Source organism: Stenotrophomonas sp. P5_A9, assembly GCF_056400525.1.
In genome coordinates, this window is the sequence record NZ_JBFULC010000003.1 from 57058 (window position 1) to 142284 (window position 85227).

The following is an 85227-nucleotide window of genomic DNA, read 5'->3' on the forward strand; positions in this document are numbered from 1 at the left end:
GGACCGCGAGCAGGTGATGCGCATTCTCGAGGAGGCCGCCGGCGGCCTGGTCGATCCGTACCTGTTGAGCGCTTTCCAGGCACTGCTGCGACGCGAGCCGGCGCTCGCCTGAGCGGCGCGTGGGCTTGCATTGGGGGCTGCCGCGCGCGACGCTGTCGGCTCCCCGTTTCAATCGACAAGGACGCATCGCATGCAAGGAAACGCCCCCCTTACCGCCGCGCTGGGCATTCTGCTGCTGGCACTGCCACTGCTGGCCCAAGCCCAGGTGACCCGCCACGACACCACCGGCAACCTGCAGCCGAGCCGGCAACTGCCGTGCACGGCATTGAAGGACATCACCCCTGCCGACTCTCCCGTCGACCAGATGGCCGCGTTGCCGCGCTGCCTGCAGGCCGGACGCGACCGCGACGCCGCCGACCTGTTCACCATGGCCGGCGTGTTTGCGCACTTTGACAAGCAACGCGTCGCCGACACCAGCGCCCACGACGCCTACAGCGCGTTGAAGGCCGGCGTGGCCGACAGCGTGGATGAAGCGCAGCTGGCGCGTTTCAATGCTGCGCTGGCCCAGCGCATGGCCGATCCGCAGGCTTACGTGGCTGAACTGTGTGGCATCACCAAAACACTGGCGCCGCCGAGCTATACGCCCACTTACATGATGAGCCACGGCATGGCCGCGTTCACCGGCAAGGGCGGCGGGTTGGTGGCGGGTTTCGATCCGGCGGCGGCGTGGAAGAACACGCGCAAGACCTATCTGAAGTGCGCTGACTGAAGCCGTTTGCGTAGCTGGGCACGGGTTCGGGTGGGTCCGATGTCGCCGACCGCCGATCTTACCGACGCGTTCGATGAAGCCCGGCGACGTCCGAGGGCACAAAAAACCCGGCTTGCGCCGGGTTTTTCGTTTCACTCAACCGCGTGCGATCACCAGATCACGACACGCTTGTCGTCGGCGCGCACCATCGCATCACCGGGCTTGCACTCGAACGCTTGCGCGTAGGCCGGCATGTTCGACGGTGCGCCGTTGGCGCGGAAGTTGGCCGGGGCGTGCGGGTCGGTGTTCAGACGCACGCGCAGCTCGCCTTCGTTGAAGTTGCGGCGCCACACGGTGGCCCAGTTCATGAAGAAGCGCTGGTCCTGGCTGTGACCGTCCACGGCCACGTTGGCCTTGGGGTCTTCCTTCAACGCCATCTGCAGCGCGTCGTAGGCCACGGTCAGACCGCCCAGGTCGCCGATGTTCTCGCCCAGGGTCAGCTTGCCCTTCACCTTCACGCCCGGCAGCGACTCGTACCCGTCGAACTGCGCCACCAGCTGGTCGGTGCGGCCGGTGAAGGCCTTACGGTCGCTGTCGGTCCACCAGTTGTCGAAGTTGCCGTTGGCGGCGAACTGGCTGCCCGAGTCGTCATAGCCGTGCATCATTTCATGGCCGATCACCGCGCCGATGCCGCCGTAATTCAAGGCCGGATCGGCCTTGGCGTCGAAGAACGGCGCCTRCAGGATCGCCGCCGGGAACACGATCTCGTTCTTGGTCGCGTTGTAGTAGGCGTTGACGGTCTGCGGGGTCATGCCCCACTCGGTCTTGTCCACCGGCTTGCCGATCTTGTTCAACATGTAGCGGTAGTTGAACGCGCGCGCGGCCTGCATGTTGCCCAGGTAGCTGTCGGCATTGGTTTCAAAACCCGACCAGTCACGCCACTTGTCCGGGTAACCGATCTTCGGGGTGAAGCTGGCCCACTTTTCCAGCGCCTTCTTGCGGGTGTCTTCGCCCATCCACTCCAGCTTTTCCAGGCGCGCCTTCAGCGCCACCGAGAGGTTCTCCACCAGGTGCTGCATCTGCACCTTGGCGTCGGCCGGGAACACCGCGTTCACGTACAGCTGGCCGAGGCCTTCGCCGATCGCGCCGTTGACCGATTCCAGCACGCGCTTCCAGCGCGGCTGCATTTCCTTCTGGCCGCGCAGGGTGGTGCTGTAGAAGTCGAAGTTGGCCTTCTCATACGCGCTGCTCAGGTACGGCGAGGCGTCATCGATGGTGTGGAAACGCAGGTAGGCCTGCCAGGTGGCGGCCGGCACGTCGGCCAGCATCTTGTCCACTTCACCGAAGAACGCCGGCTGGGCCAGCGAGAACTTCTGCGCGGCCGGCACCTTCAGGGTGTCAAACAGCGCGGTCCAGCTGAAGTTCGGGGTGAGCTTGTCCGCCTCGGCGGCGCTGACCGGGTTGTAGCGCTTGGCCGGATCGCGCAGTTCGATGCGCGACAGCGACGCCTTGGCCAGGCGGGTTTCGAAGTCCAGCACGGCCTTGGCCTGGGTCTTGGCCTGCTCGGCATCCACGCCGGACAGGGTCAGCACCTGCGCGATGTAGGCCACGTAGGCATCGCGGATCTTGGCCTGCGACGCGTCGAAGTAATAGCCCTTCTCCGGCAGGCCGAGGCCGCCCTGGCCGACATAGGCGATGACGTTGCCCGAGTCCTTGTAATCGGCATTGGCGAACAGCGAGAACAGCACGCCCTGGCCCTGCGCCTGGCTGCCGCGCAGGTACCGGGTAATGGCGGCGGTGTCGTTCAGTGCGGCGATCTTGTCCAGCTGCGGCTGCAGCGGGGTGATGCCGGCCGCTTCGATCTTGGCCTCGTCCGAACCGGTCTTCCAGATGTCGCCGATCTTGGCTTCCACCGAGCCAGCCTTCGGCGTGCTGGCGGCGGCCTGCTGGACCAGCGCGTGCTGCACTTCCAGCGAGCGCTCGCGCAGGATTTCGAAGCTGCCCCAGGTGGTCTGGTCGTTGGGAACCGGGTTGGCCTTGAGCCACTTGCTGTTGACGAAGCCGTTGAGGTCGGTACAGGCAGAGATGGACGGGTCCAGGTCGGCGCTGTTGAGCGAGATCAGCGGGGTCTTGATCTGCGACGTGTCAAAGGCGGGCTTGGCCGCGTCGGCAGTCGCGGCAGGCGCGGTATCGGTCTTGCCACACGACGCCAGCGAGGCGGCGATGGCGACGGTCAGGCCCAGCGGGACCAGCTTGGAAAACTTCATTCGACTCTCCGGCTACAGATGGATACATCGCCCGGATGACGGGCAATCAAGCAGCGTAGCGCGGCCGGCGCGGTGGGGGACCGGCCAAAGGTCACACCGGCCGGCTGGGTGATTGGCCGACACCACAGTGGAACCACCACGCGTGGCCGCGCGGCGTCCGGCACCGCGGTAGAGCCACGCCATGCGTGGCTGCGCGGCATCCGGCATCGTGGGGCAGCCACCCATGGGGTGGCTCTACCAGCAAAAAGGCCGGTTTGTGCCGGCCTTTCGGGGTTACTTCGCTTTGCCCTGGTTCGCCACTGCTTCGGCGGCCTTGCGCGCGGCTTCCGGATCGCCCAGGTAGCGGAACGACTGCACGCTCAGGTCATCGTTCAACTCGAACAGCAACGGAATGCCGGTCGGGATGTTGAGCTCCAGGATGGCCTCCTGCGAGACGTGGTTGAGGTACTTGTACAGCGCGCGCAGCGAGTTGCCGTGGGCGGTGACCAGCACGGTCTTGCCGTCCTTGAGCTGCGGGGCGATCGCATCGAACCAGTACGGCAGCACGCGATCCAGCGTGGTGGCCAGCGATTCGGTGCCCGGCAGCGCGTTGCGGTCCAGGCCGGCGTAGCGGCGGTCGTGGATCGGATGGCCCGGGTCTTCGACGTCCATCGCCGGCGGCGGGATGTCGTAGGAGCGGCGCCAGATCTTGACCTGGTCCTCGCCGTGCTTGGCCGCGGTCTCGGCCTTGTCCAGGCCCTGCAGGCCACCGTAGTGACGCTCGTTCAAGCGCCAGCTCTTGCTGACCGGCAGCCAGTCCTGGTCCAGCTCGGCCAGGGCACCCTGCAGGGTGTGGATGGCGCGCTTGAGCACCGAGGTATGCGCGACATCGAACTGCAGCCCTTCTTCACGCATCAGGCGGCCGGCAGCGGCGGCCTCGCGGCGGCCCTGTTCGGTCAGCTCAACGTCCACCCAACCGGTGAAGCGGTTGTCCAGGTTCCACTGGCTCTGGCCGTGGCGCAACAGTACGAGTTTCCGGGTCACTGCAGTATCTCCGACAGATGGCAAGGCAGACCCGCATTGTAGCGGCAAGCCTGCCCCGCCCTGCACGGCGATGGCCGCAGCGTCGGCCGGCGCGCCGGTTCAGGGATGCGGATGGCCGTGATGGCCCTGCGCATCCGGATGCGCGCGGCGGCGGTCGTCCCGCGCGAGGTGGTCATGCCCATCGTCGTGATCGTGGCCGGCATGCGCGTCGGCGGCCTTGGGGCTGCCGACGCTGCAGCTGTCGCCGCAATGATCCGCCTCGATCTGCAGGGTCACATGTTCGATGCCGAACTGGTCGTGCAGCGTGGCGGTCAACGTGCGCCGCAGGCGGTCGGCATCCACCGCGTCGGCCATCACCACATGCGCGGTCAGCGCTGGCGTGCTGGAGGCCAGCGCCCACACATGCAGGTCATGCACGTCGACCACGCCGGGCTGCGCGCCCAGCGCGGTGCGCACGGCGTTGAGGTCGGTGCCCTTGGGCACGCCTTCGAGCAGCACATTGATCGCCTCGCGCAGCAGCACCCAGGTGCGCGGCAGCACCCACAGGCCGATCAGCACGGCCAGGATCGGATCGATCGGCTTCCAGCCCGTCCAGCGGATCAACAGCGCGCCGATGATCACCGCGACCGAGCCAAGCATGTCGGCCCACACTTCCAGGTAAGCGCCCTTTACGTTGAGGCTTTCGCCACTGCCGGCACGCAGCAGGCGCATGGAGATCAGGTTGATGCCCAAGCCGATCGCGGCGATCACCAGCATGCCGGTGGAGGCGATTTCCTGCGGCTGGCGGAAACGCGCCACCGCCTCCCACAGGATGTAGGCGGCCACCACGAAGAGCATGCCGCCGTTGATCATCGCGCCGAGTGCCTCCAGCCGTGCGTAGCCGTAGGTGCGCTTGGCATCGGGCGGGCGCCGGCTCAGCCGCACCGCGACCAGCGCGATCATCAGCGCCAGGGTGTCGGTGGCCATGTGCGCGGCATCGGACAACAGCGCCAGGCTGTTGGTCCAGAACGCACCCACCACTTCCACCACCAGGAAGGTAGTGGTGAGGCCGAGTGCCCACCAAAGTGGTTTTTCGTGGCGGATTTCGCTGGGCAGGTGATCGTGGTCGTGACCCATGAAGGTGTCTCCAGAACAATGTGCGCAGGTTAAGCAGGGTATCGCGCGGAGACTATTACACTTGGGCTGGCGTTCAGTCTGTAACTTCATTACAACCGCAGGCGGCCGCTAAGGTTCGACGGCCCCTGTGGCGGGAAGAGCAATCATCGTGGATATCGTTCCAAACCTGGATGAGGCCAGCCGTCCGCTGGCCGATGCCTGGCAGCAGACCCTGCTGGCGACCGGCGCCGACGCTGCCGCACTGCTGGCCGAGCTGGCCGCACAGTCGCCGCCGGACCTGGCCCATCACTTCTATGACGTGCTGCTGGAGGACCCGCGCGCCAGCCGCTTTCTGTCCCACGACCAGGTGCGCCTGCGCCTGAAACCGGCCATGCAGCGTTGGCTGACGCAACTGCTGACCGCCACCATCGACAGCATCCCGGCGCTGGTGGCCGCGCAGCGGGTGATCGGCGATGTGCATGCGCGGGTGGGCATTCCGGTGGACCTGGTCACCCGTGGCGCGCGCGTGCTCAAGCAACGCCTGTTCGAGCGCATCGTGGCGCACGCTCCCAGCAGCGCCATCGCCTTCGAAGCGATCCGCTGCCTGAGCGCCTCGGTGGATATCGCGCTGGAAGGCATGACCCTGGCCTATACCCATGCACGCGAGCGTTCCTCGCGCACCGATGCGGCCTACCGGCTGTTCTCGCTGGTGCAGAACGTGAGCACCGAACGCGAACGCCAGCGCGCCTTGCTGCTGGATTGGGAAAACGCACTGCTGTACGCCATCGCCAGCCAGGCCACCGATGCCGATACCGTGGACCTGGCCCATTCCGAATTCGGCCTGTGGTTCACCCACAAGGGCATCCCCAGTTTTGGCGAGAGCAGCGAGACGGCGCAGGTAGGTGCGTTGATCGCACGCGTGGACGCGCAACTGCATGCTGCGCTCGCGCGCGCAGACCTGACGACGCGCTTCAGCGCGCTGCAGGGCATCCGCGAGCAGCTCGCGCGTATCCGCACCCTGATGAGCATGCTGTTCGAGCGCATCGGCGAGCTCGATGCCGGCAGCGACGCACTGACCAACCTGCTCAACCGCCGCTTCCTGCCCACGGTGCTGCGTCGCGAGATCGAACTGGCCAACTCGGCGCACACGCCGTTCTCGGTGCTGCTGCTGGATCTGGATCACTTCAAGGCGATCAACGACACCCACGGCCACGACGGCGGCGATCGCGCCCTGCAGCATGTGGCCGCGCTGCTGGGCCAGCTCACCCGCGGCAGCGACTACCTGTTCCGCTATGGCGGCGAAGAGTTCGTGGTGGTGCTGGTGGCCGCCAATGCCGCGCAGGCCGAGGTGATCGCCGAGAACCTGCGCCGGCAGATCGCGCAGACACCGGCGCCGCTGGCCAACGGCAGCACCCTGGCGCTGACCGCCAGCATCGGCGTGGCCGCCCACGATGGCCACCCGGACTACGAGCGGCTGATGGCCCGCGCCGATGCGGCGATGTACCAGGCCAAGAAGCGCGGCCGCAACCGCGTGGTGTTGGCCAGCGACGACCTGCCCGATGCACCGGAGCGACAGGCACTGCAGCGCGGCTGAGTCGGCACGAGCCGCCTGTTGCGGCACATCGACCGGTACCAACGGCGCATGCCGGGCGCGGCGCGGGCGGCGTAGGATCACGACGCGGGCATTGGCCTGCGTCGTTGCCGCTGCCCAAGGAACCTGTCGATGCCGTCCCGCCCTTCATCGCACCTGCCGTGCGCCCTGCTGTGCTCGGCCCTGTTGCTGAGCGCCTCCGCCACGGCCCGCGACGTGCCGCAACCGGCCGAGCACGTGGAGGCCGATGGCCCGTACGTGTTCCGCACCGACACGGGCCTGCAGGCGCAGTGGGTGTGCAACGACCACGTGGTCCGCCGCGATCTGCCAGCGCGCGGCGAGGTCACCGTGGTCGCGCCCGAATGCGGTTACCCGCACGAGGTGAGTGTGCTGCCGCCACGCACCGCCGAGGTCGCGCAGTACCCGGCCACGCCGCGCATCGTCGCGTTGTCGGACATCCATGGCCAGTACGGGCTGCTGGTGACGCTGCTGCGCGCCCACCATGTCATCGATGCGCAGGACCACTGGGCCCTCGGCGATGCCACGCTGGTGGTGGCCGGCGATGTGTTCGACCGTGGGCCGCAGGTGACCGAGGCGTTCTGGCTGCTCTACGGCCTGCAGCAGCAGGCCAGCGCGGCCGGTGGCGCGGTGCACTTCGTGCTCGGCAACCACGAGACGATGGTGTTGTACGACGACCTGCGCTACGTCAACCCGAAGTACCTCAGGAGTGCGCAGCTGCTGGATCGTTCGTATCCGGCGCTGTACGGCGCCGATTCGGTGATCGGCCAATGGCTGCGCACCCGTCCGGTGCTGCTGAAGATCGGCGACACGCTGTTCCTGCACGGCGGCATCGCCCCGGAGAACCTCGACCTAGTGCGCGCCATGGACGCCACCAACGCCACCTACCAGGCCTCGGTCGGGCTGCCACGTGAGCAGGTCAAGGCCGCGCCGGACAGCGCGCGCCTGTTCGACGGCAAGACCAGCCCGATCTGGTACCGCGGCTACTTCGATGGACGCATGGATACCGCCCAGGTGCAGGCACTGCTCGAACAGTTGCAGCTCAAGCGCATCGTGGTCGGCCATACCTCGATGCCGCACGTGAGCAGCTTCCACGGTGACCGCATCATCGCCATCGACAGCAGCATCAAGAAGGGCGAGAACGGCGAGCTGCTGTTCATCGAGAACGGCACACTCAGCCGCGGCCTGCTGGACGGCACACGCGTGCCCTTGGCCGAAGGCAGGATGGAAGTGGACGACGACTGAGCCGTCGTCCACCGGCTCAGCCCTGCTGTACCTGCGGCCGGGCGCCGGCCGGCAGCGCGCGCACCCGCCCCGGCTTGCTCGGGAAGGCGTGGCGCACGATCCGCCACATCACCTGGCCGAACTGTTTCGGCAGCGAGCCGGTGTTGTAGTGCTGGCCGTAACGCGTGCAGATCGCCTTCACTTCCACGGCGATATCGGCGTAACGGTTGGCCGGGATGTCCGGGAAGAAGTGGTGTTCGATCTGGTGGCTGAGGTTGCCCGACATGACGTTCATCAGCTTGCCACCGGTCAGGTTGGATGAGCCACGCAGCTGGCGCAGATACCAGTGGCCGCGGCTTTCATCGCGCACGCATTCCTTGGGGAAGGTCTCGGCATCGGCGGTGAAGTGGCCGCAGAAGATGATCACGTAGGTCCACACGTTGCGGATCAGGTTGGCCACCACGTTGCCCAGCAGCACCGGCAGGAAGAACGGGCCGGCCAGCGCGGGGAACAGCAGGTAGTCCTTGAACATCTGCTTGCCCATCTTGCGGCCCACCGGGCGCGCCTGTGCCAGCAGCTGGCGGAAGGTGATCTTGCCGGCGAACCAGCGGCCCACGCGCAGGTCCTGGATGGCGATGCCCCATTCGAACAGCAGCGCGAACACCACCGCCACCACCGGCTGGGTCAGGTAGAACGGGCGCCAGCGCTGCTCGGGGAAAATCCGCAACAGGCCATAGCCGATGTCGTCGTCCAGCCCGCGCACGTTGGTGTAGGTGTGGTGGCGGAAATTGTGCGTCTTGCGCCAGTTGTCGGCAGTGCCGACGATGTCCCACTCGTAGGTGCTGCCCTGCAGCTGCGGGTCGCCCATCCAGTCGTACTGGCCGTGGATGACGTTGTGCGCCAGCTCCATGTTTTCCAGGATCTTGGACAGCGCCAGCAGCGCCACGCCGGCGATCCACGCCGGGATCAGCACGCTGTGCACGAAGGCACCGAGGAACAGCAGCGCGCGGCCGGCCACGCCGGTCCAGCGCACGCCGGCCACCACGCGGCGGATGTAACGCGCGTCGGCGGCCCCCAGCGTGGCCAGCTGGCGCGCACGCAGCGCATCGAGTTCATCGCCGAAGGCGTGCAGTTCAGCGGCGGAAAGCGCGCGGTTCTGGACGGAAGACATGGTCAGAGCTCCAGGATCAGGTCGGTGCTGGCGCTGTTGACGCACAGCTTCACTTGCGTGGCCGGTTCATCGGCGTACTCGCCGGTGAGCGTGTGGCGGGTGACGCCGGAGGCCTTGCCGCACGCACAGGTGTTGCAGATGCCCATGCGGCAGCCGCTGGCCGGGCGCAGACCTTCGGCTTCCAGCGCCTGCAGCAGCGAGGTGCCGCGCGGCAGGGTCAGGGTGCGGCCACTGCGGCGCAGTTCGACCTGCACCGTGCCGGTTTCCGCGTCGGGCAGCAGCGGCGGGGTGAACGCTTCGAACTGCAGCGCGGCCACGGTGCCCTGCAAGCGCGCGCGGGCGGCATCAACGAAGCCACCCGGGCCGCACACCAGCACCTGGGCCGCACGGAGGTCGCCGAGCGCATCGAACGCGTAGGCATCCACGCGCGGCGACGCGGCGTGCGGGTCGCGGGTCAGTGCCAGGTGCACGCGCAGGTTCGGATGGCGCGCGGCCAGTGCCGCCAGTTCGTCGGTAAAACACAGTTCCTCGCGGCGGCGGGCCCAGTACACCAGGTCCACTGTGCCGGGCATACCGGCGGCATCCAGCTGGCGCAGCAGCGCGCGCATCGGGGTGATCCCGCTGCCGGCCGCCAACAGCAGCAGGCGCTGGGCTTGTATGGGATCCACGGTCATCTCGCCGAAGGCCTGGCCCAGTTCGAACGCCTCACCGATCGCCGCGTGATGGGCCAGGTGCTGGCTGACCTTGCCGCCCTCGATCGCTTTGACGGTGATCGCCAGCGTGCCGTCGGCCAGCCGCGTAGGGCTGTAGCTGCGCGACAGCCGGCGCCCATCCATGTCCACCCCAAGGGTGACGTGCTGACCCGGCTGCATCCCACGGAAATGCCGGTTCGGGCGCAGCACCAGGGTGACCGCATCCGCGCTGGCCTGCTCGCGCGCCACCAGCCGCGCCCGCGCCCGGCGCAGGGTCCACAGCGGGTGCAGACGCCCGGCCCAGAAGTCGAACAGTTCCTCGGACACCCAATGACGGGGCGAGATCGGGTTGCGGCGGCGGATCGGGGGGCGGGGTTGGGCGCTCATGGGGTCACTATACGCACGCACATACATGCGTGTATACACTTGTATATTGATCGGACGGGCTATGATTCAGGGACTTGACCGCCCTGCCCCCGATGACCTCCCCAGACCTGCCCCTGTCCGCTGCCGACGATGCCCATCCGGCGCGCAAAGCCTCGATCTCGCGCGACGACCTGCTGGCCGCCGCGCTGGCCCTGATCGGCCCGCACCGCAGTGTTTCTACGCTGAGCCTGCGCGAAGTGGCCCGCGAGGCGGGCATCGCCCCGAATTCGTTCTACCGCCAGTTCCGCGACATGGACGAACTGACCGTGGCGCTGATCGATCTGTCCGGGCGTTCGCTGCGCACGATCATCGGCGAGGCGCGCCAGCGCGCGGCGTCGTCCGAGCGCAGCGTGATCCGGCTGTCGGTGGAGACCTTCTTCGAACAGCTGCGCGCCGACCACAAGCTGCTGCACGTGCTGCTGCGCGAAGGCAGCGCCGGCTCGGACGCGTTCAAGCAGGCGGTGGACCGCGAACTGAACTACTTCGAAGACGAACTGCGGGTCGACCTGATCCGGCTGGCCGCCGCCGATGGCGGCGCGGTGCTGCACGAACCGGCGCTGGCGTCCAAGGCGATCACCCGGCTGGTGTTCGCCATGGGGGCCACCGCCGTGGACCAGCCGCAGGAAAAGGACGCCGAACTGATCGAGCAGCTGTCGCAGATGCTGCGCATGATCATCACCGGCGCGCGCACCATCGCCGGGAATCCGCCGACCCGTTGAGCGGCCAGGGGCGTACCGACCCACGGTCGGTACCTACCCGGTGTGGGTCGACCCACGGCCAATCCCCGACCCGAACGTGAATGCCCCGGTAGGCGACCRCCGTTGGTGGCCGCAGCATTTCGGCACCTTCCGCGCCGCCCAATCGAGAACGTCAAACCGCATACAAACGGCATCGCCGGCGTCGGACGCACCGACACCGCCAAGGCCCGGTGTGAAGACCCGGGCTTCACGCGGCGCGCACCATACTTTACCGAATGCTTTACATACGGAATGCCCATTCGTGAGCCGGCACACGGCGCTTGCGCGCGTAAAGAAAGGATTTCACTGCACGGCCCTGCTCCTGTGCAGCGGCGCGGCCATGGCCCAGTTGCCCATCGGCGAGGCGGCCGTTCCCGCGCTGGACTGGCAGCAGTCGCAGCAGCGCCTGGAACAGGTGTCCGACGCACTGGCCGCCGCCGATGCCTCGGTGCGTAACAAGCAGGACCTGCAGGATGCCACCCGTCTGCTGCGCCTGCCGGAGATCACCGGTGAAGTGCGCCGCCTGCAGTTCCAGAAGACGTTGACCCTGCCCTTGGGCTCGCTGGCGCCGGTGGCCGAGGCGTTCGGCATCGACTCGCCATTGCAGTTCACCGAGCGCGACTGGCGCACCCGTCCGGTCGTCACCGCGGTGCTGCCGCTGTACACCGGCGGTTTGATCCCGGCCGCGCAGCAGGCCGCCGCCGGCGCCACCGCGCAGGCCAGCGCCGAACGCGAATCGCAGCGCCAGTCGTTGAGCGTGCAGCTGGCCCAGGCCTACTTCGGGCAGCGCCTGGCCGAGCAGGCCGTGGACGTGCGCCGTGACGTGCGCGACGGGCTGCAGCGCCACCTCGACGATGCGCTGAAGCTGGAACGCGAAGGCTTCGCCACCCGTGCCCAGCGCCTGCAGGCCAACGTGGCCCGCGACAAGGCCGAGCGCGACTACCAGAAGTCGCTCAACGACCTGCAGACCCTGAAGGCCGCGCTGGCCACCCTGCTGCGCAGCGGAGGCGAAGTGCGCCCGCTGTCGCCGTTGTTCGTGCATCGCACGCCGATCGGCGCGCTGCCCACCTTCGAACGCGATGCGCAGGCCCGGCAGCCGCAGATCGCGCGACTGCGCGCACTGGTGGCGCAGGCCGAGCAAGGCGTACGCGTGCAGCAGGCCAAGCTCAAGCCCACCGTGTACCTGTTTGGCCAGTACGACTTCCTGCGCCGCGACGAAATGCTGACCGACCCGGACTGGGCGTTCGGCATCGGCGTGAAGTACACCTTCCTGTCTCCCAGCTCGCGCCCGGCGCAGATCAGCGCCGCACGCGCGCAGCAGGAGCAGGCCGAAGCCGGCCTGCGCGAAGCGGAAAACCAGGTCACCCTGGGCGTGCGCAAGGCCTGGTACGAACTGGATACCGCACGCCAGCAGTTCCTGCTGCTGGACAGCAGCATCGAACAGAACCGCGAGAACCTGCGCCTGCAGGAGCTGGCCTTCCGCGAAGGCCAGGCCACCTCGCTGGACGTGATCGACGCGCGGCTGGGGCTGGGCGGTGCGCAGGTGGAACGCGCACAGGCGGCCTACCAGTACGACGTGGCGCTGGCACAACTGCTGGAGATCAGTGGACAGATGGACCGTTATGACGAATTCCGCCGCCAGGCCGACGAGGTGATCGCGCATGAATGACACATTGCAGGCGCCTGCCGATGCGCCGCCGCCGAACAAGCGCAAACTCGGTATTGCCCTCGCGCTGGTGCTGGCGATCGTGGTGGTGGTCGGCCTGTGGCTGGCCTGGCGCAGCCCGGCCGAACAGCTGCAGGGCATGGCCGATGCCGACACCGTCAACGTGGCCGCCAAGATCACCGCACGCCTGGCCGAACTGAAGGTGCGCGAGGGCGACCGGGTCAAGGTCGGCCAGGTGCTGTTCGTGCTGGACAGCCCGGAAGTGGCCGCCAAGGAAGAACAGGCGCAAGGCGCGCTGGAAGCGGCCAGCGCCGTGGCCGACAAGGCCGATGCCGGCGCGCGCAGCGAAGACATCCGCGCGGCGCAGGCCAACTGGAAACGCGCTGAAGCCGGTGCCACGCTGGCCGATGCCACCTACCAGCGCGTGCAGAACCTGTTCAACGAAGGCGTGATGACCCGGCAGAAGCGCGACGAAGCGCTGGCCCAGGCGCGCAGTTCGCGCGAGCTGTCCAATGCCGCCCGTGCGCAGTACGACCAGGCGCTGGCCGGCGCGCGCGAGCAGGACAAGCGTGCCGCACAGGGCCAGGTCCGCCAGGCACGCGGCGCGGTGGCCGAGGTGGACGCCGCGCGTGAGGAGGTCAACGGCCGCGCGCCGCTGGCCGGCGAGATCAACAAGCGCATGGCCGATGTGGGCGAACTGGTCCCGGCGGGCTACCCGGTGTTCACCCTGGTCGACATCGACCGCATGTGGGTATCGGTGAACCTGCGCGAATCGCAGATGCGCGGCCTGAAGATCGGCAACCGTCTGCGCGGGCAGGTACCCGCGCTGGATCGCGATGTCGAGTTCGAGGTGTACTTCATCAACCCGGCCGGCGATTACGCTACCTGGCGCGCTACCCGGCAGTCGTCGGGCTACGACGTGCGCAGCTTCGAGATCCGGCTGCGCCCGGTGGCGCGCGTGGAGGGCTTCCGCCCCGGCATGAGCGTTCTGTTCGCGTGGCCGCAGGGATGAACCGGTTGCGGCGGGCGGGCTTCGGCGCCGCCTTCCAGCGCGAGCTGCAGCACCTGCGCAGCGACCGCGCCGACCTGCTGCTGGTGACGCTGTTGCCGCTGCTGATGCTGGCGGTGATGGCCTGGTTGTTCGCCGCATCGGTGATGCGCGACATTCCCATTGCCATTGTCGACCTCGACCACAGTGCCGAGAGCCGTCTGCTCGCCCGCATGCTGGATGCCAGTCCGGGCATCGCCGTGGCCAGCCAACCGGCCAGTCTGGCCGATGCGCAGGCCGAACTGCGGCGGCTGGAGGTCTTTGCCGTGGTGCTGGTCCCCCGCGATGCCACCCGCCAGGCGCTGCGTGGCAGCCAGGGCACCGTGTTCGCCTACTACAACGCCACCTACCTCACCACCGGGCAGTCGGCGGTGCGCGATATCGTGGAAGCGGTCGGTGCGTGGAACGCGCGCCTCCTGACCGGCGGCATCGGCAAACAGGTCGGCCCGGCCAAACTGCGCGCGCCGCCCATCGCGGTGCAGTCGGACATCCTGCACAACCCGGCGCGCAGCTACGAACTGTTCCTGCTGCCGCTGTTGTTTCCGGCGGTGTTGTCGCTGGGCCTGGCGCTGGCGGTGGCCGCCAGCCTGGGCCGCGAGGTGCGCGACGGCCAGCTGCGTGCGTGGCTGGGCAGCGCCCCCTGGGCGGCCATCGCCGGCAAGATCTGCCCCTATGTCGCACTGTTCTCGGCCTATGGCGCGCTCGGCGTGTTGTACCTGGCGCTGCTGCGCGGCGACGGCATCGCCGGCAGCCTGCTGTTGCTGATGCTGGGCCAGCCGCTGCTCTACCTCGCATGCGCGGCGGTGGCGCTGCTGTTTGTGGGACTCACCCGTGACATGGGCACCGCGCTGTCGGCCATCGGCTTGAGCATCGGCACCGCGCTGGCATTCTCCGGGGCCACCTTCCCCGTGGTGGATGCGCCGCTGTTCACCCGTGTCTGGAACCTGCTGCTGCCGCTCACCGCCTACGTCAAGCTGCAGACCCAGCAGCAGTTTGTCGGCGCGCCGTGGTCGGTCTCGCTATGGCCGTTGGCGACGCTGCTGCTGATGGTGCTGGTGGCCGGCGGCATCGGCGGCTGGCGCCTGATCGTCGCAGCCCGCGCCCTGCCCACGCCCGTGGCCTCCAACGGAGCGGCCGCATGAGCCGCTTCACTAGCAGCCTGCGCCAGACCCTGCGCGCGGTGCTGACCGACCGCTATGCGGTCGTGCTCATGATTGGCGCGGTGGTGCTGTACTCGTTCTTCTACCCGGCCGCGTACCGCCACCAGGTTGCCAGCAACCTGCCCATCGTGGTGGTGGACCACGACCAGAGTGCCACCAGCCGCGAACTGCTGCGCCGCGTGGACGCGTTGCGCACCGTGCGCATCGTTGCCCAACCCGCCACCCTCGACCAGGCCCGCCACGCGCTCGAGCGCGGCGAGGCCGAAGGCATCCTGCTGATTCCCGCCCAACTGGAGCGCGACATCCTGCGCGGCGGCGCCGGCCACCTGGTGTTGATGGGCAACGGTGCCTACCTCGGCCGCGCCAGCTGGGTATTGGGCGGCGTGGCCGATGCACTGACCGCGTTCGCGCGCGAAACAGCGGTTTCGCAGGCCGCCTTCATGGGCGCCCCGCAGCCACCGCCGATCACCCTGGTGCAGCGGCCGCTGTTCAACACGCTGGAAGGCTACGGCAGCGCCATCGTGCCCGGTGTGGCCGAACTGATCGTGCACCAGACGCTGTTGATGGGCATTGGCGTGCTGCTGGGGACGCGGCGCCTGGCACTCGACCGACGCCTGCGCTTCGACCTGCCCACCCTGGCCGGCATGGCGCTTGGCTTCGGCATCATCGGCCTGCTGGGCCTGCTCTACTACGCCGGCCTCACCGCGTGGGTGCAGGACTATCCGCGCGGCGGGAACCCGCTCGGGCAACTGCTCGGCGGTACATTGTTCATTGCCGCCACGGTGGCGTTCGGCCTGTTCGTCGGCAGCTTCTTCGCCACCCGCGAACGCGCCTTCCAGGTGGTGATCGCCTGCTCGATCCCGCTGTTCTTCCTGGCCAATCTGTCCTGGCCGGCGGTCACCTCGCCGCCAGCGCTGGTCGCTTTGGCCCACCTGCTGCCCACCACCGCCGGCATCAACCTGATGGTGCGCCTGAACCAGATGGATGCCCGCCTGGGCGAGGTCAGCCACGAGCTGTGGACGCTGGCCGCGCTGCTCGTGCTCTACGGTGGGCTGGCGGTGTGGCGCCTGGGCGACCGCAGCCGCACGCACTGACCGCTCAGCGCGACGGATCCGGCGCGTACCAGAACGGAATGCGGTACTCGCGCCGGCGTCCGGCACCTTTCGCATCGCTGTCGGCATTCCAGACCAGCAGCAGATCGTGGCGGCCCGGTGGCAGCGCCGACAGCGGCAGGTAGCCCACCAGCCCGCGCATCTCCAGGTCGCGCCGTTCCATCGGCACGAAACCGTCCAGCGCCACCGGCTTGCCATCCAGCGTGACCGTCCACAACAGCGCCAGACACTGGACCGCCGCTCGCGCGGCGTCCTGCCCGACCCGCGCGTTCTCGCCTCCCGGCAGTGCGGTGCAGCGCTGCCGCGCCTGCGGGTTGTCGCGCTGCGGCTGATGCGGAATGAACAGCCGCAGCATCGCACCCTGGACCACATCGCTGGGGATCATCGGGTAGCGCCGCAACCGGTCATGATCCACCCGCAGCGCTTCGTAGTGGGCGCTCAGCATCCCGTTTTCCACCGCTTCGCTGGTCATCACCTCGTAGCGGTTGAACAATGAAAACGTGGCCGAACTGATCGTCTGCACGCCGCCGATGGTCATCGCCGCCATGATCGCGACGAAGTAGGCCACCATGAAATTGCGGGCATACAGATTGCTCTGCAGGGTGAGCTGTACCGGCAGCAGCAGTCGCATCGGTATGAGCCACTGGCTGACGCCGAGTACCCGATGGACGGCCCGCTCCAGCCCCGCGCTGGGCTTCCCTTGTGCCTGCCGTCGGGCAACCTGCTTTTCCATCACCAGCGGCACGGTGCTCACCAGCAGCAGCGCTGCGAAGACCACCGCCACCATGATCAGCGCGATGCGGTCGGTGTCGCCCAGCAGCGCCCCGACCAAACCAGCCACGCTCAGCAGCAGCACCGAGCCCACGCCGATCAGGGTCATGGTCAGCGCGAACAGCAACGTGGCCGAGAACAGCGTCGATGCAGCGCGGTCGGCGCTGGCGATCACCTGCTCCAGGCTCACCACGCGCGAGCGGTAGAACGCCCGCGATACCGGCCCCATCAGCGGAATCCGATCCCAGCGGATGCCGTCAGGGAAATGGATCTTCAAGCCGATCAATCCGACCCAGTAGCCACGGATCGCCAGGTGCGCGATCAGCGCGAGGGCCACCACGTAGCACAACCCCACGCTGGTGCTGAAGCCGAACCACAGCGCATAAGCGTAGACGCCCTCGGTGTGCACGGTGCTGCCGGCCCACGCATCGAAGATACGCCCCGGAACGGCCAGCAGTGCGAACGCCAGAAGGCCGGAAATGAAGAGTTCGAGTTCGTCGGTGCGTTCGCGCAACCGGGCGAAGCGGCCGGCGTGATCGGACACCTCGGCAGAGGCGTCGGGGGTGCTGCCGGGTTCAAGCGCTTCGCTCACAGTCCGGTCATCCTTGGGTGTCGCCGGAGTATACGGCTGCCCGGACACCAACCAAGGGGCCCGCATACGACAACGCCGGCCTCAAGGCCGGCGCTGTTGAACCGCGTCCACGTACCGCGCGGGGGTCAGCGGTACTGGCGCTCGCAGCGGCGTTCGACCACGCGGTCGCCGTTGTTCTGCTGGCTGCGGCCCTGGATGTTGCGGCCCGCAGCGCCACCAGCGACCGCACCGGCCACCGTGGCCAGCTTCTTGCCGTTGCCACCGCCGACCTGGTTGCCCAGCAGGCCACCTACCACCGCACCGGTAGCGGTACCGGCAATACGGTTCGGATCGCGGCTGTTGCGCTGCACTTCCACGTTCTTGCAGACCACCTTGCTGCCGTCATTGAAACGGCGGCCTTCGTCCTTCGGACCGTAGTTCTGGGCGGCAGCGCCGAACGATGCGGCGACAAGCGCGCCCATGCACAACACACGTTGGATATTCTTCACGGTCTTCTCCTTACTCGCAGGACATGGGGTGAGTGTCCGCCCCAAGGCTGCAATGGGTGGTGAAATCATGTCCACGGCGCGTCAACGTGCCGCTCTGCGTTCAGGCAGCAGCCACCCAGCGACGCCGCGCGCGCCAGGCCTCCTCCTCTCTACTTCGGCATCGCGCGCGGCGCATCGATGAATCCGGTCACCGCCGCGATGGTCGCCGCCGGCGCCTCTTCCATCAGCCAATGCCCTGCCCCGGGGATGACCACCCCGGTGACATCCACCGCTGCGTTGCGCATCACCACCGCCTCGTTGGCGCCGAAGGATTTTTCCCCGCCGATGGCCAGTACCGGCATCGTCAACCGGTCGGCAACCACGCGCGCGTTGTCCTGGCCATCCTGGCGGAACGCATGGAACTGGGCGAAGGCGGACTTCATCGCGCCGGACGTGCGTACAGCGTGGCGTAGTGCGCGCGCGACGGCTCGTCCATGCGGCTCGGGTCGCCGGCGAACTCGTTCCAGAAGCGGTCCAGATAGATCCGCTCGCGACCGGCGACCAGACGCTCCATGTCCGCACCGCCGAAATCAAAGTGCCATAGCAACGGGTTACGGACGATGTCGTCCCACGGCGGAATGCCGGGCACCGGCGCATCCATTACCACCAGCGCACGGGTCAACTGCGGATAGCGCGCCGCATACGCGAAGGCCACCATGGTGCCGATGTCGTGCCCCACCACCGTGGCCTGCTCGATCCCGAGCGAGGCCAATACCGCGCGTACGTCGCCGGCCTGGGTGCGCTTGTCGTACCCGCCGGCCGGGTGCGAGGACAGCCCCATCCCGCGCAGGTCCGGCACCACCACCGTATGCCGGGCGGCGAGCGCGGCGGCCAGCGGCGCCCACATGTCACCGGTATCGCCAAACCCGTGCAGCAGCACCACGGCCGGCCCCTTGCCACCGACCCGGACATGCAGCGTGGCATCGCCGACGGCTACCTCCTGGGTGCGGAATCCTGCGGGGAAGGGTTTGACCTGGGCGAAGGCCGGGGCGCTGAGGACGAGCGCGAAGGCAACGGCAATGAGGTGCCTGAGCATGGTGGGCATCCGGTTGTGGTGCGGAGAGGCCCTGCGGCCCGGGTGGTCACGCTGACAACGCACGAACGGCTTGCAGGCGGACACTACCGCGAAAATGACGGCCGCGCTGCTACCGTCATGCCGGACCTGATCAAGGATGCCCCGGCATGCCCAGCACCCCGCACGCAGCCGCCCCGCTGCGCCCCCCCTGCCTGGTGCTGGAAGGCGGCGCGATCGACGGCATCGCCAGCTTCTACGCCGAGATCAACCGCGTCTTCATGCCCGACGAAGACTGGCAACTCGGGCCAAGCCTGGATGCGCTGGATGACATGCTCTACGGCGCCTATGGCGCGCTGGCCGGTCACACGACCGTCCAGTTGCACTGGAAGGACATCGCACACAGTCGCCGGGCGCTTGGAGTAGCGGCAACGCGCACGTGGCTGCAGGCCAAACTGGATCCGGCCGGACCGTTCAACCCCGGCCATGTCAGCGCACAACTGCAGGCGCTGGAACGCGGCGAGGGCCAGACCTATTTCGATATCGTCATGCAGATCATCGCCGCACATCCCAATGTGACGCTGCTGACCCGTTGAGCCCGGGAGCGACCCTTCGCCCGCCCGGCCCCCTCCCCTACAATGGTCCATCCGGCGGCCTTCCGGCCTGCCCCCGACGTTGATGGACCCCGCGTGACCGATAAGCAGCCCGAACACACCCCGCTCATGAAGCAGTTCTTCGCCGCAAAGTCCGAGTATCCGGACCTGCTGCTGTTCTTCCGGATGGGCGACTTCTACGAGCTGTTCTACGACGACGCACGCAAGGCCGCGCGGCTGCTGGACATCACCCTGACCCAGCGCGGCAGCTCCGGCGGTGCGCCGATCCCGATGGCCGGCGTGCCGGTGCATGCCTACGAAGGCTACCTGGCGCGGCTAGTGGCGCTGGGCGAATCGGTGGCCATCTGCGAGCAGATCGGCGACCCGGCGCTAGCCAAGGGCCTGGTCGAACGCAAGGTGGTGCGCATCGTCACCCCCGGCACGGTCACCGATGAGGCACTGCTGGACGAGCGTCGTGACACCCTGCTGATGGCGCTGTCGCGCGGCAAGCACGGCTTCGGCCTGGCCTGGGCCGACCTGGCCGGCGGTCGCTTTTTGGTCAACGAAGTAGATTCGGAAGACGCGCTGGAAGCCGAACTGGCGCGCCTGGAGCCGGCCGAACTGCTGGTACCCGACGAAGAAAACTGGCCGGAGTTCCTCAAGCACCGCAGCGGCATCCGTCGCCGCGCGCCGTGGCTGTTCGATCCCGACAGCGGCCGCCGCCAGCTGCTGGCCTTCTTCAAGCTGCACGACCTCACCGGTTTCGGCATCGACGACAAGCCGCGCGCGACCGCGGCGGCCGGCGCCCTGCTTGGCTATGTCGAGGAAACCCAGAAACAGCGCCTGCCGCACCTGACCGCGATCGCCACCGAAACGGCGAGCGAAGCGATCGCGATGAACGCCGCCACGCGCCGCCATCTCGAACTGGACACGCGCGTCGACGGCGACACCCGCAACACCCTGCTCGGCGTGCTCGATACCACCGTCACCCCCATGGGCGGTCGCCTGCTGCGGCGTTGGCTGCACCGTCCGCTGCGCCTGCGCGAGGTGCTGGTGCATCGCCACGATGCGGTAGCCACGCTGATCGACCGCGGCGCCGATGGCGATGTGCGCGAAGCGTTCCGTGCGCTCGGCGATCTGGAACGCATCCTCACCCGCGTGGCGCTGCGCTCGGCACGTCCGCGCGATTTCTCGACCCTGCGCGATGGCCTCGGCCTGCTGCCGGAAGTACGTCGCGTGCTCGCCCCGCTGGACTCTCCGCGCCTGGTCGCGCTGCACGACGCGCTGGGCTCGCATGACGAATGCGCGCACCTGCTGGCCAGCGCGATCGCCCCCACCCCACCGATGAAGCTCAGCGACGGCGGTGTCATCGGCGAAGGCTTCGATGCCGAGCTGGACGAACTGCGCCGCCTGTCCACCCATGCCGATCAGTTCCTGATCGACCTGGAACAGCGCGAACGCATCAGCAGCGGCATTGCCACGTTGAAGGTCGGCTACAACCGCGTGCACGGCTACTACATCGAAATCAGCAAGGGCCAAAGTGAGAAGGCGCCGGTGCACTACACCCGCCGCCAGACCCTGACCAATGCCGAGCGCTACATCACCGAAGAACTGAAATCCTTCGAGGACAAGGTGCTGTCGGCGCGCGAGCGTTCGCTGTCGCGCGAGAAGCTGCTGTACGAACAGCTGTTGGATACGCTGGCCGGCAAGTTGGAGCCGCTCAAGCAGTGCGCCGCCGCGCTCAGCGAACTGGACGTGCTGGCCGGCTTCGCCGAACGCGCACAGGCGCTGGACTGGGCCCGCCCGGAGCTGGAAACAGCGCCGTGCCTGCGCATCGAACGCGGCCGCCACCCGGTGGTCGAGGCGGTGCGCGAGCAGCCGTTCGAGCCCAACGACCTGGACCTGCATCCGGACCGCCGCATGCTGGTCATCACCGGCCCGAACATGGGCGGTAAATCGACCTACATGCGCCAGAACGCGCTGATCGTGCTGCTGGCCCACATCGGCAGCTTCGTGCCGGCCAGCCGCGCGGTGATCGGTTCGATCGACCGCATCCTGACCCGCATCGGCGCCGGCGACGACCTCGCGCGCGGGCAGTCCACCTTCATGGTCGAGATGGCCGAGACCAGCTACATCCTGCACCACGCCAGCGCGCACTCGCTGGTGCTGATGGACGAGATCGGCCGCGGCACCTCCACCTACGACGGCCTGGCCCTGGCCGATGCGGTGGCGCGCCACCTGGCCTACCAGAATCGCTGTTACACGTTGTTTGCCACCCACTACTTCGAGCTGACCGCGCTGGCCGACGAGCAGCACGAAGGCGGCCCCAGTGGCATCGCCAACGTGCACCTGGATGCGGTGGAACACACCGACAAGAACGGCAGCGAAGCGCTGGTGTTCATGCACGCGGTCAAGGACGGCCCGGCCAACCGCAGCTTCGGCCTGCAGGTGGCGGCCCTGGCCGGCCTGCCACGCTCCACCGTCGCGCAGGCACGGCGTCGCCTGGCCGAACTGGAGCAGCGCGGCGGCGAGAGTCAGGCCGCCACCGTGGCCCCGCAGGCCCTGGATGCACCGCAGCAGTTCGGCCTGTTCAACGCACCCAACACCGCCGCGCAGGACGCGCTGGCCGCGATCGATCCGGACGAGCTGACCCCCAAGCAGGCCCTGGAAGCGCTGTACCGGCTGAAAGCACTGATCTGATCCAGCGCGCCCAGCGCGCGTGGCAGTGGCCGGGGTCATCCAGCGTAGGCATGCGCCTACGCTGGAATGGGCGGTATGACGAACCTGGCTGAACCGCAGGCGCACCTGAACCTCGCACGTGCCCCCACGCACGTTCCAGTTCGGAGGGTGTGTCGCCATTGCCCCTTGCCGGTGCACAACACCCTCTTGATGCTGGCCCGTCCCCGTAACGGTCCCCGTCATGTCCCTGCTCCCAACGCGTCACTTCGGCGCCATCGATGGCATGCGTGCCCTGGCGGTGGTTGCCGTCATCGTTTTCCACGCCAACAAGGCGCTCCTGCCCGGCGGGTTCAGTGGCGTGGACCTGTTTTTCGTTGTGTCCGGATTCGTGATCAGCCAGTCCCTGGCAGCGCGGCCCACCCCCACCCTTGGCCGCTTCCTGCTCGATTTCTACCGGCGGCGGCTGCTGCGGCTGCTGCCCGCGCTGCTGCTGATGCTGCTGGTCACTTTCCTGCTGTCGGCCCTGCTGATGCCACGTGCCTGGCGCAACGAGCAGTTCGACCAGACCGGACTGGGCGCATTGTTGGGGGTCAGCAACCTGGTGCTGGCCTGGCAGCAGGATGGCTACTTCTCGCCGGGCGCCGACCTCAACCCCTTCCTGCACACCTGGACGCTCGGGGTGGAAGAACAGTTCTACCTGCTGTTTCCGTTCGTGTACTTCGTCTGGCTGCAGCACCGCCGGACCCACGCGGCCGCGCGCTGGCTGTTGCCGGTATTGGCCGCGGCGTCGCTGGCGATCGCCGCCGTGCAGGCGACCACCGCGCCAGCATCGGCGTTTTACCTGCTGCCGGCACGGTTGTGGGAGCTGGCCGCAGGCGCATTGTTGTACCAGCGCGTGATGACCCACGGCGCACCTGCGCGCTGGCGGCTGTGGGCGCTGCCAGGCCTGCTGATGGTGGCGCTGGGCTTCGGGTTCGCGTCCCGGTTCTCGTTTCCCTTCCCGGGCGCGCTGATCACCGTGGCTGGCACGCTGATGCTGCTGGCCGCCGCCGCCGCCGACGACACCGACCGCGCACGGTCATCGGTTCTGAGCGGGCTGCAATGGCGGCCGCTGGTCTACATCGGCGTGTTGTCCTACTCGCTCTATCTCTGGCACTGGCCGTTGCTGGTGCTGCTGCGCTGGACCTACGGCATGCAGGGCATCGCGTTGTGGGCCTACCCGGTCGTACTGGTGGCCATCGCCAGCGCCTCCTATCACTGGATCGAAAATCCGGCACGCCGGCGGGGCACACGCCTTCGCACGCGCACGGTACTGGCAATGGGCATTGCCGCCATGGGCCTGTCCGCCACGGGTGCCTACCTGATCGTGCAGCACACCGACGACATCTCGCTCAGCACCACCGGCGACGGCTACCAGTGGCGGCCCTACCTGCATCCCGCCTGGAAACCGGTGCCGCCGGTCGATGGCCCCACCCTCGCAGGTCGGCAGCTGTTCGTCGCCGGCGACTCGCATGCCGCCGCCTACCGGACCATGGTGTCCATCGCCGCGCGGCAGTTGGAGATGGAGTTGCACGTGCTGGAGCGCGGTGGCTGCGGCATCGTCACCTTGCTTGGCACTGCACCGGGCGACTGTAGTGACGCACGCGAACGCGTCCTGGCGCAGATCGAGGCGCAGGCCCGGCCCGGAGATGTGGTGCTGATCGCCTCGCTGCGCATGCCCGAACTGCGCGGCCGCGATTGGCGCCGTGGGCATGCCGTGGTCATGGACGACATCCTGCACGCCCGCAACGCGGACGACGACCGCGCCGCCAGACAGGACGCCGAAGCGGTGCTGGCGCGCCTGGAGGCGCTGCAGGTGAAGATCGTGATCGACGCGCCATTGCCCATCTTCAAGGCCTCCGCGTATCGATGTTCGGATCCGTTCAACCGGATGAATCCGGCCTGCGCCGACGGCCTGACGATGCCCCGCGCGGACCTAGAGCGGCTGCGCGCGCCGCAGATGGCGCTGCTCGCATCGCTCGCCTCGGCGCATCCTGCGCTGCATGTGTGGGATCCGCTGCCGCTGCTGTGCAAGGACAGTACATGTTCGGCGATGGACGGGCTGGATCCGCTGTTCTTCGATTCAGACCACCTGAGCGGGCATGGCAACCGCGTGCTGCTGCCGGACTTCGTCGCCACGCTGCAGCAGATCGCGGTGACGTCGACGCCCTCCGACCGTACCCACTGACCTGCGCCGCCGGCCGGGGCGCCAAGGCCAGGCCGGCGGCCTGAGGCCTTCGCATTACCGTAGTAAATGCAGCGCTATGCTCGGCGCGTCCCCCTTCCTGCTCCGGAGTCCGCCGTGAACACCGAATCACTCGCCGCTTCCCTCTTCCAGCAGCTGCAGCAGGGCCAAGGCCTGCAGCAGGTCTCCCAGCAGCTTGGCATCGACCAGCACCAGGCCAGCGGCGCGGTCGGCGCGGCCCTGCCCCTGCTGCTTGGAGCGATGGGCCGCAACGCACAGCAGCCCCAAGGTGCTGAAGCCCTGCTGGGCGCCCTGCAACGCGATCATGCGCCCGCCGGCGGTGGTGGCTTCGACCTGGGCGGGCTGCTCGGCAGCGTGCTCGGGGGCGGCGGGGGTGGCAGTGCCACCAATGGCGCCGGCATCCTGGGCCATGTGTTCGGCGGCAACAGCGACCGCGCCGCGCAGGGCCTGAGCCAGGCCACCGGTCTGGACAGCAGCAAGACCAGCCAGCTGCTGGCCATCCTCGCGCCCATCGTCATGTCCTACCTCGCCCAGCGCTTTGCCAGCGGCGGCAATCCCGGCCAGCTCAGCCAGGCCCTCGGCCAGGAAGCCCAGGCCGCCAGCAGCGGTGGCCTGCTCACCTCGGTGCTCGACCAGGACGGCGACGGCCAGCTCGGCATCGGCGATTTGGTAAAGCTGGGTGGCGGTCTGTTCGGCGGGAAGCGTTGAGGCCGCCACATAAATAGGCCGCAACTATCACATCGGTTGATTCATTCGAATTTACCGATGGAATAACAATGCTTAACGTGTCCCGCATGCCTTCACGGCACGTCCCGGCCCTCACGCCGGGGCTTGGTGGCACCGCACTCCCTGAGGGAAGGTTGGGCCGCCGACATCGCCATAGGCGCCTGCGCGCAGATGATTCCCCATTCGCTGGTACACAGGTAGATGCCCATGAAAAGCGAAGCAAAATGCCCCTTCAACCACGCCCTGGTCGGCGACGCCACCACCAACCGCGACTGGTGGCCCAACCAGTTGCGCGTGGACCTGCTCAACCAGCATTCCAACCGCTCCAATCCGCTGGGTGACGGCTTCAATTACGCCAAGGCGTTCAAGCAGCTCGACTACACCGCGCTGAAGGCCGACCTCAAGGCGCTGATGACCGATTCGCAGGACTGGTGGCCGGCCGACTTCGGTCACTACGGCGGCCTGTTCGTCCGCATGGCCTGGCACAGCGCCGGCACCTACCGCATCGGCGATGGACGCGGCGGCGGCGGTCGCGGCCAGCAGCGTTTCGCCCCGCTCAACAGCTGGCCGGACAATGTCAGCCTGGACAAGGCACGCCGGCTGCTGTGGCCGATCAAGCAGAAGTACGGCCAGGCCATCTCCTGGGCCGACCTGCTGATCCTCACCGGCAACGTCGCACTCGAATCGATGGGCTTCAAGACCTTGGGCTTTGCCGGTGGTCGCCCCGATACCTGGGAGCCGGACCAGGATGTGTACTGGGGCCGCGAGACCACCTGGCTCGGCGGCGATGTGCGCTATGCGCATGGCTCCGAGGGCGTGCAGGAAGACCACGGTGTGCTGGTCTCCGATGACGACGCTGATGGCGACATCCACTCGCGCGATCTGGAGAATCCGCTCGCCGCAGTGCAGATGGGCCTGATCTACGTGAACCCCGAAGGCCCGGACGGCAACCCCGATCCGCTCAAGGCCGCCTTCGACATCCGCGATACCTTCGGCCGCATGGCCATGGACGATGAGGAAACCGTCGCCCTGATCGCCGGTGGTCACAGCTTCGGCAAGACCCACGGTGCCGGCCCGGCCGACAACGTCGGGGCGGAACCGGAAGCAGCGGGGCTGGAAAGCCAGGGCCTTGGCTGGTCCAACACATTCGGCAGCGGCAAGGGCGGGGACACCATCACCAGCGGCCTGGAAGTGACCTGGACGCGCACCCCGGCACAGTGGAGCCACGACTTCTTCGAGCTGCTGTTCAAGCACGAGTGGGAGCTGACCAAGAGCCCGGCCGGTGCGCACCAGTGGGTGGCCAAGGACAGCGAGGCCGTCATCCCCGACGCGCACGACCCGTCGAAGAAGCATCGCCCGAGCATGCTCACCACCGACCTGGCGTTGCGCGTGGACCCGGCCTACGAAAAGATCTCGCGCCGCTTCCTTGAGGACCCGCAGGCCTTTGCCGATGCATTCGCGCGTGCATGGTTCAAGTTGACCCACCGCGACATGGGTCCGCGTGCCCGCTATCTGGGCCCGGAGATCCCGGCCGAGGAATTCATCTGGCAGGACCCGGTGCCCGCAACGACCCATGCGTTGATCGACGCCCGCGACATCACCGCGCTCAAGCAGCAGATCGCCGCTGCCGGACTGAGCGTGGCCGAACTGGTGTCCACTGCCTGGGCCTCGGCGTCGACGTTCCGCGGCTCGGACAAGCGCGGCGGTGCCAACGGTGCACGCATCCGTCTTGCCCCGCAGAAGGATTGGGCCGTGAACCAGCCGCAGCAGCTGTCCAAGGTGCTGGCCGCGCTGGAAAAGATCCAGACCGGCTTCAATGGCGGCGGCGGCAAGCAGGTATCGCTGGCCGACCTGATCGTGCTGGCCGGAGGCGTCGGCGTCGAGCAGGCCGCCAAGGCCGGTGGCCACGACATCAGCGTACCGTTCACCCCCGGCCGCACCGATGCCAGCCAGGCACAGACCGACGTCGAATCGTTCGCGGTACTGGAACCCTACGCCGATGGCTTCCGCAATTATCTCAAGGGCCGCTACAGCGTGCCCGCCGAAGTACTGCTGATCGACAAGGCGCAACTGCTCACCCTGAGCGCGCCGGAGCTGACCGCACTGGTCGGCGGCCTGCGCGTGTTGGGAGCCAATGTCGACGGAAATACCCAGGGTGTGCTGACCGATCGCCCCGGCACGTTGAGCAACGATTTCTTCGTCAACCTGCTGGACATGCGCACGCAGTGGAAACCCGACGGCGATGGCTACGTGAGCAGCGGAGACACGCGCTGGACCGGGAGTCGCGCCGACCTGGTATTCGGATCGAATTCGGTGCTGCGCGCCCTCGCCGAGGTCTACGCCAGCGCGGACGGTGAGAAGAAGCTGGTGCAGGATTTCGTCGCCGCCTGGACGCGGGTGATGGAACTTGACCGCTACGATCTGCACGCGTGAGACAGGGGGAACCGGCCACCAGCCGGCTCCCCCGCAAGGACAGGTGCCAACCGCTGTGTCAGCACCGCTTCAATGCCTGCGCGCACGCGAACGTACGCGCAGGCTCAGATCGCGTCGATGTCGCCCAGGGCCCGGATCAACCGCCGCGCACGCTTGTCCGGTCGATGCTCCGGCGGCTGGTAACCATTCTTCGCCGCCGCGCGCTGCGCACGCAGTTCGGCACGCCGCGCACGCGACGCCTCGCTTTCCGCATACAGCTGCTGCGCCACCGGCGCCGGCCCGCGCATTTCGCTCAGACCACGCACTTGTACGTCGAAAGTTTCATCGCCGCGGCTGATCTGCAGCTGCTCGCCTACCCTCACAGCGCGCGACGACTTCGGGCGCTGCCCCGCCACATCGACCTTACCGGTTTCCACCGCCTGCTTGGCCAGGCTGCGGGTCCGGAAGAAGCGCGCGGCCCACAGCCACACATCCAGCCGCACGCTGGCGCCCAACGATTCTGCTTCAGTCATGCTGCTTGCCCAGCTCCACGGCGTTGGCCGGTCGTTTGTTCAGGGATTGGGGCGCGTCCGGGTTGCCCCGGCATCCAGTGCCACCGATCAGTACCGGCACGCCGGCATCCAGATCGCGGCGCTGGCTGCCCACCTGGCATTCCGGTCGGTCCATCGGCCGCACCTGGGCATCGCCCAGGCGCTGTGTACTCGAACATGCGGCCAACGCAACGGCAATCAAGAGCGCCATCAGCGCGGGCATGAACGGGTCAGCCCGATGCAGGGGACACCGGCCAGTGGGGAGCATCCGGTTGGTTCGCATTGCCTGGAGCCGGCCAGCCGCCGACATTACGGTGCGCATCGCGATATCCCACTGACGGGCTTGGTGCTAGTGTGCCGCTCTCCACGCTTGATCTCCAGAGCACATGGCCAAAGCGCCGCTTGACCTGACCACCGGCCCGATAGGGCGCAACCTGTTCCTGTTCGCCCTGCCGATCCTGGCCGGCAACATCGCCCAGTCGCTGAACGGGTCGGTGAATGCGATCTGGGTGGGCCGCTTCCTCGGCGAGGCGGCTTTGACCGCTACCGCGAACGCCAACAACATCATGTTCTTCCTGATCGGCTCGGTGTTCGGGATCGGCATGGCGGCCACCATCCTGATCGGCCAGGCGATGGGGGCGCGCGACATTTCCCAGGCACGCCGGGTGATGGGCACCAGCGCCACCTTCTTCATCGGCCTGTCGGTGGTGATCGCGATCGCCGGCTGGTGGCTGTCGCATCCGCTGCTGGCGGCCATGGGCACGCCGGCCGAATCGCTGCCGTTGGCCGAGGCCTACCTGCGCATCATCTTCCTGGCGATGCCGACGCTGTATGCGTTCGCGTTCCTGAGCTCGGCGCTGCGCGGCGTCGGCGATTCACGCACGCCGTTCCGCTTCCTGCTGCTGTCGGTGGTGCTGGACATCGGCTTCAACCCGCTGCTGATCTTCGGCATCGGCCCGTTCCCGCAGCTGGGCATCGCCGGTGCCGCCTGGGCCACGCTGATCGCGCAGACGCTGTCGCTGACCGGCCTGCTCTGGTACATGCGCAACAAGCGCCATGTGCTGTGGCTGGGCCGCAAGGACATGGCGCTGTTCAAGATCGACACCACGATCCTGCGCGCGCTGGTGGTCAAGGGCGTGCCGATGGGCCTGCAGATGGTGCTGATCTCGCTGTCGATGATCCTGATGATGAGCATGGTCAACGGCTACGGCACCGACACGGCCGCCGCCTACGGTGCATCGCTGCAGCTATGGACCTACGTGCAGATGCCGGCGATGGCGATCGGCGCGGCGTGCTCGTCGATGGCCGCGCAGAACGTCGGCGCCGGCAACTGGGACCGCGTGCGCGGCACCGCCCGCAGCGGCGTGCTGTACAACTTCCTGCTCACCGGCGTGCTGATCCTGCCGCTGATCCTGCTGGACCGGTACACCCTTGCGCTGTTCCTGCCCGAAGCCAGCCAGTCGCTGGACGTGGCGCGCCACCTCAACCACATCGCGGTGTGGTCGTTCCTGTTCTTCGGCGTCAACTTCGTCATTTCCGGCGTAGTGCGCTCCACCGGTGCGGTGATCCCGCCGCTGCTGATCCTGGCCGCCTCGCTGTGGGGCATCCGCGTGCCGTTCGCCGAACTGCTGCAGGACAGCTGGGGCGCCGATGCGGTGTGGTGGAGTTTCCCGGTCAGCTCGTTCTGCGCGATGCTGATGTCGCTGGCGTATTACCGCTGGGGCGGCTGGCGCAAGGCGCACATGCTGCCGACCCACCGCGACGAAATGGCCGCACCGGCTGCCGTGCCGTCGATGCCGCCTTCACCGGTGGCCGACCTGGACCCGGACGCACCGGCAACGGCGGCGCCGCAGCCCGCGCCGACGCGCGCGGGTTAACCGGCGTCGGTGTCGCGCACCTCGCGCCACGCCGGCAAGCGATAGCGCTGCTGCTGCCACCGCATCAGCAGTGCCATCGCGCCACCGAACAGCAGGCCGGCCACGCCGGCACCGCCCAGTACGCCCGCCGTCGGCAGCATGGCGCTGCGCGCGAACAGCAGCCACATCAATCCGCCCCATCCCAGCGCGAACATCGCGCCCATCAGCATGGCGTTGGCGACGAAACCGGCCAGCACTGGCGGCGGCACGGCCAGGCCCGTCCGCCACAGCAGCCGGTACAACAGCGGCGCCTGCATCTGCGCGGGGACGCCGGCGGCCTGCATGACCTGCAGCGCTGCACGGATTCGAGCGGGATAAGCCTGCATGTTTTTCCTTCAACGAACGCAGGGCGCGCATGGCTCCCTGACGTGCTTGTGATGTTCAGGACGTCAAACGCAGAACGGCCACCCGAGGGTGGCCGTTCTGGTACCGCGACAACCGAAGTCGTCGGCGGGAATTACTGGGCCTTGGCAGCCAGGCGGGCAGCCTTGGCCTGCGCAGCGGCAGCCAGATCTTCCTTGATGCGGGCAGCCTTGCCTTCCAGGCCACGCAGGTAGTACAGCTTGCCGGAGCGGACCTTGCCACGACGCTTCACTTCGACCGAGTCGATGATGGCGCTGTGGGTCTGGAAGACGCGCTCGACGCCGTAGCCGTGCGAGATCTTGCGCACGGTGAAGGCGGAGTTCAGGCCGGCGTTCTTGGTGCCGATCACGACGCCTTCGTAAGCCTGCACGCGCTCACGGTTGCCTTCCTTGACCTTCACGTTGACGACGACGGTGTCACCCTGGCTGAACTTCGGCAGCTCGCGGGTAATCTGGGCGGATTCGAAGTCCGAAAGGATGGATTTGTTCAGCTTGCTCATGGGTGCACCGGTAGTGTTCGGGTGGTCGTGTCGTTCGACAACGTGGGCTCATGCAGTCACCGGACTGTGCTGCACGTTTTTTGTAGGGATTCCTGCCAATCGACCCCCAAAGGGCCGATGGCAATCCCGAATTGTAAACAAGAACCGGCCCCTGCGCTAGGGGTTCGATTCCTTGGGCAGGGCCTGCCGCGCCTGCTCCAGCAGGAGGCGGTCGGCCTTGGACAGCGTGCGCTCGTCCAGCAGGTCCGGGCGCCGCAGCCAGGTCCGCAGCAGCGACTGCTGGCGGCGCCAGCGGGCGATGGCGGCATGGTTGCCCGAGCGCAGCACGTCCGGGACTTCGCCCCATTCATGCTGGGCCGGATGGCTGAAATGCGGGCAGTCCAGCAGCCCCTGCGGGCCTTCGAAACTGTCCTGGACCGCCGATTCGGCATCGCCCAGCGCGCCCTCCTGCAGACGGGTCACCGCATCGACGATGACCGCCGCGCCCAGCTCGCCGCCGGACAGGACGTAATCGCCGAGCGAGATTTCCTCGGTGACCTCGGCCTCGAGGAAGCGCTCATCGATGCCTTCATAGCGGCCGCACAGCAGGATCATCCGCGGCAGGGCCGCCAGTTCGCGCACCCGGGCCTGGGTCAGCGGCTTGCCCTGCGGGCTGAGGTAGATCACCGGCGCGGGCGCCGGATCGGCCGCCTTGGCCGCGGCCAGGCAGGCGCGCAACGGCTCGATCAGCATGACCATGCCCGGGCCACCCCCGAAGGGACGGTCGTCCACCCGGCGGTAGTTGCCGGCGGCGTAGTCACGCGGATTCCAGCCATGCAGGTCGAGCAGGCCGCGCTCGGCCGCACGGCCGACCACGCCCAGCGCGGCCGACTGCGCCATGAACTCGGGGAACAAGGTGATGACGTCGATACGCACCCGGTCAGAACTCCGGGTCCCAGTCGACCACGATCAGGTTGGCCTCGAAATCCACCGACACCACGAAGTCCGGCTGCACGAACGGAATCATCCGCTCACGATCGCCCTGTACCACCAGCACGTCGTTGGAGCCGGTCGAGAACAGGTGCGAAGCCCGCCCCAGTTCGACGCCATCGACGGTACGTACCTGCAACCCCTCCAGATCGACCCAGTAATACTCGTCGGGCTTCGGCGGCGGCAGCGCGCTGCGTGCTACATAAACTTCGGTTCCGTACATCGCCTCGACCACATCGCGGTCGGTGATATCGGGAAACACCGCGACCAGATGCTTGCCGGACTGACGTCCGCGCGCGCCGCTGAGGGTGCTCTCCTGGCCGGCGGGTGTACGCAGGATCCAGGGCTGGTATTGGAAAATGGCGGTACGCGGCTCGGTCCAGGACTCGAGCTTGATCTCGCCTCGCACACCAAAAGCGCCGACAATCCTGCCCAGCAGGATGCGGCGCTCGGTATCTTTCATCTGTATAGACCGGTGGACCGCGGCAGGCGCGGCCCTTCAGGATCAGGCCGCGGAGGCCTGGGCCTTGGTCGCTTCCTTGTACAGGTTGCGGACCTTGTCGGTCATCTGGGCGCCGTTGGCAACCCACTTGTCGACCAGCGGCAGGTCCAGCACGATGCGGGATTCCGCACCCTGGGCCACCGGGTTGTAATAACCGACGCGCTCGATGTTGCGGCCGTCACGGGCGCTGCGCGAGTCGGTCACGATGATGTGGTAGAAGGGACGCTTCTTGGCGCCGCCGCGGGTCAGTCGAATCTTGACCATGGTGTTGTTTCCTCAATTGCCCAGTCGCCAGGATGGCGCGGTAAGCCGGCGATTATAGCGGCGGCCTGCGGTCATTCCAAGTCTGTGAAGACCGCCGAAGCTGAACAGGGCCTACCCGACGCCGCCAATTGCCCCGATCGGCTGCCACGGGGCCGTTTCCAGGATCCCCCGCGCGCGCTGGCAGAAGGCCTCCGACGCGGCGAAGGTGACCGCGTCGATCGCCGAGATCGGCCAGACCCCGGCCGCGTTGCACGCGATGGCGCCGTCGAAGCCGTCCAGTTCGGCCAAGGCCACCTCGCGCACCTGCTGCACGTCACCTGCGAACCCCGCCTGCAACAGCCGCTCATGCGTACCGCGCAGGGCCGGGGCCTGCGGCCAGACGATCTGCTGGCCACGCTGGAAGGCGATGTTCCAGGTAGTGCCCTCGCCAACCTCCCCGTCCGGGGTGACGAAGAGCGCATCGTCGAAGCCGTCCCGCATCGCGCGCCGGCGCTGCTCGAACAGCGGGAAGGTACCGACATGCTTGAGGTGCGGCAGCTCGCGCTGGTACATCACCGTGCGCACGCGCCGCGCGTCGGCCGGCATGTGGACCGGCGTGCCCACCGCCACCAGCACGTCCACCGCGACCGCTTCCAGCGGCTGGCGGAAATCGAACTGGCGCGAGAACACCGTGACCCGCAGCGAGGCATCGCGCAGGTCGTCCGACTGCAGCGCGTGCTGCATCCACGCCCGGACCTGGCCCAGGTCCAGGACGCTGCCGAACAGCGCTTCGGTGCCCTGCTGCAGCCGTTGCAGGTGCAGGTCCAGGCCCTGCACCGCCCCGCCACGCACCTGCAACGAAGTGAAGTGCCCGTAGTTGGTCAACGCGCCGGCCAGGTCGTCGGCGCTGGCGCGGTGGCCATTGCAGTAGAAGCTCATCGGAGCAGCGCCCGGGCGTCGGACCACATCTGCTGCAACACCTGCGCCGCCGGGCGCGCCGGCGCCATCCACGCGGACTGCCCGGCCCACGCCTGCATCGCATCGACGTTGCTGTCACCGGTGGCCTGCGCGCGCATCGGTGCGGTCAGCCCGCGCTGCACCGGGTACGGGCGTGGTGGAGGTGCATCGGCCGCAGCGGCAGCACGCACATACGCGGTGGCCAGGCCACGGCCGAGGCGACCACTGAAGGCCCGCGTGGGCCAGGTATCTTCCGGCTCCGCGTCCGCCAAGGCCTGCGACCAGGCCGGGTTCAAGCTGCACTCGGGCGTGCGCAGGAAGGCGGTGCCCACCTGCACCGCACTGGCACCCAGGGTCAGTGCCGCCGCGATGCCACGTCCATCGGCGATGCCGCCGGCCGCGATCACCGGGACGTCCAGATGATCGGCCAGCCGCGGCAGCAGCGCGAACAACCCGACCAACTGGCGTTCGGCCGCGTCAGGGTCGAAGGCACCGCGATGCCCACCGGCTTCAGCGCCCTGCGCGACCACCGCATCGGCACCGGCGGCCTGTGCGACCCGCGCCTCGGACAAGGTCGTCGCACAGGCGATCCAGGCGATGCCCACGTCCTTCAGGCGCTGCACCTGCGCGGCGGAAAACACGCCCATGATGGTTGAGGCCACCGCCGGTCGCGCGCTGATCAGCGCGTCGAACTGCGCATCGAAATCGGCCGGGCCCGCATCACCGGCAGTGGCCGGCACCTCCGGGCCCCACTGCGCAAGGAAGCGACGGCTGGCCGCTTCTGCATCGGCATCGCGCCGCGGCAGCGGATCGGGTATCCACACATTCACTTGCGCCGGACCGCTGGACTGCGCGCGGAAGTCGGTCATCCACGCCACGATGTCCTGCGGCTGCGACAACACCGCGCCCATCGCGCCCATGCTGCCGGCGTTGGCCAGCGCGGCCGACAACGGCACGGGACAGGCGCCGGCCATCGGCGCGAGCAGGATCGGGGCCTGCAATGCAAAACGCCGACAGAAGCTGTCGGCGCGTTCGAGGATGGATGACTGGCTCACGCGCGGCGCACCTGGAGAAGGAGACGGTGCCAGCATACGCCGCACCGCCCTGCCCCGGCATGCACGCCGGCCGGATTCAGCGTGCCGACACCGCGTAGGTGCGGACCAGCTGGCTGTCCATTTCTTCGTTGAATTTGAAGCTGACATAGCGGGCGTCGTCGGCGGCGAATTCTTCTTCGGCCGCCGCGCGGCCGATTTCGACACCCTCGGCATCCAGTGCACGCGCCACCAGCTTGCCCTTGAAGGCCTTGTCGGCCACTACGTACACCGCCGCATCCTTGGAGCCCATGCCACGGCTCTTGCCCAGGGTCACGGTGAGCCCGCGCGCGGCCAGGCCCGGATCGGCCTGCAGGGTCACGTTCATGCGCTTGTCCACGCCTTCACCCAAGCCAGCGACAAAATCGGCAGCGGTGCCGCTGATCGCACTGCCCGCCTTCTGCGACATCGTCCTGTCGTCCTTGCACGCGGCCAGGGAAAGGGCCAGCGCCATCACCACCATCGACTTGTTCACGAACATTCCTTTGAATTTGCCAAGCCTGCCAGTCAATCACCCAACACGCGGGGAACGCCAGAGGCACTACGCCGCCGCGGATGACGCATTTACCTGAAATTGGCGCGGCCGGCACGGAGACCGGGCGCTGCCGGATGCCTCAACGGAACGGCAGGCCGCCGCGACCGCCCATGGCGCCCATCATCCCCTTCATGCTGCGCATCATGCCCTTCATGCCGCCGCCGGCCATCTTGCTCATCATCTTTTCCATCTGCTGGTACTGCTTCATGAGCTTGTTGACGTCGGCCGGGGTCAGGCCGGAGCCGCGCGCGATGCGGGCGCGACGCGAGCCGTTGAGCAGGCCCGGGTTGCGACGCTCTTTCTTGGTCATCGAGTTGATGATGGCGATCATGCGCGGCACTTCCTTGCCCTGGCTGACCTGCTGCTTGAGGTGCTCGGGGATCTGGCCCAGACCCGGCAGCTTGTCCATCAGGCCGCCGATGCCCCCCATGTTCTGCATCTGCTCAAGCTGGTCGCGCATGTCGTTCAGATCGAACTTCTTGCCCTTGGCGACCTTCTCGGCCAGCTTCTGGGCCTTGTCCTTGTCGACCTGCTGCTCGACCTGTTCCACCAGCGACAGCACGTCGCCCATGTCCAGGATGCGGCTGGCGATACGGTCTGGATGGAACACGTCCAGGCCTTCGGGCTTCTCGCTGACACCGACGAACTTGATCGGCTTGCCGGTGATGTAGCGCACGCTCAGCGCGGCACCGCCACGGGCGTCGCCGTCGGTCTTGGTCAGCACCACGCCGGTCAGCGGCAGTGCTTCGCCGAAGGCCTTGGCGGTGTTGGCCGCGTCCTGGCCGGTCATGGCGTCGACCACGAAGAGCGTTTCCGCCGGGTTGACCGCAGCGTGCAGCGCCTTGATCTCGGCCATCATCGCTTCGTCGATGGCCAGACGGCCGGCGGTATCGACGATGAGCACGTCGACGAACGACTTGCGCGCATCATCGATGGCCGCGCGTACGATCGCTTCGGGCTTCTGGTCGGCGCTGGACGGGAAGAACAGCACGCCGACCTGGTCGGCCAGGGTCTTGAGCTGCTCGATCGCGGCCGGACGGTAGACGTCGGCCGACACCACCATCACCTTCTTCTTGCGCTTTTCCTTCAGGTGCTTGGCAAGCTTGCCCACCGTGGTGGTCTTGCCCGCGCCCTGCAGGCCGGCCATCAGGATGATCGCCGGGGCCGGCACGTTGAGGTTGAGGTCCGACGCTGCCGAGCCCATCACCGTGGTCAGCTCGTCGCGCACGATCTTGATCAGCGCCTGGCCGGGGGTGAGCGACTTGAGCACTTCCTGGCCAACCGCGCGCACCTTGATGCGCTCGACCAGCGCCTGCACGACCGGCAGGGCGACGTCGGCTTCGAGCAGCGCGATGCGGACTTCGCGGGTGGCCTCGCGGATGTTTTCCTCGGTGAGGCGACCGCGGCCACGCAGCCGCTCGATGGTGCCGGAGAGGCGCTGGGTCAGGGACTCGAACATGGAGGCAACCTGTTCAGAACGAAAGACAGAGAGACGCACAGTATAGCCGGTCCACCAAGCGCCCCGGCGCGCGCCTGCGGCCTGTGGCCGCAGGCATCGCCAGTGGCTTGGGGGTATGCGAAACTGCAACGATGACAATCGTTCTCATCGCGACCCTGCTATACCTGACCGCCACCGGCCTGCTGGTGCGCGCGGTCGTCCGCGATGATGCGGTGACCTCCCCGGCCTGGCTGTGGCCGGCGCTGCCGGCGATGCTGCTGCACGGCGGTTACCACGTGCTGGTGGCGATGCGCACCACCGGTGGACCGGACATGCATTTCTTCGCCGCGCTGTCGCTGGTAAGCCTGGGCATGGCCTGGCTGACCTCGCTGGTGGCCGCGCGCGGGCGCATGGCGGCACTGGGTGTCCTGGTATTTCCGATGGCCGCAGCGGTGCTGTGGGCCTATCACGCCTACGGTCACGAGCCGAGCCGGCCGCTGGGCTGGCAGCTGGCCACCCACGCCTGGATGGCGCTGCTGGCCTATGCCGCCCTGAGCGTGGCCGCGTTGCTGGCGATCATGCTCTGGCTGCAGGAGCGCGCCCTGCGCCGCCGCGATTTCCGGCCGTGGCTGCGCGCCCTGCCGCCGCTGGCCGATCTGGAATCGCTGCTGTTCCGGGTGATCGCGGTCGGTTTTGCGCTGCTCACCCTGACCCTGGTCACCGGCGTGCTGTTTGTCGATGACCTGCTGGCGCAGAAGCTGGTGCACAAGACGGTACTCAGCGTGCTGTCGTGGATCGTGTTCGGCACCCTGCTGATCGGCCGTCGCCGTTACGGCTGGCGTGGTGCGAAGGCCGTGCACTGGACGCTGACCGCGATGGCGCTGCTGCTGCTGGCGTTCTTCGGCAGCCAGTTCGTTATAGAGCTGGTGTTCGGGCGAGCGCGCTAGACGCTACAGCGGTCCGGTCAGCGGATCGCGCAGGCGGCTGCCGCGCTGGGTGCCATGCGCGCGGACGCGAACGGTGCATCGATCTCGCCATCCTGGCCATCCAGCAGATCGTCCACACTGGCCTGCTGGAACCGGCGCACCACCGCCACCGGGTCGTCACACGCCGGCGCGGCCTGTACCACCGGCACGCACAGCGCCATCAGCGCCATGCCGCCGCAAATCTTCCAACCGGGTGTCCGCATATCCCCTCCCCCCCTGTGGACGGGCCGGGCGCGCCAGTGGCGCGCCCGGCCTGGCGCTTACAGACCGTAGCGCTCGATCACGTCCACATGACGCTGCTCGTCCTGGCCGCAGGCCTCGGCCAGGCGCAGCCAGCACAGCCGGTGCGGCCAGTGCGCAGTGGCCTCGAGCAGGAACCGGTGCAGGTCCAGCGGCGGCTGTTCCTGGGGCTGGGCCACGGTGAACAGCACGCCTGGCAGCGGCGCATCGTCGCCTTGGGCATCGGTGAGCTGGTAATCGTCCGGGCTGTGCGTCCACAGCTTCCAGCCCCGGGCCTCCACTGCCTCGGAGAACGCGGTCCACGCGTCTTCACCGGGGTGCACGCCATCGACCAGCCAGCTCCCGGCGTAGCCACCGCCCTGGAGCAGGTGGACTTCGGCGTAGGTGGGCATGAAACGCTCTCGCTCCTGCTCGTCCTCCGGGGCCGGATGGACCAGTTCGGCGTCGAACACCACCCAGTCGTTCACGCGCTGGCGGCGGTTGGCCGGCGCATTCTCGACGATGCGCGCGGTGACCGGGCCGGTGCGGCGCGCATAGTATTCGATCGGCTCGCCGCCGTCCGCGCAGCGGATGATCACCCAGCCGAAGGATTCCTCGACCGGGCCATCGGTGCTTTTCAGTTCCATGCCGATGGCCGCTGCCGAACCACGCACGGCGGCCCAGTCACGGGCGGCACTGGCGGCGGTCATGTGGTCCCAGTGCGCGCTGCGCGGCTCTTCCAGTACCTCGGTGAGGTGGCGGTACTGCGCGGCCGCGTCCTGGAAGCGCTGCATGGCCATCAGGGCCATCGCCAGCAGGTTGCGGGCGCCATGCGACTGCGGCGAAAGGGCCAGCAGCGCGCTGCACGCCTGCTCCAACGCGGGCCAGTCGGAGAGCTTGTGCGCCATCTGCGCTTGGCACCACAGTGCGAACACCGGCACCTGCGCCTGGTAATGCTGCGCCAGGCGATCCAGCCCGGCCTGGTCGCCACGCTGCACCAGCAGGCCCATCAAGGAGTACGCCGGGGGGGCATCCTCATGCGCGTGGCGCTCGACGAACGCCCACAGCAACGCAATCGCGTCATTCTCGGCGCCGCAGGCATTCAGCGCCGAGGCGGCGACATCCAGCATCGCCGCGTCGTCGGGACGCTGCTCCACGCCCTGCAGCAACCACTGCGCCTCGCGTTCGGGGTCGCGCCCGTCGCCCTGCTCGCCCTGTTCGACCAGCCAGTCCAGCAAGCCCTCGGCGGGCACCGGCAACGCCGCCGCGCCGGGGGCGGCATCGATGCGCGCAGCCATCGCGGCCACGGCCTCGCTTGCACCGCGGTCCTGGCGCAGGCTGTCCAGGTGCTCCCGGGCCAGCGCCAGGTGGCGCCGTGCGGTCCACACCGCGCCGCGCTGCAGCGCCATGTCCACGCAGAGTCCGGCAATCTCGATCACGAAGCGGTGCGCGCCAACCGCTGCGTAATGCGCCAGGGTCGCGCTGAGCCGGCGGCCCAGGTCCCAGCTGTTGCGCTCGGGTGCGTTGCGCACCAGCAGCGCCACCGTATGCGCCCACATGCGGCGGTAGTTCGGCGACAACTGGTTCCACGGCACCAGCGATTCCAGCGCTTCTTCATCGCGGCCCAGCTGCGCCAGCGCCCATGCGCGCGACAGTTTGCGCGGGATGGTGCAGTTTGCCGGCTCGTAGTCGCCCTCGGCATCCACTTCGGCCTGGCGCGCGTCGATCAATGCCAGCGCCTCGGCCGCGCGGCCGCTGGCGAGGAGGATCTTGATGCGCATTTCCGGGAAGCTGTCGTACACCTTGCCGCCATGCGCCAGCACGGTGCCGGCCTGCACGTCCAGGTAATCCAGGGCCCCCTGGCTGTTGCCGTCGTCCAGCAACGCATCGGCCTTCTCGCAGCTCAGGCACTGGAAGCACGCCCAGCTCGGATCGATCCGCGCCAGCGTTTCCTCGCAGACCTCGATGCGCTCCGGCACCCAGCCGGGGCCGTCGATGTTGCCGTAACAGGCCGCCAGGTCCTGGGTTACGCAGATCGACTGCGGGCACTCCACCGTGTCGGCACGGTGCGCGCGCTCGAACAGCGCCACCGCGTCGCCCAGCGCCGACTCGCCCTCCAGGCGGTTGCCGACGCGATTGCGCATGTCCCAATGGCCGACGAACACCTCCAGCCACGGATTGCCCAGCGTCTTGCCCAATGCACGCGCTTCGGGCAGCAGGGCATCCACACGGTCCAGGCGCAGTTCGCAGACTTCATCGGTCAAGCGCGTCAGCAGCTGTGCGCTCTGCACCTGCCCGGCTTCGCCAAGATCGTCCTGAAGTTTTTCCACCCAGTTCCAGATATCCATGCGGTCGTGTCGTCCTGCAGTGCGTAATGTTGAAGAAAGGGAAGATCAGCGCGCCTGCAGCATCTGCTGCAGGGCATCGGCGATGTCGCCGAACGCGCGGTTGAGGTCGTTGCTGGCCGCGCCGCCGTCCTGGGCGCGCCCCTGCGCGCTGACGATCACTTTCAGCGAACGCAGCAGGCGCGCGGCGGACTCGGCCTGCGGGTTGCCGGCGCGCATCGCCGCCAGCAACGCCTGCACGGCGGGGTTGTCCAGGTTGAGGTACAAGCGCGAGGGTGCGCGCGCGACGATGCGGGCGGTGAACTGGCGCGCCAGCCGCAGCGCGGCCATTGACACGCGCTTGTCGTTTTCGTCGTCTTCCAGGCGGCGTTTCAGCTCGGCCTCGCGATCGGGCACCACCACCACTGGCAGCTCGGCCGGGCTGAAATGCGCCGGCAACAATTGCTCACCGTCACCCAGGTGGGTCTGCAGCCAATCCATTTCCGCCTCGGGCAGCGTATCGGTGCGGAACAGCGCGCGGTTGCCTTGTTCGGTGCCCAGCTCCACCAGGCGCATGCCCTTGGCCTGGGTCCAGCGGCGCAGGAACGGCACCACCGCGTAACGGTTGCCATGCGCCACCGGCACGCCCATCGCGCGGAACAGCATTTCCTCGAAACCGCCGCCGCTGTCCAGGATCACGTGGACCGCACCGCGCGAGGGCAGTTCGCTTGCCTTGATGTCGCCCTGCGAGCTAGGCACGCGCACGTGTTCGAGCAGCAATTGGAACAGGCGCTCATCGCACAGCGAGGCACCCAGCAGCGCTTCGTTGTGCCGCACCAGGATGCGTCGCCAAGCCTCCGGCTGCTGCCGTGCGATCTCCACCAGTCCATCGATGAGCGCCTCGCCCAATGCATGCTGGACTGCGCTGTAGGTTTCATCGCGCTGCAGGTCCTCGCGGCTGGCGGTAGGGGTCAACCGGCTGGATTCGATCACGCCACCGATGAAACCGGCCCAGGGCGGCAGCAGGTCGCGCGCGTCGTCGTCGAGCAGCATGCCCCGCACGAACACCGAGAGGTTGCGGTTGTCGCTGGTGCCGTAGGTGGCGCCGTCCTGAACCCAGAGCAGGCCCACCGCATCGCTGCCGCCATCGGCGCGCAGCGGCATGCAGGCGATCGGCTCGAAGCTGCGCTCGAAGTGCGCGGCGAACTCCAGGCCGCGGCGCTGCGCCTGCAGCGGGTGCATGACCACGCCGGCCTGCGGACGCCACGGCGGCGGCTCGGGGTTGATCGCGCGCGCATCCTGGCCGATGTGGATCGGCTCGCCCAGCAGCGCGCAATAGCGGCCGAGGATGTCGCGCAGGTTCTGCTCCTGCGCCAGGTGCACGTAACTGCCATGCAGTTCCAGCACCACTTCGGTGCCGACCGCGCGCGCCGGCATCGGGGACACCGTGTACTGCTCGGCGTTGCTTGAGACATAGCAGTGGCCCAGCGTCGGCTGCTGGTAGGAGGTGGTGCGCACGGTCACCCGGCGCGCCAGCACGAACGCGGACAGGAAGCCCAGCCCGAACATGCCGATCAGGCCTTCGTCGTCCTCGCCGGCCTGGCGCAGGCCACGGGTATAGCCCACGCCAACGGTGGCCAGGTAATCGTGGATTTCCTGCTGGGTCAGCCCGGCGCCGGTATCGATGATGCGCACGATGCCGTTGACCGCATCGCCGTGCACTTCGATCCGGCCCGGCTCCTGCCAGTCGGCCTGTTCCAGGCGCCGTCGCACCAGCGAATCGTGCGCGTTCTGCACCAGTTCGCGCAGTGCCACCACCGGGGTGGAATACAGATGCTTGCCAAGGACAGTCATCAATCCGTTGAGGTCGACACCGGCGCGACGGATCTCGCTGGCGCCCTGTACATCCAGGGGAGTCTCTTGCATGGAATCGTTTTCTCTGGCGGGCGCACCCCGGCCGGGATACGCGCTGGAACGAGGATTTCAGGGGAGGAAAACTAGCACAGCCCGGCCGCGCATTGCCTGCGCGGCGGGTGCCTCGGAAACACCGCGTTCAGATCGCCTCGATCGCCTCGGACAGCCGCTCCACCGCGATCACCTCCATGCCCTTCACGCTGCCGGTCTTGGGCGCGTTGGCCTTGGGCACGATCGCGCGCTTGAACCCATGGGTGGCCGCTTCGCGCAGACGATCTTCGCCGTTGGGGACCGGGCGGATCTCGCCGGACAGGCCGACCTCGCCGAAGGCGATGGTCTTCTCGGCCAGGGGTCGGTCCTGCAGCGAGGACAGCACCGCCAGCAGCACCGGCAGATCCACCGCGGTTTCCTGCACGCGGATGCCACCGACCACGTTGACGAACACGTCCTGGTCACCGGTCAGGACACCGCCATGCCGGTGAAGCACGGCCAGCAGCATCGCCAGCCGGTTCTGCTCCAGGCCCACCGCAACGCGGCGCGGGTTGGACAGCGGTGAGGTGTCCACCAGCGCCTGCACTTCCACCAGCAGCGGGCGGGTGCCTTCGCGGGTGACCATCACGCAGCTGCCCGGCTGCTGGGTGCTGCCCCCGGAGAGGAAGATCGCCGAGGGATTGGAGACTTCCTTCAGGCCCTTTTCGCCCATCGCGAACACGCCCAGCTCGTTGACCGCGCCGAAACGGTTCTTGAACGCACGCAGCAGGCGGAAGCGGCTGCCGCTCTCGCCCTCGAAGTACAGCACCGCATCCACCATGTGTTCGAGCACGCGCGGGCCGGCGATGCCGCCTTCCTTGGTGACGTGGCCGACCAGGAACACGGCGGTGCCGGTTTCCTTGGCAAAGCGCACCAGCCGCGCGGCACTCTCGCGCACCTGGCTGACCGAACCGGGCGCGGCGGTAAGCGACTCGGTCCACAGCGTCTGCACCGAGTCGGCCACGATCAGCTTCGGCCGGGCCACGCTGGCGTGCTGCAGGATCGCCTCCACCTGGGTTTCGGCCAGCGCGTTGACGTTGTCCAGCGGCAGATCCAGCCGCACCGCGCGACCGGCCACCTGCGACAGCGACTCCTCACCGGTGATGTACAGGACCGGCAGGGTAGCGGCCATCTTGGCCACCGCCTGCAGCAGCAGCGTCGACTTGCCGATGCCCGGATCGCCGCCGACCAGGATCACCGCACCCTCGACCAGACCGCCGCCCAGCACGCGGTCGAACTCGCCGATGCCGGTGCTCACGCGCAGGTGTTCGGTCTGCTGTACATCCTTGAGCGCCATGATCTTGGGCGCATCGACCTTGCCGGCCCAGCCGGAACGGCGCGAGGCCGGCGACTTGGCCGCCGCCGCGCTTTCCAGCGTGATCTCGGTCAGCACGTTCCAGACCCCGCACTCGGTGCACTGGCCCTGCCACTTGCTGTATTCGGCGCCACATTCGCTGCACACGTAGGCGGTAAGTCGCTTGGCCATGTCCACTTCCACTTCATCAACTGTCCGGCAGGATAGCCGAGCCGCGTCGCAACAACCGAGACGCGCTGCCAGCGGCGCTCAAGTTCCCCGCGCCCGTGCCGATACTGCGGCGGGCCATTGCCCTTTCCTACTTCGTCCAGGCTTTTCCCATGACCGGCACCTACAGCCAGAGTCTTGTCGTCTTCTCGCTGCTGGTTGCCATCCTCGCCTCGTACACGGCGCTGGACATGGCCGGCCGGCTGGCCAGCACCCAGGGCCGTGTGGCCCGCTGGTGGCTCGCCGGTGGCGCGGGCGCGATGGGGCTGGGCATCTGGTCGATGCACTTCATCGGCATGCTCGCCTTCCACCTGCCGATTCCGGTGGGCTACGACCTGGGCATCACCCTGTTCTCGCTGGCGGTGTCGGTCGGCGCCTCGGCCTATGCGCTGTGGCTGGTCTCGCGCCCGGCGCTGCCCTGGATGCGGCTGGTCGCCGGCGCGGTGCTGATGGGCCTGGGCATCGCGGCCATGCACTACCTGGGGATGTCCGCGCTGCGCATGCAGCCGGGCATCGACTATGACCCCTTCTGGTTCACCCTGTCGGTGCTGATCGCCATCGGCGCGGCCGGTGCGGCGCTGTGGATCGCCTTCCGGCTGCGGCTGGAGCAGCGCCGCCCGTTCCTGCTGCGCGGCCTGGCCTCGCTGGTGATGGGGCTGGCGATCGTAGGCATGCACTACACCGGCATGGCGGCGGCCAGCTTCCCGGCCGGCAGTATCTGCGGGGCCGCGTATGGGGCCGGCATCGACGCCAAGTGGTTGGCGGTGCTGGTCATCGTCACGACCCTGGCGACGCTGGGCATCGCGCTGCTGTCCTCGGTCTTCGACCGGCAGATGCGCACCCGCACCGGCCTGCTCGCCGATTCGCTGGCACACGCCAACGAAAAGCTGCTGCAGGCCGCGCTGCACGACCCACTGACCCAGCTGCCCAACCGCATGCTGCTGCAGGACCGCATCGAACAGGCGATCGAGAAGGCGCAGCGTCGGCAGTTCAGCTTCGCGGTGATGTTCTGCGACCTGGACGGCTTCAAGGCGATCAACGACGCCTACGGCCACCAGCTCGGCGACAAGCTGCTGATCCAGATGAGCGAGCGCGTCAGCAAGCTGTTGCGCGGCCAGGACACGTTCGCGCGGCTGGGCGGCGATGAGTTCGTCATCGTCTTCCAGGTGGACGATCCGGAAGACGCGGCGGTGGTGGCCGAGCGGATCATCGCCAGCGTGGGCGAGCCGTTCCTCATCGACACGCTGGAGCTGCAGGTGACCGCCAGCCTGGGCATCGCGCTGTACCCGGCCGATGCCACGACCGAGCGCGAGCTGATGGCGCACGCCGATGCGGCGATGTACCACACCAAGGATGCGGGCCGGAACGGGTATACGTTCTTCACCGAGTCGATGCACGTTAGCGCCAACCGCCAGCTCAAGCTGCTGCAGGAGCTGCGCCGGGCAATCGGCCGCAACGAGCTGGTGCTGCACTACCAGCCCAAGTTCCCGGCCAGCGGGCAGCCGCTGATCGGTGCCGAGGCGCTGGTGCGCTGGCAGCACCCGGAATTGGGCCTGCTTGGCCCGGATACGTTCATTCCGGTGGCCGAACGCAGCGGGCTGATCCTGCCACTCGGTGACTGGGTGCTGGACCGGGCGTGCGCGCAGCTGCGCCAGTGGCACGATGCCGGGCATGCGGAGTGGTCGATGGCGGTGAACCTGTCGCCGCTGCAGTTCGCGTCGAGCACGCTGCTGGACACGGTCAGGCAGACGCTGGACAAGCATGGTCTCGATCCGCGCCACCTGACGCTGGAGGTGACCGAGACCACCGCGATGAAGGACGTGGAGGCAAGCCTGCTGATCCTGCATGGGCTGACGGCGATGGGGGTCAATATTTCCATCGACGACTTCGGCACCGGCTATTCGAGCCTGCTGCATCTCAAGCGGATGCCGGCCACCGAGCTGAAGATCGACCGCGCGTTCGTGCACGATCTGGAAGACAACGCCGAAGACGCGGCGATCGTGTCGTCGATCATCGCGCTGGGCCGTTCACTGCAGTTGCGGATCGTCGCCGAAGGCGTGGAGACCGCAGGGCAACGGCAGTATCTGAGCGACATGGGCTGCGATCTGCTGCAGGGCTACCACCTGGGGCGGCCGGTCGGGGCTGAGGAGTTTTTGCGGTTGGCGCAGGCGGCGTAAGACTTCGATCTTTGACCGCCAGTTCAAGACAAGCATAGGCGGTGTCCTTGGCGCCCTGGACGGGGCGGGCGCGTGCGGGTGAGCGGGACACGGTCCCGCTAACCCGCACACCCCGCCCCGGACAGCTGGTCGGTGGCCGCGGAACAGCGGCGCAGCGCCGAGCAAGGGCACGAATACACCGCAGCCTCTGCTTCTTCGTTGCGCGCCAGCGCTCGCCCAAACCGGCGGAGGCGCGCAACTGCAGCCGTTGATCCCGCCCTATCGACGCAAACAAAAAGGCCGCCCGAGGGCGGCCTTTCTGCATCCGGCAATGTCGCCAGGACGTTACTGCATCATATGCACGTTCATGTTGTGCATGACCCACAGCGAACCGGCCACGATGATGCCGATCACCACGACCGTGAAGGCCGCCGCGCTCACGTTCCAGCGCTGCGCCGAAGAGCGGTCCAGGTGCAGGAAGAACACCAGGTGCACCAGGATCTGCAGCACCGCGGCGATCACGATGATGACGCCGGTGGTGAAGGTCGGCAGGTTGCCGTGCATCACCAGCCAGAACGGGATGATGGTCAGCACCGCCGCCAGCACGAAGCCGGTCAGGTAGGACTTGACGCTGCCGTGGCTCTCGCCGCCGGCACCGTGGTCGTGTGCGTGATTGTCATGTGCGGACATTACAGCGCTCCCTTCAGGTAGACGACGGAGAACACGCCGATCCAGATCAGGTCCAGGAAGTGCCAGAACAGGCTCAGGCACGCCATGCGGGTCTTGTTGGTCGGGGTCAGGCCGTTCTGCTTGATCTGGATGAACATGATCAGCAGCCACAGCAGGCCGGCGCTCACGTGCAGACCGTGGGTACCCACCAGCGCGAAGAACGCCGACAGGAACGCACTGTGGTCCGGACCGTAGCCCTCATGGATGAGGTGGTTGAACTCCCACACTTCCATGATCATGAAGCCGAAGCCCAGCAGCCAGGTCAGCCCCAGCCACAGGTACATCTGCCCGACCTTGTGCTTGTGCAGGGCAATCATGCCCAGCCCGAAGGTCAGCGAGGAGACCAGCAGCAGCGTGGTTTCCCAGGCGACGAAGGACAGGTCGAACAGGTCCTTCGGGCCGGGGCCGCCGTTGGTGCCGCCGGACAACACGATGTAAGTGGCAAACAGACTGGCGAAGATGAGGCAGTCGCTCATCAGGTACACCCAGAAACCGAAGACGGTGTTGCCGCCGGTGTCGTGGTGCTCGTGCTCGTCATGGCCGTGGGCCGCCGCGTGCGCGGCGTGCCCATGGTTCATGCTGTTGGTGGGGATAGTGCTGCTCATGCCTTCAGCTCCGATTTCACCAGGCCCTGCGCCACCAGGTGGCGACGGTGCTCATTTTCGATGCGCTCCACTTCGGCAGCCGGCACGTAGTAATCCGTGTCCTTGTCGAAGGTGCGCCAGATGAAGGTGCCGATCATGCCGACCAGGCCGACGATGGCCAGCCACCAGATATGCCAGATCATCGCAAAGCCGAAGACCAGGCTGAAGGCACCGATCACCACGCCCGTGCCGGTGTTGCGCGGCATGTGGATGTCGCTGTACTTGGCCGGACGTTCCCACGCCTCACCACGCTGCTTGCGCTCCCAGAAGTCGTCCAGTTCGGTGACCTTGGGCAGTGCGCCGAAGTTGTAGAACGACGGCGGCGAAGAGGTTTCCCACTCCAGCGTGCGCGCATCCCACGGGTCGCCGGTCAGGTCTGCGGTCTTCTTGCGGTCGCGGATGGACACGGCGATCTGGATCACTTGGCACAGAATGCCGGCGCCAATGATGAACGCGCCGAACATGGCGATCACCAGCAGCGGCTGGTATTCCAGGTTCGGGTAGCTCTGCATGCGGCGGGTCATGCCCATGAAGCCCAGGATGTACAGCGGCATGAACGCCACGTAGAAGCCGATGAACCAGCACCAGAACGCGCGCTTGCCCCAGGTTTCGTTGAGGCGGAAGCCGAACATCTTCGGCCACCAGTAGCTGATGCCGGCAAACATGCCGAACACCACGCCGCCGATGATGACGTTATGGAAGTGGGCGATCAGGAACAGGCTGTTGTGCAGCACGAAGTCGATGGCCGGGATCGCCAGCATCACGCCGGTCATGCCGCCGATGGTGAAGGTGACCATGAAGCCGATCGTCCACAGCACCGGAGTGGTGAACTGCACGCGACCGCGGAACATCGTGAACAACCAGTTGAAGATCTTCACGCCGGTCGGGATCGAAATGATCATCGTCGTTATGCCGAAGAACGCATTGACGTTGGCACCCGAGCCCATGGTGAAGAAGTGGTGCAGCCACACGATGAACGACAACACGCCGATGCAGGCGGTGGCGTAGACCATGCCCTTGTAGCCGAACAGCGCCTTGCGCGAGAACGTGGCGATGACCTCGGAGAACACGCCGAAGGCCGGCAGCACCAGGATATAGACTTCCGGGTGACCCCAGATCCAGATCAGGTTGATGTACAGCATGGCGTTGCCGCCACCGTCATTGGTGAAGAAATGCGTGCCCAGGTAACGGTCCAGGGTCAGCAGCACCAGGGTGATGGTCAGCACCGGGAAGGCGGCGATGATCAGCACGTTGGTGACCAGCGCGGTCCAGGTGAAGATCGGCATGTGCATCAGCTTCATGCCGGGGGTGCGCATCTTCAGGATGGTAATGAAGAAGTTGATACCGCTCAGGGTGGTACCCAGGCCAGCGACCTGCAGGCCCCATATGTAGTAATCCACACCGACGCCTGGACTGTATTCCTTGCCAGACAACGGCGGGAAGGCCAGCCAGCCGGTCTGCGCGAATTCACCCACGCCCAGCGAGATCATCACAAGGCCCGCGCCCGCCACGAACAGCCAGAAGCTGAGCGAGTTGACGAACGGGAAGGCCACGTCGCGCGCGCCGATCTGCAACGGCACCACCACGTTCATCAGGCCGGTGATCAGCGGCATCGCCACGAAGAAGATCATGATCACGCCGTGGGCGGTGAAGACCTGGTCGTAGTGGTGCGGAGGCAGGAAGCCCTCTGCCCCGCCGGCGGCGAGCGCCTGCTGGGCACGCATCATGATCGCGTCGGCAAAGCCGCGCAGCAGCATGACGAAGGCGACGATGAGGTACATCGCGCCGATCTTCTTGTGGTCGACCGAGGTGAACCACTCTTTCCAGAGATAGCCCCACAGCTTGAACTTGGTGATCAGGGCCAGCACCAGCAGGCCACCGATGCCCGCGCCGATCAGCGTGGTGATGATGATCGGGTCATGCGGGATGTCGGCAAATGTCAATTTACCCAGCGGATTCATGCTCATTCTCCCGAGCCAGCGTGACCGGCGTGACCGGCGGCGGCGTGCTCGTCTGCAGTGCGGTCGGCGTGCTCATCGACGGCGCCCGCGGCATGCGCGTGCGTGTCATCGGCATGCACGTCGGCCGCGTGGCCGGCAGCATCGTGGCCTTCGGCGGTCATCGGCATGTCGTGGCCGGCGTGGCTTTCGCCCGCGGCACCGTCATGGCCCATCGCCTTGTGGTCGTGCTTCATGCCGTAGTGCTGGTTGTCACCCATGTGGCGGGCGATGACCCAGTCGAACAGGCCGGCTTCGGTGGTGCCGTAGTAGGTCACCGGATGCCAGTCGTGGTTCTTTTCGGCCACCAGCGCGTTGAAGGCGGTCTTGTCCAGGGTTGCCGCGTCGCCGCGGACCTTGGCCAGCCACTGCTGGTACTGCTCTTCGCTGACCGAATGGGCAGTGAAGTGCATCTTGCTGAAGCCCGCGCCGCTATAGTGCGAGGACATGCCCGGGAACTCGCCGGTTTCGTTGGCGATCAGGTGGAGTTTGGTCTCCATGGCCGTCATCGAGTAGATCATGCTGCCCAGGTGCGGGATGAAGAATGCATTCATCACCGAATCGGACGTGATCTTGAAGTTCAGCGGGGTATCGACCGGGAAGGTGATCTCGTTGACCGTGGCGATCTTCTCTTCCGGATAGATGAACAACCACTTCCAGTCCAGCGAAATGGCTTCGATCACCACCGGCTTCTTGTCCGAGTCCAGCGGACGGTACGGATCCAGCGCGTGCGAGGAACGCCAGGTCAGCACGGCCAGCACCAGCACGATCATGCACGGAATCGACCACACCACCACTTCGATCGCGGTGGAGTGCGACCACTTCGGCTCGTAACGGGCCTTGGTGTTGGTCGCACGGTACTTCCACGCGAAGGTCAGGGTCATGATGATGACCGGCACGACGACCAGCAGCATCAGCACGGTAGCCGTGATCAGCAGCGTCTTCTCATCGTGGCCGATCTGGCCCTTGGGGTTGAGGATGGCCGAGTTGCAGCCCGTGAGGAACACGGACAGTGCAAACAGCAGGCCCGGACGCAAGAAGCGTCCAAGGGGGTTCAACGGAATCATCGGTCGATCCAATTGCGTAGGGAATGCCAGGTCAAGCGCGGCCCGCCCGGCCAAAAGGCTGGATGTGCCGGTCCAAGGGGACAGGCACGAGGGACGATCATGYCAGCCTTCCAATTTTAGGCCGTCATGCATCATTTAAGAAGGCATTGACAATGATTGGACGCAGGAAAGGGCCGAAAAAGGCTGCGACACGTTGTCGCACTGCGCGCGGAAGGCCGGAATCGRCACAGTCGGGCGGTCTTGTATAGACATGAATGGTTCAAGGAGGGGCTGGGTGCCTCTTGAGGGACGTGCCCGGAGGAGATGCCGCGCTGAGGCTGCTCGGCATGAGGGGGCTACTTCCCAAGACCCGGCAGCAGCCTGAGACGCTCAGACAAGTGCTACTGGATGGGCCAACCGTTGCCAATGTCCAGCCAGACACTCACTCGAGAGCATAGCCGCTGGCACCCCAAACAGAGAGAGACCTACAACCGGCCACCCAGTTGGCCATGCCCAGTCACTCGAACCAAACGGCCATTTACCAATCTCCTCTTCGAGACCCGCAATTAAGGTTCCTCTCCAAGCATCAGATTGAATTCCTTCGCAAAAGTCAGAGCCGCATTTTCTTCACCATCGTACAGCGCACCCCAGAATCCGTCGACCTGCCATGCCGCAGGCGAAGACTCGAGCTCACCACCAATTACCCTGTTACGCCAATTGGATGGCCTGAAATTAGTAATTACCTCAAAATTATCAGCCGAATGAAGACCTAGCGATTCCGGCCCGACACTCTGCTCGTTGGCTAGAATTCGAAACCACACCTCGCCGTTCAATCCAGACTCAACACTCAGGACATGGAATACCTCCCCCAGCGTCAACCAAGGCGACAATTCCGCCGACCCGTCATCCGAGATGGCTATGCATTTTACCTTCATGAAATCCCGTCCGCTCCAGATATATTATTAAATACGACCTTGTAATCGAAGCCATAGAACACCTAACCGGTCATCGGATTCTTGTAGAAGTCTGAAACTGCCAGACCGACTCTGGAATTACTGAGTAGAGTACTTGCCAAATCCTTCGGATATTTCCGACTGCCACCGCCGCGCTTGCGGACCCACTTCCAGATTTCCACTCCACCCTCTTCGCCCAGACAAACCCCAGAGTTTTCCGACCGAGGCCTTCCTCTGACATCCGGGGAGAAAATTGAATCGGAATACGCCCCAGTCAACCATGCGGCATCGAAGCATGCGACCTCGGCTTTCAAGGAGCCTTCGCACCGCTTCCAGCGCACGGTAGTTGGCGCAGCCGATGCTCCAGTTCTTCATCTGGTCTTCGGCGGCTTTGAGTCGCTACCGCGCTGAGTCTTCAGCTCCGACTCTTTATCCTGTGCACTCTGAACCCTGAACCGTGCCTCCTCCTCGTCGCTCGACTTCGAAACACAGTCGTTCTCCAGGTTGCGCATCGCCTAGCCACCGATATCGTTTGCGATCTGATTGCTGGTGGCCGTCACAGTGCCCATTGCCGCCGCCATCGCCTGCCGTCCGCCAGCAGCTTCTCGGCATTGGGCAGCGCATCGATCTAGCGATGCGCGGCAGCGGCATCCGTGTTCAAGCCCAGCTCGACGGCTGTGGTCTGCTTGCCACCGATAACGATGTTGCCTTCGGTCAGATTGGAATACGTGGTATTGCCATCACCGCCCTTCTTGATCATCGACAAGCCTGGACCGAAGTTCGGCGTGGCGCCTTCGACATGCTGCCTCCAGCCATCAATGGCACCGCCATAACCCCCACTGATGCCGGCCAAGGTCAAAGCCCTATGTGGAGCCAGAACGTTTAGTGCACGGGAAATTTTAGGTTCTTCTCCCATCTGAGGGGAGAAGGCGCACGGCCGGCCAGCTAGATTGTGGTTGTCGAGACTACAAACCGAGGCCGGCCGTGGCCAAGCTGGATTGTATGCCGTTGCTGGGAGGCTGGGCGGGTATCGCCTGGATGGATGGCGCCGCGAGTCACGTGGCGGAGCCACGTGGCTGGTGCTTTCGCTGTTGCCTGATTCACGCCGCCGACGCCGCTGCAGTGGCTGCGGCAAGTGGGTCGTGGCCATCCACGACCAGACGCTCCGGCGCATCCGTGACTTGCCCGTGTTCGACCAGCCGGTGGAGCTGGAAGTCCAGCGGCAGCGGCTGGCCTGCCCTCGCTGTGGGCCAAAATTGGAGCACTTGGATTGGCTGGAGCGGCATGCCCGRGTAACGCAACGGCTTGCGCAGAGCGTGGCACGCATGTGCGCCACCACCTCGATCCATGCCACCGCAAAGTGGCATGGTCTGGACTGGAAGACGGTCAAGGCGCTTGATTTCMGGCATCTGATGCAGACGCTGGGCCCAGTGGACCTATCGGACRTACGCGTGATCGCGATGGACGAGTTTGCGATCCAGAAGGGGCATCGCTACGCCACCGTGGTSGTCGAGCCATCGCGCAAGCGCGTGCTCTGGGTCGGCCGAGGACGCAGCCGCGCTGACATCCGTCCCTTCTTTGAGCTACTCGGCAGGGTCGGTTGCGAACGCATCCAAGCCGTAGCAATGGACATGAATTCGGCCTTTGATGTGGAGGTCAAAGCCCAGTGCCCCAATGCTGAAGTGGTCTACGATCTCTTCCACGTGGTGGCCAAGTACGGGCGCGAAGTCATTGATCGGGTGCGGGTGGACGAGGCCAATCGTCTGCGCACCGACAAGCCCGCGCGACGGGTGGTGAAGACCTCGCGCTGGCTCCTGCTGCGCAATCGGCAMAACGTCCCGGCCGAGCAGCGCGTCCAACTCGAGGAGCTGCTGGCMGCCAACAAAGCCCTGCTGACCACYTATCTGCTCAAAGACGACCTGAAGCAGCTGTGGCGCTACCGAAGCCAGAGCTGGGCGGAGAAGGCCTGGCGGTCATGGAAGCATCGCGCCCTGCGAAGCGGGCTGGAGCCGCTGCGCATCTTTGTCCGCCGTCTGCAGCCTTATCTGCCGGGCATCCTGGCCCACTGCCGGTGGCCTCTCGGGACGAACCTGGTGGAAGGCATCAATAACAAGATCAAGGTCATCAAGCGCGTCGCCTACGGATACCGAGACGACGCGTACTTCTTCCTGAAGATCCGGGCGGCCTTCCCCGGAGTTGGGTGAAGAACCTTACTTATAGCAACATTCCCCATCGGAAGATCAGGATCATATTGCACATCCATGAAGTATCGGATCATCTCGTCCGAGAAGCCGTTATCACGCAGCTTAATTGGATTAATAACCATTAAGTACTCGCATATTGATCCATTACAGAAACTCTTGACTGTTGAATTTCTTGCACCACCCGATCCCACCGTGTTGGCGTTGAAAGCACCCCCCCCCTTTACAGATTAGCAATTGCTTTCGCCTTTCTTGCTGCGGGCAGCGACGAGGATTCAATTGAGGCCATTGCCTCAAGTATGCTGGCGGTCTTGAAGACAATGCCAGTCTCGGCACTGACCATAAGCCCRCTGCCACCTGCATCCAACGTGCTGACGATGACGCTGGCCGACTGATAGGCGTTGGCTGCGGCCGCCATGCCCTGCATGGATTGCAGCCGCCCATACGACTGCCGCGCAGCATCCACATTGTTGATCAGATCAATGAACGGCGATTTGACCCGCGCAAACACACCGATGTTCAGGTGCTTGTCGCGCTGCGAGGCATGCCCGGTTTCATCGGCAGTGAGCAGCTCGATCTCGGCCGCGGTGATGTTGACGTCCTGCGCGGCCACCACGTTGCTGGCAATCTGGGTGTATTTTCCGCATGCGCCGAGGTTGACGTTGTCGCCCAGACTGCCGATGGTGCTGGCCACCTGGGAGACCATCGCGCTGTCTTTACGTGCTGCTCGCGATCCCTGCCGGAGAATTTCTCGGACGTGGTGATCTGACAGGCAACTCTGTCAATTTTATCTATTGCCGCACGCGATAGTTCTCGCCATTGCCTTTGATTGCAGAGCAAGAGCCTGAAGGCCACCCAAAGATAGATACAAATATGTATAACCATGGAGTACCCACACAAAGATGCCCCACCGTTAAAGGGTTACCTCCCAACATCAACCGTTAACTATATTCAATAGCACACGAAGCACGAAGCACGGGACAACAAACTGAATCTCCGCTCGAATGATCGTCACTGCTACGGAAGATCCCAGCCACGCAGAAGAATCAGGAAGCACGCCAGCGCATCGAGTAGAACGATATCATCCCGCCCAGAGTTCTCCATCATCCATCTCGTTAGCCCAGCGTCATTTCGGGGCTGACTGACCATTTCAAGACTTGCATCCAAAAGTGCCTTTTGGAGGAACTCGTTAGAACGAAAATAATTAGCAACACGATTCGACTGCGGGGACGCATCTATGAGACAGCGAACGCGCGCCGAGTATTCCTTCAGAAGAACCACATTCATTTAAAAAGYACCTCTTATCTCGCCAATTTTCGACGAATTCGGATCGGTCCACTGACTGCGGTTTGGCACCAAGACCTGCTCAGCGCCACCCTTTGCAGAATAGTTCCCTTGACTGACCGGGGCAACTTCACTTTTGAAGATTGACGGTGTATGGCCAGGCTTAGGAGTCATRGCGTAGGCATCAAAGCCAAGGTGAGCGCCACGAATACCCTGTTCCGCGGGGAGCCCAAGGTACTTTGCCGCTTCAACAGATGTCATTCTCGATATCTTCACATACTCCTCTCTCGTAACAAAGAAGGGGCTGTATGCGCTAATTGCGTCACTACCGGCCGTAGAGTGTGCATTCTTCGGCACAAGCTTAATCAGTTCAAATCCAGAACCGACGTTTATCACCTTAGGCAGTGAATTCCCCGAAGCCAATCCGAGCTGGGCGTATTCTTTCGCAAGAGCAGGAGTGGCCCCGGATTTCATGTATTCATTCACAAGCGCCTGAGCCTCAGGCGTCTTCATGATATCCGCTGTTACATCAAGCCCGCGCGTCGTGAACGGAGCTTGGGTATATGAAAGCTGAGGATCTGGGGCAGTGGAACTAGCAGAAAACACGCCCGGCTTCATCGTTGAAGCACGCGAGACTGCACCAAGCTGTGTCATCGCATACAACAGCTCTGCCGCTTCTGGTGAAAGCCCAGCCGCTTGGAATATCTGCCCACCCCAAGTGTTAGTAGACGTGCCGTAGACGACCGTGCGCGACCCTGCAACTGCGTTGTCATAGCCACTGACGGTCAAGTATCCCGACGCAATGCAACCGATCACCGTCTCGCAGGTTGGAATCAGCAATAGCCCCCCTGCTGCCTGGAGTCCGCCTCCAAGAGCCTGAAGGCCGCCGAGCGTCCGTGTGCCGATCTGATTTCGGGAATTCCAGTCGAAAAAGTGGTCAGTAGCGTCGTAGCCAAATAGTTGGTCTTCTGCCGCCATTCCGTTGCCGGCGGTATACAGATAGCTGTGCTGAACCTGTGCCTTCATCCACTCCCGGTCCTCTTGAGCTTCCGGGGTGCCGCCCAGCGCTTCAATGGCGGCCCAGTGAGCTCGCTCGGCACTGCCCTCCGCAAAGCCAGATGAGCACTTGACCAAAGCGCAAGCCGCGGCTGTAAGCTCTGCTTCCCTTAGCCCGCCTCCGTCGCTTAGCTCCTTGATGCGAACGAGCTCTGTCGCTGTCAGCAGCCGGTTGTTCTCGACTGAGTTCTTTGCGATACCTGCGCCAAGGGCGGCACTAGAGAGGCTTCCCCCCGCCATGCCAGCGGCCAATGCCCCGACTGCTTGCGAAAGCGCCGAAATGGTTTCCCTATCGGCGTTGGGGAATGCATTTTTCAGGAAGCCGGCGGCAAGCTCACCTCCGGCGGCGGACAACGCCCCGCCCCCCGTGGAGCCTCCGTTGAGCTCAGCAAGAACGGCACCGAGTAGTGCGTGGGAGAGCGCTTGCGCTGCGACATTTGGATCGCTGCCATGGTCGGTGTCGAACTTGCTTCCGATCAGCTGGGCCGCATACGGCGCCAACGCATTCGCAGCCAACTGCCCCCCGCCTTGGCCGGACATCCCCCCCACCAAAAGCGCGGTCACCGCTTCCAGCGCGCGGCCGTTGGCGCTGCCGATGCCCCAGCTCTTCATCTGGTCCTCGGCGGCGTTGAAGTCGCTACCGCGCTGAGTCTTCAGCTCCCACGCTTTATCCTGTGCGCTCTGCGCCTTGAACCGCGCCTTCTCCTCGTCGCTCAACTTGGAAACATAGTCGTTCTCCAGGTTGCGCATCGCCTGCCCGCCGATATCGTTTGCGATCTGCTTGCTGGTAGCCGTCACCGTACCCATCGCCGCGGCCATAGCCTGCTGATCCGCCAGCAGCTTCTCGACATTGGGAAGTGCATCGATCGCGCGATGTGCCGCAGCGGCATCCGTGTTCAGGCCCAGCTCGGCGGCTGTGGTCTGCTTGCCACCGATAACGATGCTGCCTTCGGTCAGAGTGGCATAGGTGGTACTACTGTCACCGCCCTTATCGATCATCGGCAAGCCGGGGCCGAAGTTCGGCGTGGCGCCGTCGAGCTGCCGCGTCCAGCCATCCATGGCACCGCTATAGCCCCCGCTGATGCCGGCCGAGGCGGTGTTGTGCTGCATGTGATTCTGGAGGTCACTGAAGGTCAGTGTTTCGGCAGTCAGTTCGCTGTTGGCTGCGTTGGTACTCGCGATGGCCCCACCCACAAGATTTACGTGGGTTGCGTCTACGTGATAGCCACCCGCGCCAGCGAACAGGCCGGACTGCTGACCCACGCCTTGGTAGCTGCCGGTGGATTTGCCTGCACTGGCGTAGCCATCCACGTTCCAGGCGGTGCCGATGGACACCTGCACCCGGCCGCCCACCTGGCTGTTCTTGGACATGCTCTCCGCCACGTCCTGCAGCGACTCGATGGTCAGCGTGCCACCGGTCTTTACATCGATGCGGTCCGCAGTCGCGGTTGCACCGCGCAAGGTGGTGTCGCCTTCGGCCTTGAGCGAGATGTTCTGGCCGGTGAGCGTGGTGTTCTGCCAGGTGCGACTGTCCGAGTTCGACTTGCTGCTGCCCACGCTGGCTTCGGCGTACACGTAGACGCCGGTCTGCGCGCCCACCTGCACACCCACGCCAACTTCCGCGCCAGCGTTGCTGCTCTTGCTGCGGTCCACCACATGCGCCTGYCCGGCTTCGAGCAGGATATCGCGCGCCGAGTCCAGGCTCAGCGTGTTACCGGCGCTCAGATTGCCCTGCACGATGTGGATATCGCCACTGGTGCTGGTCAGGTTGACGTTACCGCCGCCCTGGATGGTGGAACCGCGCGAGATGGCACTGCTTCCTTCCGAGCTGCTGTTGGCGGTCTTGAAGCCGATGCCGGCTTCGGCGCTGAACAGAAGCCCGCTGCCACCTGCATCCAACGCGCTGGCGATGGCGCTGGCCGACTGATAGGCGTTGGCTGCGGCCGCCATGCCCTGCATGGATTGCAACCGCCCATCCGACTGCCGCGCAGCATCCACATTGTTGATCAGATCAATGAACGGCGATTTGACCCGCGCAAACACACCGATCTTCAGGTCCTTATCGCGCTGCGAGGCGTGCCCGGTTTCATCGGCGGTGAGCAGTTCGATCTCGGCCGCGGTGATGTTGACGTCCTGCGCGGCCACCACGTTGCTGGCAATCTGGGTGTACTTGCCGCCTGCGCCGAGGTTGACGTTGCCGCCCAGGCTGCCGATGGTGCTGGCGACCTGGGACACCATCGCGCTGTCGTCCTCGTGCTGCTCGCGATGCCAGCCGGAGAATTTTTCGGTATCGGAGATCTGCACAGTGCCGATCGCCTTGCTGTCGGCGGTGTTGGCATTGCTGACGGTGTCCTGGCCGCTGCGGATGAGCAGGTCGCCGGCGGCACGGATGTTGACGTCCTTTTCGGCGGCGATGTTGGCCGCCGTCAGGCGGATGTTGCCCTCGGTGGTGGCCATGCGCACCCCGCCGCCGACCGACAGCTGGGTGCCGGTGATGGTGTCGCTCTGGCCGGCGCCTTCGTTGCGCGAGTTGTTGGTGCCGAACGGCAGGCCGCTGGTGTTGTTGGCGAACCCCCAGCCCTTGCCGCGGCTGTCGCTGCTGCTGGAGGCGGTGTTGTGGGCGACGTCGAAGACGATGTCCTTGGTCGCCAACAGCACCGCATTGCCATCGGCGGACAGCTGCGCGCCCTGGCTGGTGATGGAGCCGCCGTTGGCGATCAGCGTCATGTCGCCGCCTGCCGCCAGTTGGGTGACGCGGGCGTCGCTGGTGGATTCGCGCTGGTTGCCGCTCGAGCGCTGGCTGCCGCCGGTGATCACGGTGGACGTGGTCGCTGCACGGGCGCCGGACGCAGCGCCTTCGCCGGTGCGGGTGATCTTGCCCATCGTCGACCCACTGTCGGCCATGCCGTCGGTGGTGGAGTCGCGGGCGCTGCGGTAGGCCTTGGTGGGGTCGTAGGTGGTGCCGACCGACATGCCGCTGGACGTGCTGGCCTGACTGCTCTGCGTGTCCAGCGTGTCCTGCCTGGCCAGCAGCGCGATGTCCTTGCCGACCAGGGTGAGGTTCTCGCCGGCGGCAACGTCCGAGGCGGCCAGGGTGAGCTGGTTGCCGGCACTGATCAGCACGTTGCCTTCGCGCGAGGCGATGGCCGAACCGACCTGGGTAGTGGCCTGCGTGGCGTTCTGGCCGCTGCTGCTGGACTTGGCATAGCCCACCGAGGCCACGCCATTGGAGAAGCCGCCACTGAAGCCACTCTTCTTGCTGCTCTGGCTGGACTCGGAACTGTGGCGGTCCTCGGCAGCGGTGATCAGCACGTTGTTGCCGGCGCCCAGGATCACGTTGTCCGTCGCGTCGATCACCGCACCGCCGGCGGTGAGGTCACGGCCGGCGGTGATGTCGATGGCAGCGCCTTCGATGACCGTGCCCATCGCGTAGCTGTCGCTGCCCACGGCGTGTCGGGTAGTGGTGGTGCTGGAGAGCGTTTTCTTCTTCTTGTCGACGCTGTCCAGGCTGTAGTCATGCGCTTCGTTGACCGAGAGCAGGTTCACGTCACGGCCGGCGGCCACGCTCACCGCGCCTTCGGCACTGGCGACCTGGGCTGCGGTGAGAGTGACGTCGCGGCCCGCAGTGAGCAGCAGGTTGTCGCCCGCCGACAGCTGGCTGCCTCGCACGGTCTCGTCACGCTGGGTGACCTGCAGCGAACTGCGCTTGCCCGCATTGCTGAAATCACGCGCGGTGCTGTCCACCAGCGCCTGGCTGTTGATGTCACCACCCGCCTGCAGGGCCATGCCGCCGTCCGCCTTGATCTGCGCGGCGGCAAGGTTGATGTCCCTGCCTGCAGCCAGCACCACGTCGCCGCTGCCCTGCACGGTGGTCACAGCATGGGTGGTCTGGCTGCTGCGCACATGGTTGCGGTCATCAAAGGTGGCGTCGCTACGCTGCCCGAGCGCCAGTGCACCCACATCCAGACTGCCGCCTGCCGCCAGCTGGGTGATGCCGTCTGCGCCCACATTGAGGATCTGCGCAGCCTGCAGGCTGATATCGCCACCGGCGACCACCGACAGCACCCCTTCCCCGCCGGGATTGGTTACGTAGAGGCCGGCCACGCGATCCAGCGTTGTGATCTCATGCCGCGACGTACCTTTGCCGGTGAAGGTTTCCACGGTGGATGCGACGGTGACATTGCCTGCGGCCTGCACCGACAGCGCGTCGGTGGCGGTGACGCTGGCACCGGAGATAAGAATGTCCTTGCCCGATGCCAGCCCCACGTACTGCCCGGAGATGCTGCCGCCAAGGTGCTCGATGCTGCCTGCGTCGATGGTAACCAGCCGGCGGCCGGCGATCTCACCGGTGTTGACCAGACCATTGCCCAGAGTGATGTCGACGTTGGCGCCGGCCAGCAATGCGCCCTGCTCGTTGAGGTCGCCCGGGCGCAGGCGTAGATAGACCTGCGGCACCAGCGCGGTGGTGGTGCTGCCGTCGGGCAGGGTGATGGTCTGTTCGACCAGCCAGACGATGTCGCTGGTGAGCTGCGCCATCTGGGCTTCGGTCAGTGCCACGCCGGGGCGCAGGCCCCATTCCCTGGCAACCGTCGCACCGGCTTCGAGCAGCGCCCGGTACTGTGTTTCATCGTCCTGGAAGTTGCCGACGTAGCGGCGCCCGGTCAATTCACCGATCTGCTCGCGTACCAGCTTCTGTTCGTAGAAGCCATCGCCCAGGCGTTTCTGCACGGCATCGGGTGAGTAACCCATCTGACCAAGCAGGTAGTCCGAACTCAGCCAGGTCTTTCGGTCTGTGTAGTTCGGGTCGGTTTCGACAAGGTAGCTGCCACCATTGGGGTTGACGTTGAACAGGCTGGCGTTGGGTGCGCGGGTGTCCGGTGCGCCCATCGCAACGCGGTCTGGGGAATCACCGGCAGCAGCCACCACGCGCCCACCAGACACCGCGCCATTGTTGGCCACGCCCCCCACGGCACCGCCCTGGCTACTGCCTGCCGCATCAGCCGACTGCGCCTGCGCGCGCCCGGCCTCTGTGCCGGACGCATGGCCCGGCCCCTGCGCTCCTCCTGTGCCCGCCCCGTCCAGCGTCCTGGGCCCCTGCACGTTGAGGTTGGCCATTGCCGCCCCATCCTGCACGTTGGGGGCGTCGCGCCCTTGGTTGAGGTTGCTCAGGTCACCGACGTCGATGCTCAACGTGCCACCACTGGTGATGCTGCCGCCGATCTTTCCGGTCACCTCGGAAATGGACGGATTGCTCCAGGTAATGGTGTCGCCGCCGAAGGTCCGGCTGACGTTGTTGAACGCGTGTGTCCGGTGCAGCGTCTGCGCCAGATTGGTGACTTTCGCCGTCGCGGTCAGACCGGTGACCTGCAGGTTGCCGCCTGCGGCGATGCTGCCGTAGCGGTTTTCGAGGCTGTCGGTGCCGATGTGCATCGCACCGCCTGAGCGGATGACCGCATCCGCACCGGCTCCCGGTGCCAGCAGATCCTCGGTCACGGTACGGGTGGCGATGCGGTACTGCTCGTTGCCACTGGTGGAACTTCCGCCCGAGAACTGCGGGCCGGTCAGGGTCCGGTCGGGATCGTAGTCCTTGTACGTCCACAGCTGCACGCAGTCGGTGGTGCAGGTGCCGTAGGCGCTGGAGTACGTCAGGTTGTCCTCGACGTAGCGGAACGGTGTCGAATCGGGGTGGAGCGCGCTCAGCTCGGTGAACGGATCGTCCGCACCACTGGTGACCTGGTCCGGATTGACCTGGTTGTCCTGACGGCCGACGTAATACAGGGTGACGGTGCCGTCCTGCACGTTCAATCGCGAACGCTCACCGGACGCTGCGTACAATCCACCACGACCGAAGAAGTAAGCGCTGGTCTGCGCTGTCAGTCGCACCACGGCACGGTGTACGGTGAACCCATCCGGCGTGATATGCGGCTCGTCCTCGAGAATGTCGGCAGGGTTGAGGTAATACACCTCATGGGCGCTGTAATGGCTGGTACTGCGGATATCGGAGGTGCCATTGTTGCCGTTGCGCCACCACGAAGGCCGGTCCATGCGTACCGGGGCTTCCACCTTGGTGGTTTCGGTGACGACCACGTTCTCGCGGATGTTGTTGACTGCCTGGGCATTGATCGTGAGATCACCGTCCACATCAATGACCGAACTGAGGTTGTCGATGCGCCCCGCCACGCCCGCGGCCAGGCGATCGGCCCCCAACGTTCCACCAATGGCAGCATCGCCGCCGCTGTAGATCAGCCCCTTGTCGGTGTTGATCAGTTGGCCAACGCCCATGTCCAGGCGCTCACGCGCGGCGACGGTGGCCACGCGGGTGGCGCCGTTCGCGGTCTCGGCACGGTTGCGCACGGTGCCGGCGGAGATCGCCACGTGGTCGCCATAGATGCGGCCCGTGCCGACGTTGTCGAGCGTACCCGCTTCCAGGTGGGTGACCACGCCGTCGATCAAGCCGCGATTGGTGAGCTGCCCGCTGGCGCCGAGGTGGGTGGTGCCCTGGCTGGTGATTTCCGCGCCGGCGATGTTGTCGATGTTGCGCGCGTTGAGGTCGAGGTTGCCGGCGCGCAGGATGCCCTGGTTGGACAGATCGCCCGCGGTGGTCAGCGTGAGCGTGCCGTTGGAGATCAGCTCGCCATTGAGGACCATACCTTCCTGCAGGGTCAGCGTGGCATCACGCTGGGAGTGCAGCTGGCCGTCGCCGGTCAGCGCGCGCGCGGTCAGGCTCTGGTTGCCGTCCGAGCGCAGCAGGCCGGCACTGTTGCTGACCACGTCGGCGCCGATGTCCAGGCTGGCGCCGGCCGAGATCAGGCCATTGGCGTTGTCCAGGCCCGCGCCGAGCTGGATGCGGCTGCCGGCATCGGTCAGCAGTTGGCCATGGCGGTTGTCGAACGATTGCGCATCCAACTGCAACTGGCCGGCCTGCAGGCCAAGGGTGTTGTCGCTGGTGCGGGTGTTGCGGTTGTCGACGCTGCTGGCCTTGAGCGTCAGCGTCTGGCCGGCGGCAACGGCGCCGCCCTGGTTGTCGAGCGCGCCGCCCAGGCTGAGATCGAGATCGCGGCCGGCCTGCACGCGGCCGGCAGCGTTGTTCAACGTCGATGCCTCCAGCGACAGGTCGGCGGCGCTGGTCAGTGCACCGCCACCACTGTTGTCGACGCTGGCCAGCTTCAGCAGCGCATCGCCCTGGGCCAGCAGCACGCCGCCACGGTTGTCGAGGAAGCCGCCATCGATGCGCAGGCCGCCGCCAGCGAGGATGCCGCCATTGCTGGCCGATGCAGTATTGGTCAGGGCGTTGGCGCCGACATCCACGGTCAGCTGGGTCTGCGACTGCAGGCGGCCGCCGCTGTTGTCCAGCGCACCGCTGCGGATCTGCAGCGCGCCGGTCTGGCTGCCGATGGTGCCGCTCTGGTTGCCCAGCGCGTAGCCGCGCGTGTCGATGTCGACCGCGCCGCCGATGATCTTGCCCAGCTGGTTGGACAGGCCCGAGGCACGCAGCTGCATCGCATCGGTGGACTGGATGACGCCGCCGGCGTTGTCCAGCGCGCTGGTGGTGTCCAGCTGCAACGTGGTGCCTGCGAAGACGGCGCCGCCGTGGTTGTCGAGCGCGCCCGCATCCAGCGCCAGCGCGGCGGTGCTGGAGAGCAGGCCCTGCGCGCTGTTGTCCAGGCGGCCGTCGACCGTGACGGTCAAGCCGCTGCCGGCGGCGTGCACGGTGCCGCCACGATTGTCCAGGCTGGCAGCCCTGAGCACGCCGCTGCCGCCGAGCAGGATGCGGCCCTGCTGGTTGTCCAGTGCCTGCGCGATATCCAGCGTGGAGTGGCCGCTGCCTGCCGCCTGCACACTCCCCTTCTGGTTGAAGAACTGCTGCGCCGACAGGTTGAGCAGACCGTTGCCGCCGATATTGCCGCCACGGTTGTCCAGCGTGCTCTGCACGGTCAATCGCAGGGCCTGGTCCCCGGTGGCGGTGAGCGTGCCCCCGGCGGTGGTCAGGGTGCCGGTATCGATGCTGATCGCGCGCGCGGAGGTGATGGCCTCGCGCAGGTCGGTGCCCTGCCCGGTCACGCTCAGCGCGCCGTTGCTGAGCACGGTGCCGCGCTGGCCCAGCAGGGTCTGCGCGTCGATCTGCAATGTGCCGTCACCGGCGTGCTGGACGGTGCCTGCGGTGTTGTCGAAGGTGGTCGCCTGCAGCAACAGGTCGCCGTTGCTGGCCACGGTGCCGCCGGCATTGTCGAGTTCCTCGGCGAGGATCTGGCTGGCGCCGCTGCCGCTGGCCACGATGCGGCCCGCGCGGTTGTCCAGGTGGGTGGCCTGGAGGTCCACGCGGTCGGCGCCGAGGGTGGCGTTGCGATGGTCCAATTCGGTGGCGCGCACGGTCAGGGCACCCTTGCTGACCAGGGTGCCCGCGCTGCCATCAAGCCGATCGGTGTGCAGTTGAAGACCGCTGTCGCCGGCATGGCTGATGGTGCCGGCGGTGTTGATCAGGTGCCCGGCATTGATCGTGAATGCATCCGCATTGCTGGCGATCACGCCCTCGGCGTTGTCCAGCACGCCGCTGACCGTCCACGTACTGGTCGCGTCGCCGGCCGCGCTGAGCGCGCCCTTCTGGTTGGCTACGCTGGCGGCCTGCAGCGCGATGGCGCCATTGCCCGCGATGCTGCCACCGCGATTGTCCAGGGCACCGGTGAGGTGCAGGTCGAGCACGCCGTTGCCGGTCGCGCTGAGGGTGCCGCCAGCGGTGCTGAGGGTGTCGGCGTGGACGCTGACGGTCTCGGCCTGGGTGGTACTGGCCGTGCCGAGCAGCAGTTCGCCACCGTCCAGCTGCAGCGCGCCCAGGCTGAGGATGCGTCCGCCGGCGCCGTGCAGGGTGTCGGCGGTGATGTGCAGGCTGCCATCGCCGGCGTGTTCGATCGCACCGCCGGTATTGTCCAAGCGGCCGGCGTGCAGGGTCATGTCACCGGTGCCGGCCACGCGGCCACCGCCGGAGGTGTCCAGCAGGCCACGGGTCGTCACCTGCAGGTGCCCGCCTTCGGCTGCCAGCACGTTGCCGCCCTGGTTGAGCAGCTGCTGGGCCTGCACCTGCAGGTCACCATTGGAGGACAGCGTGCCGCCACGGTTGTCCAGGTCGCCACGCACGCGCACTGTGCTGCCGTGCGTGCCGGCACCCAGCAACGCGCCCTTCTGGTTGTCGATGCGACCCGCGTCGATCTGCAGCCCTGCATTGCTGGCCACGGCGCCGTTGCGGTTGTCCAGCGCGGTGCGCAGGCTCAACTGCAGCGCGCTGGTACCCAGCGAGGTGAGCTGGCCGCCGACGTTGCGCAGGGTGTCGGCGTCGACCGTGATCTGTTGGGCGGTCGTGGTGCCGCCGCTGAGATCGAGCTGGCCGCCGGACAGGCTCAGCGCCCCGTTGCTCAGCAAGCGACCTTCGCTGCCCTCCAGCGTATCGGCATGGATGCGCAGCGTGCCATCGCCGGCCTGCTGGATCAGCCCCTTGCTGTTGTCGAGCACGCGGGTGTCGAGCGTGAGGTGGCTGTTGGCGGCGATGCTGCCGCCATCGCGGTTGTCCAGGCGCGCGGCACGCACCGCGCTGCCCTGGTTGCCCAGCGACAGCAGGGTGCCGCCGCGGTTGTCCAACGCCGAGGCGATGATCTGGAAGCGGTCGGCGCTAAGCGTGCCGCCGTGCATGTCGATGGTGCCGGCCGACCAGTCCAGGCGACCGCCTGTCCGCAGGCTGCCAGCCGCACCGGTCCACGACTGGGTGTACAACATCAGGCTGTCCTTGCCGGCATGCTCGATGCGTCCGCCCGCATTGCTGACGTTGCCCACGTGGAGCAGCAGGCGCTCGGCGTTGGAGACCAGCAGGCCCTTGTCGTTGTTCACCTCGCCGTGCACGGTCCACGACGCGGCACTGGTGCCGCCGTGGTGCAGCTCGCCGCCGCGGTTGTCCAGCGACTGTGCTTCCAGTTCCAGCAGCCCGGCCACGCTGAGCGTGCCCTGCTGGTTGGACAAGGTGCCCGCGCGCACGTTGGCATTGCCGTGCACCTGCAGGGTGCCCGCATCGTTGACCAGCTCACCGGATGCCTGCAGCGACGACACGCCGATGCGGCCGCCGCCATTGTCCAGCCCGTTGGCCGCGACCAGCGAGGTCGTACCGCCGTTGGCGATGCTGCCGCCGTCGTTGTCCAGGCTGCCGGCGATGCTCACTGCACCGGCGGCCAGCGGCGCTGCCGGGGTGGGCGTGGTGACCGGGGCGGGCGTGCTGCCGGTGCCTGCGCCCGGCGTCGCGGTGCCGCCATCGCCGGGGCTCGGCGTGGAAGTGCCGTTGCCGGTCCCACTGCCGGGTTCGCTGCCGCTGTTGTCCGTGGCCACGCTGTCGAGCGCGCCGATCATTCCGGCGTCGCGGTTGGTCAGCGTGCCGGCGGTGACCGCAAGCGCCTGCACACCGGCCTGCTCGATGCTGCCGCCGCGGTTGCGCAGCGTGGCGGCCGCCACCTGCAGCCGCTGCGCATTGAGCGTGCCGCCGCTATTGTCGAGCTGGCCGGCCGCCTGCACCGTCAGCTCGCGGGCGGCGGCGATCGTACCGGCGTTGCGCAGGTCCTGCGCGACATCCAGGCGCACGTCCTGACTCGACTGCAGCGCGCCGGTGTTCTCCAGCCGACCATCGACGGTGACCACCAGTTCGCCGGCCTGCGCGCCGATGGTGCCGGCGTTGCGCACACCGACGCCATGCTCGTTGCCGACCAGCCAGATCTTGTTGGCGAACATGCCGCCCAACGCGCCTACGTCCAATGCAAACGTCGGGGCGTCTTCGGTTGCGGCCGCCGCCGCCACGCTGATGGCATCCACGCCCACCTGCTGGTTGCCGAGGCTGGCACGCAGCTGGTTGGCCCAGATGCCGGCGTTGACCTGCAGCGAGCGGGTGATCAGATCGGTGTAATCCACGCGGCTGGTATCCAGCCCGTCGCCGCTGATGTCGATCGTCCCGCCCGTGACCCGGTAGCCATCCAGCGCGCCGCCCTTGAACACCGGCGTGCCGGTGGTGAGCGTCACCCGGCTGGCATTGAGGAAGCCACCCCCGTTGACCTGGATGCCGGCCGGGTTGGCGATGACCACTTCAGCGCGTTGGCCGGCCACTTCAATGTAGCCATTGAGGCGGCTGGCCGGCCCGTTGACTTCGTTGAGGATGACCTTGGCGCTGCCGGTGGCCAACCACGGATTGCCCTGCACCCAACCACCGAGCTGGGTCTGGGTCTGCCCGCGCGCATTGTTGAGGATGGCCCCTTCCGGGCCGACATCGAACTGCGCATAGCGGTTGCGCGATACCCCGCCGGCGGACGGCGTGGTGATATTGACCATGGGCACGCCGTTCGGCCCGGCCAGCACGGTCGGGCGTTCGTTACCCGGCGCAGTGGGATCGGACACGATTCGCCCGGCCTGCGCCTGCGCGACCGGCACCAGGCTGACCCAGCCCAATGCGCACATCAGCGCAAACCCCAACGGCGCCAGCGCCGCACTGCGCTCGCCCGGCGCACGCTCGCCACTGCCGCCGCCGCTGCCGACCGCAAGCTCGGAAGCCACCTGCCAGACCATCAGGGCACGATTGAACACCAACCGGTAAACACGATTCATTTCACACGTCCTTGTGATGGTTCAGTAGCGCCACGCCAGGCTGAAGCCCAGCGTGGTGTAGTCGGTCGGGTAGTTCTGCGGCTTGTTCAACGGCGAACCGATGAAGCCATCCCACGAGAAGCGTTGCCAGCCACCACGCAGGCCGATGGCCATGCCCGCCAGATGATCGCCGGCCTGCCATTGCGTGGATGGCCCGCCGATGCGTCCGTAATCCATGCCCAGGTAAGCCTCCTGCCCGCCGCCGAGTCCGACCGAGAGATCGTTGCGCACGGTCCACCCGCGTTCACCGCTGAGCGAACCCTCGCCGTCGAAGCCGCGCACGCTGTAACGCCCGCCGATGGAGAAGCGGTCCTGCGGCGACAACGGGGTGCGGTTCCACTGCGCGCGCCAGGCGGCGGTGTAGCGCAGGCGCTGCTTGCCCCACTGGAACGGCACGCTGAGCTGGGCATCGGCCACGATCAGTTTCATCCGCGAGGTCCCTTCCAACGGAAGGCCGGGATCGAAGGCCCAGGCGTTCTCTTCTGGCGAACGCAGCGCATCGAAGGCGCCGGTACCGCGCCGGTAGGCCACGTTCGCATCCAGCGTCGCCGTCCCCAGGAAGTGCTTGTGGCCCAGGCCGATTTCCCAGCCGGCGGTGCGCCGTCGCTGCACCTCGATCTCGGTGTCGTCGATGGCATTGCGCGACTCGCGCCACCAGCCGCGTCCGTACATGCTCAGCTTGACGGTGGCATTGCGGAACAGCAGGCGATCCACGCGGACTTCGGCGTTGCGGCTCTCGCCACTGTAGTCGTAGCTTTCGTATGCGCCGAGCACGGTCTGGCGGTAGTCGTAGCCGCTGGCCGTCGCGCCGAACAGCCAGTACCCGAACGGCACGTCGTAGTGCGCGGTCCAGCTGTCGGTGTCCTTGCCCGCACCGTTGAACACCCCGCGCCCCACGCTGACGTAGAACAGCTCGTTCAAACCCAGCGGGTTATCCAGCGACACCGTGCCGTTGGCCTGCAGCTTGCCGGTGCCGCGGCTGCCCGCATCGTCCAGGCTGACGCTGGCGCGCACCGGCAGGCGCTGCTCCCAGGCAATCATCAGGTCGCTCTGGCCCGGTGCAGCGGCGTCGCCCTCGGCCGGCGCGATGCGGATATCGGCGGTCACGGTCGGCACGCGCTGGAAATTTTCCAGGCCCTGCTCGATGCCACGCAGGTTCAGGATCTGGCCACCGTGCAGTGGCAACGCATTGCCGATCGTGGTCCGCGCCTTGGCGGGATCGACGAACACGGCCGTGCGGAAGCGCCCCGGCAGCACCGAAAGCACCAGCGTGCCACCAGTGAGATCCTGCGGTGCCGACAGCACGCGTGTGGTGACGTAGCCACGGGCGATGATCGCGTTCTGGATGCGCTTCATCACCAGGTTGATGCCTTCGGTACCCAGGCAGCGGCCGATCGCCGGATCGCCGCCCGGATCGGTCGCGCGCAGCGCCCACTGGAACTGCGCGGCGTCTTCGCCGTCGAGCACGATCCGATCGATACGGAAGCACGGGGCCTCGCGCGTGGGCAGGCGCTCGATCGCATCGGTGGCCGTTCGTTCCAGACGAACGTCCGGCCGCGCCTCCTGCTGTTCGCGCAACGCGCGCTCACGCTCCTGCTGGCGCAGCAGTTCCTGCGCACCGGCCTCGGCCACCTGTTGTGCCGATGCCTGCGCGGTCATGCCTGCAAACAGAAGAACCCACCCACGCCGGCGTCCACGCCCCATCCCAATCATCCCTGTCGTTGCATCCATTCGTACGTTGAAGCGCCGGCGACGCCCCGCGCATTGCGCGGAACCCGCTTCCGGAGCATGTATGTGTCGACCGTCGCAGTGCCGCACCACGGCACCGGGGCCTGCATCGCCCAGCGGTTCGACGCTCGCCCGCCGTATCGGCAGGCGGATCAGATGCTTTAGCGCGCCTCCCGCTTGCGTACCGATGCCGTTCAGCCAACCGCCACCACGGTGCCGCCACCGCGCGACCGGTTGGGGTGCGCGATGGAGCAGGTCTGGAAGTCGAATGGCCGTGTGGTCTGACCGCCCGGTGCCACCGCTTGAGGGGCGGGAACCGGGCGCAGCCGCGATTGCGCGGGCAAGCCGGGGCGGATCTTACGCGAGCGGTCTGCGCATACCAAGCCTGCTTGACGGAAGTGACCCGACAGGCCGTTACGCAGCGGCACTCAGTGCAGCAGCACCGACAACAACAGCGTGCACGCGCACACATAGCCCAGCAGGGCCAAACTGATCGCCAACGTCGTGCGCATGATCGCCGACTCCTGGCCGACCAGCTTCACCGCAGCGGCGGCAATGGCGATCGATTGCGGCGACACCAGCTTGGCCATCACCCCGCCGGCGGTATTGGCCGCTACCAGCAGCGCGGGGGAGACGCCGATCTGCGTGGCCGTAACCGCCTGCAGATGGGCGAACAAGGTGTTGCTGTTGACCACCGATCCGGTGATGAAGACTCCCAGCCAGCCGATCACCGGCGCCACCACCGGGAACAAGCCGCCGGCCTGGGCCAGTGCCAAACCGATCGTGGACGACGCGCCGGAATAGTTGGTGATGTAGGCCACGGCCATCACCAGGGCCACCGTCGCAAGCGGCTTCCACATCTCCCGGCCGGACTGCGCCAGCTCCTCGCTGGCCGAACGCACGCTCAGCTTGGGCGACAGCAAGACGGTAAGCAGCGCCGCGATCAGGATCGCCGTACCGGAGGCGTTGAGCCACCCCACAGTCCAGACTGCCGGCAGTGCGCGTGCACTGGCGACCAGTGGCGGCAGCTCCTGCACGCGCTGGTCGAGCAGGCCGATGGGCAGGTGCAGCACCGTTGTGCCGAGCACGCCATCCGCCGCGAACAGCACCTTGAACGCGGGCAGACTCCAGACCAGGATGGTGGCGGTGAGGATGTAGAAAGGCGACCACGCCAGCAGTACCTCCCGGAGCGACCAGCGCCGGCTGGAGACCGGCGGCGCGTTGGCTTCGCGGTAGATCCGTTTCGGGCGCCAGACCTGCATGAACGCGGCCAGGCTGCCCATTGCCGCGAGCGGCCCGATGATGTCCACCAGCTCGGGCCCCAACAAATGCAGCACCAGCGTCTGCGTGCCGCTGAAGACCACGCCGACCACCAACAGCACCGGCCAGGTTTCGCGCACACCGCGCCAGCCGTCCAGCATCATCACCAGCAGCGCCGGGAGCAGMAGGGCGCAGACCTGTACCAGCGGGATCAGCATGAGCGACATGTCGCCCAGCGCCACCCCGCCCTGCTGCGCACCCACCAGCACCGGGATGCCAATGGCGCCGTAGGCCCCTGCCGCGCCGTTGGCCACCAGACAGAGCATGGCTGCCTTGAGCGGGCGGAAGCCGAGTTCCACCAGCAGCGCCGCGCAAATCGCGATGGGCACACCGAAACCTGCCGCGCCTTCCAGGAAGCCGCCGAAGCAGAACGCGATCAGCAGCACCTGGATGCGCTGGTCGTCGGAGATGGTGGCGATGCTGCCGCGGATCACCTCGAACTTGCCGCTGCGGATGGCCAGCTTGTACAACCACACCGCCATCAGCACGATGAAGCTGATCGGGAACAGGCCGTTGGCGATGCCCAGCAGCGCCGCGCCACCGATGCTGCCCAGCGGCATGCCGAATACCCAGGCCGATACCACGGCCGACACCAGCACCGCCAGCAACGCGGCGGTGAGTCCCTTCAGCCGCAGCACGGTCAACGCCAGCAGGAATACCAGCACCGGCAGCGCAGCCAGCAGCGCCGAGAGATTCGCGTTACCGAGCGGGTCGTAGTTCTGGGGCCACATGGTCAGTCCCTGCTGGGTGGGTTGACGGAGGAACGGCGGCGAACGGGGTCAGGCGGCGGTAACGAGGTTGGGACAGGGGCTTCCCGCGGCGAAATCACCGAGGTTGCGCAGCGTGATCCCGGAAATCTCCTGCAACGCCTCCATTGTGAAGAATCCCTGGTGCCCGGTGACCAGCACATTCGGGAACGTCATCAGCCGCTGGAACGTGTCATCGTCGATGATCTCACCCGACCGGTCTTGGAAGAACAGCACGCTCTCCTGTTCGTACACGTCGATGGCGAGGTGGCCAAGGTGGCGCGACTTCAGCGCACGTATCACCGCCTGGGTATCCACCAGGCCGCCACGCGAGGTGTTCACCAGCATCGCACCGGCCTTCATCCCGGCCAGCGACGCATCGTTGATCAGGTGATGGGTTTCCGGGGTAAGCGGGCAATGCAGCGAGACGATGTCCGCGCGAGCCAGTAGTTCATCGATCGGCACGAAGGTGCCGATCGATGCGAAGGCGGTCGACGGGTACGGATCATGGCCCAGCACCGTGCACCCCATGCCCTTGAAGATGCGCGCGGTGGCCAGGCCGATCTTGCCGGTGCCAACGATGCCCACGGTCTTGCCGTACAGCGTGCGGCCCAGAAGACCATCGAGCATGAAGTTGCCTTCGCGGACCCGGTTGTAGGCGCGGTGGGTCTGACGGTTGAGCGTCATCACCAGCGCCAGCGCATGTTCGGCCACCGCCTCGGGCGAATAGGCCGGGACGCGCGCTACGAAGAAGCCCAGTTCGGCTGCCGTGGCGAGGTCGACATTGTTGAAGCCGGCGCAGCGCAGCAGGATCGCGCGCACGCCCAGCGCGTGCAGCGCATCCAGCACCGCCGCGTCCAGGCGGTCGTTGACGAAGACACAGACGGCCTCGCAGTCCTGCGCCAGCGCGGCCGTGTGGATGTCCAGGGAGGCGTCGAAATAGAGGAATTCAAACGATTGCGCGGCATCGGCATGTTGATTGGCCTCGTCCAGGAAGCGGCGGTCGTAGGGACGGGCGCTGAATACGGCGATCTTCATGAAGCATCCTCTGCGGGAGAAGCGCGCGGCGCGGCCTTCCAGGCACCTTACGCGGTAACGCGTGACAGGATCGCGCGCATCCGGTGGTCATGCAAACCTGCCGCTCTGGCGACCTCGCTACAATGCGGCCAACGACTGGAGCAACTTCCTTGAGCCTGACGTCTCGACTATTGCGTTGGTGTGCCACCCCTGGGGGCCGGCGTGTCCTGTTTGCCATCACCACGGCGATCGTCCTGCTGGTAGCGTGTAATCCGTTGCTGTTACCCCTGCTGCCGGTGGTCGATGCCGTTGGTCTGGATGTGCTGGCCTTGCTGGTCGGGGCCCAGGCGCTGGCGGCGCTTCCCTGGCTGGCAGCTCTGGTGCGGCGGGGTATCACGCCTGCACGGCGTGTACTGGCAGGCCTCCTGGCCGGTGCAGTCGGCGGCTATCTGAGGCAGCTTCTGTTCGGCGGATACTGCCGTGGCGTCCGGTTCGGACAGGGATAACAGGCACTGTCGGGGGCAAGGCAGCACGCATGCCCAGGCCGCGGTCATGCGCTTGGACAGCGCATGACGCCCCAGCGCTGCCCGCGACAGACCCGCCCGCCATCGTGCCCTGGTATTCGCCACTTCAGCAACGCCATTGGCAGAAGTACGTGGGCACTTTTGAGAGGTGCGGCCGTCGCAGCGGCCAGGGTAAACCGATTGCGGTGCTTTCCCACGGCTTCGGCACCGAGCAGACGGCGTGGACGGCAGTGCGACCGTGGTTCGGGGGCGCGCTTCGACGTGGTCTCCTTCGACCTCGCCGGCTGCGGCCCCAAGGGTGCCGATCGCGGACGGCAGCCGGAACGCGGTGGCCTCCACTGGCAATGCGATGCCGCGAGGCGCTGCGTGACCGGGACCTGTTCGCCCGATTTGGCGGCGCGCAGTTCATCGCGTTGCTGTCGGCGCCGGTCATCAACGAAGTTCCTGTAGCGGTCGAGCGACTGCGCAGTGCGATTGCCGCCGATCCCATCACGGTGGGCGGCACGCGTATCGCCGTCTCGATCAGCGTGGGCGCGGCCATTGGCGAGGCACTCCCCGGCGGGGATCAACCGCTCCTGGAGGAGCTCGTAGCGCGCGCCGATGAAGCGCGTTACCAAGCCACGACCGAGGGCCGCAACCGGGTGCGGATGGCGGATCCGGTACGGCGTAAGCGCTGGATGCCCGCCCCTGTTGCTTGCCCCGGGACCGCCGCTACACTCAGGCCATCCGGGCCCCACCTCGAAGGACGCAACAGGGATGTTGTCTGCCCGCTGGTACGCCGCTTGTGCTTGGCCGCCGCCCTGTTTACCTCTTCTGCGCTGGCCTGCGCAGCCGATGCCCCGACCGCCGAAACCCCGTTGCAGCTTCAGCAGCGCCGCCTGGATGCGCTGCGCCTGATGGCCGACGCGTCCTCGCCATCCAACATGCCGGACCGCGAGGCACTGGTGAAGGGCATGATCGTGGTGATGGCTGTCGCAGATCCCGCGCTGCTTCCGGACGGGTGGACCGGAATCGCTGCGCAGGGTATCAGACCATCGCCTCGCACTACCCCGAGCGCACATCCGCAGCTGGAGCGGAGGCAACCTTTCCCACAAACGAAAAGCCCCGGCCTTGGTCGGGGCTTTTTGTTGCATCTACGGTCACGGTCAATGAGATGTCCGAGGCCATGCACGGGCAAGTTGCGATGATTTCTTGAAGCAATTTCAACCAACACCGCATGCAGATGGGATGTGTTAGTCCTTGTCATCGCATTATCTTTGGACTTGCGCTATTCATCATTACACGAACAGGCAGGCTCAGCTCCAGATAACGATGCTACCGTCGGGTCCATTCAGTTGCATGGCTTCTGGACCGGAGTACCCATCTTCTGTCAAGTCGACGGTGAGAAATTTATCGCCCGAGAACATCATGGTCATTTTGATGTCATCGACCAGGCAATCGACCAACTTCAATCGGAGCGACGTATGTGTCAGTGGGCCCGAACGCTCGTCACAGGAGAGCGTATATTCGTTATAAATATGAAGCGACCACCCATCATCAGTTCCAACCTGAACCTGCTCATCCTCGAAGGTCAACGTTACATGCTTGCCCTTGAGATGTTGAAAAATTTCTGATCGATACTCATTCATGTGACGTATCTCACCCTACTTGATTGGAAAATGCGACTTTGAATTGGGCAAGGTCTTTCCTGAGTTTGGATCAACGCCTTGCTTGCCTGCGTTTTCATATTTTATGTAGCCAGACGGGTATCCGGGGCTGGCTCCCTTTGGCGACGTCGGATCCATCATCCGCATGGTTGCCACTTGTCGGTTGGCGCCCCCCGCCCCACCTGTAAAGGCGACACCGGTTTGCTTGCCCCCCGGATTTGTCACTGGAGAGGGCCCTGTTGAGCCTGGAGGCACAGGAAACGCCGTTCCGCTTGATGAGACAACAAAATTCGGAGAGGAAGCAGGTGCTGGAGCGGCAACTGAAGCAGATGTTGATGCCGCTGCTGTTGGTGCAGGTAGTGCCCGAGACTGTTGTGCAGAGTCGATTGCGCCTGTCATCAACGAGGCGGCGGCAGGACCAATGACGGGCGTTGCTCGAATTATCGCGTAGGTCAACACAAGCGCCGCGGGACCAAATGTGTCGTACGCAGCAGGATCGCTTGCTACCGAATCAGCGTGTCGCTCTGCTGCGCGCTCCTGACGACCGTCAGGGTCATTAAACCGGTAAGGATTGTCTGCAGCGTATGTGTATCGGTTAAAGGATGATCCAGGATTTTCGTGTGGTGTCACCGGATCCACCGAGAGGAACACCCCCAGCTGCGGATCCATGTACCTTTGCTGCATCTGGCTTAGCCCAGTTGCAGCATCACTCACATGCCCCGCATACCCCGGCCCATCGGCAACAGGAGCACCTACGACAGCGCCATAAGGCTCGTAAGTGATGCGCTCGATCACGTTGCCGTTGGCATCACTCTTGGCTACTACCGAGCCCAAGGCATCGGTGTGGACGTACGTGACCGCTTGAGCGCTGACGGGGGACACCGCCGCCATGCTGGACATGAGCATCCAGCACACCTTCCCCTGCAGCCTACCGCGCCCTTGGGCCACCCTCTTGAGTGCTGCAGAGCATCGAGATATGCCGTCCACCACCTTCCTCAGGGCAATTGCGCGGACAAGGTCAGCCATCGATCTCTCCAATAGTCAGCACCTGCGGTGTAGGGGGATTCGACCAAGGCGAGCAGCCTGCGGCATTGCAAGCCCTCACTTGGTGCGACGCCGCGCAGTAGGTCTGGTTGCTTGAGCCAACCTGGGTCAACGGGCCGCTGTACACGTTTGCGATGCCATTCTTTAGCAACTCATACGTGGTAGCTCCCGCCACCGGCGTCCACCACACAGAGCAATTGATCCGTATCGGTGGCTTGGCCGACTGGAACTTGGTATTCGACGTAATCCTAGGCGTCGCAGGCGGCAGCGTAACCACAGTGGACGCAGTGTTGGAATACCCACTACAGCCTGCAGCGTTACACGCGAGGACACGATAACCGTAGTTGGCGTCCAATTGCCCGCTCACCGTGCGCGACGTGGCGCCCTCGCGCTGGACCTCACCCCAGCCGCCGCTGTTGACACTCTGCTCCAGCCGGTACTCCGTCGCCAACGCTACTGCGTTCCAGCTGACGGTGTAGCTGCCCGTGTTGCTCGAGGCAGGAGCGCTCACAGACGTCGCCTGCGGAGGCTGAAGCGATGCCACACTCACCACGTTGGAGTACACCCCACTCCAGCCAGCGTCGTTGCCGGCACGCACCCGATAGCTGTAGTTGCCGGTCGGCTTGCCCGAGATCGAAAGCCCAGTCGCGGCGAGTTCACTATAGACCGCCCAACCGGCGCCATTGGCGCTCTCCTCGACGCTGTACTTGTTGGCATCGGGTACGGAAGACCAGCTGACGGCAAAATTTCCGTTCAATGCCACGGCAGGTGCGGACAGGCCAGGTGAAACGCTGGGCGGCGAGAAGGCCACCACAGACACTGTCGCRGAGAACGGCCCACAACCGGCTGCGTTGCATCCGCGGACGCGATAAGCGTAGCTGGCAGCCGGACGTCCCGCGTACTGCATGGCGTTCGGTGTCGTGGTCGGACTGACGATGGACCAACTACCCGAACCCACCATCTCCTCCAACGCGTAGCTGCTGGCGCCGACGACAGCAGACCAACTAACAGTGTAGTTACCGTTGGGGGCCTGCGCGGGCGCAGCGAGCGCGGGAACGCCCGAAGGCGAGAGCTGCATCACGGTAGATGCGACTGCACTCCAGCCACTGCAGTTGGATACAGCCATGCAGGCGCGCACCCGATAGCTGTAGGTCGCGCCCGTCTTTCCGTTTGCTGCCCAGCTCACCGCTGCACCGGTCTGGATACCGCTCCAGCCTCCCGCATTGACCTGCTCCTGCAACTCATAAGCGGTCGCCGCATCCACTGCGTTCCAGCTCACCGCGTAGCTACCGGAATTACTGAACGCTGGCGCCTGCAACACAGGGGCCACCGGCGTAACGATTGTTGCCACTTCGGCCACCAGGCTTCCATTGAGGTGAACGTATTCAATGTTCTTGCCCTGGCGCGCATTGTTCTGGCGCCGCAAGACACCATCCTGGCCGTACATGGAAAGGATCGTGGCTCCCGCTGCATCGATGGATGCAATGCGACGACCATGCGCGTCATACCGGTAAGACTCGATGCCTACCGCACCACGCAACCGGTTTCCGTAGTCGAAGTTGAATGCCTGTCCGTTGCGGTTGCTGAGGTTGCCCTGCACCCCGTAGCTCAGGCCGATCGTGGTAGCACCGGCGTTGCTCTGGACGTTGGTCAGGCGATTGTTGCTGTCATACCAGTAGTTATGCTCTTTGACCCCGAGCAGCTTCGCGCCGCGCAGATTGTCGAGCACATCGTAGCTATAACGCATCACGCCATCGCCGCCAAATGCCGGGGAGATGGTCTGGGTAAGGCGGTCGAGCCCGTCATACTGCATGGATCGGGTGCGGCTGGCATCGAGTGCGTCGTCGATCCGGGACACGTTGCCGACGGCATCATACGCATAGGCGTTATCAAGCACGCCACCATCGACGACACGAGCAGGAAGCTGGCGGCTGCTCTGCGTCATGGTATGCACGATCCCATTGCCATAAGTGAACTGCCGCATTCCGCCATTGGGGTAATACGACACACCGCTGGCGTAACCTGCCGCTCGCGTTGGCTGCCCCAGCGCGTTCGGACCATAGTCAATGCTCATCCCGCTTGGATACACGACGCTGGCCAGCGCGCCGTTGGCGTCGTACCCATAGCCGAGTGACCAGTTGACCACTCCCGCCTGCTCCGCCGTTTCCCCAACCAGCAGACGCCTGCGATTGTAGGCATAGGTATTGATCGCCTGGCTGGCGCCCGCATCGTTGCTGGTCACAACCTGCGAAGGCCTGCCATCGTTGAAGTAGCTCCAGGTCTGGTTGCCGTTGCCGTCGGGAAAAGACAGCGTCTTGAGCCGATTGCGCGCGTCGTAGGTTCGGTCCACGCGCCGTCCTGAATCAAGCGCAGCCTGGACGTCGCAGTTGGCCGTACTGGCCAATGCAAGTCCCGACGCCGTCCAGATGACGTTGCCGGCGCCGTCATACCCGGTCGCCGTGGCGCCGGTCTCCGGTTCGACGGATTTGCACAGTTGCTGATGACCGTCATAGACGTAGCTGCGCGTGACAGAAAGTGTTCCGTCTGCGTTTCTTCGCCGAATCGAGGTGGGCTTTCCAAACACGTCCCGGGCGATATCGGTATAGGCGCCCTCTGGATGGTCGATCCAGACCGGGACGTCGTATCCGGGCTGGTCAAAGACCTGATAGCCGCTCACCGTCGCCTGGCCCCGCGGGTTTGTCGTCCGTGTCTGGCCGTTGGGCAGGTACTGCGTGACTGTGCTCAGCAAGCCAAGTTCGCTGTCCTGCGACACCGAGGTAGCCCGACCCAGAGCGTCGTAGTCGCTCCACGTGCCCGTAGTGAGCGTGTCGGTCGTCCCGGAATAGGACGCGAACACCTGCCGGCCTTCTTCATCGTAGGCAAAGCGCTGGAATCGCTGCGTTGCCGCGACATCGGCCGCATCGTACTCACGGGTGACGAGCGGTCGCCAGAGTGCGTCAAGGAAGGTTTCCTTTCGAGCGTTGCCGGTCGCCACCACCTGCCGCCAATGGCCCGGCCCAATCCCGTACTCGTCGGCGCCTACCTGGGCGAATGCCTGCGTGGTGACATTCCAGGCCACAGAGTCGGCTGCCGGATACGTGATGCTGGAGACTCGCCCCATCGCGTCATAGCCATACTGGGTGGCGAAGCCGTTCTCATCGGTGATCGAGGTGATCCAGCCATTGTCGTCGACGCTGGCGGCAAGACCCTGCCCATCCGCCCAGGTGATCGATTGCGGATTGCCGCGCTTCCAAGCGCCCAACGTGGTGGTATTGCCGTTGCCATCCTTGACGGTCGCTATTGTGCCATCAGCATGATAGGTGAGCGACTGCTGCAGCTTGCCGAACGACCACGACTGCGAGGGCATCGCGTTGCCATCAAACGTCGTCTGCGATACCACCGCACCGGTGTCTGCATTGGTTACCGCACTCACCTGACCAAGCAACCAGCGGGTTGTATCGTCGCTGTACTGCGTCGTGTCGGTGCGGGAGTGCCACGGACTTGCGCGGGTGGCGCTTGTCGGCCGAGCGTAGGCATCGAAACTATTTGTGGTGGCACGGAACGTGGTTCCGTCCTGCGACACCGTCGTACTGACCATCGGACGCACCTTCAGCGTGCCGATGTCATCGCCCCCGACCCTCAGGCCGTAGTTGGGATGGAAAGGCTGGCTCGCCAGTTGCGCATCGGTCATCAGCTCGGAACGGGTGGTTGAAAGCAGATTGCCTGCGGCGTCGTACGTTCTGGAGCCCATCAACTGCCCATCGTTCCAGGCATAGAGGAATCCATAGTCATAGACGACCCGGGAGCCGTCGGGCTTGTTGATCGTGTTTGCCTTGGTGGTCGGGCAGCTCTGGCACGGATAGGCAACCGGCTGACCGCCGCCCCACAACGCCTGCCGTTCACGCGTGTACGAGTAGGTCCATAGCAGCGGCTGTGGAATGCCAGGGCCGCTCAGTTCCTTCGATACCAGCGACATGATGTCGAACTGGTTCGGCGTACGCAGGACGTAGTAAAGATCCTGCCCGTTCACCCGACTGATGCATTCGCTGCGCTGCACACCGGCCCGATAGTGCCGAAGGTTGGTGAAGTTGAAGCGGCCTTGTGCACCTGACGGGTGCCGGGACACGACTTCATAACTGGCCTGCAGCGCATCCGGTCCGCCCGCACACGTGATGCCGGTCTCTCCATCCCAGAAGTCAAAACCCGGCTTGAGATTTCCCGCATAGGTGTACTGCCATGCGCTGCCGTCAGGCAGCATGACACCGCCCAGGTTTCCCGCACCATCGTAGCTGTAGGTCCAGTTCCGCCCGTTGGTGGAGGCCGTGACAAGACGGTCGCCCTGATAGGCCAGGTCCAGTCGGCGGACTTCGCCATTACGATCCTGAGCCACGATGGCCGTCGGATTGCCCTGCCCGTTGTAGCTATAGCTCAGCGTATTCCCGAAGCGATCGGTAACCTTGGTGGCAAGCAGGAACATCCGGGTGCGCGCAATCCTGACCGGGGGATACATCGGTCCACGGCTCTGCTGCATCGTGCCCGCCGGGCGTCCTACCGCGTAGTTGAATTCGAACCGACGCCCGTCGGCGGTCTGCATGGCAAAGCCCTCGCCGGACATGCCCGCCTGCATGGGAATGCAGCTGAAGGCATCGCGCTCGCGGCTGGCCCAACGGTGAGGGACGCCGTCATTGGGCACTGGCACGCCAGACTCGGCCAACAGCATGGGGCGATCGCCCTCGCCTGGGACATGGATGCTGAAGCCCTGGAAGATGTCGAAGATGCTGATTGCACCACTGAAGGATATCTGCGGCGCCACTGCGACCGAGCAACGCTGGTCGGTCAGCCCCCCGGTGGAATCCAGCCCCCTCCACAGCACCGCGCTATCGAAGGTTGCTGAGATATGGGGTACATCCAGATCCCAGTTGCCGATGCCCCGAAGCTTGGGCGCCGCAAGGGGCTCGCCTGGGCCAATCGGCGTCAGCTCCACCGAGAATCGGCGGGTAAGGCGGACGGGCATACCCGAACCGGTCAACTCGATATCGGTGACGGCGAAATCGGTCGCGCCGTTGTAGACGCTGACACTGTCGCCCATCAACTCGCTTTTCAACGCGGTCAGCGTCTGGGCCGCCTCGACCCGCTTGCTGTATTCCTGATAGGGCTCAACGGCCCCGACCTCGCTCAGCATCATGCACAGCACAGCTGCCACGCCGACACGGCATGACCAAGAATTCCAGGCGCCCAAGCCCCCTCTCCCTGTTGTCAGCTCCTGCCGGAGCGTTCCTTTCGCGACATCGCTGTGCGGAATCTATCAGATATGAGCGGGGCGTGAACAAACAAACAGATGCAAACATGGAGCAACGCGACGGCTTAGTCCCACGGATCCTTCCGCTGCTCGACACGTCCGGCCGATCCGGAAGGGAACCGATGAATCAATGATCTTTTCAATCTCAAGGCCTCATTGATCAGGCTGATCATCGGACCTTAGCCCATTCTATGAAAGCTCTTTCACCAAGGCATTGGCCAGCAGCTCACGGTCACGGTCACGGTCACACACAATGAGATATCCGAGGCCACGCAACGGCAAGCAGCGATGATTTCTTGAAGCAATTTCAACCAACACCGCATGCAGATGGGATGTATTAGTCCTTGTCATCGCACTCAGGACAAGAACCGAGGTGCCGTGCTGATCAACAGGTACGAGCGCGAGCGAAACCAAGCGGATATCACCAAGGCCGCAGAACTTGCCAGCGTGCTTGATATACCTGTCGCATACCTCTTCGCTGAGGACGATGACCTGGCTGCCGCGATCTTGGCCTTCGTGAAGCTCCCAACCGAAGAGCGCCGGAGGATGCGAGAAGAGCTTGAGCGCTTGGCCGGGCAGCAGTCTGACTGATCGCGTCACGCGGCCAGCTTGGCAACTGCCGCCGCCAGGGTGTCCGGGGCCAGGTGGGCGTAGCGAAGAGTCATGGTGGTGTCTGCGTGTCCCAAGAGCGCGCGCACGGTCTTCAGATCCACTCCAGCCCGCACCAAGCGCGATGCGAAGTGATGCCGCAGGTCATGGAACCAGAACTGTTCAATGCGGGCGTCAGTGATCAGCTTGCCCCACCCCTTCTTGATGTCGCTCACCTCGAATACCTTGCCCGCACGGCGCTCGCCTGCTTGAGCGGTCCAACGCCGCAGGACTTCCACGGCTTCGGCGTTCAAAGGGATGTGACGTTGCCTCCCGGACTTGGCGTTCTCGGCGCGGATGGTCAACACCTTGGCTTCCCAGTTGATGCCCGCCCAGGTCATCGACAACAGTTCACCCCGCCGCATGCCGGTATTGATGGCTGTAAGGACCACCGGGGTCAGGTGATCGACATACCCGTCCAGCGGCAAATCAGGCAGAACCGCCTGCCGATACTTACGTCGGGCCGCATTGGCGTTCGCCCTGCCCCCTACACCAGCAAGATCGCGCGCTGCGAGTGCAGCTCGGAGCATTGCTTCTTCGTCCGGCGACAGGAGCCGCACTACCTTACGGCTTGCTGCTGATCGCCGTCGCATGCCCATCAAAGGATTGGCTTCGATCCACTTCCACTCGACCGCACGGGACAAGGCAGATCGGAGGCAAGCGAAGTCGCGCGCTACGGTAGCCTTGGTGACGGCATCCGGACCACTCACACACCCACTCCACCAACGCTCCATCGTGGGAATGTCGATTTCGATGATCTGACGACGCAGCAGCCACGGAAACACTGATCGGATGCGATCCGGGTACTGACGACCACCCTTGAGCTCAGCTACAGCCCAGGGTTCGAAATGTCGTTGAGGAGCACTTCGAGGGTGCAGCTGGTGGGCTTCGACTTCGCGAGTGAAGGCAAACCAGACTGAACGTATTCAGCTACCGCCTGCCGGGCTTGGTCTCGAGCTTGGTCGAGCGTCAGGTGCTCTACCGACCCTAATGTACGACGCTTGCCGTGCGCCCAGGTAACGATCCAAGCCTTGTGCCCTGAGGGTTGCACGCGAAGTATCAGACCACGAACCTGAGCGTCTCTGAGCTCATAGGGACGATCCTTGGGCTCAGCGGTGAGAACGATGCGCTTCGTGAGGGCAGCTGACATCGGACGGGTTGTCCGTAAGTGGCGATAGAGCCAACTTAGGACAGGATGCGAGGCGGTGTTTGGATGCGGATCGTCCGTGATGAACATATCTAGTGTTCACGGCAGAGGGGTGAAAGTCGATCCTGACTATCGAGCAGGACTATCTACGACTCAGCGTCATAGGCAGACGCGCCGAGATTCTCGACTCCGCGCTCACCAGCGAAAATGAGAAATTCAACAACCATCTCTTCTAAGTTGAAGACGCCTCCACAAGCAATGTAGCGCTGCTGCGAGATCTCAGACTGGATCCAATCTACTTCTGAACGATCAATGCGATTCCGGGGCAGTGAAACTTCACTGAACTCCGTATCAGCCAAGTCGATGGTAAGTATCCACCCCGGATTATCCAGCGTATCTATTTTGATACCGTAGGAATGCTCCCAATCTTCGTCACAGTGCCGCGCATACCATTTTTGCAACAACGAGATAGCGGTGTTCATAGATGATCTCATTTAAGCTTAGGCAGTTCTTCTGGCAGTGCCGGGCGTACGCCCTTCTGTCCTGCCTCCTTTACGTGAGGCGTTGCAATTGTAGCTCCATCTGGATTGGTGTGGGCCTTACCGGTTACATCAACACGTTTCACCTCTTGGTAACCGGATGGATTATTCGAATTCGGCTCGTAAGTCGCAGTGTTGCTAATGTTGCCATCCTCACCACGCTTAAAAACAGAATGCGCTCCTTCTGCGCTGGAGTCCGGTCGCAACTTGTTCGTATTTCGCCCAGACCGCAATGCATCTACTGCCTTGTCAGTAGTGCGGACCGCCTTGATCGCGGCGCCAGCGCCTCCGGGAACAAAGGGCACTGCAGCTGCCGTAGCATCAATCGCCACACCGATTGAGTCGACAATACCCGCCCCCACATTACCTTGGCTAAAGTTCGAGTAGGCACTGGTCGCGCCCATCGCAATGTTCGCAACGTCCCATACGGTTTCGACAATTCGTCCGTCAGGATCTCTAAACTTGTACGGATTCCCGTTCGCATACCGATACCGATTGAACTGCCCCACCGGCTGTTCATACGCCGTCACCGGGTCGACGGACAGGAACACCCCCAACTGCGGATCCATATACCGCTGCTGCATCTGGCTTAGCCCAGTAGCAGCATCACTCACATGCCCCGTATACCCCGGGCCATCAGCAACCGGCGCACCTACGACAGCGCCATATGGCTCGTAAGTGATGCGCTCGATCACGTTGCCGTTGGCATCGCTCTTGGCTACTACCGAGCCCAAGGCATCGGTATGGATGTAGGTCACCGTTTGTGCGCTTGCAGTCGGTACAGCAGCGAGGCCCAGCAACAGCACAAAGCATAGCCAAGCGCCTACCGCACCCAGCTTCCGAACTCGATCTTCAACTCCCCTGAAGCGGGTCGACACACCGCCTGCAGCTCCCCCGAACCTGTGCATCCTTCCAATCCCTGAAAGAGCCTTGAAGCAAGGCCTAGTATTGATAGCACAGGAACCATCGGCCCGGAATCCAACGGTGCGATTGAGGCCAATCACGCCATCCTGACGGGAGCAGCGCTCTTGGCGCTAAGCGCCAGCGAAGCCGGATCGGTCGTGGTGGCGATGTCAGCCAAGGCGCATCAGCGGAGCTGAGGTTGCCGGCCAGCGGCCGGCACTACCAACGACCGTGTCGCCACAAACAAAAAGCCCCGACCAGGCCGGGGCTTTTTGCTGTATCTGGTGCCGGAAATAGGAATCGAACCTACGACCTACGCATTACGAACCCAGCCGACTGACTCCGGCGAGCGATCTAAGCGACAAACAACTGATTGCATAAGTCCGACTCCGGCCGAGCGGACCGGCATGAACCAATGCCAACCAGATGTCGCGCTCCGACCTGACTGTCCATTGCCCGGGCGATTGTACGGGATACAGGTTAGAGCTACTTCGCTAACCGTAAGCCCCTTATAAGCCACCGTTGCGGCCCGTGCACTGCTCCAGCAGCCAGAACAGACAAGCCATACCTTATAGCTCGTAGCGTCCTCAGAACCCAGGGCAATCGGCGCCGACTCTCAGGTCAAAGCCGCCCCACCTAGTGAGGCGGCCTCATGGGAGAAAACAACTACGCCTCCTCACAGATCCCGAGCTCAAGAGCTCTCTTCATCAACGTGGGGACACCACCGGCGTCCGAAACAGAGTAAATGTGAAGTCTTGTCATGGCGCGACTTCCGCCAAGATAAAGCGTGGCCAACCCACGCCTTTTGTCCATAGCCCCTGCCCCGTCCTCAGCAAACAGGACCAGGCTACTGACATCAAGCAGATAGACTTCATCAAACTGCAGCCCGGCAACAAACTCTGGCATTGAAAAGACGAAGCGGACACCCTTACTAGGTATCGTACCGATGTCTTCTCTCGCAGCGACAGGGACAAATAGATCGCGATACGCCCCTGCCCTCATATAGGTCTGGAAGCTGTTGTAATCGCAACAAAGGACTGCCACAGACCTTCCGCTTTTTCGTCTCTTTGCGCTTCTCGATGCTAGTGGAAAAACAGCCTCATATTGATCCTTGAGCGTCTTAACCACCGTCAGACTTGGCTTGGCACCTGAAGGCATCGCGCTTCGCTGATGGTAATGAGGCCAATCCTCCGCAAGCTCAGCAGCAGGCGCAAAACTATCGATGTGAGCCATGAGATCATTGATTTGAGGAGTGTAGCGGAATACCTCATCAAATTTGAAACTCTTCATATCAGGAAGATCTCGCTGCCATTGCTGCAGCCCCTGCCCTATACGCCTCACG

64 protein-coding genes (1 of these 64 only partly in view) are annotated in these 85227 nt (G+C 65.6%); 20 read left to right on the forward strand and 44 right to left on the reverse strand.

The window, feature by feature from the left end; all coding sequences use genetic code 11:
* Both AC1DR7_RS01625 and AC1DR7_RS01630 read left to right on the forward strand, forming a co-directional pair.
* Window positions 1-112, forward strand: partial view of an HD-GYP domain-containing protein gene (locus tag AC1DR7_RS01625; protein ID WP_457319862.1) — the end only. 494 nt of this gene lie to the left of the window's left edge; the window shows 112 of its 606 coding nt (coding positions 495-606); the start codon falls outside the window, past its left edge; it ends in the stop codon at window positions 110-112.
* Between the two features lie 78 nt (window positions 113-190).
* Entirely contained in the window at window positions 191-769 is a 579-nt protein-coding gene (locus AC1DR7_RS01630; protein WP_457319860.1) for a hypothetical protein, read from the forward strand.
* Window positions 770-918: 149 nt separating this feature from the next.
* Here AC1DR7_RS01630 and AC1DR7_RS01635 read toward each other — a convergent pair whose 3' ends face one another.
* The 3 genes from AC1DR7_RS01635 to AC1DR7_RS01645 form a co-directional block, all read right to left on the reverse strand.
* Entirely contained in the window at window positions 919-3015 is a 2097-nt protein-coding gene (locus AC1DR7_RS01635; protein ID WP_478076372.1) for a M13 family metallopeptidase, read from the reverse strand.
* Window positions 3016-3288: 273 nt separating this feature from the next.
* A complete protein-coding gene (gene gpmA / locus AC1DR7_RS01640) occupies window positions 3289-4038 on the reverse strand; it encodes a 2,3-diphosphoglycerate-dependent phosphoglycerate mutase (protein ID WP_256776457.1) in 750 nt (249 codons plus the stop codon).
* Between the two features lie 99 nt (window positions 4039-4137).
* Window positions 4138-5154: a cation diffusion facilitator family transporter gene (locus tag AC1DR7_RS01645; protein ID WP_478052672.1), complete on the reverse strand. Its 1017-nt coding sequence runs from the start codon at window positions 5152-5154 to the stop codon at window positions 4138-4140.
* A 148-nt stretch (window positions 5155-5302) separates the two neighbouring features.
* On the opposite strand from AC1DR7_RS01645, the gene AC1DR7_RS01650 reads away from it, so the two are divergent.
* Both AC1DR7_RS01650 and AC1DR7_RS01655 read left to right on the forward strand, forming a co-directional pair.
* Entirely contained in the window at window positions 5303-6727 is a 1425-nt protein-coding gene (locus tag AC1DR7_RS01650; RefSeq protein ID WP_457318876.1) for a GGDEF domain-containing protein, read from the forward strand.
* Between the two features lie 129 nt (window positions 6728-6856).
* Complete coding sequence (locus AC1DR7_RS01655) at window positions 6857-7987, forward strand: metallophosphoesterase (protein ID WP_457318877.1); 1131 nt, start codon at window positions 6857-6859, stop codon at window positions 7985-7987.
* 16 nt (window positions 7988-8003) lie between these two features.
* On the opposite strand, the gene AC1DR7_RS01660 is transcribed toward AC1DR7_RS01655, so the two are convergent.
* Window positions 8004-9137, reverse strand: coding sequence for a fatty acid desaturase family protein (locus AC1DR7_RS01660; protein ID WP_457318878.1), 1134 nt, complete (start codon window positions 9135-9137; stop codon window positions 8004-8006).
* A gap of 2 nt (window positions 9138-9139) precedes the next feature.
* Complete coding sequence (locus AC1DR7_RS01665) at window positions 9140-10216, reverse strand: ferredoxin reductase (RefSeq protein WP_457318879.1); 1077 nt, start codon at window positions 10214-10216, stop codon at window positions 9140-9142.
* A gap of 92 nt (window positions 10217-10308) precedes the next feature.
* Between AC1DR7_RS01665 and fabR the strand changes: the two genes are divergently transcribed.
* The 5 genes from fabR (at window position 10309) to AC1DR7_RS01690 (ending at window position 15960) form a co-directional block, all read left to right on the forward strand.
* A complete protein-coding gene (gene fabR / locus AC1DR7_RS01670; RefSeq protein WP_038692404.1) occupies window positions 10309-10974 on the forward strand; it encodes an HTH-type transcriptional repressor FabR in 666 nt (221 codons plus the stop codon).
* 358 nt (window positions 10975-11332) lie between these two features.
* Complete coding sequence (locus AC1DR7_RS01675) at window positions 11333-12661, forward strand: TolC family protein (RefSeq protein WP_457318880.1); 1329 nt, start codon at window positions 11333-11335, stop codon at window positions 12659-12661.
* On the forward strand, window positions 12654-13670 hold the full coding sequence (locus AC1DR7_RS01680) for an HlyD family secretion protein (protein WP_478051372.1): 1017 nt from the start codon (window positions 12654-12656) through the stop codon (window positions 13668-13670). Before AC1DR7_RS01675 ends, AC1DR7_RS01680 begins: the two co-directional genes overlap by 8 nt.
* Entirely contained in the window at window positions 13667-14848 is a 1182-nt protein-coding gene (locus AC1DR7_RS01685) for an ABC transporter permease (RefSeq protein ID WP_457319790.1), read from the forward strand. The genes AC1DR7_RS01680 and AC1DR7_RS01685 overlap by 4 nt, the downstream gene beginning before the upstream one ends.
* Window positions 14845-15960 carry an ABC transporter permease gene (locus AC1DR7_RS01690; protein ID WP_478051373.1) on the forward strand — a complete coding sequence of 372 codons (1116 nt, stop codon included), beginning with the start codon at window positions 14845-14847 and terminating at the stop codon, window positions 15958-15960. The genes AC1DR7_RS01685 and AC1DR7_RS01690 overlap by 4 nt, the downstream gene beginning before the upstream one ends.
* 4 nt (window positions 15961-15964) lie before the next feature.
* On the opposite strand, the gene AC1DR7_RS01695 is transcribed toward AC1DR7_RS01690, so the two are convergent.
* The 4 genes from AC1DR7_RS01695 to AC1DR7_RS01710 all read right to left on the reverse strand — a co-directional run bounded on the left by AC1DR7_RS01695 (window position 15965) and on the right by AC1DR7_RS01710 (window position 18904).
* Window positions 15965-17341 (reverse strand): hypothetical protein, encoded by a 1377-nt coding sequence (locus tag AC1DR7_RS01695; protein WP_457319782.1) that lies wholly within the window; start codon window positions 17339-17341, stop codon window positions 15965-15967.
* A 125-nt stretch (window positions 17342-17466) separates the two neighbouring features.
* Window positions 17467-17802: a glycine zipper 2TM domain-containing protein gene (locus tag AC1DR7_RS01700; protein WP_457319792.1), complete on the reverse strand. Its 336-nt coding sequence runs from the start codon at window positions 17800-17802 to the stop codon at window positions 17467-17469.
* Between the two features lie 176 nt (window positions 17803-17978).
* On the reverse strand, window positions 17979-18251 hold the full coding sequence (locus AC1DR7_RS01705; RefSeq protein ID WP_457319784.1) for an alpha/beta fold hydrolase: 273 nt from the start codon (window positions 18249-18251) through the stop codon (window positions 17979-17981).
* Window positions 18248-18904 carry an alpha/beta fold hydrolase gene (locus AC1DR7_RS01710; protein WP_478051374.1) on the reverse strand — a complete coding sequence of 219 codons (657 nt, stop codon included), beginning with the start codon at window positions 18902-18904 and terminating at the stop codon, window positions 18248-18250. Before AC1DR7_RS01710 ends, AC1DR7_RS01705 begins: the two co-directional genes overlap by 4 nt.
* A 146-nt stretch (window positions 18905-19050) precedes the next feature.
* Here AC1DR7_RS01710 and AC1DR7_RS01715 point away from each other — a divergent pair, with 146 nt between their 5' ends.
* The 5 genes from AC1DR7_RS01715 (at window position 19051) to katG (ending at window position 27556) form a co-directional block, all read left to right on the forward strand.
* Window positions 19051-19476: a barstar family protein gene (locus AC1DR7_RS01715; protein WP_457319788.1), complete on the forward strand. Its 426-nt coding sequence runs from the start codon at window positions 19051-19053 to the stop codon at window positions 19474-19476.
* A 126-nt stretch (window positions 19477-19602) separates the two neighbouring features.
* Window positions 19603-22173: a DNA mismatch repair protein MutS gene (gene mutS, locus AC1DR7_RS01720; RefSeq protein ID WP_478051559.1), complete on the forward strand. Its 2571-nt coding sequence runs from the start codon at window positions 19603-19605 to the stop codon at window positions 22171-22173.
* A 220-nt stretch (window positions 22174-22393) separates the two neighbouring features.
* On the forward strand, window positions 22394-24379 hold the full coding sequence (locus AC1DR7_RS01725; protein WP_478051555.1) for an acyltransferase family protein: 1986 nt from the start codon (window positions 22394-22396) through the stop codon (window positions 24377-24379).
* A gap of 66 nt (window positions 24380-24445) precedes the next feature.
* Complete coding sequence (locus AC1DR7_RS01730; RefSeq protein WP_457319775.1) at window positions 24446-25105, forward strand: DUF937 domain-containing protein; 660 nt, start codon at window positions 24446-24448, stop codon at window positions 25103-25105.
* A 225-nt stretch (window positions 25106-25330) separates the two neighbouring features.
* Entirely contained in the window at window positions 25331-27556 is a 2226-nt protein-coding gene (katG, locus tag AC1DR7_RS01735; RefSeq protein ID WP_478051556.1) for a catalase/peroxidase HPI, read from the forward strand.
* 104 nt (window positions 27557-27660) lie between these two features.
* On the opposite strand, the gene AC1DR7_RS01740 is transcribed toward katG, so the two are convergent.
* Both AC1DR7_RS01740 and AC1DR7_RS01745 read right to left on the reverse strand, forming a co-directional pair.
* Window positions 27661-28068, reverse strand: a complete 408-nt coding sequence (locus AC1DR7_RS01740; RefSeq protein ID WP_256776441.1) for an RNA-binding S4 domain-containing protein — start codon at window positions 28066-28068, stop codon at window positions 27661-27663.
* Window positions 28061-28309 (reverse strand): hypothetical protein, encoded by a 249-nt coding sequence (locus AC1DR7_RS01745; RefSeq protein ID WP_457320715.1) that lies wholly within the window; start codon window positions 28307-28309, stop codon window positions 28061-28063. Before AC1DR7_RS01745 ends, AC1DR7_RS01740 begins: the two co-directional genes overlap by 8 nt.
* Before the next feature lie 163 nt (window positions 28310-28472).
* Here AC1DR7_RS01745 and AC1DR7_RS01750 point away from each other — a divergent pair, with 163 nt between their 5' ends.
* Entirely contained in the window at window positions 28473-29963 is a 1491-nt protein-coding gene (locus AC1DR7_RS01750) for an MATE family efflux transporter (protein WP_478051557.1), read from the forward strand.
* On the opposite strand, the gene AC1DR7_RS01755 is transcribed toward AC1DR7_RS01750, so the two are convergent.
* From AC1DR7_RS01755 to ffh, 9 genes are all read right to left on the reverse strand, one after another.
* On the reverse strand, window positions 29960-30328 hold the full coding sequence (locus tag AC1DR7_RS01755; protein ID WP_256776437.1) for a DUF6404 family protein: 369 nt from the start codon (window positions 30326-30328) through the stop codon (window positions 29960-29962). The two genes, AC1DR7_RS01750 and AC1DR7_RS01755, sit on opposite strands and share 4 nt — an antisense overlap.
* A gap of 131 nt (window positions 30329-30459) precedes the next feature.
* Entirely contained in the window at window positions 30460-30864 is a 405-nt protein-coding gene (gene rplS, locus AC1DR7_RS01760; protein ID WP_256776436.1) for a 50S ribosomal protein L19, read from the reverse strand.
* A 156-nt stretch (window positions 30865-31020) separates the two neighbouring features.
* Complete coding sequence (gene trmD, locus AC1DR7_RS01765; RefSeq protein WP_457320679.1) at window positions 31021-31779, reverse strand: tRNA (guanosine(37)-N1)-methyltransferase TrmD; 759 nt, start codon at window positions 31777-31779, stop codon at window positions 31021-31023.
* Window positions 31780-31783: 4 nt separating this feature from the next.
* Window positions 31784-32296 (reverse strand): ribosome maturation factor RimM, encoded by a 513-nt coding sequence (gene rimM / locus AC1DR7_RS01770; protein WP_256776434.1) that lies wholly within the window; start codon window positions 32294-32296, stop codon window positions 31784-31786.
* A 42-nt stretch (window positions 32297-32338) separates the two neighbouring features.
* A complete protein-coding gene (gene rpsP / locus AC1DR7_RS01775; RefSeq protein WP_017356068.1) occupies window positions 32339-32599 on the reverse strand; it encodes a 30S ribosomal protein S16 in 261 nt (86 codons plus the stop codon).
* A gap of 111 nt (window positions 32600-32710) precedes the next feature.
* The gene (locus AC1DR7_RS01780; RefSeq protein ID WP_457320682.1) at window positions 32711-33517 is read right to left on the reverse strand and encodes an aminotransferase class IV family protein; all 807 of its coding nucleotides are present in this window, start codon (window positions 33515-33517) and stop codon (window positions 32711-32713) included.
* Window positions 33514-34590 (reverse strand): NAD(P)H-dependent flavin oxidoreductase, encoded by a 1077-nt coding sequence (locus AC1DR7_RS01785; protein ID WP_478076373.1) that lies wholly within the window; start codon window positions 34588-34590, stop codon window positions 33514-33516. The genes AC1DR7_RS01780 and AC1DR7_RS01785 overlap by 4 nt, the downstream gene beginning before the upstream one ends.
* Window positions 34591-34666: 76 nt before the next feature.
* Window positions 34667-35101 carry a hypothetical protein gene (locus AC1DR7_RS01790; RefSeq protein ID WP_457318991.1) on the reverse strand — a complete coding sequence of 145 codons (435 nt, stop codon included), beginning with the start codon at window positions 35099-35101 and terminating at the stop codon, window positions 34667-34669.
* Between the two features lie 139 nt (window positions 35102-35240).
* Window positions 35241-36620 carry a signal recognition particle protein gene (gene ffh / locus AC1DR7_RS01795; RefSeq protein WP_256776430.1) on the reverse strand — a complete coding sequence of 460 codons (1380 nt, stop codon included), beginning with the start codon at window positions 36618-36620 and terminating at the stop codon, window positions 35241-35243.
* Window positions 36621-36751: 131 nt separating this feature from the next.
* On the opposite strand from ffh, the gene AC1DR7_RS01800 reads away from it, so the two are divergent.
* Window positions 36752-37546, forward strand: a complete 795-nt coding sequence (locus tag AC1DR7_RS01800) for a cytochrome C assembly family protein (protein WP_457318992.1) — start codon at window positions 36752-36754, stop codon at window positions 37544-37546.
* 17 nt (window positions 37547-37563) lie between these two features.
* On the opposite strand, the gene AC1DR7_RS01805 is transcribed toward AC1DR7_RS01800, so the two are convergent.
* From AC1DR7_RS01805 to radA, 4 genes are all read right to left on the reverse strand, one after another.
* Window positions 37564-37755, reverse strand: a complete 192-nt coding sequence (locus AC1DR7_RS01805; RefSeq protein WP_457318993.1) for a hypothetical protein — start codon at window positions 37753-37755, stop codon at window positions 37564-37566.
* 90 nt (window positions 37756-37845) lie between these two features.
* A complete protein-coding gene (locus tag AC1DR7_RS01810) occupies window positions 37846-40152 on the reverse strand; it encodes a tetratricopeptide repeat protein (protein ID WP_457318994.1) in 2307 nt (768 codons plus the stop codon).
* A gap of 45 nt (window positions 40153-40197) precedes the next feature.
* Complete coding sequence (locus AC1DR7_RS01815) at window positions 40198-42054, reverse strand: ATP-binding protein (protein ID WP_256776426.1); 1857 nt, start codon at window positions 42052-42054, stop codon at window positions 40198-40200.
* Between the two features lie 127 nt (window positions 42055-42181).
* A complete protein-coding gene (gene radA / locus AC1DR7_RS01820; RefSeq protein WP_256776424.1) occupies window positions 42182-43558 on the reverse strand; it encodes a DNA repair protein RadA in 1377 nt (458 codons plus the stop codon).
* Window positions 43559-43707: 149 nt separating this feature from the next.
* On the opposite strand from radA, the gene AC1DR7_RS01825 reads away from it, so the two are divergent.
* Window positions 43708-45771, forward strand: coding sequence for a putative bifunctional diguanylate cyclase/phosphodiesterase (locus tag AC1DR7_RS01825; protein WP_256776423.1), 2064 nt, complete (start codon window positions 43708-43710; stop codon window positions 45769-45771).
* A 324-nt stretch (window positions 45772-46095) separates the two neighbouring features.
* Here the strand turns inward: AC1DR7_RS01825 and cyoD are convergent, their stop codons facing one another.
* The 6 genes from cyoD to AC1DR7_RS01855 all read right to left on the reverse strand — a co-directional run bounded on the left by cyoD (window position 46096) and on the right by AC1DR7_RS01855 (window position 51972).
* Entirely contained in the window at window positions 46096-46440 is a 345-nt protein-coding gene (gene cyoD, locus AC1DR7_RS01830; RefSeq protein ID WP_256776421.1) for a cytochrome o ubiquinol oxidase subunit IV, read from the reverse strand.
* Window positions 46440-47084 (reverse strand): cytochrome o ubiquinol oxidase subunit III, encoded by a 645-nt coding sequence (gene cyoC / locus AC1DR7_RS01835; RefSeq protein WP_256776420.1) that lies wholly within the window; start codon window positions 47082-47084, stop codon window positions 46440-46442. The genes cyoD and cyoC overlap by 1 nt, the downstream gene beginning before the upstream one ends.
* Window positions 47081-49084: a cytochrome o ubiquinol oxidase subunit I gene (gene cyoB / locus AC1DR7_RS01840; RefSeq protein WP_256776419.1), complete on the reverse strand. Its 2004-nt coding sequence runs from the start codon at window positions 49082-49084 to the stop codon at window positions 47081-47083. The genes cyoC and cyoB overlap by 4 nt, the downstream gene beginning before the upstream one ends.
* Before the next feature lie 2 nt (window positions 49085-49086).
* A complete protein-coding gene (gene cyoA, locus AC1DR7_RS01845) occupies window positions 49087-50187 on the reverse strand; it encodes a ubiquinol oxidase subunit II (protein ID WP_457321983.1) in 1101 nt (366 codons plus the stop codon).
* 545 nt (window positions 50188-50732) lie between these two features.
* Window positions 50733-51101, reverse strand: coding sequence for a hypothetical protein (locus AC1DR7_RS01850; protein WP_478052026.1), 369 nt, complete (start codon window positions 51099-51101; stop codon window positions 50733-50735).
* Window positions 51102-51747: 646 nt separating this feature from the next.
* The gene (locus tag AC1DR7_RS01855; protein ID WP_457320495.1) at window positions 51748-51972 is read right to left on the reverse strand and encodes a hypothetical protein; all 225 of its coding nucleotides are present in this window, start codon (window positions 51970-51972) and stop codon (window positions 51748-51750) included.
* A gap of 145 nt (window positions 51973-52117) precedes the next feature.
* Between AC1DR7_RS01855 and AC1DR7_RS01860 the strand changes: the two genes are divergently transcribed.
* The gene (locus tag AC1DR7_RS01860; protein ID WP_457320493.1) at window positions 52118-53323 is read left to right on the forward strand and encodes an ISL3 family transposase; all 1206 of its coding nucleotides are present in this window, start codon (window positions 52118-52120) and stop codon (window positions 53321-53323) included.
* Window positions 53324-53543: 220 nt separating this feature from the next.
* Here AC1DR7_RS01860 and AC1DR7_RS01865 read toward each other — a convergent pair whose 3' ends face one another.
* The 5 genes from AC1DR7_RS01865 to AC1DR7_RS01885 all read right to left on the reverse strand — a co-directional run bounded on the left by AC1DR7_RS01865 (window position 53544) and on the right by AC1DR7_RS01885 (window position 72156).
* Window positions 53544-54014, reverse strand: coding sequence for a hypothetical protein (locus AC1DR7_RS01865; RefSeq protein ID WP_478051410.1), 471 nt, complete (start codon window positions 54012-54014; stop codon window positions 53544-53546).
* 593 nt (window positions 54015-54607) lie between these two features.
* Complete coding sequence (locus AC1DR7_RS01870) at window positions 54608-67285, reverse strand: hemagglutinin repeat-containing protein (RefSeq protein WP_478076374.1); 12678 nt, start codon at window positions 67283-67285, stop codon at window positions 54608-54610.
* A gap of 21 nt (window positions 67286-67306) precedes the next feature.
* Window positions 67307-69028: a ShlB/FhaC/HecB family hemolysin secretion/activation protein gene (locus AC1DR7_RS01875; RefSeq protein ID WP_457318561.1), complete on the reverse strand. Its 1722-nt coding sequence runs from the start codon at window positions 69026-69028 to the stop codon at window positions 67307-67309.
* A 452-nt stretch (window positions 69029-69480) separates the two neighbouring features.
* On the reverse strand, window positions 69481-71103 hold the full coding sequence (locus AC1DR7_RS01880; RefSeq protein WP_457318560.1) for an L-lactate permease: 1623 nt from the start codon (window positions 71101-71103) through the stop codon (window positions 69481-69483).
* A 48-nt stretch (window positions 71104-71151) separates the two neighbouring features.
* Entirely contained in the window at window positions 71152-72156 is a 1005-nt protein-coding gene (locus AC1DR7_RS01885; protein WP_457318559.1) for a 2-hydroxyacid dehydrogenase, read from the reverse strand.
* A 149-nt stretch (window positions 72157-72305) separates the two neighbouring features.
* Between AC1DR7_RS01885 and AC1DR7_RS01890 the strand changes: the two genes are divergently transcribed.
* Window positions 72306-72641 carry a hypothetical protein gene (locus AC1DR7_RS01890; RefSeq protein WP_457318558.1) on the forward strand — a complete coding sequence of 112 codons (336 nt, stop codon included), beginning with the start codon at window positions 72306-72308 and terminating at the stop codon, window positions 72639-72641.
* A 362-nt stretch (window positions 72642-73003) separates the two neighbouring features.
* Window positions 73004-73846, forward strand: a complete 843-nt coding sequence (locus AC1DR7_RS01895) for a GGDEF domain-containing protein (RefSeq protein ID WP_457318557.1) — start codon at window positions 73004-73006, stop codon at window positions 73844-73846.
* A 108-nt stretch (window positions 73847-73954) separates the two neighbouring features.
* Here AC1DR7_RS01895 and AC1DR7_RS01900 read toward each other — a convergent pair whose 3' ends face one another.
* The 9 genes from AC1DR7_RS01900 to AC1DR7_RS01940 all read right to left on the reverse strand — a co-directional run.
* Window positions 73955-74287: a hypothetical protein gene (locus tag AC1DR7_RS01900; RefSeq protein WP_478052891.1), complete on the reverse strand. Its 333-nt coding sequence runs from the start codon at window positions 74285-74287 to the stop codon at window positions 73955-73957.
* A 15-nt stretch (window positions 74288-74302) separates the two neighbouring features.
* Window positions 74303-75331, reverse strand: coding sequence for an RHS repeat domain-containing protein (locus AC1DR7_RS01905; protein ID WP_478076375.1), 1029 nt, complete (start codon window positions 75329-75331; stop codon window positions 74303-74305).
* The gene (locus AC1DR7_RS01910; RefSeq protein WP_478052889.1) at window positions 75324-80534 is read right to left on the reverse strand and encodes an RHS repeat protein; all 5211 of its coding nucleotides are present in this window, start codon (window positions 80532-80534) and stop codon (window positions 75324-75326) included. The genes AC1DR7_RS01905 and AC1DR7_RS01910 overlap by 8 nt, the downstream gene beginning before the upstream one ends.
* Window positions 80535-80837: 303 nt before the next feature.
* Entirely contained in the window at window positions 80838-81248 is a 411-nt protein-coding gene (locus AC1DR7_RS01915; RefSeq protein ID WP_457319484.1) for a hypothetical protein, read from the reverse strand.
* Complete coding sequence (locus AC1DR7_RS01920; RefSeq protein ID WP_478076376.1) at window positions 81245-82081, reverse strand: tyrosine-type recombinase/integrase; 837 nt, start codon at window positions 82079-82081, stop codon at window positions 81245-81247. Before AC1DR7_RS01920 ends, AC1DR7_RS01915 begins: the two co-directional genes overlap by 4 nt.
* A 44-nt stretch (window positions 82082-82125) precedes the next feature.
* Window positions 82126-82533 (reverse strand): Arm DNA-binding domain-containing protein, encoded by a 408-nt coding sequence (locus AC1DR7_RS01925; protein ID WP_478052323.1) that lies wholly within the window; start codon window positions 82531-82533, stop codon window positions 82126-82128.
* A 56-nt stretch (window positions 82534-82589) separates the two neighbouring features.
* Entirely contained in the window at window positions 82590-82925 is a 336-nt protein-coding gene (locus AC1DR7_RS01930) for an immunity 53 family protein (RefSeq protein WP_312710772.1), read from the reverse strand.
* An 8-nt stretch (window positions 82926-82933) separates the two neighbouring features.
* The gene (locus AC1DR7_RS01935; RefSeq protein WP_478054812.1) at window positions 82934-83788 is read right to left on the reverse strand and encodes an RHS repeat-associated core domain-containing protein; all 855 of its coding nucleotides are present in this window, start codon (window positions 83786-83788) and stop codon (window positions 82934-82936) included.
* Window positions 83789-84551: 763 nt separating this feature from the next.
* Window positions 84552-85227, reverse strand: a 676-nt coding sequence (locus AC1DR7_RS01940; protein WP_478076377.1) for a hypothetical protein, incomplete at its 5' end; no start/stop codon positions are given.

Bases quoted from the DNA above. Each gene is read 5' to 3' on its own strand.
- AC1DR7_RS01630 (WP_457319860.1), top strand. From the start codon at position 191: ATGCAAGGAAACGCCCCCCTTACCGCCGCGCTGGGCATTCTGCTGCTG.
- AC1DR7_RS01645 (WP_478052672.1), bottom strand. From the start codon at position 5,154: ATGGGTCACGACCACGATCACCTGCCCAGCGAAATCCGCCACGAAAAA.
- AC1DR7_RS01655 (WP_457318877.1), top strand. From the start codon at position 6,857: ATGCCGTCCCGCCCTTCATCGCACCTGCCGTGCGCCCTGCTGTGCTCG.
- AC1DR7_RS01660 (WP_457318878.1), bottom strand. From the start codon at position 9,137: ATGTCTTCCGTCCAGAACCGCGCGCTTTCCGCCGCTGAACTGCACGCC.
- AC1DR7_RS01665 (WP_457318879.1), bottom strand. From the start codon at position 10,216: ATGAGCGCCCAACCCCGCCCCCCGATCCGCCGCCGCAACCCGATCTCG.
- fabR (WP_038692404.1), top strand. From the start codon at position 10,309: ATGACCTCCCCAGACCTGCCCCTGTCCGCTGCCGACGATGCCCATCCG.
- AC1DR7_RS01675 (WP_457318880.1), top strand. From the start codon at position 11,333: ATGGCCCAGTTGCCCATCGGCGAGGCGGCCGTTCCCGCGCTGGACTGG.
- AC1DR7_RS01680 (WP_478051372.1), top strand. From the start codon at position 12,654: ATGAATGACACATTGCAGGCGCCTGCCGATGCGCCGCCGCCGAACAAG.
- AC1DR7_RS01685 (WP_457319790.1), top strand. From the start codon at position 13,667: ATGAACCGGTTGCGGCGGGCGGGCTTCGGCGCCGCCTTCCAGCGCGAG.
- AC1DR7_RS01690 (WP_478051373.1), top strand. From the start codon at position 14,845: ATGAGCCGCTTCACTAGCAGCCTGCGCCAGACCCTGCGCGCGGTGCTG.
- AC1DR7_RS01700 (WP_457319792.1), bottom strand. From the start codon at position 17,802: ATGGGCGCGCTTGTCGCCGCATCGTTCGGCGCTGCCGCCCAGAACTAC.
- AC1DR7_RS01705 (WP_457319784.1), bottom strand. From the start codon at position 18,251: ATGAAGTCCGCCTTCGCCCAGTTCCATGCGTTCCGCCAGGATGGCCAG.
- AC1DR7_RS01710 (WP_478051374.1), bottom strand. From the start codon at position 18,904: ATGCTCAGGCACCTCATTGCCGTTGCCTTCGCGCTCGTCCTCAGCGCC.
- AC1DR7_RS01715 (WP_457319788.1), top strand. From the start codon at position 19,051: ATGCCCAGCACCCCGCACGCAGCCGCCCCGCTGCGCCCCCCCTGCCTG.
- mutS (WP_478051559.1), top strand. From the start codon at position 19,603: ATGAAGCAGTTCTTCGCCGCAAAGTCCGAGTATCCGGACCTGCTGCTG.
- AC1DR7_RS01725 (WP_478051555.1), top strand. From the start codon at position 22,394: ATGTCCCTGCTCCCAACGCGTCACTTCGGCGCCATCGATGGCATGCGT.
- AC1DR7_RS01730 (WP_457319775.1), top strand. From the start codon at position 24,446: ATGCAGCGCTATGCTCGGCGCGTCCCCCTTCCTGCTCCGGAGTCCGCC.
- katG (WP_478051556.1), top strand. From the start codon at position 25,331: ATGAAAAGCGAAGCAAAATGCCCCTTCAACCACGCCCTGGTCGGCGAC.
- AC1DR7_RS01740 (WP_256776441.1), bottom strand. From the start codon at position 28,068: ATGACTGAAGCAGAATCGTTGGGCGCCAGCGTGCGGCTGGATGTGTGG.
- AC1DR7_RS01745 (WP_457320715.1), bottom strand. From the start codon at position 28,309: ATGCCCGCGCTGATGGCGCTCTTGATTGCCGTTGCGTTGGCCGCATGT.
- AC1DR7_RS01750 (WP_478051557.1), top strand. From the start codon at position 28,473: ATGGCCAAAGCGCCGCTTGACCTGACCACCGGCCCGATAGGGCGCAAC.
- AC1DR7_RS01755 (WP_256776437.1), bottom strand. From the start codon at position 30,328: ATGCAGGCTTATCCCGCTCGAATCCGTGCAGCGCTGCAGGTCATGCAG.
- rplS (WP_256776436.1), bottom strand. From the start codon at position 30,864: ATGAGCAAGCTGAACAAATCCATCCTTTCGGACTTCGAATCCGCCCAG.
- rimM (WP_256776434.1), bottom strand. From the start codon at position 32,296: ATGAAAGATACCGAGCGCCGCATCCTGCTGGGCAGGATTGTCGGCGCT.
- rpsP (WP_017356068.1), bottom strand. From the start codon at position 32,599: ATGGTCAAGATTCGACTGACCCGCGGCGGCGCCAAGAAGCGTCCCTTC.
- AC1DR7_RS01780 (WP_457320682.1), bottom strand. From the start codon at position 33,517: ATGAGCTTCTACTGCAATGGCCACCGCGCCAGCGCCGACGACCTGGCC.
- ffh (WP_256776430.1), bottom strand. From the start codon at position 36,620: ATGTTCGAGTCCCTGACCCAGCGCCTCTCCGGCACCATCGAGCGGCTG.
- AC1DR7_RS01800 (WP_457318992.1), top strand. From the start codon at position 36,752: ATGACAATCGTTCTCATCGCGACCCTGCTATACCTGACCGCCACCGGC.
- AC1DR7_RS01805 (WP_457318993.1), bottom strand. From the start codon at position 37,755: ATGGCGCTGATGGCGCTGTGCGTGCCGGTGGTACAGGCCGCGCCGGCG.
- AC1DR7_RS01810 (WP_457318994.1), bottom strand. From the start codon at position 40,152: ATGGATATCTGGAACTGGGTGGAAAAACTTCAGGACGATCTTGGCGAA.
- AC1DR7_RS01815 (WP_256776426.1), bottom strand. From the start codon at position 42,054: ATGCAAGAGACTCCCCTGGATGTACAGGGCGCCAGCGAGATCCGTCGC.
- radA (WP_256776424.1), bottom strand. From the start codon at position 43,558: ATGGCCAAGCGACTTACCGCCTACGTGTGCAGCGAATGTGGCGCCGAA.
- AC1DR7_RS01825 (WP_256776423.1), top strand. From the start codon at position 43,708: ATGACCGGCACCTACAGCCAGAGTCTTGTCGTCTTCTCGCTGCTGGTT.
- cyoD (WP_256776421.1), bottom strand. From the start codon at position 46,440: ATGTCCGCACATGACAATCACGCACACGACCACGGTGCCGGCGGCGAG.
- cyoC (WP_256776420.1), bottom strand. From the start codon at position 47,084: ATGAGCAGCACTATCCCCACCAACAGCATGAACCATGGGCACGCCGCG.
- cyoB (WP_256776419.1), bottom strand. From the start codon at position 49,084: ATGAATCCGCTGGGTAAATTGACATTTGCCGACATCCCGCATGACCCG.
- cyoA (WP_457321983.1), bottom strand. From the start codon at position 50,187: ATGATTCCGTTGAACCCCCTTGGACGCTTCTTGCGTCCGGGCCTGCTG.
- AC1DR7_RS01850 (WP_478052026.1), bottom strand. From the start codon at position 51,101: ATGAAGGTAAAATGCATAGCCATCTCGGATGACGGGTCGGCGGAATTG.
- AC1DR7_RS01875 (WP_457318561.1), bottom strand. From the start codon at position 69,028: ATGGGGCGTGGACGCCGGCGTGGGTGGGTTCTTCTGTTTGCAGGCATG.
- AC1DR7_RS01885 (WP_457318559.1), bottom strand. From the start codon at position 72,156: ATGAAGATCGCCGTATTCAGCGCCCGTCCCTACGACCGCCGCTTCCTG.
- AC1DR7_RS01895 (WP_457318557.1), top strand. From the start codon at position 73,004: ATGCGATGCCGCGAGGCGCTGCGTGACCGGGACCTGTTCGCCCGATTT.
- AC1DR7_RS01900 (WP_478052891.1), bottom strand. From the start codon at position 74,287: ATGAATGAGTATCGATCAGAAATTTTTCAACATCTCAAGGGCAAGCAT.
- AC1DR7_RS01905 (WP_478076375.1), bottom strand. From the start codon at position 75,331: ATGGCTGACCTTGTCCGCGCAATTGCCCTGAGGAAGGTGGTGGACGGC.
- AC1DR7_RS01925 (WP_478052323.1), bottom strand. From the start codon at position 82,533: ATGTTCATCACGGACGATCCGCATCCAAACACCGCCTCGCATCCTGTC.
- AC1DR7_RS01930 (WP_312710772.1), bottom strand. From the start codon at position 82,925: ATGAACACCGCTATCTCGTTGTTGCAAAAATGGTATGCGCGGCACTGT.